The organism is Kitasatospora sp. NPDC004669 (assembly GCF_040609455.1).
Taxonomy (GTDB): Bacteria; Actinomycetota; Actinomycetes; order Streptomycetales; family Streptomycetaceae; genus Kitasatospora.
Map to the genome: position 1 here is coordinate 1 of NZ_JBEXKB010000027.1, position 114,196 is coordinate 114,196.

Below are 114,196 nucleotides of genomic sequence, written 5' to 3' on the forward strand. Positions count from 1 at the left end.
CACCAACCGCCATCGCTCCACCGTCGCACCCTCGCCCCCACCGAGGGTGCGACCAACCATGCACCACTTGACAAAACGCCCTACATATCAGGGCCTGTACCCCGGGCCCCGCCGGGGCCGCCAAAACCCGACCGGGGCCGCCGAGAGCCAAGAGGCAGGCCCCTAGCTCGTCGCCGAGTCCACCTGCTGGGGCTCCGGAGCGGGCTCGGGCGGGGGCTCGGGCGTGCCGGCGATCGGTGCCGGGCCGCCGCGGGCCCGGTCGGCGAGCACCAGCAGGTCCTCGGTGGCCGCGCCCTGGGTGACGCCGACCAGGTGCCCGTCCGGCCGGATCAGCAGCACCGTGTGCGGCCCGGCGCCCGGGTACTCCTCGGTGACCAGCACCTCGGCCGGCACGGGCAGCGCGGCGGAGACCTCGGCGAGCCGGGGCATCAGCCCGGCGCCGAGCCAGTGTTCGGACGACCAGACGGCGGTGCCGGGGGCGACCAGCAGCAGCAGGAAGGTGGCGCCGAGCCGGGCGTGCAGGTGGTCCGGGGTGCCGTCGGCGGCGAGCACCGGCAGGTCGGGGACGAGCACCCCGGGGGCGGTGGCGGGCAGCAGTTCGCTGAGCGAGGTGGTGCCGCGCGCGCCGCGCTGCACCGGCACCCGGCCGGGGACGCCGGAGGGCGCCGCCGGGTAGGCGGGAGCGCCGCCGAAGCGGCCGGTGCCCAGCTGGCCGTCGGCGAGCAGCGGGGCGTGCTTGCGGAAGCCGCCGACCAGCAGCGAGCGCCGGGTCTGCTGCCAGCCGCGCAGCGGGCGCAGCAGCGGCATGGACTGGTCGACGGCGCGCAGCCGGGCGCCGACCGCGCCGCGCCGCTCGGCCTCGTAGCCGTCCAGCAGGGAGCCGCCGGGCTGGGGGCCGCCGGAGTGGAGGTGCCAGGCGAGGGCGAGCCGCCAGGCGAGGTTGTCGGCGTCGCGCAGCCCGTCGGCCAGGTTCTGCATGCCGAGCGCGCCGTGCAGGTGGGCGGCGTCGCCGGCCAGGAAGCAACGGCCGCTGCGGAAGCGGGCGGCGAGGCGCTGCTGGGCGGTGTGGTCGGCGGCGGCGAGCAGTTCGAAGCGGGGCAGTTCGCCGCACCAGCCGGTGAGGGTGGAGGTGACCCGGGTGAGCAGGGTGTCGCCGGTGACGATGCCGGGCCAGGTGGCGTGCGGGTCGACCTGTTCGGTGGGGGCGGGTCGGCCTGGGGGCAGTCGCCAGTCGAGCCGCCAGACGCCGTCCGGCAGCGGACGGGCGGAGGCCTCGCGGTCGCCGCGCCACGGGGGTTCGCGGTGCAGCCGGGCCCCGTCGAAGGGCAGGTCGACCCGGACGGTGGCGATGGCGTTGCGGTCGACCGCCGGGCGGCCGGGGAAGCGGATCTTCAGCAGCTTGCGGACGGCGGAGCGGGCGCCGTCGCAGCCGACCAGGTGGCTGCCGCGCCACCAGGTGCTGGAGCCGTCCTGGGTGCCGTGGGTGCGGACGCTGACGCCGTCGCGGTCCTGTTCGAGCTCGACGACCCGGCTCAGCGGGACCAGCTTGACCAGCGGGGTGCCGGTGAGGGCGTCGCGCAGGCCGCGCTGGAGGCGGTGCTGGGGCAGGTGGAAGGTGGGGGAGTCGGTGAGGTCGATCCGCAGCACCTCCTGGCGGCGTCGCCAGACGGCGAAGGAGTCCCACAGGGCCGAGTCGGAGACGGCCCGCGAGTAGCCGATCCGGGTCAGGAAGGCGGTGGTGTCGGCCCCGAGGACGACGCTGCGAGGGCCCTCGGGGCAGAGCCCGGAGCCCTCGTCCAGGACGACCGTCGGCACCTCGTGCCGGGCCAGCGCGAGGGCCAGGGCCAGACCGACCGGTCCGGCCCCGACCACGATCACCGGGTCCATGAGGGGACCTCCGGGCACGAACCGGCCCATGGGCCGGCGTCAGTTACCGCTGCCGCATATGCCGCGTGGATGCTCCCGGGAGGTGTCACGAACAGCAATGCAACAGTTCACCTGCGTGTCCGTCAAGCAGCAGATGAAGTGCGCCGGTTCGCGCCGCTACGGCCGCGTGCTTCGATCCACTGCGCGAGCGCGGTCAGCAGCAGGCACAGGGCGATGTAGATCGGCCCGATCACCAGCACCACGGGGATGTAGGGGAAGCCCGCGGCGTTCAGCGGCTGGCTGGCGATCTTCTTGCCGACGAACAGCAGCTCCTGGTAGGTGATGATCAGACCGAGCGAGGTGTCCTTGAGGGTGACGACCAGCTGGCCGATCATCGACGGCAGCATCGACCGGACGGCCTGCGGCACCAGGATGGACGCCATCACCTGCGTCTTGCGCATCCCGAGGGCGTACGCCGCCTCGCCCTGGCCCCGCGGGACGGCGTTGACGCCGCTGCGGATGATCTCGGCCTGGACCGAGCCGTTGTAGAGGGTGAGGCCGAGCACCAGGGCCCACATCGGGTCCTTGGCGAAGAACGCGTAGTAGAGCGCGACGATCAGGATCAGCAGCGGCATCGCCCGGAAGAACTGGACGAAGGCGGTGCAGGCCCAGCGGACCGGCTTGTGGTCGGAGAGCCGGCCGGCGGCCAGCAGCGCGCCCAGGGTGAGCGAGAAGACCGCGGCCAGCCCGAAGGCCTTCAGGGTGGCCAGCAGGCCGTCCAGGATCTGCTGCTGGACGTAGTTGTACTGGAACGCGTCCCAGAGGTCCGGGTTGAACTGGCCCTTGTCGTCGAGCGCGGCGAAGACGAACCAGAGCAGTCCGGCGATGCCGAGCACCGACAGGACGCCGAACAGGCGGTAGCGGGCGCGGGCCTTGGGGCCGGGGGCGTCGTAGAGGACGCTGGCCGTCGCCGGGCGATTGAGGAGGTTCATCGGACCACCGCCAGTCGGGATTCCAGGAAGCGGAACAACGTGGCGACCGTCGCGCTGATCAGCAGGTAGGCGCACGCGATCCAGAAGAAGATCGAGAAGATCGAGTAGCCCTTCTCGGAGAAGGTCTGCTGGGCGCTGTACAGCTCGCTGACGCTGAATGCGCCGGCGATCGCCGAGTTCCTCGGCAGGGCGATGAACACGCTGCTGAGCGGGGCCAGCACGGTCCGGGCGGCCTGCGGCAGGATGACCAGGGTGAGGGTCTGGCCGAAGGTCATGCCCAGGCTGCGGGCCGCCTCGGCCTGGCCGAGCGGGACGGTGTTGACACCGGAGCGGATCACCTCGCAGACGAACGAGGCGGTGTAGCCGCCGAGCGCCAGCACCGCGAAGGCCAGGTGGCTGAAGTGCACGCCGAGCCGGGGCAGGCCGAAGGTGACGGCGAAGAACAGCAGGGTCAGCGGGGTGTTGCGGAACAGCGTCACCCACGCGGTGCCGAAGCCGCGCAGGACCGGCACCGGGGAGACCCGGAAGGCCGCCAGCAGGGTGCCCAGCAGCAGGGCGAGCAGGGCGCTGAGCGCGCTCAGCTCGATCGTCTGCAGGAAGCCGTCGCGGAACAACGCGAAGTTGTCGTCCTCGAACAGGAACCCCATCCGGCGGCCCTCCTCTCAGGAGTGGTCAGGAACGTTCGGGTGTGGATCAGTAGCGGTCGAGGGTCGGGACGGACGGCGCGGCGGAGCCGGACAGGCCCAGGGTCGCGTCGTAGGCCTTCTTCCAGTCGCCGTTGTCCTCGTGGGCCTTGAGGGCGTCGCTGATCGCGTCCCGCAGCGCCTTGTCGTCCTTGTTGAGGCCGACGCCGTAGTTCTCCTTGGTGAACGGCTTGCCGACCACCTTGAGCTGGCCCTTGAACTTGGAGGCGTAGCCCTTGAGGATCGCGTCGTCCGTGGTGACCGCGTCGACCTCGTTGGCCAGCAGCTTGTCCACGCAGGCCGAGTAGGTGTCGAACTGGGTGATCTTCGGGTTGTACTGCTTGATGTTCTGGATCGAGGTCGAGCCGGTGGCGGTGCAGACGTTCTTGCCGCTGACGCTCTCCGGGCCGGTGATCGAGGTGTTGTCGCTCTTCACCAGCAGGTCCTGGCCGGCGATGTAGTACGGACCGGCGAAGGAGACCGTCTTCTTGCGCTCGTCGTTGATGCTGTAGGTGCCGACGTAGAAGTCGATCTGGCCCTTGGCGATGGCCGGCTCGCGCTGCGAGGAGACCAGGGTCTGCCACTTGATCTGCTGCGGGGTGAAGCCGAGGTCGGCGGCGATCATCTTGGCGATCTCGATGTCGAAACCGCTGCGGTCGCCGCTGGCCACGTCCTCGAAGCCGAGGAACGGCTGGTCGGCCTTGGCGCCGATGATCAGCTGGCCGCGCTTCTTGGCCTCGGCCAGGATCGAGGAGTCGATCTTGACGTCGGTCTTGACCGTGTAGGTCGGCAGAGCCGGGGCGTTGCTGGCGCTCGCGGCGTCGGCGCCGGGGGTGCCGTCCTTGCCGCAGGCGGCGGTGGCGGTGAGCGCGACGGCACAGAGCGCCACGGCGAGGGTGCGAGAAGTCCTCATGAGGGTTGTTCTCCTGGGGCTGGGCCGCGGCGTCAACCGGGCTCTGGCGTCTGGAAGTTGTGCACGGGCAGGGCTGACCGGCAACGTTGCCGGGACGGCCTTGCGTGATCTCGAAGCGTCAGTGGTGCAGGATCTTCGAGAGGAAGTCCTTGGCGCGGTCGGAGCGCGGCGCGGTGAAGAAGGCGTCCGGGGTGTTCTGCTCGACGATCCTGCCGTCGGCCATGAACAGCACGCGGTTGGCGGCGGAGCGGGCGAAGCCCATCTCGTGGGTGACCACGACCATCGTCATGCCGTCGGCGGCCAACTGGCGCATGACCTCCAGCACCTCGTTGACCATCTCCGGGTCGAGCGCCGAGGTCGGCTCGTCGAAGAGCATCACCTTGGGCTTCATCGCCAGCGCCCGGGCGATCGCCACGCGCTGCTGCTGCCCGCCGGACAGTTGGGCCGGGTACTTGGCGGCATGCGCCGCGAGGCCGACCCGCTCCAGCAGTTCGCGGGCGGTCTTCTCGGCGTGCGACCGGATCACCTTGCGCACCTTGACCTGGCCGATGACCACGTTCTCCAGCACGGTCTTGTGCGCGAACAGGTTGAAGCTCTGGAACACCATGCCGACCTCGGCACGCAGCCGGGCCAGTTCCTTGCCCTCGGCGGGCAGCGGGCGGCCGTCGATGGTGATGGTGCCGGAGTCGATGGTCTCCAGCCGGTTGATCGTCCGGCAGAGCGTGGACTTGCCCGAACCGGACGGGCCGATCAGGACGACGACCTCACCCTGGTGGATCTCGAGGTCGATGCCCTGCAGCACGTGCAGCGCGCCGTAGTGCTTGTCGACCTTGTTCAGCACGACCAGCGGGGCGGCTGCGGGGGTGGAGTCCTCGACCGGGCTCTCGGTCATCGCGCCTGCTCCCTCTGTGTCGGTTCGTGCCTACCCGAGAAGTCTCAACTCCCTTGGGTGGCAATGGTGGTACGAATCCGGGAGCCGCGACCGGCGGAGCCGCAGCCCCCGGTGGGGCGACCTTAGGAGCGCTGACGGTGCCCCGTCAGCCGATCTGAGCGGAACTTGAGGATCACGAAAAGGACACACGGAGCGTACGTACTGTTCGCGAAGCCGTCTACGGGGCATGTCACAGCGGGAATCCGCGCCGGTGCTCCCCGTCCCCCACGAGCCCGGTGCGCGGTCGAACCTGGCGCCGGGCCGCCCGCTGGCCCATACTGCGCAGGAGCCGGGCCCCGACCGATCGGGTCCGGAGACCACGTGGGGAGAGGAGGAGAACAGGATGCGACTGCTGCTCGTCGAGGACGACGAACGCGTGGCCGCGGCGCTGGTCGCGGTGCTGGGCCGGCACGGCTTCCAGGTGCGGCACGCCCGCAGCGGGCACGAGGCACTGGACGCCCTGGTGCCGGACGGCAACGAGCCGTACCGGGTGGTGCTGCTCGACCTCGGGCTGCCCGATCGCGACGGCTTCGAGGTGTGCAGCCGGATCAGGGCCGGCAGCGGCGTGCCGGTGATCATGGTGACCGCCCGCGCCGACATCCGCTCCCGGATCCACGGTCTCAACCTGGGCGCCGACGACTACGTCACCAAGCCGTACGACATGGGCGAGCTGCTCGCCCGCATCCACGCCGTGGCCCGCCGCGGCGCGCTGCCCTCCGCGGTGTCGGTGCCCGCGCCCGATGCCGTACCGCAGCAGCGCGGCCCGCTGGAGTCCCGCGGCATCCGGATCGACCGGGAGCGCCGCCGGGTCAGCGTCGACGGCCGCGACGTGCCGCTCACCCGCAAGGAGTTCGACCTGCTGGCCCTGCTCGCCCAGAGCCCCGGCGTGGTCTACCGGCGCGAGCAGATCTTCAGCGAGGTCTGGCGCAGCGGCTGGGAGGGCAACGGGCGCACCCTGGAGGTGCACATCGGCTCGCTGCGCAACAAGCTCGCGCTGCCCGGCCTGGTCGAGGCCGTCCGTGGGGTCGGCTACCGGCTGATCCCCGACTCCCCGACGTCCACCGCGGCCGACCCGGCCCCGCCCGCCCCCGCGGAGCACTGACCGCACGTGCGCACCCGCCTGCTCGGCATCCTGATCGCCCTCATGCTCTGCGTCCTGGCCGCCCTGGGGCTGCCGCTCGCGGCGGCGTTCGCGGCGGCCGAGCAGAGCAAGGTGGTCGTCGACCGGCTGGACGACGCCGCCCGTTTCGCCCAGGACCTGCCCACCTCCGGCGCCGCCTCGCTGGACTCCGCCCTCAAGGGCGACCCGGAGCCCGCCCCCGGCGACCTCAGCCGCCGGCACGCGATCGACGCCGAGGTCCGGCGCTACTTCGACCTGTACGGCGTTCGGCTGGGCATCTTCCAGCGCGACGGCATGCCGATATCGGTCGCCCCCAAGGACTGGCGGGTGCCCGCCGTCGGCTGGGGCGCCCAGGCCTTCCAGGAGGCCTTGGACGGGCGGCGCAGCCACAACCCGCCGCAGGTGTGGCCGTGGACCGAGGACCGCACGATCACCGTGGCCACCCCGGTGGTGCGCGACGGCGACGTGGTCGCGGTGGTGCTGAGCGAGTCCCCGACCGCGGCGCTGCGCACCCGGGTGCTGCACAAGTGGCTGGTGGTGGCCGGCGGCGAGGCGGTCGCGATGATCGTCGCCGTGCTGCTGGCCGTCCGGCTGACCGAGTGGGTGCTGCGTCCGGTGCGCACCCTGGACCGGGCCACCCACGACATCGCCACCGGCCGGATGGCCGCCCGGGTCGCGCCCGGCGGAGGACCGCCCGAACTCCAGCGGCTGGCGCGCTCGTTCAACGAGATGGCGGACCACGTGGTGCACGCCATGGACCAGCAGAAGGCCTTCGTCGCGGACGCCTCGCACCAGCTGCGCAACCCGCTGTCGGCGCTGCTGCTGCGGGTCGAGGTGCTCGGCCTGGAACTGCCCGAGGGCCACGAGGAGGAGCTCAGCGGCGTCCGGGAGGAGGGCACCCGGCTGGCCCGGGTGCTGGACGACCTGTTGGGGCTGGCGACCGCCGAGCACGCCCGCCCCGAACCGGAGCAGACCGACCTCACCCAGCTGACCCTGGCCCGGGTGGACGGCTGGCAGCCGGTGGCCGAGCAGCGCGGGATCGAGCTGCGCTGGGACGGTCCGGCGCTGGCGATCGGCATGGCGGACCCGATCGGCTTCGGCTCCGCGCTGGACGCGGTGCTGGACAACGCGCTGAAGTTCAGTCCGTCCGGCAGCCAGGTGCGGTTGCGGGTCGCGGTGCGCCGGGACGAAGTCGCGGTGACCGTCACCGACGCCGGGCCGGGGCTCACCGAGGACGAGCTGTCCCGGGCCGGTGACCGGTTCTGGCGCAGCCCGCGGCACCAGAACGTGGACGGCTCCGGGCTGGGCCTGTCCATCGCCCGCACCCTGCTGGCGGCCGGCGGCGGCTCGCTCGGCTTCGCCCCGGTCAAGCCGACCGGGCTGGCGGTGACGCTGGCGGTGCCGCGTCCTCGGAAACCCTAGGGCCTCTCAGGGCTTCACCGAGCGGTAGTAGCGCGCCGCGCCCTCGTGCAGCGGGAGCGGGTCGGTGTAGACGGCGGTGCGCAGGTCGACCAGCTGGGCGGCGTGCACCTGGGCGCCGATCTGGTCGCGGCTGTCGATCACCGCCCGGGTCATGCCCTCCACCAGTTCCGGGTCGGCGTCGTCCCGGGTGATCAGCAGGTTGGGCACGGCCACGGTCGCGACGGCGTCCTTGGGCTCGGCGTTCGGGTAGGTGCCCTTGGGCATGGTGGCCGCCCGGTAGGCGTCGGTGCCGCCGCCCTCGGCCTTGTGCAGCGCCTCGGACAGGTCGCTCAGCGGGACGATCCGGATCCGGACGTGGTCGGAGAGGTCGGTGAGTGCGTTGGTCGGCAGGCCGCCGGACCAGAAGAAGGCGTCCAGCTTGCCCTCGCGCAGCTGGTCGGCGGCGTCGCCGACGCCGGCCATCACCGGGGTGATGTCGTGGTCCGGGTCCAGGCCGGCCGCGGCCAGCAACCGCTTGGTCACCGGGTTCACCCCGGACTGCGGCAGGCCCACGCCCACCCGCAGGCCCTTGAGGTCGGCGGTGCGGCGCACGGTGGAGGAAGCCGGGACGATCAGCTGCAGGTAGTCGTCGTACAGCCGGGCGATCGCCCGCAGCTTGTCCTTGCCGGGCCCCTGGTAGTCGGCCACGGCGTCGGCGGTGGCGATCGCGAAGGTGTCCTGGCCGTTGATCACCCGGGTGAGGTTGTCTATCGAGCCCTCGGTGTTGTCCAGAGCCAGCCGCACCCCCGGCATGGTCCGGGAGACGTGGGTCTGCAGCAGCTGCCCGTACCGGTCGTAGACGCCGCGCTGCACACCGGTCGCGAAGCGGGTCTCCCCGCGCGGGTACCCCGGCGAGCGGCCCGCCGACAGCCACCAGCCGCCCAGTCCGGCGACCAGCAGCACCAGCACCAGCACCGTCCGCCACAGCGGGCTGCGGGCCGCGCGGCGGACGGCTGCGCCGAGACGTGATGGATTGGTGGGGGCCATGCAGGGATACTGCCAGGCGCTCCGGCCGAACGGGAGGGGTAACGGCACCCGCGCCGTTTCGGCTCGGGGACGAGTGCGCGAAGACAGCCGGGAAAACCGGCTCGCGGCTGCCCGTACCCTGGTCTGGTGAGCGGTGAGAGCGGATTGAAGAGCTACAAGGTCGTCACGCACGGCTGTCAGATGAACGTCCACGACTCCGAGCGGCTGTCCGGCCTGCTGGAGGACGCGGGCTACGTCAAGGCCGGGCAGGAGGGCGACCCGGACCTGGTCGTGTTCAACACCTGCGCGGTGCGGGAGAACGCCGACAACAAGCTGTACGGCAACCTCGGCCAGCTCGCGCCGGTCAAGAGCCGCCACCAGGGCATGCAGATCGCCGTCGGCGGCTGCCTGGCCCAGAAGGACCGCGAGACCATCGTCAAGCGCGCCCCCTGGGTCGACGTGGTGTTCGGCACCCACAACATCGGGCACCTGCCGGCGCTGCTGGAGCGGGCCGCGGTCGAGCGCAAGGCCCAGGTCGAGATCCTGGAGTCGCTGGAGACCTTCCCCTCCACGCTGCCCACCCGCCGCGAGTCCGCGTACGCCGCCTGGGTCGCCATCTCGGTCGGCTGCAACAACACCTGCACCTTCTGCATCGTCCCCGCGCTGCGCGGCAAGGAGGAGGACCGTCGCCCCGGCGACGTCCTCGCCGAGATCGAGGCGCTGGTGGACGAGGGCGTCATCGAGGTGACCCTGCTCGGCCAGAACGTCAACGCCTACGGCTCCGACCTGGGCGACCGCGAGGCCTTCTCCAAGCTGCTGCGCGCCGCCGGTCAGATCGAGGGCCTGGAGCGGATCCGCTTCACCTCGCCGCACCCGCGCGACTTCACCGACGACGTGATCGCCGCGATGGCCGAGACCCCGAGCGTGATGCACCAGCTGCACATGCCGCTGCAGTCCGGCTCGGACCGCGTGCTCAAGGCGATGCGCCGCTCCTACCGGCAGGACCGTTTCCTCGGGATCATCCGCAAGGTCCGCGAGGCGATGCCGGACGCGGCGATCTCCACCGACATCATCGTGGGCTTCCCCGGCGAGACCGAGGAGGACTTCGAGGAGACGATGCACGTCGTCCGCGAAGCCCGCTTCACCAACGCCTTCACCTTCCAGTACTCCAAGCGCCCCGGCACCCCGGCGGCCGAGATGGAGGACCAGATCCCGAAGGAGGTCGTCCAGGCCCGCTACGACCGGCTGATCGCCCTCCAGGAGGAGATCTCCTGGGACGAGAACAAGAAGCAGGTCGGCCGCACCCTGGAGATCCTGGTCGCCGAGGGCGAGGGCAAGAAGGACGACCAGACCCAGCGCCTCTCCGGCCGGGCCCCCGACAACCGCCTCGTTCACTTCACCAAGCCGGACGAGCCGGTGCGCCCGGGCGACATCGTGACCGTCGAGATCACCTACGCCGCCCCGCACCACCTGCTGGCCGAGGGCCCGGCGCCGGCGGTGCGTCGCACCCGGGCCGGCGACGCCTGGGAGAAGCGCCAGGCCAAGCCCGCCGCCAAGCCGGCCGGCGTGCTGCTGGGCCTGCCGAAGATCGGTGCCCCGGCCGAGCTGCCGCTGGCCGCCCCGGCGGGCGGCGCCTGCTGCGGCGACTGACGCCCCGCTCCGTACGGCTTCGTCCGGCGGCCCGGTGGGAGCTTCGACTCCTGCCGGGCCGTTCGGCTTCCCGGCTAGAGTGATCCACATGCTGGTAGCCGCCGCCGTGTGCCCCTGTCCGCCGCTGCTCGTCCCCGAGGTCGCCGCCGGGGCCGCGCCCGAGCTGGACGAACTGCGTGCGGCCTGCGACGAGGCCCTGGCGGCGCTGGTCGCGGCCGAGCCGGAGCTGGTCGTGGTGGTCGGCGCCGGGCCGGAGGCCGAGGTGTGGACCGAGGGCGGGGCCGGGTCCTTCCACCGGTACGGGGTGCCGCTGGTCGCCAAGCTGCCCGGCGAGCGGGTCGAGGGGCCGGAGCTGGCGCCCTCGCTGACCGTCGGCGCCTGGCTGCTGGAGCGCGCCGGGGTCACCTTGCCGACGCACGCCTGCGCGGTGCCCGCCGACGCCCCCGCCGACCGGATGCTCGGGCTGGGCCAGGGCCTGGCGGGCCTCGCCGACCGGGTCGCCCTGCTGGTGCTGGGCGACGGCAGCGCCTGCCGCTCGGTGAAGGCGCCCGGCTACCTGGACGAGCGCGCCGAGGGCTTCGACGCCGCGCTGGCCGCCGCACTGGCCTCGGCCGACCTGGCCGCCCTCGCCGCTCTGGACTCCCGGCTCGCCGCCGAGCTCAAGGCCGAGGGCCGGGCGCCCTGGCAGGTGCTGGCCGGCGCCGCCGAGGGCGCCGGCCTCACCGCGCGGCTGGGCTACCAGGACGCGCCGTACGGGGTCGGGTACTTCGTGGCGTCCTGGAGCTGACCCGTCAGGACCGGGGGGCCCGGCCCTCCTCGCCCGGCTTCGGCTTGTGGGCGAACTCTTCCACCGCGTCCTTGGCCTTGCCGGCGCCGTGCTCGATCTTCTCGCTGTACTTGCCCTTGGTGGCCTTGTCGATCGCGCCGCCGGCCTTGTCCACCATGCTCTCGATCTGGTCGCTGTGCTTGCCCGCGAGCTCGCTGGCCTTCTCCTTGAGCTCCTCGGCCTTGCCCTTGAGGTTGTCCATCAGGCCCATGGCGATCTCCTTCTCTCCCTGTCACCTTGCACAACGCCTGCGGCCGGTAAAGCGTTCGCAAAACCAGGACCAGCTGCGGAAACGGCCGGAAACAGGCGCGGAAGCGGTCCTCGAAGCAGTCCTCGAAACACTCATATCCTCGCGCGGTCGGGGGTGGGCGGCAGCCCGGCCCCCGGTGTCCCGGCGCCCTTCCCGGGAGCGGGGCAGTGGGAGACTGGAGCGGTGAGCAGCTCCCGTACCCCGCGCGTCGCCCCTCCCCGTGTGATCTGCATCGTCGGCGCGACCGCCGCCGGCAAGTCCGACCTGGCCGTCGCCATCGCACGCACCCTCGGTGGCGAGGTGATCAACACCGACTCGATGCAGCTGTACCGGGGCATGGACATCGGCACCGCGAAGCTCACCATGGACGAGCGCGCGGGAGTGCCGCACCACCTCATGGACGTCTGGGAGGTCACCGAGGCCGCCAGCGTCGCCGAGTACCAGCGGCTGGCCCGGGCCGAGATCGACCGGCTGCTCGCGGCCGGGCGCACGCCCGTCCTGGTCGGCGGCTCCGGGCTGTACGTCCGGGCGGCGATCGACGAGATGGAGTTCCCCGGCACCGATCCGGCGGTGCGCGCCCGGCTGGAGGCCGAGCTGGAGCAGGCCGGTCCGTACGCGCTGCACCGGCGGCTGGCCGAGCTGGACCCGGCGGCCGCCGAGGCGATCCTGACCAGCAACGGGCGGCGGATCGTCCGGGCGCTGGAGGTCATCGAGATCACCGGGCAGCCGTTCACCGCCAACCTGCCCAGCAACACCGCCGTGTACGAGGCGGTGCAGATCGGCGTCGCCGTGCCGCGCCCCGAGCTGGACGAGCGGATCGCGCTGCGGGTCGACCGGATGTGGGAGGCCGGACTGCTGGACGAGGTGCGGGAACTGGAGAAGGTCGGACTGCGCGAGGGGAAGACCGCCTCCCGGGCGCTCGGCTACCAGCAGGTGCTCGATCACTTCGCCGGCGAGTGCACCGAGGACGAGGCGCGGGCCGAAACCGTACGGGCCACCAAGCGCTTCGCCCGCCGTCAGGAGTCCTGGTTCCGTCGCGACGACCGGATCCACTGGCTCTCCCGTCCGGCCGGCACCGACCCGGTCGAGCTGCTGGAACGGTCCTTCGAGCTGATCGGGCGTCAGGGCGTTCCGGCCGCATAGGTCCTGGGGGCGGGTTCCGGCCAATCCGGGGGTGCACTTGCGCGCGCAGGTGGCCGTGCAGGACGAACCGGGGGTCACGGCCCGATCACGTGATGGCCACGGATCACCCGAGGACCCCGGTCCGGTCCCGAACGGCCCCTCTGGACATGCCATCATCGATGCCATAGGGGTCGGCCCGCGCGGGCCGACCGTGCCCGGCCGCGAGTGCGCTCGTGTCGAACTGTCAGGGGAGGCCGTGTGTCGACGGGTACCGGCCCCGAATCCGGTCAGGGCGGGAGTGTCACCGCACCGGCCGAGGAGTTCGACGAGTCCACGATGGGGGACCTCCCGGTGCTGACCGGCCTGGAGGCGCCGACCTCGTACGCGGTCGCGGTGCCCGCGTTGGACACCCGCACCCCGCCCGACGCCGCGGTGCACGAACGCGAGATCCGACCGCTGCGCCGGCTGCGCTGGTGGCAGACCCTGCCGATCGCCCTGCTGGGCACCCTCGGCTCGCTGATGTTCGCCTTCCCGCTCGCCTTCGGTTCGGCCGGGGCGCGCGCCACCATGGTCGGGATGCTCGGACTGCTGTTCACCGCGGCGTCGGTCGGCTGGGGCGCGATGGCCGCCCGGCACGCCGGCTACAAGTGGCCGGGGCTGCCGCGCCGGGGCTCCGGACAGCGGGCCGGCTGGAAGGCCATCGTGGTCTACACCCTGATCGCGCTGGCCGCCTGCGCGCTCGCGGTCTGGCGGGTCGCGTACCTGCGCTGAGCCGACCGCGGGCCACAGGCGTGCGGGCGGGCATCAGTACCATCGGAGGGGTGAGCGCATCCTCTCCTCAGCAGGCCGGTCTCCCCTTCTTCAAGGGGCACGGCACCCAGAACGACTTCGTGATCGTGCCGGACCCGGACGGTGTGCTGGAGATCGGCCCGGCGGCCGTCGCCGCGCTGTGCGACCGGCGGGCCGGCATCGGCGGGGACGGGCTGCTGCGCGTGGTGCGCGCCGCCGCCGACCCGGCCGCCGCCCACCTTGCCGACCGCGCCGAGTGGTTCATGGACTACCGCAACTCCGACGGCAGCATCGCCGAGATGTGCGGAAACGGCCTGCGGGTCTTCGCCCGCTTCCTGGTCGAGGCCGGCCTCGCCAAGCCCGGCGAGCAGGCGATCGCCACCCGTTCCGGGGTGCTCACCGCGAAGGTCGCCGAGGACGCCGAGGACGGCACCCCCGGCGAGGTCACCATCGACATGGGCCGCGCCCGGCTGCCCGGACCGGACGGCATCGAGGTCGCGGTCGGCGAGCGGCGCTGGCCCGCCCTGAACGTCAACATGGGCAACCCGCACGCGGTGGCCTTCGTCGAGAGCCTGGACCACGCCGGTGAGCTGCGCACCGCGCCGCTGACCAGCCCCGAGGGCGTCTACCCGGAGGGCGTCAACGTCGAGTTCGTGGTGGACCGCGGCCCGCGACACGTCGCGATGCGGGTGCACGAGCGCGGCTCCGGCGAGACCCGCTCCTGCGGCACCGGCGCCTGCGCTGTCGCGGTGGCGGCCATCCGCCGGGACGGCCTGGACCCGGCGACCACCGGCGAGACGGCCTCGTACACCGTGGACGTGCTGGGCGGCCGGCTGGTCATCGCCGAGCACCCGGACGGCCGGGTGGAGATGACCGGGCCGGCGGTGATCGTGGCCGAGGGACGGCTCGACGCGCGCTGGTGGGAGTCGCTGCGCTAGGGCCCGTCGGCCCGGTTTGCCCATTTCGTGCGGCGACGAATCCCCCCGATCGGGTGATACCGGTCGCGCACGGGAATCGCGGCATCGCGGAACGTGCTCTGCTCGGTAGCATGGACCACCGGGTCGATCAACCCCCTGGGGAGGGGTTGCACCCGGCGACCGTTGCCGGAGGTGCCGATGACCATCGAAGCCGGGCAGCCCCTTGCGGGGCAGCCGACGACCGCACGGCAGGCCGGGGCCAGGAGGCCCCTCGGAGAGCTCGGCCGGGCCGCCCTCGGCCGGGCCGGGCGGGCCGCCTTACTGGCCACCGGCCGCCCGCCCGTGCCGGACGCCCTGGAACCGCTCGTCCGGGTCCACCGCCGACATCACCCGCAGGCCGACCTCGGGCTGCTCGCCCGGGCGTACCGGCTGGCCGAGGCCAGCCACCGCGGCCAGAAGCGCAAGAGCGGCGAGCCGTACATCACCCACCCGCTGGCCGTCACCATGATCCTGGCCCAACTCGGCGCCGGGACCACCACCTTGGTCGCCTCGCTGCTCCATGACACGGTCGAGGACACCGATTTGACGCTGGACCAGGTGAGCGCCGGGTTCGGGCCCGAAGTCGCCTACCTGGTCGACGGGGTGACGAAACTGGAGAAGGTCGACTTCGGCGCGGCCGCCGAGGCCGAGACCTTCCGCAAGATGCTGGTCGCCACCGGGGACGACGTCCGGGTGATGGTGATCAAGCTCGCCGACCGGCTGCACAACATGCGGACCATCCGGCACATGAAGCCGGCCAGCCAGGTGCGGATCGCCAAGGTCACCCGGGACGTGCTCATCCCGCTGGCCGAGCGGCTCGGCATCCAGGTGCTCAAGGCGGAGCTGGAGGACATCGTCTTCGCCACCCTGCACCCCGAGGAGCACGCCCGCAGCCGGGCCCTGATGGCCGGTCACGAGGCCGAGCCGGACACCCTGCTGGAGCCGTTCGCCCGGCGGCTGGCCCGCCAGCTGGCCGAGACCGGGGTCGCCGCCGAGGTGACCGTACGGCCCCGGCACTGCGTCTCGCTGCACCGGGTGCTGCTCAAACGGGACGCCGCGCCCGGGCCGGACGGGCGGCCGCAGGGGCCGCAGCCGGCCGACTTCGGGCGGCTGCTGGTGGTGGTCGAGGAGAACGCCGACTGCTACGCCGTGCTCGGCGAGCTGCACACCTGCTGGACGCCGCTGCCCGGAGAGTTCAAGGACTTCGTGGCCGCCCCCAAGTTCAACCTCTACCAGTCGCTGCACACCGCCGTGGCGCTGGAGGGCGGCGCGGTGGTCGAGGTGCTGGTCCGGACCCGGCGGATGCACGAGGTGGCCGAGACCGGGGTGGTCGCGCTCGGCGACCCGTCCCCGGCCGGCACCGCCCAGGACGCCGAGGAACTGGACCGCACCGACCCGGCCCGGCCCGGCTGGCTCAGCCGGCTGCTGGAGTGGCAGCAGGAGACGCCCGACCCGGACGCCTTCTGGTCCGCGCTCACCGCCGACCTGGCCGGCGACCGCGAGATCACCGTGGTGACCGAGAGCGGCGAAACGCTCCAGCTGAGGGCCGGGGCCAGCTGTGTGGACGTGGCCTACCTGCTCGGCGAGGAGACCGGGCACCGGTGTATCGGCGCCCGGGTCAACGGCCGGCTCACCGCGCTGTCCACCGTGCTGCAGGACGGCGACGTGCTCGCGGTGCTCACCGAGAACCTCCCGGTCGGCAGCGGCCAGCCCTCGGGCCCGTCGCCGGAGTGGCTGGCGCACGCCCGCACCCCCGCCGCCCGGCTGGCCATCCAGCGCTGGCTGGCCGACCACCCGGCCCGGCTGCCGGCGGTGCGCACCGGCCCGGCCGGCGGCCAGCCCGCCCCGCCCGCGCACCGGGCGGGCGAGCGCTGGGCGGCCCCGGTCGCGGTGGACGGGCGGCCCGGGGCGCCGGTGCGGCTGGCCCGCTGCTGCACGCCCGTCCCGCCGGACGAGGTGGCCGGCTACCCGATCCGCGGCGGCGCGGTGGCCGTGCACCGCACCAGCTGTCCGGCCGGGCAGCGGCTGCGCGCGGACGGGCGCGCCGAGCTGGAGGTCCGCTGGCGGCCCGAGGACGCCCCGGCCGCCGGGCACCGGGCCACCCTGCTGGCCGAGGCGCTGAACCGGCCCCGGCTGCTCGCCGACCTCACCGCGGCGATCTCCGCCGAGGGCGTCGGCATCGTCTCGGCCGAGGTCGAGCCGCCTCAGGAGCTCCGGGTGCGGCACACCTACACCGTCGAACTACCCGAGCCGGGCGCGCTGCCCGCGCTGATGCGGGCGATGCTCAAGGTGTCCGGGGTGTACGACGTGATCCGCCCGCACGCCCCGGAAGGGGCCGGGGCCCGGCACGCCGGGGGAAATGGGGGTGACCGGCCCGTGCCGGGCGTGCGACCATCGTGGGGAATTCACGGCCGGTCCACGGCGTTCACAGGGCACAGGAGCCCCGGTGACAGCCGAGGGTCCTCGCCGCAGCCGTACAGCGACCAAAGGACAGAATGACCTCCACGTTCGGCACCCGCGACCACGCCGACGCCTCGCGCCGCCTCGGCGGTCTGCGGGCGGAAGCCCTCATGGACGAGGACCTCGCGGCCATCGACGAGGACCTCGGCCACAGCTACGACGGCGACCAGTACGACCGCAGCGAGCGTGCGGCCCTGCGCCGGGTCGCTGGCCTCTCCACCGAGCTCGAAGACGTCACCGAGGTCGAGTACCGCCAGCTCCGCCTGGAGCGTGTGGTGCTCGTCGGCGTCTGGACCGACGGCACGCTGGAGGAGGCGGAGAACTCGATGGCCGAGCTCGCCGCGCTCGCCGAGACGGCCGGCTCCCAGGTGCTGGACGGCGTCATCCAGCGTCGCGACAAGCCCGATGCCGCCACCTACATCGGCTCCGGCAAGGCGAAGGAGCTGCGCGACATCGTCGCCTCCACCGGCGCCGACACCGTGGTCTGCGACGGTGAGCTCACCCCCGGCCAGCTGATCCACCTGGAGGACGTGGTCAAGGTCAAGGTCGTCGACCGGACGGCCCTGATCCTGGACATCTTCGCCCAGCACGCCAAGTCCCGGGAGGGCAAGGCGCAGGTCTCGCTCGCGCAGATGCAGTACATGCTGCCGCGTCTGCGCGGTTGGGGTCAGTCGCTGTCCCGGCAGATGGGTGGCGGTGGCTCCGGCTCCTCGGGCGGCGGTATGGCCACCCGTGGTCCCGGTGAGACCAAGATCGAGACCGACCGTCGTCGGATCCGCGAGAAGATGGCGAAGCTCCGCAAGGAGATCGCCGACATGAAGAAGGGCCGCGACACCAAGCGCCAGGAGCGCAAGCGCCACCAGGTGCCGTCCGTGGCCATCGCCGGGTACACCAACGCCGGCAAGTCCTCCCTGCTCAACCGGCTCACCGGCGCGGGCGTGCTGGTGGAGAACGCGTTGTTCGCCACCCTGGACCCGACCGTGCGCCGGGCCGAGACCCCGAGCGGGCGGCTCTACACCCTGGCCGACACCGTCGGCTTCGTCCGGCACCTGCCGCACCACCTGGTCGAGGCCTTCCGCTCGACCATGGAGGAGGTCGCCGACGCCGACCTCATCCTGCACGTGGTGGACGGCTCGCACCCCGAGCCCGAGACGCAGCTGGCCGCCGTCCGCGAGGTCATCGTCTCGGTCGAGGCACAGAACGTGCCGGAGATCGTGGTGATCAACAAGGCGGACGCCGCCGACCCCCACGTGCTGCAGCGCCTGCTGCGCCGCGAGCCGCACGCCATCGTGGTGTCGGCCCGCAGCGGCGCGGGCATCGAGGAGCTGCTGAAGCTCATCGACGACGAGCTGCCGCGCCCGGCCGTCGAGGTCCGGGCCCTGGTGCCCTACACCCAGGGCGCCCTGGTCTCCCGGGTGCACACGGAGGGCGAGCTGCTCGCCACCGAGCACACCGGCGAGGGCACGCTGCTGCACGCCAAGGTGCCGGCCGAGCTGGCCGCGGAGCTGGAGCACTTCGCGGTGGCCCTGCAGGGCTGACCGGTACTACGGAAGGGCCCCGGACGATCCCGTCCGGGGCCCTTCGCGCTATTTGACGTTCTTGGCGAAGTAGTCGAAGGCCTGCTTCGCCTGGTCCTGCAGCGACGGCCCGGCCAGGTGCCCGGCCGGGTTGCGGTCGCCGATCGCGCTGACGCTGACCAGGTTGGGCTTGCCGTCCTTGGTGATGAACCAGCCGCCGCCGCTCGCGCCGCCGGTCATGGTGCAGCCGATCACGTACATCGGCGGGCGGCTGCGGTCGAAGGAGAGCAGGCCCGGCGCGGCCGGGGAGTCGCAGCGGTGCAGCTCCATGCCGTCGAAGGGCCGCTCGACCGGGTAGCCGTACGCGACGGCCGAGCCGACCTGCTCGCGCGGGGCGTTGAACCAGACCGGGACGGAACCGCCGACCGTCTCCTCCAGGGACGGACCGGAGTCGGACTCCCCGCGCACCCGGACGACGGCGTAGTCGTACTGGCTGTGGGCGCCGACACCGCTCTCCTGCAGCCAGGTCGGCGACACCAGCGCGCGCACCGCCGTCCACCGGCCGTACGGGGCCGCCTGCTGGTCGCCGTACGGCTTGCCGCGGGCCGCCCGGCCGTCCCGGTTGAAGCCGGGCACGAAGACCAGGTTCTTCACCCAGCCGCCGCCCTTGCCGTCGTTCAGGCAGTGCGCGGCGGTGTACACCAGGTTGCTGCGGCCCGGGTTGACCGGGTCCGAGACCACCGTGCCGGAGCAGACCGCGTCGCCCTGCGGTGTGGTCATCAGCAGCTTGCCGACCACGGCGGAGTCCGAGCCGTACGGGTGCTGCTGGGGCCCGGCCGGGACGGCGGCGGGCGGGGCGTCCCGCTGGACCGTGCCCGGCGCGGTGGCGGTCAGCGAGTACTCCGGCGTGGGCCTGGCCTTGGCGGCCTCCATCCGGGAGACCGACCAGTAGCCCGGGGCCACCGGGTTGGTGAAGCCGCTGTCGGTGACGTACCGGGCCCAGTCCTCCAGCTTCCAGCCGCTGAGGTCGCCGAGGCTGCTCGGCGCGGGCTTGGGCAGGGCGGAGGGCGGGGTGGCCGGGGCGGCGGGGCCGTCCGGCCCGCAGGCGACCGCGGTGAGCGTCAGGGCGGCGAGCAGCGCGGCGCCGGCCGTGGCGGCCCGGCGCCCCCTGGTACGAGGGCCGGTCTTGCGGATCAGCCCGGATCCGACCTGCCCCACAAGACCGGTCCTGATGGCGCGCATGCTGATTCGTCCCCCGTGGTGTACCGGCTACTGCTTCCTGGAGATCCAGTCCAGGGCCTGCTTGGCGACCGCCTCCAAGTACGGGCCGCTCAGCGAGGTGTGCTCCTGGGTGCCGATCGAGGTGTTGCTGACCAGGGCGGTCTTCCCGTCCGGCATGGTGGCGAACCAGCCGCCTCCGCTGGCGCCCTGGGTCATGTTGCAGCCGATGGTCAGCATGGACGGGCGCTTGGCGTCGAAGGACAGCCGGGTGGGCTTGCCGCCGTCGCACTTGTAGAGCTCCTGGCCGTCGAACGGCTTGACCAGCGGGTAGCCGGCGGCCGAGACCCTGAGCTGGTCGCGGGGCGCGTCGAACCACACCGGGACGGCCGAACCGACCGTCTCCTCAAGGGACTTGCCGGTGTCGTTCTGGTTGTGCACGCGCATCACGGCGAAGTCGTACTGGTTGGCGGCGTCGCCGGTCGGGCCGCCCTCGACCATCCACTGCGGGGAGGTGGTGACCTGGTCGGCCCACCAGGTGCCGAGCGGGGCCAGCTCGGACAGCGGGGCCTTCTTACCGCCGCTGGAGGCGCCGGAGTTGTTGTAGGCGGGGACGAACACCAGGTCCTTGTAGAAGTCGCCGCCCTTGCCCTCGTGCACGCAGTGCGCGGCCGTCCAGACCAGGTTGCTCTTGCCCGGGTGCTGCGGGTCGGCGACCACGGTGGCCGAGCAGTTGCCCCGGCCGCCCTGGGCGGAGAAGAACACCTTGCCGGAGGGCTGCTTGAGGTACGGGCGGGGCACCAGCACGGCCTTGACCACCGGCGGCTCGGGGTCGGTCACCCCGTCGTCGGTGGAGGGCTTCGAGGTGGCCGGGGCCGGCTTGGCGGTGGGCGGGGCCGGGTCGGCGGGCTTGGCGTCGCCCATCTTGTCCGGATCCCAGAAGTCCTTCACCACCGGGTTGTTGAAGACGTGCTTGGACGCCCACTTGTCCCAGTCCTCGAACTTCCACTTCTTCAGGTCGTCCCAGGTCCTCGGCAGACCCTCCAGCAGGCTGGTCGGCAGGCCGGAGGGCAGGGTGATCCCACCGACGACGCCGCCACCGCCCGGGGTGGCGGCGGCGCTCGCCGCGGTGGCGTTCGGTGGCGGCGCGGCGGTCCTCCCGCCGTCGCCGGCCGGGTCGTCCGGTCCGCAGGCGCTCGCGGCGAGCAGCGTTCCGGTGACCAGGGCGGCGGCCAGGGCTGACCGGTGGATCGATGGCATCTGTGCGCTTCCCCCTGTGCTCGGATGGGCTTCGGTGTGGCGGCTCGCCGCCCTGGAGTCTTCCATCGCCGTACAGGACGGCCGTGGCCGCCCCCCGGGTTGCGGGGCTGACCCGAGGTCACCGGTCCGTGACGCGGGACCAGGCGACTCGTCGGCACAGCAGGGCCTTCCGCCGCCGGGGCGGACAATCCCCGATCTTCACCCGGACGAGTGAGCCGTCCTTGTGATCACCCATCAGGGATAGGTAACCCTTACCTGACGCGACGGTGCGAGCGCCCGCCGACCCTCTCCACCACCAGCGCGCGTCCGCACCCCCACGCGCACCAAGGAGCAGCCTTGAGCATCGCCCTCACCGGAGCCCCGCCCGAATCGCCGCAGCCCGCGGAGCCCTCTCGGGAGCCGAAGGGCGCGCCGGCGTCGAAAGCGACGAGCGACGAGCGAGTGCCGGAGGGCGGGCCCCTCCTGCCCGGGGGTGGGCGAGGAGGGCGAGCGTCGACGCCGGATCAAGAGCGCCGGGAGGCGAGCGAGGAGTACCGGCCCGGACCCGACCCGCTGCTGCACCCGGACCCGGCCGTCGCCGCCGAACAGGCCGCCCTGGAGGCCTTGTTGCGCTGCTGGACGCGGGAGACCGGCGCCCGGCCCGGGGCGGACGGACGGTTGAGGGTCGACGTCCTCGGCGGCGCCGCCCGGCTCACCGCGCCGGTCCGTTACTGGTCGCCCGGCGGCTGGCACCGGTTCGGGTCGGCCACGCTCTCGGCCGGGGAGGGGACCGCCGAGGCCCCGGTGGACGCCGTCACCGCCGCCGCGCTGCTCGCCGCCGCGGCCGCCGAACGGCCCGATCCCGGGCAGGTCGCCGACCTCGCCGCCCGGGTCGCCGACTCGGTGGTGCGCACCGCCGAGATCCTCGCCCACCGCCGCACCGCCGCCGAACCCGGTGGGCCGGAGCGCTCACACTTCCTCGCCGCCGAGCAGTCCCTGTTGCTCGGCCACCCGCTGCACCCCACCCCGAAGAGCCGCGACGGCCTCGGCCCGGCCCAGAGCGCCGCCTACTCGCCCGAACTGCACGGCTCCTTCCAACTGCACTGGTACGCGGTCGACCGCGGGTTGCTCGCGGCCGGCTCCGCCGTCGCCGAGAGCGCCGACCGGCTCACCGCCGCCCTGCTCGGCGGCCGCACCGCCCTGCCGCCCGGCACCGCCGCCCTGCCGCTGCACCCCTGGCAGGCCCGCGAACTCGCCCACCGTCCGGCCGTCGCCGCGCTGCTCGCCGACGGGCTGCTGCACGATCTCGGCCCGGCCGGCGAGCCCTGGCACCCCACCTCCTCGGTGCGCACCGTCTACCGGCCCGGCGTGCCGTGGATGCTCAAGCTCTCGCTCGGTCTGCGGATCACCAACTCCCGCCGGGAGAACCTGCGCAAGGAGCTGCACCGCGGCCTGGAGATGCACCGGCTGCTGGAGAGCGGGCTGGCCGCCGAGTGGCGCGCCGCCCACCCCGGTTTCGACATCGTCCGCGACCCGGCCTGGATCGGCGTCGACCACCCCGGGCTCGGCACCCCGGGCGGCCTGGACACCGTTCTGCGCGCCCAGCCCTTCGCGCCCACCGACCGGGCGCTGTGCGTGGCCGGACTGGTCGCCGAACAGCCGCTCGGCACCGGCACCACCGTGCCGTCCCGGCTCGGCGACACCCTGCGCTCGCTCGCCGCCCGCACCGGCCGCCCGCTGCGCACGGTGGCCGCCGAATGGTTCCTGCGCTATCTGGACGCGGTCGTGCTGCCCGTCCTCTGGCTGGACGGCCGGGGCGGCATCGCCCTGGAGGCGCACCAGCAGAACAGCATCGTGCTGCTGGACGCCGAGGGCTGGCCCATCGGCGGCCGCTACCGCGACAACCAGGGCTACTACTACCGGGAGAGCGCCGCCGAGCGGCTCACCGCCAGGCTGCCCGGGCTCGGCGCGGAGAGCGACACCTTCCTGCCCGACCCGGTGATCGACCACCACTTCGCCTACTACCTCGGCATCAACCACGTGCTCGGCCTGATCGGCGCCTTCGGCTCCCAGGGGCTGGCCGACGAAACGGTGCTGCTGGCCGGACTGCGCCGGTTCCTGGCCGGCCCGCAGGCCACCGCCACCGGCTCGGCACTGCCCGCGCTGCTGCTGGACGCGCCCGTCCTGCCCTGCAAGGCCAACCTGCTCACCCGGATCAACGGCCTGGACGAGCTGGTCGGCCCGGTCGCCACCCAGTCCGTGTACGTGGACATCCCCAACCCGGTGGCGGACGTCTGATGCTGGACGATGTGCCCGGGTGGGGGGCCGTCCCCACCCCGGCCGGTGAGTTCCGGCTCAGCCCGGTCCGGCTGCCCGCCGACCTGGAGCTGCTGGCCGGCTGGATGAACGACCCCGAGGTCGACGAGTTCTGGGAACTCGCCGGGCCGCCCGCCGTCACCGAACGGCACATCCGGGCCCAACTCGACGGCGACGGCCGCAGCGTGCCCTGCCTGGGCCTGCTCGACGGCACGCCGATGAGCTACTGGGAGGTGTACCGCGCCGACCTCGACCCGCTCGCCGGGCACTACCCGGCCCGGCCGCACGACATCGGCGTGCACCTGCTGCTCGGCCCGGCCGCCAGCCGCGGCCGGGGCCTGGGCGCCCTGCTGCTGTCCGCTCTCGCCGATCTGATCCTCAGCCGACGACCGTACTGCGAGCGGATGGTGGCCGAACCGGACGTCCGCAACCGGCGCTCGGTCCGGGCCTTCGAGCGGGCCGGATTCCGGGCCGCCGCCGAACTGGCGCTGCCCGGCAAACGCGCCGCCCTGATGGTCCGCGACCGAGACTTACTTTCTGCCTAGGACACCCCTGTGGACACCTCGACACCCCCGCCGTACGACCTGCTCGGCGTCGGCATCGGCCCGTTCAACCTCTCGCTCGCCGCACTCGCCGAGCCCGTACCCGGCCTGCGCACGCTCTTCTGCGACCAGCGTCCGGAGTTCCGCTGGCACCACGGGATGCTGGTGGACGGGGCCCGGATGCAGGTGCCTTTCCTCGCCGACCTGGTCTCCCTGGTCGACCCGACCAACCCGTGGTCCTTCCTCAACTACCTGCGCGCCCAGGACCGGCTGTTCCCGTTCTACTTCGCCGAGCGCTTCCAGCTGGCCCGCCGCGAGTACGACCACTACTGCCGCTGGGCCGCCGAACGGCTGGCCGGCTGCCGCTTCGGCACCGAGGTCACCGCGCTGCACTGGGAAGGCGGGTCGTACCGGGCCGAGTTGACCGACACCGCGACCGGCCGGCGCTCCACCGTACGGGCCCGCAACCTCGCGCTCGGCGTCGGCACCCGGCCGGTCCTGCCCGAGGCCTTCGCGGGACTCGCGGGCCACCCGCTGGCCTTCCACTCCGCCGAGTACCTCGACCGCCGCGCCGACCTGGCCGGCGCCCGGGACATCACCGTGGTCGGCAGCGGGCAGTCCGGTGCCGAGGTCTTCCTCGACCTGCTCCGCCGCCACGAGGGCGACGGCGTCCGGCTGCGCTGGCTCACCCGCACCCGGGCGCTCGCGCCCATGGAGTACTCCAAGCTCGGCCTGGAGCACTTCACCCCCGACTACACCCGCTACTTCCACAGCCTCCCCGAGCCCGTCCGGGACGCCCTGGTCACCGCCCAGTGGCAGCTGCACAAGGCCGCCAGCGCCGAGACCCTCGCCGAGATCCACGACCACCTCTACGAGCGCACCATCGGCCGCCCGATCGACACCGCCCCGGTCGAGATCACCCCCGGCACCGCCGTCACCGACGCCCGCCCCGGCCCCTGCGGCGGCCTCGAACTGCACTGCCGGCACACCGACACCGGCGCCGAGCACCTGCTGCGCACCGACGCCGTGGTGCTCGCCACCGGCTACCGCGCCGCCCGCCCGGCGGCGCTCGAACCGCTCGCCCACCTGATCGACTGGGACGAGTCCGGGCGGTACCGGGTCGACCTCGACCACCGGGTCGCCACCCGGCCCGAGCTCACCGGCGGCCTCTACGTCCAGAACGCCGAACTGCACACCCACGGCGTCGGCACCCCCGACCTCGGCCTCGGCGCCCACCGGGCCGCCGTCATCCTCAACGCCGTCACCGGTCGGACCGTCCACCGACTGCCCGACCGCACCGCCTGGACCGGCTTCGCGCCGCCGGCCCCCGCCGGTGACGCACAACCCACCCCCGTCGTCCCCCGTCCTCAGGAGCTGACCCGTGCCGCAACCGTCGGCCGCTGAACCGCCGCTCTACCTGCCCCCGCACCTCACCGCCGGGCACTGGCGGCGGGCCGGCCGCACCCTGCTGGCCAAGATGTTCGGCGAGTTCGCCTACGAGGAACTGCTCACGCCCGCCCCCGGGGCCCTCGACGGCGACTACCTGCTGAAACTGCCCGAGGTCGAGTACCGCTTCACCGCCCGCCGCGGCGCCTACGACAGCTGGCAGGTCGATCCGGAGTCCATCCGCTGCTCCCAACCGGACGGCCTGGACCCGCTGCGCTTCCTTCCGTACGCCCGGCAGACCCTCGGGATGCGCGGCGAGACCACCGCCCACCTGATCCGCGAGCTCTCCGTCACCCTGACCGCCGACGCCCGTCAGCTCGCCACCGCGCTCACCGCCGCCGAACTCGCCGAGCTCGACCACCCCGCGCTGGAGGGGCGGCAGGGCGGCCACCCGTGGATCGTCCCCAACAAGGGTCGGATCGGCTTCTCCGGCAGCGACGCCGCCCGCTGGACCCCGGAGGCCCGCAGCCCGCGCCCGCTGCCCTGGATCGCCGTCCACCGCCGGCTCGCCCAGTACCGCGGCGTGCCCGGCCTGGAGCGGCCCGAGCAGCTGTACGCCCGCGAGCTGGACGACCCGGACGCGCTGCGCGCCCCGCTCGGCCCGGACGCCGACGACTACCTGCTGCTGCCCGTCCACCCCTGGCAGTGGGACGAGACGGTCCTGCCGCTGTTCGCGCCCTGGATCGCCTCCGGGGAGATCGTCCCGCTGCCCTCGGACGGCGACCCACGGCTGCCCCAGCAGTCCATCCGCTCCTTCTTCAACACCGCCCACCCCGAGCGCTGCACCGTCAAGCTGCCGCTGTCCATCCTCAACACCCTGGTCTGGCGCGGCCTGCCGGTCGAGCGGACCCTCGCCGCGCCCGCCGTCACCGCCTGGCTTCACGGGCTGCGCGACGCCGACCCGTACCTGCGGGACGAGTGCCGGGTGATCCTGCTCGGCGAGATCGCCTCCGTCACCGTCGACCACCCGGTGTACCGGGAGATGCCCGAGTCGCCGTACCAGTACAAGGAACTCCTCGGCGCGATCTGGCGCGAACCGCTCGGACCCTTCCTCGCCGGGGACGAACGCGCCCGTACCCTGGCCGCGCTGCTGCAGACCGGCTCCGACGGTCGCGCGCTCGCCGTCGAGCTGATCACCCGCTCCGGCCTCACCCCCGCCGAGTGGACCGGCCGGCTGTTCGCCGCGATGATGCCGCCGCTGCTGCACTTCCTCTACCGCTACGGGCTGGTCTTCTCCCCGCACGGCGAGAACGCCATCGTGGTCTTCGACGACCGCGGCACCCCGACCCGGCTCGCGGTCAAGGACTTCGTCGATGACGTCAACCTCAGCGACCAGGACCTGCCCGAACTGCGCGGGCTGCCCGCCGAGGTCGCCGACGTGCTGCTGCGGGACAGCCCGCAGGGGCTCTGCCAGTTCATCCACTCCGGACTGTTCATCGGCGTCTTCCGCTACCTCGCCCCGCTGCTGGAGGCGCAGACCGGACTGACCGAGACCGAGTTCTGGGCCCTGCTGCGTGCCGAGATCCACCGCTACCAGGACCGCTTCCCCGAGCTGTGCGAGCGCTTCGAGCTGTTCGACCTGTTCCAGCCCCGGATCACCCGGCTCTGCCTCAACCGCAACCGGCTGTTGCTGGACGGCTACCAGGACCGCCCGCACCGTCCGCACGCGGCCCGGCACGGTACGGTGCCGAACGCGCTGGTCGCCGTGGACGTGCGCCTTCCGGTGCAACGGGACCGGATTGTCGCCCCCGCCCCGTAGGGTGGAAGGGCCATGACGAACGACTCCGAACCCCTGCCCGCGACGGACCTCGGCGACGAGGCCGAGGAAGCCGTCGCCGTCCCGCGCTCGCGGATCCCCGAACTGCTGCACGCCGCGGTGGCGGCCGTCGGCGGCGTCGAGCGCCCCGGCCAGATGCGGATGGCCGAGGCCGTCGCCGACGCCGTCGACCACAGCGAGCACCTGCTCGTCCAGGCCGGCACCGGCACCGGCAAGTCCCTGGCCTACCTGGTGCCGGCGCTCGCCCACGGGGACCGCGTGGTGGTCGCCACCGCCACCTTGGCGCTGCAACGCCAGCTGGTGGAGCGGGACTTGCCGCGCACGGTCGAGGCGCTGCACCCGGTGCTGCGCCGCCGCCCGCTGTTCGCGATGCTCAAGGGCCGCTCCAACTACCTGTGCCTGCACCGGGCCAACGAGGGCACTCCGAGCGACGAGGGCGAGGGCCTGTTCGACCCGGTCGACGCGCTCGGCGGGCCCACCGGCAAGCTCGGGCAGGAGGTGCTGCGGCTGCGCGACTGGGCGGATGAGACCGAGACCGGGGACCGCGACGACATGAGCCCCGGCGTGTCGGACAAGGCCTGGGCGCAGCTGTCGGTCAACTCCAAGGAGTGCCTGGGCGCGACCCGCTGCGCGTACGGGCAGGAGTGCTTCGCGGAGAAGGCGCGGGAGCGGGCCAAGCTGGCGGACGTCGTGGTCACCAACCACGCGATGCTGGCGATCGACGCGATCGAGGGCGCGCCGGTGCTGCCCGAGCACGGGCTGCTGATCGTGGACGAGGCCCACGAGCTGGTCAACCGGGTCACCGGCGCGGCCACCGCCGAGCTGACCGTCGGCGCGGTCAACCGGGCGGTGAAGCGGGCGGCCCGGCTGGCCAACGAGAAGGCCGTGGACGCGTTGCAGGCCGCCGCGGAGAACTACCACGGCCTGATGGAGACCGCCCAGCCCGGCCGGGTCGAGGAGCTGCCCGAGTACCTGGCGTACGCGGTCACCGCGATCCGGGACGCCGCCCGGCAGGTGATCACCTCGCTCGGCGAGACCCGGGACAAGGGGCTCAGCGACGAGGACGCGGTGCGCAAGCAGGCGATGGCCTCGGCCGAGACGCTGCACGAGACCGCCGAGCGGCTGCTGGAGGGCTCCGAGTACGACGTGGTCTGGATCGAGCGCAGCGATCGCTACGGGTTGGGCACCGCCTCGCTGCGGGTCGCGCCGCTGAGCGTGTCCGGGCTGCTGCGCGAGGGGCTGTACAAGGAGCGCTCGGTCGTCCTCACCTCGGCCACGCTCAAGCTCGGCGGGGACTTCAACGGCGTGGCCGGCTCGCTCGGTCTGCCCAAGGAGACCCGGCTGCCGGACGAGCGCACGCCCGGCGACGACCCGGAGCCCGGCTTCGGGGAGGACGCCGTCCCGTACTGGCGGGGGATCGACGTCGGCTCGCCGTTCAAGTACCCCAAGCAGGGCATCCTGTACGTCGCCAAGCACCTCGCCGACCCCGGGCGCGACCCCGAACGGCCGGACATGCTGGACGAGTTGGCCGAGCTGATCGGCGCGGCCGGCGGTCGGACGCTGGGCCTGTTCTCCTCGATGCGCGGCGCCCAGGCGGCCGCGGAGGCGATGCGGGAGCGGCTGGATCACCGGATCCTGCTCCAGGGGGAGGACACCCTGGGCGAGTTGATCCGCGAGTTCGCCTCGGACGCGACCACCTGCCTGTTCGGCACGCTCTCGCTCTGGCAGGGCGTGGACGTGCCCGGCTCGGCCTGCCAGCTGGTCGTGATGGACCGCATCCCCTTCCCGCGCCCGGACGACCCGCTGATGAGCGCCCGCCAGAAGGACGTCGAGCAGCACGGCGGCAACGGCTTCATGGCCGTCGCGGCGACGCACGCGGCGCTGCTGATGGCGCAGGGCGCCGGCCGGCTGGTGCGGGCGGCGGACGACCGGGGCGTGGTCGCGGTGCTCGACCCGCGGGTGGAGACCAAGCGGTACGGGGGCTTCTTCCGGTCCTCCATGCCGGAGTTCTGGTACACCACGGACCGCAACCAGGTGCGCCGCTCGCTGGCGGCGATCGACGCCTCGGCGGCGCCGGTGCGGCCGGTGGTGAAGCGGGGCTGAGCGCCGCTGCCGCCGCCGCTGCCGTACGACGACGGAGGGGCTCCCCGCTGACGCGGTGGAGCCCCTTCCCGGGTTGCTGCCGTCCGCGGTGCCGCCCGCGGTGTCGGCGGCGGCGCGCCCGTGGTGTCGGAGGCGCCGTGCCCGTGAGGTCAGAGGCGGCGCAGGACCGCGACGACCTTGCCCAGGATGGTCGCGTTGTCGCCGTTGATCGGCTCGTACGCGGGGTTGTGCGGCATCAGCCAGATCCGGCCGTCCTCGCGCTTGAGCCGCTTCACGGTGGCCTCGCCGTCGATCATCGCGGCCACGATGTCGCCGTTCTCGGCGACCGGCTGGCGGCGCACGGTGACCCAGTCGCCGTCGCAGATGGCCGCCTCGATCATCGAGTCGCCGCGCACGGTGAGTGCGAACAGCTCGCCCTCGCCGACCAGCTGGCGGGGCAGGGGGAAGACGTCCTCGACCGTCTGCTCGGCCAGGATCGGACCGCCGGCGGCGATCCGGCCGACCAGCGGCACGTAGGAGGTGGACGGCCGCCCGGCCGTCTCGGCGGTGTTGGGGCGGGCCACCTCGACGCCGCGGACCTCGTAGGCGCGCGGACGGTGCGGGTCCCGGCGGAGGAAGCCCTTGCGCTCCAGGGCCATCAGCTGGTGGGCGACCGAGGAGGTGCTGGACAGGCCGACGGCCTGGCCGATCTCGCGCATGGACGGCGGGTAGCCGCGGCGCTGGACGGAGTCGCGGATGACCTCGATCACCCGGCGCTGGCGCTCGGTGAGGCCGGCCTCGTCGGTTCGGATACCGGGGGGGCGTCCGGGCGTCGCGCGGGCGGGGGAGGGGTGGCTGTCGTCCATTGCGGGGGAGTGTTCGATCGGCTGGTCGGGAACGCGGCTCGCGGTGGAAAGGGCCGCGCCGGAGAGGCGGTGGTCTTCGCTACGGTCCATGCTGATGTCCACACTCTGCTGATTCGTGGTGCGCTGCCCCACCTTGAACTGGGAGTGTTCCTGCACCGGGATGGTGTTGGTTTCGACGGTGTTCACGGCGGCCCCTCTCGACGGCTGTCCTCTCCCTTTTCCAGCCCAACGCACCTCCTATCGAAAGGTTGCGCCAAACACACGTTCGAGTGAATTATTCGGGAGTTGGGTGACTCGATCAAGGCTTTGTTGTACATCGAGTAAATGTTCGACCGGATGTCGACTTCGGAAGTCTAATCGGCGCCGACACGCCAGGGGTGTCACTTCCCTCCGAGACCTAGATGTAGTGGCTAGAGTCCCCTCCGTGCCCAGTACTAGTGGTCGCGTCGCATGATCAGCTTGCCGAGGCCGGGGGCGCATCGCTTAGACTCGACTAGTCCGCACGTCCTGCCAGGGAGGGATCCCCAGGTGCACTGCCCCTTCTGCCGGCACTCCGACAGCCGCGTTGTCGACAGCCGGACCACCGAGGACGGCAGCTGCATCCGCCGTCGTCGACAGTGCCCGGACTGCGGCCGCCGTTTCACCACCGTGGAGACGGCCGCGCTCATGGTCGTCAAGCGCAGCGGCGTCACCGAGCCGTTCTCCCGGCAGAAGGTCATCACCGGCGTCCGCAAGGCCTGCCAGGGCCGCCCGGTCACCGAGGACGCCCTCGCGCAGCTCGGCCAGCTGGTCGAGGAGTGCGTGCGCGCCAGCGGCAACGCCGAGCTGACCACCCACGACGTGGGGCTGGCCATACTCGGCCCGCTCAAGGAACTCGACGTGGTCGCGTACCTGCGCTTCGCCAGCGTGTACCAGGCCTACGACGGACTCGAAGACTTCGAGGCCGCCATCGCGCAACTCCGCGCCGAGCGGCCCGTTTCCGAGGCGGACGGCCCCCCCGTGCCCGTTCCCGCCGCCGCGCCCTAGGAGGCGCCGGGCCCCGCGCGGGCCCGCCTGTCAGTACCACACGGCCCCACGGGGCCCACGCGTGCCCGGAAACGGGGCACGAAACACTACGAACCATGCGTAAGCAGGCAAGGTCTCCGCCTGCCCGCACACCGGAAGTACGAACCAGCGGTGCCCGGATTTTTCGGGGCACTTCGGGCGTTTGCCCAGGAGGAGGAGCGAGAAGTGACAGACACCACGAGCGGTTCCGCACGCGGGTCGAAGTCCGAGAAGGTCGCGGCCAAGGGCGCCAAGGCCCCGAAGGGCGGCCTCCGGATGGAGCGCATCTACACCACCCCTGGCGTGCACCCGTACGACGAGGTCCGCTGGGAGCGTCGTGACGTCGTCATGACCAACTGGCGCGACGGCTCGATCAACTTCGAGCAGCGCGGTGTCGAGTTCCCCGACTTCTGGTCGGTCAACGCCGTCAACATCGTCACGTCCAAGTACTTCCGCGGCGCCGTCGGCGCCCCGCAGCGCGAGTGGAGCCTCAAGCAGATCATCGACCGCGTGGTCCTCACCTACCGCGCGGCCGGCGAGAAGCACGGGTACTTCGCCACCAAGGACGACGCCGAGATCTTCGAGCACGAGCTGACCCACGCCCTCCTCCACCAGGTGTTCAGCTTCAACTCGCCGGTCTGGTTCAACGTCGGCACCAAGCAGCCCCAGCAGGTCAGCGCCTGCTTCATCCTGTCCGTCGACGACTCCATGGAGTCGATCCTCGACTGGTACAAGGAAGAGGGCATGATCTTCAAGGGCGGCTCCGGCGCCGGCCTCAACCTCTCCCGCATCCGCTCCTCCAAGGAGCTGCTCTCCTCCGGCGGCAACGCCTCCGGCCCGGTCTCCTTCATGCGCGGCGCCGACGCCTCGGCCGGCACCATCAAGTCCGGCGGCGCCACCCGCCGCGCGGCCAAGATGGTCGTGCTGGACGTCGACCACCCGGACGTCGAGGCCTTCATCGAGACCAAGGTGAAGGAGGAGGAGAAGATCCGGGCCCTGCGCGACGCGGGCTTCGACATGGACCTCGGCGGCGACGACATCACGTCCGTCCAGTACCAGAACGCCAACAACTCGGTCCGCGTCAACGACGAATTCATGACCGCCGTCGAGAACGGCACCGAATTCGGCCTGCGCGCCCGGATGACCGGCGAGGTCATCGAGACCGTCGACGCCAAGAAGCTGTTCCGCAAGATGGCCGAGGCCGCCTGGGCCTGCGCCGACCCCGGAATCCAGTACGACACCACCATCAACCACTGGCACACCTGCCCGGAGTCCGGCCGCATCAACGCGTCCAACCCGTGCTCCGAGTACATGCACCTGGACAACTCCAGCTGCAACCTCGCCTCGCTGAACCTGATGAAGTTCCTGCGCGACGACGACAGCTTCGACGCCGAGACCTTCGCCAAGGTCGTCGAGCTGGTCATCACCGCGATGGACATCTCCATCTGCTTCGCCGACTTCCCCACCGAGAAGATCGGCGAGACCACCCGCGCCTTCCGCCAGCTCGGCATCGGCTACGCCAACCTCGGGGCCCTGCTGATGGCCACCGGCCACGCCTACGACAGCGAGGGCGGCCGCGCCCTGGCCGGCGCCATCACCTCGCTGATGACCGGCACCGCCTACCGCCGCGGCGCCGAACTCGCCGGTGTGGTCGGCCCGTACGACGGCTACGCCCGCAACGCGGCCGCGCACCAGCAGGTCATGAAGCAGCACGCGGACGCCTCGCTGGACGCCGTCTCCTTCGACGACCTGGACGCCCCGGTCTGGCTCGCGGCCAACAAGTCCTGGCAGGACGTGCTGCGCATCGGTTCGCAGAACGGTTTCCGCAACGCCCAGGCCTCGGTGCTCGCCCCGACCGGCACCATCGGTCTGATGATGGACTGCGACACCACCGGCGTCGAGCCCGACCTCGCCCTGGTCAAGTTCAAGAAGCTGGTCGGCGGCGGCTCGATGCAGATCGTCAACGGCACCGTCCCGCGCGCCCTCAAGCGCCTCGGCTACCAGGACGAGCGGATCGAGGCGATCGTCGCCCACATCGCCGAGCACGGCAACGTGGTGGACGCGCCGGGCCTGAAGACCGAGCACTACGAGGTCTTCGACTGCGCCATGGGCGAGCGCTCCATCTCGCCGATGGGGCACGTGCGGATGATGTCGGCGATCCAGCCGTGGATCTCGGGCGCCATCTCCAAGACGGTCAACATGCCGGCCAGCGCGACCGTCGAGGACGTCGAGGAGATCTACTTCGAGGCGTGGAAGATGGGCGTCAAGGCGCTCGCCATCTACCGCGAGAACTCGAAGGTCGGCCAGCCGCTCTCGGCCAAGAAGAAGGACGAGAAGGAGGCGGTGGCCGAGGCGCCCGTCGCGGTCGAGAAGGTCGTCGAGTACCGCCCGGTCCGCAAGCGCCTGCCCAAGGGCCGTCCGGGCATCACCACCTCCTTCACGGTCGGTGGCGCCGAGGGCTACATGACCGCCAACTCCTACCCGGACGACGGCCTCGGCGAGGTCTTCCTGAAGATGTCCAAGCAGGGTTCGACCCTCGCGGGCATGATGGACGCCTTCTCCATCGCCGTCTCGGTCGGCCTGCAGTACGGCGTGCCGCTGGAGACCTACGTCTCGAAGTTCACCAACATGCGCTTCGAGCCGGCCGGTCTGACCGACGACCCGGACGTGCGGATGGCCCAGTCGATCGTCGACTACATCTTCCGCCGCCTGGCGCTGGACTTCCTGCCGTTCGAGACCCGCTCGGCGCTCGGCATCCACTCCGTCGAGGAGCGCCAGCGCCACCTGGAGACGGGTTCGTACGAGCCGCTGGAGGCGGAGGAGCTCGACACCGAGTCGCTGGCCCAGTCCGCCCCGGTGGTCGCCAAGCCGGCCCCCGCCGTCGAGGCGCCCAAGGCGTCCCCGAAGCAGGCCCACAACTCCACGGAGCTGATGGAGATCCAGCTCGGCCTCAACGCCGACGCGCCGCTCTGCTTCTCCTGTGGCACCAAGATGCGCCGCGCCGGCAGCTGCTACCTCTGCGAGGGCTGCGGCTCCACCAGCGGCTGCAGCTGAGGATCCCGGCGTTCACCTCGCGTGAGGTGAGCCGCTGAAGCGGGGCGAGGACTTCACGGTCCTCGCCCCGCTTTTTCGCGTTCCGGGGATGCCGATGTCACGGACGGGGGCGGTGTCCGGTCCGTAGCGGGTGACGGCTTTTTCCGAGAGGAGCGGTGTGGTGACGGGGACGGTGCTGGTGACCGGGGCGACGGGGACGTTGGGGCGGGAGGTGGTGCGGCTGCTGGTGGCGCGCGGGGTGGCGGTACGGGGGTTGAGCCGACGGGTGCGGGACGGCGGTGACGGGGTCGAGTGGGTGGTCGGGGACCTGGTGACCGGGGCGGGGATCGCGGAGGCGGTCGCCGGGGTGGAGACGGTGGTGGACTGCGCGACCACGCAGGGGAAGCAGGACGTGTCCGGGGTCGAGCGGCTGGTCGGGCAGGCCCGGCAGGCCGGGGTGAGGCACCTGGTGTACGTGTCGATCGTGGGGGTCGACCGGGTGCCGATCGCGTACTACAAGGCGAAGCTCGCCTGTGAACGGGTGGTGCGGGAGTCGGGGCTGGGGTGGACGGTGCTTCGGGCGACGCAGTTCCACGACCTGTTGTTCAAGGTCTTCGGGGTGAGCGCGAAGCTGCCGGTGTTCCCGGTGGTGGCCGGTGCCCGGATCCAGCCGGTGGACGTCCGGGAGGTGGCGGCGCAGGTCGCGGGGCTGGTGGGGGCGGAGCCGGCCGGGTTCGCGCCGGAGGTGGGCGGGCCGCGGGCGCGGCCGTACCGGGAGCTGGCCGAGGCGTACCTGCGGGCGGCGGGCCGGCGGCGGGTGCTGCTGCCACTGCGGGCACCGGGGGCGGTGGGACGGGCGCTGCGGGCGGGTGGGCTCACGACGCCGGAGCGGGCGGTGGGACGGGGCAGCTTCGAGGAGGCGCTGGCGCGGCGGTTCGGGTGAGCTCCGCAGCCGTCAACCAGGGTTGACATCCGCGAGGATGTCAACCAAAGTTGACGGCATGAGCGAGAGCGGAGAGCTCGCGGCCGCCGCGAGCAGTCGTGACCCCGCCGTGGGGCTCCGGGCGGTCCGCGCCCTGCGTGATCTGGCGGACCGCCTGGAGTCCCTGCAGGTGGGCAACGCCCGGTCGCAGGGTTGGTCCTGGCAGGACATCGCGGTCTGCCTCGGGGTGACCAGGCAGGCGGTGCACAAGAAGTACGCGAAGCGCGGTACCCGGGGCGACGAGGACGGAGGCTGAGTGATGTTCGAGCGTTTCACCGACGCGGCGCGGCAGGTGGTGGTCACCGCGCAGCAGGAGGCGAGGGGTCTGCGGCACGGCTACATCGGGACGGAGCACCTGCTGCTGGCGATCCTGGCGCGGCCGGAGGATCCGGCGGCCGCCGTGCTGACCGGGGTCGGACTGGACCACGGGACGGCCCTGCAGGCGGTGCGCCGGCTGCTGGGGGAGGGGGGCCAGGCGCAGGCGCTGGCCTCGATCGGGGTCGACCTGGACGCGGTGCGGGAGGCGGTCGAGTCGGTCTTCGGTGAGGGCGCGCTGGAAGCCCCGCCCGAGGGGGAGCCGAAGCGCCGGGGCTGGTTCCGCTCCGGCGGCGCAGCGGGCGGGCGCATCCCGTTCACGGCCCGGGCGAAGAAGGCCCTGGAACTGTCCCTGCGTGAGTCGCTGCGGATGAAGTCGGGGGAGATCGCGGTGGGCCACCTGCTGCTCGGGGTGCTGCGCGAGGGGGAGGGGCTCGGGGCGCGGGTGATCGCCGACCACGGGCTCGACCCGGCGGCCGTACGGCAGGCGGTGGAGGCCGAACTGGCCTGAGTCCGCCCCCGGCGGGGCCTGCGACGGGCGTTGATCCTGTCGCTGACCGGTGTACGAGGCGTGAATGAAGGAGATTGACCGTCAACTGGCGGCTTGAGGCCAATGTCTGAATCGATATGATCGGCCGAAAGCGTGAACGGATCAGCCGCCCGGAGACGTTTCACGACGTCGCCGGGCGGTCTCGTATGTGTTCGACCCGCTGTCGGCGGCCGCAACCGTCGCCGACCCGCCGCCCGCGCCGCCGCCCGCCGACGTTGCCGAGGACCGCACCGATGAGAGAAGCCACCAGCCCCGACGGTCAGCCGGGCCGCCGCCCCGCGCCGCGCACCGTCGCCCTCACGGCGGCCGCCGTCCTGCTGGCCCTGGTCGCCGCACCGGTCGGCATCGACCGGGCTCTGGGCGCGCACCAGCCGCTCACCGCCCTCGCGGTGGGCGCCGTCGCGGTGCTCTGGCTGATCGCGGTCGGCCTGGCCGCGACCGGTGCCGAGCGCTCCCGCCGGCTGGCCGAGGCCGTGGAGGAGCAGCACCGGGAGACGATGACGGCGCTGCTCGTGGCCGGCAGCGCCCGGCAGGCCGAGACGGCTGCCAAGGGGTGCGTCACCGCCGCGCAGGCCGAACGGGACGCCGCCCAGGCCGAGCAGGCCCGTGCCGAGGCGGACGTGACCGCCGCGCGCGCCGAGCTGGCCCGGCTGCGGGCCGAGCTGGACACCGTGCGGGCCGAGGCCGAGGCCGACCGGGAGCGGGCCGCCGCCGAGCGCGTCGAGCTGGACCGGATCCCCGAGGGCGTGCTGCCCGAGGTGGTGAAGAGGCTGCGCGCGGGCGCCGCCGTGGACAGTGCGCTGGCCGCCCACCGCAAGCACCCCCAGTACGCGCTGCTGCGCGCCGTCGGCGAGGAGATCGGTCGGGGCGAGCGGCTGCGGGCCGCCGCGCTGGCGGTCTGCGCGACCGCCGCCGGGCGGGTGCAGGCGCTGGCCACGAGCATGCACGCCGAGCTGCGCGAGATGCAGCACCGGCACGACGAGGAGGTCCTCGGCGACCTGCTGCGTCTGGACCACTCGACCGCCCAGGCGGGCCGGATGGCGGACAGCATCGCGGTGCTCACCGGCGCCCGGTCCGGCCGCCGCTGGGCCAAGCCGATCGCGGTGGAGTCGGTGCTGCGCGGCGCGCTCGGCCGGATCGGCGCCTACCAGCGGGTGCGGCTGCACAACGCCAGCACCGCCGCGGTCGCCGGGTACGCGGCCGAGGGCGTGATGCACGCGTTGGCCGAACTGCTGGACAACGCCACCAACTTCTCCGCCCCGCCGGCCGAGGTGCACGTCTACGTCGAGGAGGTGCCGGCCGGTCTGGCGGTCACCGTCGAGGACAGCGGGCTGGGCCTGAGCGACAGTTGGCTGCGCCGCGCCGAACGGGCGGTCGCCGCCGAGCCGCTGGACCTCACCACGCTCACCGCCGGTACCCGGCTGGGCCTCGCGGTGGTCGGCATGCTGGCGCGCAAGCACGGGCTGCAGATCTCCTTCCGGCCGTCGGCGCGCGGTGGCACCGGGGTGGTGATGCTGATCCCGCAGCAGCTGGTCACCCACCAGGCCCCGGCACCCGTCCAGGCCCCCGCGCCCGTCGTGGAGTCCGTGCGCCCCGCGCTCACCCCGGCCCGCCCGGCGCCCGCCTCATTGCCGCCCGCGCCCACCGCGCCGAGCGCCGCCCCGGCCGCCGTACCGACCGCCACGGCTGTCCCGGCGCCCACCGTCCCCACCCAGACCCCGTCCGCGCCCGCCCGGATGACCGACAGCGGCCTGCCGCAGCGCCGCCGCGGGCAGACGCTGTCCACCACCCCCGCGGTGGCCGCGGCCGCGAAGCCCGTACGGACCGACGCGGCGAGCGCCGCCGCCCGGTTCGGCGCCTTCCGTCGGTCCGCCCAGCCGGTGGTGCCCCTACCGGCCGCCCCGCCCGTACCGGCCGCCGAGCCCGTACCCGCGGGGACGCCGACCGCGGACACCGACACCACGCCCGACGCTTCCCCCGTGACCGAGAAGGACACCCCATGAGCAGCGCCCCCGACCGCGACCTCGACTGGCTGTTGGAAAACCTGCTGACGGCAACCCCCGGCGCCCGACACGCCCTGGTTCTCTCCGCCGACGGCCTCAAGCTCTGCCACACCGCCGGGCTGAGCGCGGACCAGGCCGACCAGCTGGCCGCGATCGCCTCCGGTCTGCAGAGCCTGGCGCACGGCGCCTCGATCGAGTTCGGCGACGGCAGCGGCGGGGTGCGGCAGTCGATGACCGAGTTCCACGGCGGCGTCCTGTGCATCGTGGCGGCCGGTGAGGGCGCGCACCTCGCGGTGGTCACGGACGACGACGCGGACGTGGGCGTGGTCGGCCACAACATGCACGGCCTGATCGAGCAGATCGGCGTCTACCTCAGCGCGCCCGCCCGCAGCGGGGAAGCCGACGACGCCGCTCAAGAGAGCGCCGGGATATGAACGCCGGGCCGGTGTCGCCGGTTCGGGACGACGACCCGGACCGCCTCTACACCATCACCGGGGGCCGCAGCCGCGCCCCGGAGAACGCCTTCGACCTGGTCACGCTGATCGTCGCGGAACGGGAGCCGACGGCCGGGATGCAGTCGGAGCACGCCCGGATCCTGCGGATGTGCGAGGCCCCGACCGCCGTCGTGGAGGTGGCGGCGGAGCTGTCGCTGCCCGTCTCGGTGGTGAAGATCCTGCTCGGCGACCTGCTGGAGTCCGGGGCGGTCACCGCCCGGCACCCCAGGTTCGCGCCGAACAAGGCCCGGCTGCCCGACCTCGACACGCTGAAGCAGGTGCTGCATGGCCTCCAACGACTCTGACGTCCGGTCCGCGGTGCGCACCCCGCTGCGGGCGACCGCCGACAACGCGCTGAAGGTCGTCGTGGTCGGCGGCTTCGGGGTGGGCAAGACCACCCTGGTCGGTTCGGTCAGCGAGATCCGTCCGCTGAACACCGAGGAGGTGATGACCCGGGCCGGGGAGGGCATCGACCCGGCCGGCTCCTGGGGCAAGCGCTCCACCACGGTCGCCTTCGACTTCGGCCGGATCACCCTGTCCGAGCGCCAGGTGCTCTACCTGTTCGGCGCGCCCGGTCAGGAGCGCTTCTGGTTCCTCTGGGACCGCCTGTTCAGCGGCGCCCTGGGCGCGGTCGTACTGGTGGACACCCGGCGGCTGGAGGAGTCCTGGTACGCGATCGACCGGCTGGAGCACCACGGCACCCCGTTCATCGTCGCCCGCAACAACTTCGGTGAGCCCACCCACACCCTGGAGCAGGTCCGCGAGGCGCTGGACCTGCCGGTCGAGGTGCCGCTGGTGGACTGCGACGCCCGCGACCGCGAGTCCGGCAAGCGGGTGCTGATCGAACTGGTCCACCACCTGGCGGCCCTCGCCGGAGCACCCGACGCGATCTACGAGGAGAGCACCCCGTGACCCAGCCCGCCGCCACCCCGCCCCCGGGCTGCCCGGCGCACGCCGGCGCCACGCCGCTGTACGGGCCGCGCTTCCAGACCGACCCGGCCCAGCTCTACCGCGAGCTGCGCGCCGCGCACGGCCCGGTCGCCCCGGTCGAGCTGGCCGGCGGCGTGCCCGCCTGGCTGGTGATCGGCTACCGCGAGCTGCAGCAGGTCACCGGCCAGCCGCAGCTGTTCGGCCGCGACTCCGGCCGCTGGCACGCCTGGGCGACGCTGCCCGTCGACTGGCCGCTGAAGCCGATGATGGCGCCGGTGCCGTCGATCCTGTACGCCGAGGGCGAGGAGCACGTGCGTCGCTCCCGTGCGGTCACCGACGCGCTGGCCGGCATCGACCCGTACGAGCTGCGCAAGCACGCCGAGGAGATCGCCGACCGGCTGATCGACGAGTTCGCCGGGCGTGGCGAGGCCGACCTGGTCGCCGAGTACGCGCACCGGATGCCGCTGCTGGTGCTGTGCCGGGTGCTCGGGCTGGACGAGGAGCAGGCGCCGCAGCTGATCGCCGCCCTGCTGGCGATGCTGGACGGCGGGGCGGACGCGCCGGCCGGCGCCCAGCGGCTGCTGGAGCTGATGCTCGCGCTGGTGGAGGAGAAGGCCGAACACCCCGGCGCGGACGTGGCCTCGCGGATGCTGGAGCACCCGGCGGGGCTGACCCACGACGAGGTGATGCGCGACCTGCGGGTGCTGTTGATCGCCGGCCATCAGCCGAGCTCGTACTGGATCTCCAACACGCTGCGGCTGATGCTCACCGACGAGCGCTTCGCCGCCTCGCTGGCGGGCGGCCGGCGCAGCATCAGCCAGGCGCTCAACGAGGCGCTCTGGGAGGACACCCCGACGCAGATCTTCGCCGGTCGCTGGGCGGTGCGGGACACCCAGCTCGGCGGTCAGCGGATCGCCGAGGGGGACATGCTGCTGCTCGGCTTCGCCGGGGCCAACGCGGACCCGTCGGTGCGGCAGGCCGACGGCCGCCCGGCCGAGGGGAACCGGGCGCACATGAGTTACTCGTACGGCGAGCACGGCTGCCCGTTCCCGGCGCAGGAGGCGGCCGAGGTGATCGCCACCACCGCGATCGAGGTGCTGCTGGACCGGCTGCCGGACCTGCGGCTGGCGGTGGCCGAGCACGCGCTGGTGTGGCGGCCCTCGGCCTGGGTGCGCGGGCTGGTCGCGCTGCCGGTCTCGTTCACCCCGGGCCACCCGGCCTGAGGGCGTGTCCGCAGCGGGCGTCTTGCGGATCTTCGTCGGGCCAGCCAAGATCCACGGGACGTGCACAATCGTTCGAAGTTCCTTGCCGTTGAAGGAGAATTGACGCCGATGACCGCTGCCCCGGCCCCGATCGCCCTCGACCCGCTGGCCCGCGACAACGCCGCCGAGGGCGCCCTGCTGCGGGCCGCCGGTCCGGTGGTGCCGGTGGTGCTGCCGGGCGGGGTCGCCGCCTGGGCGGTGACCCGGCACGCGGCCGCGCGCGATCTGCTCACCGACGCCCGGCTGGTGAAGGACGCCAGGCACTGGGCGGCCTACCAGCGCGGCGAGGTGTCGAAGACCTGGCCGCTGATCGGCCTGGCGGTGCCCGGCCCGAGCATGGTGACCACGGACGGCGCCGAGCACCGCCGGCTGCGGGCGCTGGTCGCGCAGGCCTTCACCCCGCGCCGGGTCGAGCTGATGCGCCCGCGCGTGGAGGAGGTCACCCACGCGCTGCTGGACGGCCTGGCGGCCGGGGCGCCGGTGGTCGACCTCAAGACCGCCTTCGCCTTCCCGCTGCCGATGACGGTGATCTGCTCGCTGCTGGGCGTGCCGGAGTCGGACCACGGCGTGCTGCGCGACCTGTACGAGCGGTTCTTCGGCATCAAGCCCGACCCGGCCGGCATCCAGGCGACCATCGCCGGGCTGAACGCCTTCGTCAACGACCTGGTGGCGCAGCGTCGTTCGGCCCCGGGCGAGGACCTGGCGAGCGTGCTGCTGGCGGCGGACACCGAGGGCGGGGCGCTCACTGACGCGGAGGCGGCGGCCACCCTGCGGGTGATCATCGCGGCCGGCCACGAGACCACGGTGAACCTGATCGGCAACGCGGTGCGGGCGCTGCTGACCCACCCGGACCAGCTGGAGCTGGTGCGCGCCGGGAAGGTGTCCTGGGACGCGGTGGTCGAGGAGTCGCTCCGCTGGACCCCGCCGACCAGCAACTTCCTGTTCCGCTTCGCGGCCGAGGACATCGAGGTCGGCGAGGTGGTGATCCCGGCGGGCGAGCCGGTGCTGGTCTCGTACAACGCGATCGGCCGGGACCCGCTGCAGCACGGGGTGACGGCGGAGCTGTTCGACATCACCCGGGACCCGACCCGCCACCTGTCCTTCGGCCACGGCCCGCACGTCTGCCCGGGCTCGCCGCTGGCCCGGCTGGAGGCGGGGGTCGCACTGCCCGCGCTGTTCGAGCGCTTCCCCGCGCTGGCGCTGGCGGTGCCGGACGGCGAGCTGCGGCCGAGCCCGTCGCTGGTGGTGAACAGCCTGCTGGAGCTGCCCGTCCGACTCTTCTGAGGGTGCGTCGGAGCCGCGTCGGGGCTGCATCGGAACCGCGTCGGAACCATGGCCCCGTCCGGCCTCCGGGCGGGGTCTTCGGCTCCTCGGGGTGTGATCTCCGGTTTCCGTCGGTCACGGTCGGGGCACCGGTCTGTGAAGGTCGACCATGGACCTTGGCGGCGGCCGACGGCTGCGTTAACGTCGTCGAATCGGTTCGGCCGCCCGCTCGCCCGCGACCTCTGTACGTCCATCTCCGGTACAGCGCAATGTCGTTCAGCCAACCTTCGGCAGCACGCCCTGGCGAGGAGGACCGCATTGACCCTCAACCCGACCGCGCCGTCCCGGAGTTCCCGCCGCCGTTTGGCCGCCGTGCCCGCCCTGCTGGCGGCGCTGACCCTGACCGCGGCCTGCTCGAACAGCTCCGGCGGTTCGGGTGGCGGCGGTGGAACGGCCCAGACTCTGACCGGTGACTGCGCCAAGTACCAGCCGTACGCGGGCCATTCGGGAACCACGGTGACGATGTTCGCCTCCATCCTCAGCCCGGAGTCGGACAACCTGGAGAAGTCCTGGTCCGAGTTCAGCAAGTGCACCGGGATCAAGATCAGCTACGAGGGGTCCAACGACTTCGAGTCCCAGCTGCCGGTCCGGGTGGCCGGAGGCAACGCCCCGGACTTCGCGATCATCCCGCAGCCGGGCCTGCTGGCGCAGATGGTCAAGAGCGGCAAGGTGGTCAAGCCGCCCGCCCAGACCGTCGCCAACCAGGACAAGTGGAGCCCGGTCTGGAAGACCTACGGATCGGTCGACGGCACCTTCTACGCGGCGCCGATGAGTGCCAACATGAAGTCGCTGGTCTGGTACTCGCCGAAGGCCTTCAACACGGCCGGCTACGAGGTGCCGAAGACCTGGGCGGACCTGATGGCGCTCAGCGACCGGATCGCCAAGTCGGGCGGCCCCAAGCCCTGGTGCGGCGGCATCGCCTCCGGCACGGCCACCGGCTGGCCGGCCACCGACTGGCTGGAGGAGGTGGTGCTGGGCACGTACGGCGGCGAGGTCTACGACCAGTGGGTCGGCCACCAGGTGAAGTTCTCCGACGAGAAGATCACCACCGCGATGAGGACCGTCGCCGACTGGATGCAGAACCCGGCCTGGGTCAACGGCGGTTACGGCGACGTCAAGTCGATCGCCACCACCACCTTCCAGGACGCGGGCGCGCCGATCCTCACCGGCAAGTGCGCGATGCTCCAACAGGCCTCCTTCTACGAGGCCCAGTGGCCCAAGGGCACCAAGGTCGGCCCGGACGGCGACGTGTTCGCCTTCCACCTGCCCGCGGTGAACCCGTCGATCGCCAACCCCGTCGAGGGCGGCGGCGAGTTCCTGGCCGCCTTCTCCAGCAAGCCCGAGGCGCAAGCGGTGCAGAACTACCTGTCCAGCTCGGACTGGGCGAGCAGCCGGGTGAAGACCGCGACCGGCTGGGTCTCGGCCAACCAGGGCGTGGACAGGAGCCTGTACACCGACCCGATCGACAAGCTCTCGGCGGAGGCGCTGACCGACCCGAGCGCGACCTTCCGCTTCGACGGCTCCGACATGATGCCCGCGGCCGTCGGCGCCGGGCAGGAGTGGAAGTCGCTGACCGCCTGGTTCGCCGAGGGGCAGTCGATCCAGAAGACCGCCGCCGACATCGACGCCGCCTGGCCGAAGTAGCCCGCCCGGTTCCCGCCGGACGCGGGCACGAGGACCACCTGTCGAGGGCGGTGCGGGGCCACCCACCCGCACCGCCCGCCCCCTTCCCACCGGACCCGAAGGGACGTACAGCTATGTCCGTATCCGGCTCCCCGCCTGACACCGGCCCCCTGCCTGATGTCGGCTCCCTGCCCGGCGTCGGCTCCCTGGCCGACGGCGCCTGGGGCGACGCGGCGGTCAAGTTCGGCAACAGCGTCGGCGCGATCGCGGGCTTCCTCGGGATCCTGCTGCTGGTCTTCCTGGTGGCCGGCCGGGCCCGAGGCCGACTTGCCCGCCCGCTGGCCGTCCTGGTGTTCCTCGGCCCGGCCGTGCTGCTGCTGGCGGTCGGCCTGGTGGTGCCGCTGGTCCGCACCGTCTACCTGAGCCTGCAGAACGCCGACGGCACCGGGTTCGTCGGCGGCGAGAACTTCGGCTGGGCCTTCACCACCGACTCGATCCGCGAGGTGCTGTTCAACACCCTGCTGTGGCTGGTGGTCGCGCCGCTGGTGGCGACCGGGCTGGGCCTGGCGCTGGCGCTGCTGGTGGACCGGATGCGCGGCCAGGCGGTGTACAAGTCGCTGATCTTCATGCCGATGGCGATCTCGCTGGTCGGCGCCTCGATCATCTTCAAATTCGTCTACGAGGCGCGCGGGAAGGACCAGCCGCAGATCGGACTGCTCAGCCAACTCGCCCACGCGGCGGGCTGGTCGGACCCGCCGAACTGGCTGCTCAGCCAGCCGCTGAACACCTTCCTGCTGATGGCGGTCATGGTCTGGGTGCAGACCGGCTTCGCGATGGTGCTGTCGGCGGCGATCAAGGCGATCCCGGACGAGGTGACGGAGGCGGCCCGGCTGGACGGCGCGACCGGGCTGCGGCTGTTCTGGTCCGTCACCGTGCCGATGATCCGCACCACGGTGATGGTCGTGCTGACCACCGTCATGATCATCACCCTGAAGGCCTTCGACATCGTCCGCACCATGACCGGCGGCAACTTCGGCACCCAGGTGCTGGCCAACGAGATGTACTCGCAGTCCTTCGCGCAGTTCAACGACGGGCGGGGCAGCGCCCTCGCGGTGCTGCTGTTCCTCGCGGTGCTGCCGCTGGTGGCCTACAACATCGTCCAGCTGCGGAGGGAGCGTGAGGTGCGGTGAGCGATCGTGAGGCGAAGGCCGTGAACCCTCGGCCCGTTGGCCGGCGTCCCTTCGGCCGTCGCCCCGGTGGCGGCCGACCCGTCCGGGAGAATCCGGTACGGAAGGCCTTCAGCAGCCCGCTGGCCTCGGTGTTCGTGATCGCGATGACGGTGCTCTGGACGATCCCGACCCTCGGCCTGCTGGTCACCTCGTTGCGCCCCAAGCAGGACGTGACGGCCGACGGCTGGTGGAACGCCTTGCTCCACCCGGACTTCGGGCTCGGCAACTACCATGCGGTGCTGTTCGAGGGCGGCTCCGGCGTCTCCACCGGTCTGATGCCCTTCATGGTCAACTCACTGGCGATCAGCATCCCGGCCACCCTCTTCCCGCTGGTGCTGGCGGCGATGGCGGCCTACGCGCTGGCCTGGGTGCGGTTCCGGGGCAGCGACGCGGTGTTCTTCACCGTGTTCGCGCTCCAGGTGGTGCCGCTCCAGATGGCGCTGATCCCGCTGCTGCGACTGTTCTCCGGCGGCGCGCACCTGGGCCCGCTGACGCTGATCCCGGCGGTGGACCTGAAGGGCAGCTACGCGCCGGTCTGGCTGGCGCACACCATGTTCGCGATGCCGCTGGCGGTGTTCCTGCTGCACAACTTCATCGCCCAACTGCCGCGCGACCTGATGGAGGCGGCGGTGGTGGACGGCGCCTCGCACTTCAAGATCTTCCGCTCGATCGTGCTGCCGCTGTGCGCCCCGGCGCTGGCCTCGTTCGCGATCTTCCAGTTCCTGTGGGTCTGGAACGACCTGCTGGTCGCGCTCACCTTCGCCGGCGGCACGCCGGAGGTGGCGCCGATGACGGTGCGGCTGGCCCAGCTGTCCGGCTCCTTCGGCGGGCGGTGGGAGCTGCTCACAGCCGGGGCGTTCCTGTCGATCATCGTGCCGCTGATCGTCTTCTTCAGCCTCCAGCGGTACTTCGTGCGCGGGCTGCTGGCCGGGTCGGTGAAGGGGTAGGCCGCGACTCCAGTGTTATGAACGCGTTCAGAACAAACTTTTGAACTCGTTCAGAATGGTCTACAGTCGGCAGCGCCGCGGCGCCCGGCGCGCCCGCCGACGGACCGCCCCGAGGGTGGCTTCCGCATGCCCGCCGACCACTGAGGGGGACTCATGTCAGGTCTGTCCGTGCCTGCTCCGGCCGATCCGCCGCCCGTCGACCTGCCGTACCGGCCCGCGTACGGGTCGTCCGGCCCGTACCGGTCGGCCGGCACGCCCGTGCCGTCGCACGGCGACCGGCTGCGCCGCACCGACCCCGAGCACCGGGCGGCGGCCACCCCCCGAGTCCTCCTGCTCGCCCTGCTCACCGGCCTGCTGACGGCCTGGTTGTTGTACGACGGCGTGGGCGCCAACCTGCTGATCTGCGGCGCCGCCACCGCCGTCGGGGCCGGCCTCGTCGCCCGCGCGGCGGGCCGTCGGGTCCGGCCCTGGACGGCGGTCTGGAGCCTGCTCGCCCTCGCCCTGCTCGCCGTTCCGGCCTTCTGGGACGCGGGCTGGCCGACCGTGCTGTCCGTCGGGGGCGCGCTCGGCCTGGCGTCGCTCGCCCTGCACGGCGGCCGCCGCTGGCCGGGCGTGCTGTTCGCCCTGCCCGCCGCCGTCTGGCAACTGGTGCCGGGTGTGGGCTGGGTCTGGGACGGCCTGGAGGGCCGACCGCTGCCCGGCCGCGGCCGGATCGTCCCGGTGCTCAAGGCGCTCGCGGTTGCCGCCGTCCTGCTCACCGTCTTCGGCCTGCTCTTCGCCAGTGCCGACGCCGCCATGGCGGACCTGCTGAGCGGCCTCAACCCGAGCCTCGACCTCCACCAACTGCCACTGCGCGCGATGCTGTTCGTACTCGGCACGCTCACCGCGCTGGGGTTCGCGCACATCGCGGCCGGGCCGCGCCGCTGGGACCGCATGACGGCCCGGCCGGGGCGGGAGCGGCGCCGGCTGGAGTGGGCGCTGCCGCTGGTCGCGCTCAACCTGATGTTCGGTGCCTTCGCGGTGATCCAGGCCGTGGTGGTGCTCGGCGGCGCGGACGCCGTACTGGGCAACACCGGCATGAGCCGCTCCGAGTACGCCCGGCAGGGCTTCTGGCAGCTGAGCGCGATCACCGTGCTGACCCTGGTCGTGGTGGCCGTCGCCAAGCGCTGGGCCCCGCGCACCACCCCGGCCGACCGCCGGGTGGCGCGGATCCTGCTGGGGCTGCTCTGCCTGCTCGCCCTGGTCGTGGTCACCTCGGCGCTCGGCCGGATGTGGTTCTACGTGGACGCCTCCGGGCTCACCCGGCTGCGACTGTGGGTGCTGGTGGTGGAGATCTGGCTGGGCGTGGTCTTCCTGCTGCTGATCACCGCCGGGCTCACCCGTGGCGCCGGCTGGCTGCCGCGTGCCGTCGTCCTCAGCGGCATGCTCACCGTCGCGGTGTACGGGCTGGCGGGGCCGGACGCGATCGTCGCGGAGCAGAATGTCGCCCGCTTCGGACATTCCCGGCAGATCGACCTGCGCAACGTCCGCGAGCTCTCGGCGGACGCGGTGCCCGCCCTGGACCGGCTCCCGGAACCGCAGCGGTCCTGCGCGCTGCAGCTGATCGACACCGACCTGGCGAACCACACCACGGCCTGGTCCGCCACCAGCCGCTCCGCCGACCGGGCCCGCGGGATCCTGGCCGGACGGCCGTTGGCCGACGGCGGGCGGAAGTCGAGCGCCTGCGAGCGGGCGGGGCTGCGCAACGACCCGTACTTCTGACGGACGAGGCACGCAACGGGCCCGCCGGGAGCGTGCTGCTCCCGGCGGGCCCGTCGGCTGTCGGCTGTCGGCTGTCGGCTGTCGGTGCCTCGGTGTCTCGGTGCCTCGGTGCCTCGGTGCGCCGTCGTGCCTCAGTGCATCGCGACGCCGGCGGAGTCACCGCTCGGCAGGTCGCTGGCCTTCGCCTTGATCACGAAGAGGGCGACCAGCAGGGCGACCCCGGCGAGCGCCGCGCCGACGATGAAGCCGTGCGAAATCCCCTGGGTGAGGACCGAGTTGGCGGCGTCGGTGCCCTGGGGGAAATCGTGGTGCTGCTGGAGGTAGCCCAGCTGTTCCGGAGAGGCCTTCTCCATGAAGATCGGCATCTGGACCTTGGTCTCGGCGATCGCGTAGTGCGCGAAGACCGTGGTCAGGATCGACAGGCCGAGCGAACCGCCGATCTGCTGCATCGAGTTGAGCAGGCCGGAGGCGGCGCCGGTCTCCTCGCCCGGCACGCCCGCGACCGAGAGCAGCATCACCGGCACGAAGATCAGGCCCATGCCGAAGCCGAAGACCACCGTGGGGCCGAGCACCCCGTCCACGTAGCCGCTGTCCTTGCCCATCTGGGTCAGCCAGGAGAGGCCGACGGTGACCAGCAGCGCGCCGCCCGCCATGAACGGCTTCGGGCCGTACTTGGCCTGCAGGTTGGACGCGATCTGCGCGGCGATGATGATCGCGACGCTGATCGGCAGGAACGACACACCCGCCTTGAGCGGGCTGTAGCCGAGCGGTCCCTGCACGAACAGGACGACGTAGAAGAAGATGCCGAACATGGCCGCGGCCAGGCAGAGCATCATCACCAGGCCGCCGGTGCGGTTGCGGTCGGCGAACAGGTGCATCGGGGTGATCGGCTGGTCGGTGCGGTTCTCGATCACGAAGAAGGCGGCCATCAGGATCGCGCCGGCCGCGAAGGAGCCGAGCGTGATGCTGTCCGTCCAGCCGTCCGAGGCGGCCCGGATGAACCCGTAGACCAGGCCGACCAGGCCGAGCGTCGAGGTGAGCGCGCCGGGCAGGTCGAAGCGGCCCGGGTGGCGCTCGGACTCGGCGATGTAGCGCGGCGCGGCGATCGCGATCATGATCGCGATCGGCACGTTGACGAAGAACACCCAGCGCCAGTTCAGGTATTCGGTGAGCAGACCGCCGGCCAGCAGGCCGATCGCGGCGCCGGAGCCGGCCACCGCCGAGAAGACGCCGAACGCCTTGTTGCGTTCCGGCCCTTCGTCGAAGTTGGTGGCGATCAGGGCGAATGCGGTCGGTGAACAGATCGCGCCGCCGATGCCCTGGAGTGCGCGGGCGGCCAGCAGCAGACCACTGTCCTGCGCGAAACCGCCCAGCAGTGAGGCCAGGCCGAACAGCAGGGTGCCGAAGATGAACACCCGGCGGCGGCCCAGGATGTCACCCGCGCGACCGCCGAGCAGCAGCAGCCCGCCGAAGGTCAGCGTGTAGGCGTTGATGACCCAGGACAGGTCGGTGGTCGAGAAGTTCAGCGCGTCCTTGATGTGCGGCAGCGCGATGTTCACGATGGTCGCGTCGAGCACCACCATGAGCTGCGTGGCCGCGATGACGGTCAGGGTGATGCCCTTCCCGTGACCCTGGCGGCCCTTCGGTGGTGAGTTCTTGCTGAGCGTGTCGGAGATGGCCACGAATGTTCCCCCTGCTGGCTACGTGCGAGGTGCTTGGTGCACGGTGCACGGTGCATGGTGCTGGTGCGCGGTGGTGGTACGTGCCTGGTGCTGGTGCTGGTGCTGGTGCTGGTGCTGGTGCTCGGCACTTGGCGTTCGGTGCTCGGTGCGTGGTGCGCGGTGCGTGGTGTCCGGCTGACCTGCGGGCCCGGAGTGCTGCTGTGCGCCGACGTCGACTGTGCGTCGGGGCAGGCTAGGAAGGAACGGTGCCGTTCACTAATCTGGAAGATATCCTGGGCTTGATAGTGAACGCAAGCGTTCCTTAAGGAGGGTGGCGATGGAGCGGTTGGTGCGGCGCCTCACGGCGGACCGGGCATCCGGTCGGGCGGCCGCCCGACCGGCGGAGGGCGGGGTGTCGTCGCCCCTGGTACCTGCGGTACTGGCGCCTGCGGTGCCCGTGGAACGCGTGGCGCCGGTGGTGTCCGTGGGGCCGGTGGTGTCCGTGGAGTCGTCGGATGGGGAGTCGGAGCCCCGCTGCCCGATGCGGGTGGCCCGGGAAGCGCTGGCGCGACCGGGGCGGCGCCGGGGGAAGGAGTTGGAGAATGCGATCTTCGAGGCCGCGCTCGACCAGCTCACCTCCGGCGGTTACGCGCGACTGACGATGGAGGGCGTCGCCGCTGCGGCGCGGACCGGGAAGGCCGCGCTCTACCGGCGCTGGGCGTCCAAGGTCGAACTCGTCATCGGCGCCCTGGACTCCACTCTCCCACGCCCTCACGGGGTTCCCGACCTCGGGTCCGCCCGTGCCGAATTGCTGCAGCTCATCGGGCTGTTCACGGATGCGATCGGCTCCAGCGCGGGCGCCGCCATGCATGCGCTGATGGCCGAGCTCTCCCAGCAACAGGCCGAGGTGTTCAAGGACTTCATCGTGCAGCGGGTGATCGAGCCGATCAAGGACACCATCCTGGACATCCTCCGCCGCGGCGTCGAACGCGGGGACGTCCGGCCCGGGGCGGTCTCCCCGCTGGTCGCCGACGTGGTCCCGTCGATGCTGATGTTCCAGGTGAAGATCCGCGACCGGGAGCTGGCGCCCGACTTCGCGGTCCGGCTGGTGGACGACGTACTGGTGCCGCTGATCCGACAGCCGTAGGTCGGGGCGGGCCGTGTGGGGCGGGCAGCCCGTGCGGGGCGGCCGGGGCCCGGGGCGGGCGCACCGGGCGGGCTCGGGGCGGTCGTCGGGCGGGCTTAGGCTGGAGGTTGCCCCACCGGAACGGGCTGCTTTGCCGAACGGAGTCTTCGCGATGCCCATCGTCCCGCCGACGCACTCCGTCGAACGTTCGCTCCGCCGGGCCGGCGCCAAGCTCGTGGTCGGTCTGGACGAGGTCGGGCGCGGCGCCTGGGCCGGACCGGTCACCGTCGGTGCCGCCGTCACCGGACTGCGCAAGGCGCCCGAGGGGCTGACCGACTCCAAGCTGCTCACCGAGCTGCGCCGCCAGGCGCTCGCGCCGGTGCTCGCCGACTGGGTCACCGCGTACGCGCTCGGGCACGCCTCGCCGCAGGAGTGCGACGAGCTCGGCATGACGGCGGCGCTGCGGCTGGCCGCCGTCCGCGCGCTGGAAGCGCTGCCGGTCGAACCCGACGCGGTGATCCTGGACGGCAAGCACGACTACCTCGGCGGCCCGTGGCGGGTGCGCACGGTCATCAAGGGTGACCAGTCCTGCATCTGCGTCGCTGCCGCCTCGGTGCTCGCCAAGGTCCACCGCGACGGAATGATGGCCGAACTGGGCGAGGCGTACCCGGAGTACGGCTTCGCGGACAACGCCGGCTATCCGTCCCCGGTGCACCGTGCCGCGCTGGAGGAGTACGGCCCCACCGGCCACCACCGGCTCTCCTGGGCGTACTTGGACGCACTGCCGAAGTGGCGTCATCTCAAGCGTGGACGGGGCGTCGCGGGTGCGGGTCAGGGTTCCGTCGACGAACAGTTGACGCTCGGTTTCTGACGGTCCGTCTGGAATTGCCCCCGGTGTGGGTGACGGGCGTCCGGCGCCCAATGGGTGGGGTGCCCGTGCGCGTCCGACCGGCATTTGATAGATATCCGGGTATGCCTGTCTTCCCCGAGGAGCCGGAGATTCACGAGAGCCTCCCGGGCCCCGGCGTTCCCTTCCCCCGCGAGTCGGACGCACAAGCCCTCCACACGCCTGCCACCGGCGGCGCACCCGCCACCGCACCCACCGCCGTCACGGCCGCGCCGGCCCCGGTGCCCGGCCCCCGTCCGGCGCCCCCGCGTCCGGCCCCGCCGCGCGCCGACCGTTCGGGCCCGCCGCGCCTGATCCCCAAGCCTGGGCCGGCGCCGCGCCGTCCGGCCGCCGCCGCGTCGCAGGTCGAGGTCCAGCGGATCGCCGCGGCCCCGGCCGAGGCGCTGGAGCGCGCCGATGACGCGGTCGACCTGCTGCTGGACTCCGGCCGCAACCCGGGCGACATCCTGGTGCTGACCGTCGGCGAGACGCACCCCTGGCAGCAGCACGAACTCTCCTTCGGTGAGGAGCGCTACTGGGCGCAGCTCACCGAGGGCGGAGACGTGTTCTACGCCGATGCCGCGCTGACCCGTCCGGTCCGCCGCGAGGTGGTCGTCCTGGTGGTCAACGGTGGTTCGCCCGCCCGGGCCGCCGAGGCGCACAGAAAGGCGCTCGGCCACGCGACCGCGCTACTGGTGGTCTGCGGAGAGGCCGGCCCGGCTGCGGCCGGTGCGGCCGGTGCCGCATCGGGGCGCCGGGTCAAGGCCTGACAGTCGTTCCCACCCCGGGGCCGGCGCCGCACGGTGCCGGACCCGGGGTCCGTCCGGAGTGCCGGGCCCAGCTGCCGGCGCCGGTGTGCGCGGTGCCTGCCGTTGCCTTGTCGGCGCGCTCGGGACCGTTGTCGTTGCCGTTGTCGGTGCCGCTCAGCGGGTGCCGGTGCGGCGGCCCGGTTCGACGGCCGTGACCCGCGCCGGGATCCACGGGGGCTCGGGTGAAGGGGAGCGCTGCGGACCGTCGCCGCGCTTGGCCTGCTCGGCCGCCTGCTGCTTGGCGCGCTGGCTGCGCGGGGCGTCGTCGAGTACCGACCGGGGCGGCAGCTCCGTCACGGTGTGCACCGGCCCGTCCGTCCACGAACCAGCGTGCGGATTGCGCCCGCCGCGCCCGTCGCCGAGGATCTGCCAGCCCGCCGGGGTGAGCCCGATGTACGAGCCGCAGCGCAGGCCGTGCAGCACGGACGCGTCCCGCAGCGCCCACATCCAGGCGCCGTCCTGCTCCGTCCAGCCGGGCGCGCCCTCGCGGCAGCGCAGTAGGACGGCCGTCCGGGTCGGCTCTGGCCGTCGCAGGTCGTGCGGGATGATCCGGCGCAGGTGCGCCAGCAGGTCGTTCCGGTGCTGCCAGCCGTCGGTGTCGTGCGGCCAGGGCGTGAACGAGGCCGAGGCGGCCAGGTGGTGGAGCGCGTCCAGGACCGCGACCACGACCGTGCCCGGCTGGGGCAGATGACGCTGGTGCAGCTCCAGGACGAAATCGCGCGGATCGCGCAGCAACGGGATCCCCGAGGCGGTCCAGGTCTCCAGGTCGAGCAGCCGTCTGGGCGTCGAGCTCCCGGAGAGGGGATGTTGACCTCGGCCGATACCGTTGATCACGATCCTCCTTCCTGGCCCGTGGGCAGGCGGGTGCCTGGGTACGCCGAAGGGCGGGTCCAGCGGACCGGATTTCGGGTACCTCCCAATTCTCGGGGCAACGGGGGCGGACCGGCAACGATGAAATGATGAGCGCCACCCGAAAGCCCATGTTCTGCCGGATATGTTCCACGGCTGTCCGCGTGTCGCCCAGGCATCGCCCGACCTTGATCCACGCTGCGCAAAGGGCAGGGTGAACCGTCTTCGGCATGGTGGGCACTCCTTTCCCGGGTTGGTCCGCGGTGTGATCGAAATCGCCCTTGTCGACTCCTTTCGGTTAGGCCATTCGAGTGACGGCAGTCGTGGGCGGAGACGGTTCGCTCGCGGCGGCCGGCCGCCGCCCGCTCAGCCCTGCACGGCCAGGACCAGCGGCAGCACCGCGCTCGCCCCCGCCCGGCGCAGCAGCCGGGCGGCCACGGTGACCGTCCACCCCGAGTCCACGAGGTCGTCCACCAGCAGCACCGGCCCGCCGGCCGCTGCCACCGCCTGCTCCAGCTCCGGTGGCAGCGCCAGCGCCCCGGCCAGCGAGTGCAGCCGTTGGGCGCTGTTGCTGCGGGCCCCGTGCGGCGGCAGCCCGCCGACGTACTCGATCCGGCCCAGCAGCGGCAGCCGCCCGATCTCGGCGATCCGCGCGCCGAGGCTGCCGACCAGCTGGGGTCGGGTCGAGGAAGCCATCGTCACCACGCCGACCGGCCGGTCCAGCCGGGCGCCCTCCGTCGTCGCCGGCCCGGCCCAGCCGCCCGGACCGCGCGCCCAGTCGGCCAGCACCGCCACCAACGCGTCCACCGCCTCATGGGGCACCGGCACGTCCGGCGCCTGCTCGGCGAGCAGGGCGCGCAGCCGGTTGCCCCAGCCGATGTCCGACAGTCGGCCGAGCGCCCGACCGGTCTCCGCCTGCTCGCCCGCCGGGATCCGACCCTTGAGCGGCACCCCGAGCGCGTCCATCCCGGTGGGCCAGAGCCGGCGCGGCTCGAAGCTCACGCCCGGGCGGCCGAGCGCCGCCCGGGCCGCGGCCAGCGTCTCGGCCGAGACCTCCGGGGTGTGCAGCGGGCCCGCGCAGTTGTCGCACCGGCCGCACGGTGCGGCCTGTTCGTCGTCCAGCTGGCGGCGCAGGAACTCCATCCGGCAGCCGGGGGCCGTCGCATAGTCGCGCATCGCCCGCTGCTCCGCCTCCCGGGAGGCGGCGACCTTGGCGTAGCGGGCGGTGTCGTACTCCCAGCTCTGCCCGGTGGCCGTCCAGCCGCCCTTGACCCGGCGGACGGCGCCGTCCACGTCCAGCACCTTGAGCATGGTCTCCAGCCGGGCGCGGCGCAGGTCCACCCGGGGCTCCAGGGCGGCGGTGGAGAGCGGCCGGCCGGCCTCGGCCAGCGCGTCGATGGTGCGGCGCACCTGCTCCTCCGGCGGGAAGGCCAGCGAGGCGAAGTAGCGCCAGATCGCCTCGTCCTCGCGCCCGGGCAGCAGCAGCACCTCGGCGCGGTCCACCCCGCGCCCGGCCCGGCCGACCTGCTGGTAGTAGGCGATCGGCGAGCTGGGCGAGCCCAGGTGGACGACGAAGCCGAGGTCGGGCTTGTCGAAGCCCATGCCGAGCGCGGAGGTGGCGACCAGCGCCTTGACCCGGTTGGCCAGCAGGTCGGCCTCGGCGGTTCGGCGCTCGGCGTCCTCGGTACGGCCGGAGTAGGAGGCCACCGGGAAGCCGCGCTCGCGCAGGAAGGCCGTCACCTCCTTGGCCGCGGCCACCGTCAGGGTGTAGACGATGCCCGAGCCGGGCAGCCGGTCGAGGTGGTCGGCCAGCCAGGCGAGCCGGTGCGCCGGGTCGGGCAGGGACAGCACTCCCAGGGTGAGGCTCTCCCGGTCGAGCGGGCCGCGCAGCACCAGGGCGTGCTCGTCGGTGGTGCCGGTGCCGAGCTGCTCGGCGACGTCCGCGGTGACCCGGGCGTTGGCGGTGGCGGTGGTGGCCAGCACCGGGACCCCGGGCGGGAGGTCCGCGAGCATGGTGCGCAGCCGCCGGTAGTCGGGGCGGAAGTCGTGGCCCCAGTCGGAGATGCAGTGGGCCTCGTCGACCACCAGCAGGCCGGTGGAGGCGGCGAGCTTCGGCAGCACCTGGTCGCGGAAGTCCGGGTTGTTCAGCCGCTCGGGGCTGACCAGCAGGATGTCGACCTTCCCGGCGGCGACCTCGGCCTGGATCTCGTCCCACTCCTCGGTGTTGGCCGAGTTGATGGTGCGGGCGTGGATGCCCGCCCGGGCCGCGGACTCGACCTGGTTGCGCATCAGGGCGAGCAGTGGGGAGACGATCACCGTCGGCCCGGCGCCCCGGGCGCGGAGCAGGGCGGTGGCGATGAAGTAGACCGCGGACTTCCCCCAGCCGGTGCGCTGGACGACCAGCGCGCGGCGGTGGTCGACCACGAGGGCCTCGATGGCCGTCCACTGGTCCTCGCGCAGGGCGGCGGCGGGGCCGGCCAGTTCTCGGAGAACGGCCTCGGCCCGCGCCCGGACCTCGGTGCGGTCGGCGGTTGCGGTGGTGTGGATGTCGGGCTGCTGCATGGCGTCGATGTAACCCCATGGCGCCGACAAGGGGCGAATGCGGGTGAGACGGGGGAGCGGAAGGCGGAGTGGATTTCATCCGCTGATCCGCTGAACGGTCGTCAAAATCCACTCGGCGGAGTGTGTGTCACGTGCTCCGAATGGGCGATGAGAAATTCGGGGCTCGAGTTATCCACAGGAAAAAAAGAACTTCGGCACCGTTGTCGGGTTGCGTCCACTGTTGCGGCCATGAACGCGACGAACAACGAACACGTCACCCTGTCCCTCGGCCCGGCTTTCGAGCAGCGGCCGGTCGTCATGCGCGGTCCGGCCGACATGGCCGAGCTGCTGCCCTACCTCCTGGGGTTCTACCCCGACGACAGCATTGTCGCGGTCGGCCTCCAGGGCCCCGACCTGCACCAGGGCGGGGTCATCCGGGCGGACCTCCCGGCCTCGCCCGCGGACTGGCCCGCGGCGGCGGAGGAGACGGCCGCCCTGCTGGTGGCCCTCTCCGAGCGGCACGGCAGTCGTCCGCTCCAGGTGCTCCTCTACCTCTGCCAGGATCCCGTCACCGCGCACGCCCCGCCGGTGGTGGAGGGACTACGGCCGCTGGCCGATCACCTCCGGGCAGCCTTCGGACGCAGGGGAGCGGCGGTCAAGGAGTCGCTCTGTGTCTCCGACGGCCGCTGGTGGTCCTTCCTCTGCCGCCGCGAGGGGTGCTGCGATCCGGCCGGCAATCCGGTGCGGCGCGGGCCCGATCCGGGCCCGGCGGCGGCCGCCGCGACGGTGGCCGGCCTGGTGCCGCGCGGCAGCCGGAAGGCGATCATCGGCGGGCTGGCCCCGGTCGGTCCGCCGGAGGCCGCCTCCCAGCGCGAGGCGCTCGTCCGGGCCGAGGCCGCCACCGGCACCGTCTCCCGGGAGCAGGGCATCGAACTGCTGGAGCAGGCCTTCGCCGAGTTCGCGGCCGGCGCCCGGGAGCTCGACGAGGAGCGGACGGCCCGGCTGCTGCTCGCCCTGCGGGACCGCCTCACCCGCGACCGCGGCGTCGAGTACGTCCGGCCCACCGAGCTCGCCCCAGCCGAGCGGCTCTGGCGCTACCTCGCCCGGCGCGCCGTGCCGCCGTACGAGGGCTGTGCGGTGGCCCCGCTCACCTTGTTGGCCTGGGCCTCCTGGGTCGCCGGGGACACGGCGACCGCCCGGGTGGTGCTCGGCCACGTGCTGCGGCTCGCCCCGGGCTACCTGCTGGCCGAGCTGCTGTACGAGTCGATGAACGACGGCATGACGCCGGAGACGCTGATGTCCGCCGTCGAGGCTCAGCGCCGACGGCGCGAGGAGCGGGTGGGCAAGCCCGTGACCGCGCCCGATCCTGGTGGCGAGGGCGAGCCGGGGCCCGCCCCGGCTGCGGGCGAGGCCCCCGAGGGGCGGCCCGGGCGGGCCGGCGGAGGGCGTCGGCGCCGACGCGGTGCCCGAGGGAAGAGCACGTCTGCGGCGTCGGCACCCGCCGATCGCTGCCCCGACAGTCCTGGAAGCCCCGGCGGCCCCCGCAGTCCGAAACCGGATGGGAGCGGGCCCGGGCCGGTGGCCCTGCTCCCGGCGCCCGAGTGCGGCCCGGCGCCCGGGCGGCGGCACGCTCGGGGTGCGCGGCTCGGCCGGGCGGCGGCCTGCGCGTCGGCTGCCGTCCGGTCCGGCACCGGGCTGCACCGGTGCCGGGGCACCCGACAGACGGCGAGAGCGGCCCGCCGTGCGCAGTGAGCCGCTGGCCGCCCGGCCGGGCCGCTAGCCGCTACACCTCGCCGCGGGCCATCTTGATCAGCCGGTCCAGCACCTCGCCGCCGCTCACCCGCAGGCCGTCGTGCTCCCACTCATTGGTGATCCAGGTCCGCAGACCGCGCACCGCGCGGGCGGTCGCCAGCGAGTCGGCGGTGTCCACGTACATGTCGTCGTGGTAGACCGCCGCCATGACCGGCACGGTGTTGGCGGCCAGCCGCGCCGGGTCGTACAGGTCGGGCCAGTCAGTGCGGGCGGCGAGCAGGTCAGCGGTTTCCTTCAGCGGGCGCAGCGCCGGGTCGGTGTCGAACATCCAGGGGTAGATCATCTCCCCGGTGAACAGCACCGGGGCGCCGGACTCCAGCGCGGCCAGGGCGTCGAACTGCGGGAACTCCTTGCGGACCCGCTCGGCCGACCAGCCGGTGCCGACCTGGTCCACCGAGCGCTGGCCGTAGATCGACTCGTGCAGTACGGCGTACAGCGGGCCCTCGGCGAAGGAGAGCCGGGCCTGGACGCCGGCCAGGAAGGTGTCGGAGAGCTCGGCCCCGGCCGGGCCCTCCACCCAGGCCTCCTCCAGCAGGTAGTGCAGGGCACCGGATCCGCTGCCGCCGCCGAGCATGAGGCCGAGCGCCTGGAAGGCCTCGACGGTGAGCAGCCCGCCGTCGGGCAGGGTGGCGGGGGAGCCGGCGAGGTGGGCGGCGATCCGGCGCACGGCCTCGACGTCCTGCGGGAAGCGCGCGTAGTGGTCCGTGTTCTTGCTGACGACGCGCGGGTAGGCGGCGCGGTAGACGTCGTCGGCCGAGCTGCCGAGGCCGGACAGGCCGCCGGTGATGAAGGCCTCGGTCAGTCCTTCGGGAGCGAAGGAGAGGTAGGTGAGGGTGCAGAAGCCGCCGAAGCTCTGGCCGAGCACGCTCCAGCGCTTGTCGGCGCCGAGCAGCCGGTGGCGGATCAGTTCGGCGTCCCGCACGATCGAGTCCGCGCGGAAGTGCGCCAGGTAGTCCGCCTGTTCCTGCGGGCCGCCGCGCCGGGCGAGGGTCTGCCGGGTCGCGGGCGTGGACCGCCCGGTGCCGCGCTGGTCCAGCAGCAGCACCCGGTAGTCGTCCAGGGCGCGGTCCAGCCAGGCGTCCCGGCCGAGCGGGCGGGCAGCCTTGCCGCCGGGTCCGCCCTGGAGGAAGACCAGCCAGGGCAGGTCGTCCTTCTCGCGGCCGCAGGCCACCACCTCGCGGGCGTACACCTCGATCTGCTCACCCCCGGGGGCAGAGTGGTCGAGGGGGAGCTGGAAGACGTGGTCGGTCGCGACAATCCCGGGCAGCCGGCTGATGGTGGACATGCAACTCCTCGGTCTCTGCTGGTCACAGCGATTGCGTCGCGGTTCACGGGGTCACCGGGTGCGGGCGCCGCGACCCCCGCACCGTATCCTGGCGGCGGTCGAGCGCCGGTTCGACCGCCCCCGTCCCCCGGTCGGCCCTCCGGCAAGCGGCGAGCCCCTGGCCTGAGCACCACCGGAGTCAGGCTCAGCCCATGGACGGTGACAGGCTCGGCGCGCGGCGGGGCCTCGGGTGACGGCTCGCCGGAGGCGACGCGACGGCTCGGCGGTCCGGGCGCGACCGGGGGAGACGACGGCCGGGCGTGACCTGGTGGCGGTGCGCGGCGTTCACCCCCCGGGGCCCTGTGCCCGGACGGTGTCCGACCGGCGCCCGGGGCCGGCCGAGCGTCACCGGCAGGCCGGAGCGCCGGACCTGACGGCATGCCGGGCACGATGGCGTGCCCGACCCGAAGGCGCGCCGTACCGGCCCGGTACCGCACGCCGCATGGCACGGCCCACCGCCGGGTACGGCCAGACACGGCACACCGCCGACGGGACAGACCCCGTCGGCCCGGCATCATCAGCACGCGATCGAGCATGCTCGCGGCCCACCGGCCCTGACCGGCCACCGGACCGCCGAGGGGAAGAGAGTCCGGTGACCGCCATGAGGCCACCACAGGCCATGCCGGCCGAGAGCGTGGTCGGCGCGCCCAGACCGGCCGGCCGGCCCGAGCAGATCCCGGCGCCCGGGCCGACGGGCGCACCCGCCGTCCAGGGCCGGCCGGCGGCTCCGCCGCGCCCCCAGCCCCCGGCCGTCCACCACGCGGTGCTCTGCGTCAACGCCCCCGCGATGGCTGCCTCCGGCCCCGACGGCCAGCTGCGCGGCCACGGTCTGCACGGCTTCTACCGCAACGGCGTCCGGGTGCTCGCCCGGATGGAACTGCGGCTGGGCGGCATGGAGCCGCTGCCGCTCCAGGGCGCCTCGACCAGCGTCGCCCAGGCCCGCTTCCTCGGCGCCGTCCGCCTCCCCGGCGACGTCGACCCGGACCCGGCACTCACCGTCGAGCGGCTGCGCCATGCGGACGGCGTGGAGACGGTCACCGTGCGCAACACCGGCGCCCGGCCCGCCCGACTGCCGCTGGAGATCGCCCTCGGCACCGATCTCGGCCCGGTCGCCGAGATCGCCGCCGGGCACCGCCCGCCCGACCTGCCGGGCCAGGTGCAGTCCGCCGGGCTGCGCTGGGCCGGCCCGGTGCACAGTGCCGTGGTCAGCGCCAAGCCCTCCCCGCACGCTGTCCTGGCCGGGGCCGGAGTGCTCCGCTGGGACCTGGAGGTCCAGCCCGGCGCCCGCTGGTCGGTCGAGCTGCGCGCCGAACTGGAGAGTGCCCCCGGCGGCCCGCGCCCGCCCGGTGGGCGCGGCACCGGCGTCCCGCTGCCCTGGGCCGAGCCGGAGGTGCGCAGCGACGACTCCCGCGCCGCCCTGCTGGTCGCCCGCTCCCTGGACGCCCTCGGCGGGCTGCTGTTCGCCGACCCGGACCGCCCGACCGACCTCTACCCGGCCTCCGGCGCGCCCTGGCGCTTCGGCCTCGCCCCGGCCGACGCGCTCTGGGCCGCCCGGCTGACCCTCCCGCTCGGCACCCGGCTCGCCGCCGGCACCCTGCGCGCGCTGGCCCGCCGTCAGCAGCTCGCCCCCGCCCCGGGCCGGGTCGAGGGCCTGCTGCCCGGCGCCCTGCGGCACGGCGGCCCCGAGCTGCCGCCCACCTGCACCGCCACCGAGGCCACCCTGCTGTTCGTCACCGTGCTGGCCGAGGCCTGGCGCTGGGGCCTGCCCCGGGCGGAGGTCGTCGAGCTGCTCCCGGCCGCCGAGCGGGCCCTGGCCGCCCTGCGCGAAGGCCTGGTGGACGGCTTCGTCACCGACCTGAGCCGCCCGGTGGAGGACCGCGCCGCCCACCCGGTGGCCGCCCGCGCAGAGGTCCAGGCGCAGGCCCACCGCGCGGCCCTGCACGGCGCCGAGCTCCTGGAGGCCTTCGGCCGCCCGGGTGCCGAGGACTGGCGGGGCTGGGCCTTCGAGCTGCGCGGCCGCTTCCGCGAGCGGTTCTGGATCGACGACTTCTCCGGCGGGCGCCCCGCCGCCGGGCTGGCCCCGGGCAGTCAGCCGCTGCCCGCCGTCGCCTCCTCCCTGGTGCACCTGCTCGACACCGGGCTCGCCGCCGACGGCGGCCGGCACGACAGCCTGCTGGACCGCGAGCAGACCCGGCTGCTCGCCCAGCGCCTGGTGGCGCCGGAGCTGGACAGCGGCTGGGGCCTGCGCACCCTCAGCGCCAAGTCCCCCCGCTTCAACCCGCTGGGCCACCGCGGCGGCGCGGTGCGGATCCACGAGACCGCACTGGCGATCGCCGGACTCGCCGAGGCCGGCCATGAGAACGAGGCCGGCACGCTGCTGGAGGGCCTGCTCGCCGCGTCCGCACACTTCGAGGGGCGGCTGCCGGAGATGTACGCGGGGGAGCAGCGCACCCCCGGCAGCCCGCCGGTCCCGCACCCCGCCGCCTGCCGCCCGGCGGCGGTCTCCGCGGCCGGAGCCGTGCACGCCGTGTTCGCGCTCGCCGGGGTCCGGCCCGACGTCCCGGGCGGCCGGGTCCTGGTCCGCCCGGCCAGCACTGCCCCGCTCGGCGAACTGGAGCTGACCGGCCTGCGGGTGGCGGGCGAGCCCTTCTCGGTCCGGGTGAGCCGGATCGGGGTGGCGATGGTCGAGGAGGCTTCCGCGGATCTCCAGCTGGTCGCCCGCTGACGCCGGGGCCCCGCCGGGCCTGCCCGCGCCCGCTCGCCGGCACCGCGCCCGCCCGTGCGCGAACCGAGCCGGGCGGGCGGGTCACCGGTGCTGGGCACTGCGGGCACGGGCCTGTGCTTATCGTCAGAGAGACGACTATGATCGTCGCCATGTCGCGTTACGATCCGTCGGCCTTCCCCCCGTTCGCTGTCACGGTTGACCTGGTGGTGCTGACGGTGCGCGACCACTCGCTCTGCGCCCTGTTGGTCAGACGAGGCGAGCCGCCCTACCAGGGGTACTGGGCGCTGCCCGGCGGCTTCGTCCGTCCGGACGAGGGCCTGGCCGAGGCCGCCTCCCGAGAGCTGGCCGAGGAGACCGGCCTGCGCGCCCACTCCGCCCCCGGCCACGACGCGGTCGGCCCCGGCGCGGCCGGTGCCCACCTGGAGCAGCTCGCCACCTACGGCCACCCGCAGCGCGACCCTCGGATGCGCGTGGTCAGCGTCGCCTACCTGGTGCTCGCCCCCGACCTCCCGACCCCCCGGGCCGGCGGCGACGCCAGCAGCGCCCGCTGGGCCCCGGTCAGCAAACTTCTCGGCGAGAGCCCGGCCGATGGCGTCCCGCTCGCCTTCGACCACGGCCTGATCCTGGCCGACGGCGTGGAACGCGCCCGCTCCAAGATCGAGTACTCCTCGCTCGCCACTGCCTTCTGCCCGACCGAGTTCACCGTCGGCGAGCTGCGCCGGGTCTACGAGGCTGTCTGGGGCGTCGTCCTCGACCCGCGCAACTTCCACCGCAAGGTCACCGGCACCCCCGGCTTCCTCCTCCCCTCGGGCGGTACGACGACCCGTCAGGGTGGCCGCCCGGCCCAGCTCTTCACCGCCGGCGGTGCCACGGTCCTCAACCCGCCCATGCTCCGCCCGGAGTCCTGAGCGCCCCGAAGCCCCGGACCCGCCTGCGCCCGGACCCGCCTGCGCCCGGGGCCGCCGAACGGCCCCGGTCCGGAAGCCGGCGCGGTGACACCGGCGCACAGTGTCGATGGACGCTTCGGTCGCCGGGCCGAAGGCCTTCGGACCCTGGGAGCCCCGTGATGACCGTCAACGACGACTGCGCCAGACAGCGAAACGGCATCGAGAGCTTGGTGGCGGAACACAAGAGCCTCACCGCGACCACCGCCAGAACCGAGCGGCAGCTGGCCTCCTTGAAGGCCGCGCACGCCGACCCGGCGACGATCGCCTCCGTGCGGGAGACGCTGAGTGCCGAGCAGGAGCAGCTGGCGGAGATCGCCGTCGCGGGCAAGGCCGCCGTCGAGGAGTTCCAGGGGGAGTGCGTCGGCGAGCCGCTCCCGCCGGGTGCGGCGGCCTTCCTGCAGGCCGCGACACCGGCCACTGGCCGGGGTGCCGACGGCCCCGGCGCGGGCACGCCCCGTGAATCGCAGGATCGGATTGTCCCCTGATCGGGTGAGGCGGGCGGGCGGTGTGCCCGTGGCGGTTCGGTAATGCCCGGAATCGGTGGTGCTGACCCCTAATGTGCTGGCGTCGAGCAGGTCGGCCGAGGGCATGGGAGCAGCCAGCGATGATCCAGATCACCGAACTGACCAGGGTGTATCGCAAGGGCGCCCCGCCCGCCGTACTCGATCTGACCTTCGACGCCCGGCCGGGCATGGTGACCGTGCTGCTCGGCGACGAGGGCGCGGGCAAGTCCACCGCGCTGCGGCTGATGGTCGAACTCGAACGCGGCCAGGGCATCACGCTTTTCGACGGCCGCCCCTACCAGCGGATCCGCCGCCCCGAGCGCGAGGTCGGCGTGCTGCTGCCCGGGCCGGGGGAGGGAGCCGGACACCCGGGGCGCAAGGCGCGCGGCCACCTGCGGATGCTGGCCGCGGCCGTCGGCGTCCCCGCGCGGCGGGCCGACGAGCTGTTGGAGCAGACCCGGCTGGCCACCGTCGCCGGGCAGCGGCTGCGCACCTTCTCGCCCGGCATGCACCGCCGGCTCGCCCTGGCCGCCGCGCTGCTCGGCGACCCCGGCACACTGGTGCTGGATGCGCCGACCGAGGGCCTCTCGCCACGCAACGTCGAGTGGTTCCACTCCTTCCTGCGCTCCTTCACTCTCGTGGGCGGGACGGTCCTGGTGACCACCCGCTCCCCGCAGGAGGCCGCGCAACTCGCGGACCGGGTGGTCACCCTGGACCGCGGCTGCATGGTGGCCGACCAGTCGGTCTCGGAGTTCCGCTGGGCCAGGCTCAGTCCCGAAGTGGCCGTCCGGGGGCCGCAGATGGCGCGGCTGGCCGACCTGCTGGTCAGTCAGGGCGCCGAGGTGCGCCGGGACGGCGGCGCGGGCCTCGCGGTGGCGGGCATCGACCGCACCGAGATCGGTGAACTCGCCTACCGCCACGGGATCCTGCTGCACGAGCTGGCCGACCGGGTGGTCGAGCAGCCGGCGCCCCGGGCCGTCCCGCCCGTTCCCTCCGGGCGCTCCGGCCGCCTCCGTCTCCAGCAGACGCCCGAACCGGCAGCCGGGCCGGCCCCCGAAGCCGAGCCGAGTCCGGAGCTGCGCGCGAACCCGAAGCCCGAGCCGGGCTCCGGTCCGAGCCACCAGCCCGTCGCCCCCGAGCCCGCCGCGGAGGGCCGCTCCCGGGACGATGTTTCCCTGCCTACCCGCGCGCTGCCTGTCGCCGCCGTGACGGCCGCGCTCCCTGTGTTCGGCGCGGCCGCCGCCCACCAGGGCGACCGCGCGCCCACGGTCGCCGTGGACCGGCTCTTCCGCGACGAACCCGCCCCGGCGGCGACCCCCGCCCCGAAGACCACCCCTGCCCGGGCGGCGACCCCCGTCCCGTCGGGCGGGCTCCTTGGCGCAAGCGAGTCCGTCCGCACCGAGCCCCAGCCTCCGCGTAGCCGTAAGAGTGCCGCCGACCTGCTCACCGACGACACCGTCCGCCTCGGCCGCGTCACCACGGGCCAGGCCCCCACCACCCCCGACGACCACCGGAGCGAGTGAACCGTGCGTGTTCTGGCCTACGAGTTGCGCCGCCTGTGCGGCCTGCGTTCCACCTGGCTGCTGCTCGCCGCCGTCCTGCTCTGCGACGCTGTCGTGGCCGCCGTGCTGGCGAGCCAGGCCCCGCCCGGCCCGCTGGCCGCCCAGGCCGGGGTGCGGCTGCTGACCGCCGCCGTCCCGCTGATCCCGCTGCCCTTCGCGGCACTCGGAGCCGGAGTGCTGGGCGCGCTCTCCTACGGCCACGAGGTGTGCTACCCGGGGCTGGCGGCCTCGCAGGTGGCGTACTCGCGCCGGGCGCGGCTGCTGCTGGCCAAGCTGCTGATGGTCGGCCCGGTCGCGGCCTTGCTGGCGGTGGCCACCCTGCTGCTCGACACGGTGGCCGTGCACCTCGCGCTGCCGGGCGGGGTGACGGTGGGGGCCTGGTCGAACCCGGCCGCGCTCTCCGACCAGGTGGGCGAGGCGCTGGGCGCCGCCGGACTGAACGCGCTCGGCGACCTGCCGGGAGTGTTCGCCCCGTTGGCGCTGGTGGCCGGTCACGGGGGGCCGGCCGTGCTGCTGGCCTTCGTCCTGCTGACCGTGGTGGCCGGCTGGACCGGCGTGCTGACCGCCTCGTTGACCCGCAGCGCCGCCGCCGGGGTGTTGCTGCTGTGCGCGCTGCCGGCGCTGCTGGAGTCCGGCGTGGCCCTGCTGCTGCGTCAGCCCGGCCGCCCCTGGCCGAGCCGGGCGGCCGGGCTGCTGCCCTTCCAGTCCGGCATCGAGTGGGCCGACGGCTGGGTGCACGGCGGGGTGCACGCGGCGGCTGCCGACGGCGCGGCGCTGACGGATCCGGCGCTGCTCGGGGCGGTCGCGGCCCCCGTGGCGGCCCTGCTGCTCGCCGCCCTGCTCGTCCAGGCCCGCCGCCGCGCGCTGTAGCGCCCGACGCCACCCGCCACGCACCCCCGGACCGCCCCGAACTACCAAGATCGACCAGCAGTGACCGCAATGAGCGGTTCTTCCTGATAAGAAGTCAATTATCCAGTCACGGGCGATCACCCTTTCGTGTGCTTTTCACGAGAATTCTCAAGCTGCGCCTGCCGATCGCCGACAAAGGAGGCGTGAGTACCCTTGCGCACCCCACCATGACCCCCGCCCGTTCCGCCGACGGGCCGATCCACGGCTCCGGCGATCTGGACCGCTTCTCGTACGCCGACCGGCCGACGCCACCGGCGCCCCGCTGGGAGGGCGCCGAGTCCGACATCGCCCGGGTCGGCCGCAAGACCACCAGCAGCCGAGGCCGCGGTCTGCACGGCCAGCTGGTCCAGCAGCTCGGCCAGATGATCGTCTCCGGCGACCTCGGTGCCGACCGTCCACTCGTGCCCGAGGAGATCGGTCAACGGTTCGAGGTGTCCCGGACCGTCGTCCGCGAGTCGCTGCGCGTGCTGGAGGCCAAGGGCCTGGTCAGCGCCCGCCCCAACGTCGGCACCCGGGTCCGCCCGGTCGGCGACTGGAACCTGCTGGACCCGGACATCATCGAGTGGCGCGCCTTCGGCCCGCAGCGGGACGAGCAGCGCCGGGAGCTGTTCGAGCTCCGCTGGGCGATCGAGCCGCTGGCTGCCCGGCTCGCGGCCGGCCACGGCCGGGAGGACGTCCAGCAGCGGCTGGTCGAGCTGGTCGAGATCATGGGCCACGCCGCCGCCCAGGCCGACCTGTCCACCTACGCCCGGGCCGATGCCGAGCTGCACGGCCTGGTCCTGCAGATGGCCGGCAACCGGATGCTGGAGCACCTGTCCGGGATCGTCTCCTGTGCCCTGCAGGTCTCGGGCGGACCGGCGATCTCCTGCGAGCGGCCCTCCGAGTCCTCGGTCGGCCTGCACGCCCGGCTGGTCGACGCGCTGGGCGCCGGCGACGGCGCCGCGGGCGAGGTCGCGATGCGGGCGCTGCTCACCGTCCACCCCGAGATGGAGCCCTCCGTCCCCGCGCCCCGGGAGCACTGAGCGGGCTGTTCTCGGCGAGCGGTCGCGGCCGGCCGTGGCGCGCTCCTCCAGGGCCCTCCGGCCGCACCGCGCGGCGCAGCCGGAGGGCCTCTGCGCACCGGCCGTCGTTACGAATGCGATGGCCGCCCCGTTCATGACAATCGACTTCGGCGCGAGTGCGCGATGATGGATCCAGGCCCCCGGGCCGCGGGCGCCGAGCGGTGTGACCCGCGACACCAAGGCCATGCGTAACACTTGACGAGTAGCAGCGATGTGTCCTGAGCGGAAGCAGCTCCGGAATACCCCAACATGTCAGAATGCTGTGTTGGTCTGCGGCGCTGCTGCCGTCCTGCAAACCCAGTCCTCAAGCCCGAGTCGGTCGGAATCGACACCGCGCGTCCGACGCGCGATTTCCTTCCCCGCCCGCTCGGGCGGCCGGTACGGGTTCGAGTCCACTCATCGTCCGAGAGGTTGTTCGTGTCGGCCAGCACATCCCGTTCGCTTCCCCCCGAGATCGCCGAGTCCGCGGCTCTGCTGGCGCTCATCGAGCGGGGCAAGGCCCAGGGGCAGATCGCCGGTGACGACGTGCGCCAGGCGTTCGAGGCGGACCAGATCCCGGTCACCAAGTGGAAGAACGTCATGCGCAGCCTCAACCAGGTGCTGATTGAGGAGGGGGTGGACCTCATGGTCAGCGCGGCCGAGCCGGCCGGCGCCAAGCGCAAGAGCGTTGCTGCCAAGAGCCCCACCAAGCGCACCGCCACCAAGGCTGTCACCACCCGGACCCCGTCGGCCCCGACCAAGCCGCCCGTGCGGATCGCCCCCGGCGCGCCCGTCGCGGCTCCGGCCGTCACGGCTGCCTCTGCGGCTCCGGCCCCCACGGTCTCCGCCGAGATCACCGTCGGCGAGACGACCGGCTCGGTCGCCGAGGTGAAGGCCACCCCGGCGAAGAAGGCGGTGCCGGCCAAGAAGGCCGCGGCCAAGAAGACCGCCGCGCCGGCCAAGAAGACCGCCGCGAAGAAGACCGCCACCGCCAAGGCCGCCAAGGGCGGCGACGAGGAGCTGCTCGGCGACGAGGAACTGCTCGAGGACGTCGCGCTGCCGGGCGACAAGGCCGAGGCCGAGGGCCCGGAGGAGGAGTCGGAGGGCTTCGTCCTCTCCGACGACGACGAGGACGACGCGCCCGCCCAGCAGGTCGCCGTCGCCGGTGCCACCGCCGACCCGGTCAAGGACTACCTGAAGCAGATCGGCAAGGTCCCGCTGCTCAACGCCGAGCAGGAGGTCGAGCTCGCCAAGCGCATCGAGGCCGGTCTGTTCGCCGAGGACAAGCTCTCGGCCGCCGACAAGCTCGCCCCGAAGCTCAAGCGCGAGCTGGAGATCATCGCCGAGGACGGCCGCCGGGCCAAGAACCACCTGCTGGAGGCCAACCTCCGTCTGGTGGTCTCGCTGGCCAAGCGTTACACCGGTCGCGGCATGCTCTTCCTGGACCTGATCCAGGAGGGCAACCTCGGTCTGATCCGTGCGGTCGAGAAGTTCGACTACACCAAGGGCTACAAGTTCTCGACCTACGCCACCTGGTGGATCCGTCAGGCGATCACCCGCGCCATGGCCGACCAGGCCCGCACCATCCGCATCCCGGTGCACATGGTCGAGGTCATCAACAAGCTGGCCCGCGTCCAGCGCCAGATGCTCCAGGACCTGGGCCGCGAGCCCACCCCGGAGGAGCTGGCCAAGGAACTCGACATGACCCCCGAGAAGGTCATCGAGGTCCAGAAGTACGGCCGCGAGCCGATCTCGCTGCACACTCCGCTGGGCGAGGACGGCGACAGCGAGTTCGGTGACCTGATCGAGGACTCCGAGGCGGTCGTCCCGGCCGACGCGGTCTCCTTCACCCTGCTCCAGGAGCAGCTGCACTCGGTGCTGGACACCCTCTCCGAGCGCGAGGCCGGCGTGGTCTCGATGCGCTTCGGCCTGACGGACGGTCAGCCGAAGACGCTCGACGAGATCGGCAAGGTGTACGGGGTCACCCGTGAGCGCATCCGCCAGATCGAGTCCAAGACCATGTCGAAGCTGCGCCACCCGTCGCGTTCCCAGGTGCTGCGCGACTACCTGGACTGATCGACCGCGAACGCGGCCGACCGCAGCAAGCGCGACAGGCGGGCGCCGAAGGCCCGGAACCGTTACGGTTTCGGGCCTTCGGGCTGTTCGGGGCCGGGTTCGTCAGCGTTCGAGTGGTGCTTGTCGCTCGTCCGGGTGGCGACGCGACGGGAAGCGGTCGCGCAGTGTAGCCGATCACCTACGCTGTGCCGGTTGCCTGCTGCCGAGCCTTCTGGAGTCACGGTGCTGACCGACCCGGACCGCGCTGATCTGCCGACCCCCGCCCCGCCCCGGGCCGACCCGGCCGCCGCCCGGACGGGCCGTCGCCGCCGACGGGCCGCCGCGCTGGCGCTGCTCGCCGCCGTGCCGGTCCCGCTGGTCGCCCTCGGCGCGGCGGGCCCGGCCGAGGCACAGCGCCGGGTGGTCGGCGGTAGCGCGGTGAGCACTGTGGACCACCCGTGGATCGTGGCGCTGGCCAGCCGCCAGCAGTTCGGCAGCGGGCGCTCCGGCCAGTTCTGCGGGGGAGCGCTGGTCACCCCGACCAAGGTGGTGACGGCGGCGCACTGCTTCTACGACGAGGCCAAGGGACGGGTGGACCGGCCGGGGCTCAAGGTGGTCGTGGGTCGGGACGATATGCGCGGCTCGGCCGGCCGTGAGGTGGCCGTCCGGTCGGTCTGGATCCACCCCGACTACGACTTCGCGGCGAACGTGAACGACGTCGCGGTGCTGACCCTCGCCGACTCCCAGGGCTCCCGGCCGGTGGTCGAGCTGGTCGGCCAGGGCGAGAGCGCGCCGTACGCGGCCGGAACCAGGGCGCGGGTGTACGGCTGGGGCGACACCAGCGGGCGGGGCGACTACTCACCGGTGCTGCGCGGGGCGGACGTGCCGATCGTCTCGGACCGGACCTGCGCGCACGCCTACCCGGGCGGGCAGGAGGGCAAGTTCGACGCCCGGGGCATGGTCTGCGCGGGCGAGGAGAAGGGCGGCAGGGACGCCTGCCAGGGCGACAGCGGAGGCCCGCTGATCGTCGGCGGGCGGCTGGTCGGCCTGGTCTCCTGGGGGACGGGCTGCGCCGAGGCGGCCCACCCCGGCGTCTACACCCGCCTGTCCTCGGTCACGGACGAGGTGCGCTCCGCGCTGTGAGCGTCGCCTCGCGTGATCTTGAGGTGACGTTCTGACGTCGCTTCGGGTCCAGGCGACCCTGAACCAGGTGTCCGGAACGGGCGAACGCGGGATGACTGTCCGGAGAACAGCTGAGCCGGGCGGCCGGCCCCTCGGGGACCGGCCGCCCGGCTCACCGGTCGCGTGCGATGTGCGACCGGACACAGCTCGACGCTGGCTGCTGGTTGCGGCGCCTGTGATCAGCGCTCGTCGTCGGCGGCCGTCGCGGTGGTGCTGGTGGTGAGACGGCCGCTCTCGTCCTGTATCTCCACGGCGATCTTCTTGAGCTCGGGCTCGAACTTCCGGCCGTGGTGGGCGCAGAAGAGCAGCTCTCCGCCGCTGGCGAGTACGACGCGCAGGTAGGCCTGGGCGCCGCAGCGGTCGCAGCGGTCAGCCGCGGTGAGCGGGCTCGCAGGTGTCAGAACAGTAGTCACGTCGCCTCTTCTCTAGCTCGACGAGCTGTCGTACCAGGGTCAACATCCAACCAGGCCGAAAACGTTCCCGCTCGTGGCTTTTCTTCTCTGAGGATTCTGCTGTGTTGATGAGGACGTGCCCCGGGCGTCGGTGGTTCATGCGTGCCGAATTCCGGGATCCGCCCATCGCTCGAACGCCCGATCGGGATCGGGTGCGAGGTCCGCGTAGCATAATCCTCTGCCGGGTTGGAGCATAAGCCCCGTCCCGGGCCCCGGTAGCCTGCATAACGGCAGTTCCGGGGCCTGCGCCGGGCCCCACGATCCGCCAGGACCGGTGGTACCGGGAGGAGATGGGCCCCTGGGGCCCACACCCGGGCGCGGTCCTTGTTCGCGCAGCGCGTACAAGCTGCGCGGGGCCGTCCCGTCGTGCTGTGCACCCGGAGCAGGGGTGCCGGCACACAGAGCGACGACTGTCGGTGCGGCGTGCTGCACTGGCGGTTGGTCCGGATGCGTCCGGATGTGACCGATGAGACAGAACTTCACCGAGGAGAGTGCCGCGTGAGTGCCGAAACGACCGTGCCGTCCGCGCTGCTGGCCGGCGACGACGGTTCCAACTACACCGCGCGGCACCTGCTCGTCCTGGAGGGCCTGGAGGCCGTCCGCAAGCGCCCCGGCATGTACATCGGCTCGACCGACAGCCGAGGCCTGATGCACTGCCTCTGGGAGATCATCGACAACTCCGTCGACGAGGCGCTGGGCGGTTACTGCGACCGCATCGAGGTCCTGCTGCACCCCGACTCCTCGGTCGAGGTCCGCGACAACGGCCGCGGCATCCCGGTCGACGTCGAGCCCAAGACCGGGCTGTCCGGCGTCGAGGTCGTGATGACCAAGCTGCACGCCGGCGGCAAGTTCGGCGGCGGCTCCTACGCAGCCTCCGGCGGTCTGCACGGCGTCGGCGCCTCGGTCGTCAACGCGCTCTCCGCCCGACTGGACGTCGAGGTCGACCGCAGCGGCCACACCCACGCGATCAGCTTCCGCCGCGGCACCCCCGGCATCTTCACCGAGGCGAGCCCGGACGCGCCCTTCGAGCCCGCCAACGGCCTCAGCCGGACCCGTAAGGTGCCGAAGACCCGCACCGGCACCCGGATCCGCTACTGGGCCGACCGGCAGATCTTCCTCAAGGACGCCAAGCTCTCCCTGGAGAACCTGCACAACCGCGCCCGGCAGACCGCCTTCCTGGTCCCCGGCCTGACCATCGTCGTGCGTGACGAGCGCCTCACCGAGAGCGAGCAGGTCGAGGAGTCGGTCTTCCACTACGACGGCGGCATCGCCGAGTTCTGTGAGTTCCTGGCCCCCGACAAGCCGGTCTCCGACGTGCTGCGGCTGCGCGGTGAGGGCACCTTCAAGGAGACCGTGCCCGTCCTGGACGAGCTCGGTCACATGACCCCCACCGAGGTCACCCGCCACCTCGGGGTGGACATCGCGCTGCGCTGGGGCACCGGTTACGACACCACCCTGCGCTCCTTCGTCAACATCATCGCCACCCCCAAGGGCGGCACCCACATCACCGGCTTCGAGCGCTCGCTGGCCAAGACCGTCAACGAGGTGCTGCGCGCCAGCAAGCTGCTGCGCGTCGCCGAGGACGACATCACCAAGGACGATGCCACCGAGGGCCTCACCGCGGTGGTCACCGTCCGGCTCGCCGAGCCGCAGTTCGAGGGCCAGACCAAGGAGGTGCTCGGCACCTCGGCGGCCAACCGGATCGTCGCCGCCGTCGTCGCGAAGGAGCTCAAGGCCTTCCTCACCTCGGCCAAGAAGGACGAGAAGCTGCAGGCCCGGGCCGTGCTGGAGAAGGTGGTCGCGGCCGCCCGCACCCGGGTCGCCGCCCGCCAGCACAAGGAGGCCCAGCGCCGGAAGACCGCGCTGGAGACCAGCTCGCTGCCCGCCAAGCTGGCCGACTGCCGCAGCGACGACGTCGAGCGCAGCGAGCTGTTCATCGTCGAGGGTGACTCCGCGCTCGGCACCGCCAAGCTCGCCCGCAACTCCGAGTTCCAGGCGCTGCTGCCGATCCGCGGCAAGATCCTCAACGTCCAGAAGGCCTCGGTGAGCGACATGCTCAAGAACGCCGAGTGCGCCGCGATCATCCAGGTCATAGGGGCCGGCTCGGGCCGTACCTTCGACATCGAGCAGGCCCGCTACGGCCGGGTCATCTTCATGGCCGACGCCGATGTCGACGGCTCGCACATCCGTACCCTGCTGCTGACCCTCTTCCACCGCTACATGCGGCCGATGGTCGAGCAGGGCCGGGTCTTCGCCGCCGTGCCGCCGCTGCACCGGATCGAGCTCACCAACCCCAAGCGCGGCCAGGAGAAGTACCACTACACCTACTCCGACGCCGAACTGCGCTCCACCCTGTTGGAGTTCCAGCGCAAGGGGATGCGCTGGAAGGAGCCGGTGCAGCGCTACAAGGGTCTGGGCGAGATGGACGCCGACCAGCTGGCAGAGACCACCATGGACCCGCGCCACCGCACGCTGCGCCGGATCAACCTGGGCGACCTGGAGCAGGCCGAGAAGATCTTCGACCTGCTGATGGGCAACGACGTCGCCCCGCGCAAGGAGTTCATCGTGGACTCGGCGGCCACCCTGGACCGCTCGCGCATCGACGCCTGATCCCGGCCGTTTCGCGAGGGCCCTCCACCCACGGGTGGAGGGCCCTCGCGCTGTCGGTTCCACCCGGGGTCCACCCCGGCTCCGATCAGCGGGAACCGCCGGATCCGTAGCGTCGGAGAGGTCAGCGACAAGCCTCTCCCCGGGACGGAGCAATCCCATGAGCGAGCGCAGCGAGCGAATCACCGAAAGGCGCGTGCGGGCGAATGCCCCGGCCGAGCGCAGCGAGGTGGCGGCATGAGTTCCGTAGCCAACCTCCTCATGATCGCCGCGGTGGTGGTCCTGGTGGTCCAGCGCCAGATGCGTGTCCAACGCCTGGACACCGAGCGCCGCTTCTGGCTGCTGCCGCTCATCCTGGGTGTGTTCGCGCTGCGCGATCCGCAGATCATCGACCACCAGCACACGGCGCTGTCGGTCGCCCTGCTGGCCGCCGGAATGGTCACCGTGCTCGCGATGGGCGCCGTCTGGGGCTGGACCGTTCGGATCTGGCGGGCCTCGGACGGCACCGTCCTGCTCAAGGGCAGCAAGGCCACCCTGGCCGCCTGGGGCGGCATGATCGCCATCCGGATCGGGCTCTACGCGATCGGCTCGGCCCTGCACGTCCACCAGGCGGGCAGTGCGCTGATGCTCGGCATGGCGGTCCTGCTGCTGGTCCGCTCGCTCGTGGTGAACTGGAGGGCCCGGACGCTGGAGCCCGCGCAGACCACCCCTGTCCTGCACTGACCCACCGCCGTGAGCACCGAGGAGGCACCCGTGGCCGGGTGGTACTGGACCCGCTGGCCGTCCCGCGAGGGGCTGGAGCGCGAGGCCGAGAGCCGGCCGCGGCGGGTCCTCACCGTGCTCGGCCGGCTCGTCCTGCTGGCCGTCGTCAGCTGGGGGACCTTCTCCGACGGGAGGTACTCCGGCTGGGCCGTGGTGGCCGCGGCGGCCGGATTGGCTGCGGCCGTCGCGTTGTGCACCCTCTACCTCCAGGCCAGCCGGGAACAGCGCCCGGCGGCCTCGTACCTGCTGGCCGCCGCCCTGGTCGGCGCCGCCTGGCTGGCCGACTGGGGGCGGGCCCACACGCTCGCCGACCTGCTCTGGATCGGGCTGGCCGTGATCGCCCTGGTCCGGCTGCCGCCCGCGCCGGCGCTGTTCACCGCGACGGCCGCGCTGGGCTCGTACACCGCGGTCTCCTGGGCGAGCTGGCTCAGCGTCGCCGCCACCGTCGGCGGGGTCACCCTGCTCGGCTTCCTGCTGCGGCTGGACACCGAGGCGCGCGGGACCGCCCGCCGGCTGCTCACCCAGGAGCGTGCCGCCCGGGCCGCCGAGGCGGAGAGCGCGGCGCTCGCCGAACGGGCCAGGATCGCCCGGGAGATCCACGACGTGCTCGCCCACAGCCTCTCCGCGCAGCTGGTCCACCTGGAGGCGGCCCGGTTGATGCTGGACGCCGGGACGGACCGCGAGCAGATCCGCGAACGGGTCGTCGCCGCTCGGCGGATGGCGCAGGACGGCCTGGCCGAGACCCGCCAGGCGCTGTCCGCGTTGCGCGGGGAGCTGACCCCGGTCGGGGAGTTCCTGGTGGAGCTGACCGAGCGCGAGCGGGCCGTGCTCACCGTCACCGGTACGCCCCGGCCGTTGGCCGCCGAGGCGGGCCTCGCGGTGCGGCGCACCGCGCAGGAGGCGGTGACCAACGTCCGCAAGCACGCGCCGGGTGCCCGGTGCACCGTCGAACTGCGCTACCTGGACGGGGCGGTGGAGCTGGAGGTGCGCAACACCCGGGCGCCGCGCGGCGAGTCCTCCGGGGAGCTGGCCGGCAGCGGCAGCGGGTACGGTCTGCTGGGGATGCGCGAACGCGCGGAACTGCTCGGCGGCACCCTGCTGGCGGGCCCGGAGGACGGAGGGTGGCGCGTGTTGCTGCGGGTGCCGGCATGACCGGGGTGGTTACCAGAGTGCTGGTGGCGGACGACCAGACGGTGGTGCGCGAGGGCATCGTGATGCTGTTGGGGTTGCTGCCCGGTATCGAGGTGGTCGGCGCGGCGGCGGACGGTGAGGAGGCCGTCGCCCTGGTGGAGCGTCATCACCCGGACGTAGTGCTGATGGACCTGCGGATGCCGCGGGTGGACGGTGTCGAGGCGACCCGGCGGATCCGGGCCGCCCACCCGGAGACCGAGGTCGTGGTGCTCACCACCTACGCCGACGACGACTCGCTGTTCCCGGCGCTGCAGGCCGGGGCGCGCGGCTACCTCACCAAGGACGCCGGCGGCGAGGAGATCGCGAAGGCCATCGCGGACGTCCGGGCGGGCGCGGCCGGTCTCTCGCCGCAGGTCCAACGCCGGCTGCTGGAACGGCTTTCGGAGAAGCCGGCCCAGCCCGCGCCGGCCGCCGAGCGGCCCGCCGCCCGGCCCGGGGGGCTGCCGGACGGGCTGACCGTGCGGGAGGCCGAGGTGCTCGCGCTGATCGCCGAGGGGCTCTCCAACGCCGAGATCGCCCAGCGGCTGTTCGTCAGCCAGGCCACCGTGAAGACCCACATCAACAACCTGTTCGCCAAGACCGCGGTACGGGACCGGGCGCAGGCCGTCGCGTACGCCTTTCGACACGGAATCACCGGTATGCAGCAGTAGTCCGATGAGCGTCCGTCAGATGATCGATCACCTTATCGAGTGAAGGCATCTGCGATGGTCAGAGGCGGTGTTCGGCGGCCCCCATGATGGTTCGGGTCAGATCGCCCGGCCCGGCCCAGGAGCAGCAGTGCCACAGCAGCAGACCAGCAGTCCCGGCCAGGGGCAGCGATTCGAATGGTGGGCCGTTCCGGCCGCCGCCACCGCGTCCGAGCCTGCTGTCGGGTTCCGCCGAACGGCCGTACCGGCCCAGCCGGCGCCGGTCGGCACCACCCCCGTTCAGCCCACAGCCGCCGCGGCCGAGCCGGTGGCCGCGCCAGCCGTCCCGCACCGGCAGGAGCCGGCGCCGGAGAGCACCACCGACAGCACCGAGGTCTACCGAACGGTCCAGGCCGGCGCCGCCTTCCAGGACATCCGCCGCAGCTACCGGGCATTCGTCTTCCCGGTCAGCGGCGCCTTCCTCGGTTGGTACCTGATGTACGTCGCCGCCGAGGCCGCCGCCCCCGGCGTGATGCGCACCGCGGTGGCCGGCCCGCTCAACGTGGCCTGGCTGCTCGGTCTGCTGCAGTTCGCCACCACCTTCCTCCTCACCTGGCTCTACGCCCGCAACGCCCGGACCAAGCGCGACCGCGCCGCCCTGGGCCTGCGCTGGGACACCCAGGACCAGCTGCGATGACGACCCTGATGACCGCGGTGACGACCACCGCCACCCCGCCGCCCGTCGCCCCCACCGGCGACCATCACAACCTGGCGATCGTGCTGTTCGCCGTCATCGTCCTGGTCACCCTCGGCATCACCCTCTGGGTAGGCCGCCAGGGCAATGCCGCCGAGGACTTCTACGCCGGCGGCCGCGACTTCACCCCGTTGCAGAACGGCTTCGCCCTCTCCGGCGACTACCTCTCCGCCGCCTCCTTCCTCGGCGTCGCCGGGCTGATCGCCCTGTACGGCTACGACGGCGTGCTCTACAGCATCGGCTTCCTGGTCGCCTGGCTGGTCGTGCTGATGCTGGTCGCCGAACTCGTCCGCAACGCCGGCCGGTACACCCTCGCCGACGTGCTCGCGCTGCGGCTGCGCCATCGCAAGGTGCGCGCGGCGGCCGGCGGCGCCAGCGTCGTGGTCACCCTGCTCTACCTGGTCGCCCAGATGGTCGGCGCCGGCTCGCTGGTCGCCATGCTGCTCGGCACCAACAGCTCCCAGGCCCGGACCTGGACCATCATCGCGGTCGGCGCCCTGATGATCGTCTACGTCACGGTCGGCGGGATGCGGGCCACCACCTGGATCCAGATCGTCAAGGCCTTCCTGCTGATCGCCGGCTCGGTGCTGCTCACCGTGCTGCTGGTGATCCGCTTCCGCGGCGACCTGTTCGAGCTGATGCGCCAGGCGGCCCAGCACAGCGGCGTCGGGCAGCGCTACCTCGAACCCGGCCTGAAGTACGGCGCCACCCTCACCAGCCGACTGGACTTCTTCAGCCTGGGCCTGGCCCTGGTGCTGGGCACCGCCGGCCTGCCGCACATCCTGTCCCGCTTCTACACCGTGCCCACCGCGCGGGCCGCCCGCCGTTCCACGATGTGGGCGATCGGGCTGGTCGGCGGCTTCTACCTGATGGCCATCGCGCTCGGTCTCGGCGCCACCGCGCTGGTCGGCTCGGACGAGGTGCGGCACGCCAACTCGGCCGGGAACACCGCCGTTCCGCTGCTCGCCCTGGTGCTCGGCGGCGGCAACGGCAGCACCGGCGGGGTGGTGCTGTTCGCGCTGATCTCGGCGATCGCCTTCGCCACCATCCTCGCCGTGGTCGCCGGGCTGACCCTGGCCTCCTCGGCGGCCTTCGCCCACGACATCTGGGCCGGGGCCTGGCGCGACCGCCCCCGGCGCGGCCGTCCGGACGAGGTCACGGAGAAGCCCAGCGAGCAGCAGGAGGTGGTGGTCGCCCGGTTCGCCGCCGCAGGGATCGGTGCGGCCGCGATCGTGATCAGCCTGTTCGCCCAGCACCTGAACGTCGCCTTCCTGGTCGGCCTGGCCTTCGCGGTGGCCGCCTCCGCCAACCTGCCGGTGCTGCTGTACAGCCTGTTCTGGTCGCGGTTCACCGTCCGGGGCGCGGTCTGGTCGGTGTACGGCGGGCTGGTTCCGGCGATCGTGCTGGTGTTCTTCTCCCCGGTGGTCTCCGGCACCAAGGCGGCGCTGTTCCCCGGCGTCGACTTCCACTGGTTCCCGCTGGAGAACCCCGGCATGATCTCCATCCCGCTCGGCTTCCTGGCCGGCTGGATCGGGACGCTCACCTCGCCCGAGCCCGCCGACGCGGACCGCTTCGCCGAGCTGGAGGTGCGTGCCCTCACCGGTGCGGGCGCGGCCTAGGGTCTGCCCTGAGCGCCGTGCCCCGGGGAACCCCGGCGGGCCTGGGGCCGCCGGGGTTCCCCCATGTCCGCGTTCCCGGCAGGGATCCGGGAGACAGGCCCTACGCCCTGGCGGCCAGCCCGTAGCGGTGTTCCGGGCGGCCGGTCTCGCCGTAACGCAGGGTCAGCCGCAGCCGGCTGTCCCGTTCCAACTGCTTGAGGTAGCGCTGCGCCGTCGAGCGGCTGAGCCCGGTGGCGTCGGCGACCTCCTGGGCGGACAGCGGCCGGCCCGCCCGGCGCAGCACGCCCAGCACCAGGTCGGTGGTCGGTGCCGAGTGCCCCTTGGGCAGGGCACCGGCCGGGGCGGAGGCGCTGCGCAGGGTCGCGAACAGCCGGTCCACCTCGTCCTGGCCGGCCTCCCGGGCCGGTGCGGCCAGTGCGTGCCGCAGCTGCGCGTAGGAGACCAGCTTCTCCCGCAGTCCGGCGAAGGTGAACGGCTTGACCAGGTACTGCAGGGCGCCGTGCTGCATCGCGGCGTGCACGGTGGAGACGTCCCTGGCGGCGGTCACCATCATCACGTCGCAGGCCACCTGGCGTTCCCGCAGCCGGCGGACCAGGGCCAGGCCGGTCTCGTCCGGCAGGTGGTGGTCGAGCAGCAGCAGGTCCACCGGGCGGCGCTCCAGCGCGGCCAGAGCCTCCCCGGCCGAGTGGGCGGTGCCCGTCACTCGGAAGCCAGGCACCTTGGCCACGTAGGCGGCGTGCACGTCGGCGACCCGGAAGTCGTCGTCCACCACGAGTACGTCGATCATCACGCCTCCACGAGCTGAGTGGTGAGCAGGGCCTCGGGCAGCTCGACGGTGAACCGGGCGCCGCCGAGCGGGCCGGAGTCGAGCACGATCCGGCCGCCGGTCCGTTCGACCAGCCGTCGCACCATGGCCAGGCCCAGCCCGCGTGGACGGTGCGCGGGTGCGTCCTTGCTGGTCCACCCCTCCTCGAAGACCTGCTCGCGCAGCTCCTCCGGTACGCCCGGGCCGCTGTCCGCGACCTGCAGCAGCAGGGTGGAGCCGGCCGCGGCCAGCGTCACCTCCACCCGACCGCCCGGGTCTGCCCGCGGCGCCACCGCGTCCACCGCGTTGTCGATCAGATTGCCGAGCACCGTCACCAGCGCCCGGGCGTCCATCACCGCATCCGGCAGGTGGGCCGCCGGGGCCAGCACCAGCCGTACCCCGCGCTCGTCGGCCACCGCCGTCTTGCCCGCCAGCAGGGCCGCCACGTGCGGGTCCTGCACCTGTTCGGCGATCCGGGCGGCGACCGCGGCGTGCGAGCCGGACTGCTCGGAGATGAAGGCCACCGCCTGCTCGTGGCGGCCGAGCTCCAGCAGGCCGAGCAGGGTGTGCATCCGGTTGGCGTGCTCGTGGTCCTGGGCGCGCAGCGCCTCGGTCAGGCTGCGGGTGGTGTCCAGCTCGCGGACCAGCGACTCCAGCTCGGTGCGGTCGCGCAGCGTCACCACCGCGCCGCCCTCGGCGGTGACCATCCGGTTCACCACGAGGACCCGGTCGTCCCGGACGGCCGGCAGGTCGGCGCCGGTGATCCGGCCGGTCAGCACGTCGGTCAGCCGGCCAGGCGGCAGTACCTCGGCGATCGGGCGGCCGGTGCAGTCCTCGGGCAGGCCGAGCAGCCTGATCGCCTCGTCGTTGGCCAGCCGGATCCGGCCGCGCTCGTCCAGCGCCACCATGCCCTCGCGGATGCCGTGCAGCATCGCCTCGCGTTCGACCAGCAGCGCGGAGATGTCGGCGAGCGCGATGTTGTGGGTGCGGCGCTTGAGCCGGCGGGCCAGGGCGAGGGTGGCGATCGTACCGGCGGCCAGGCCCGCTCCGGCGCACAGCAGGATGCCGGTGAGCATCTTCAGCAGCCGGCGGCGGATCGAGTCGTCACTGATGCCGACCGACACCTCGCCGACGATCCGGCCGTCCGCCATCCGCAGCGGCACCTTGCCGCGGGCGGTGCGGCCCAGGGTGCCCTGCTGGATGGCGGTGACGCTGCGGCCGTTGAGGGCGGGCTCGGGGTCGGTGCTGACCCGGTGGCCGATCCGGCCCGGGTCGGTGTGCGAGAGGCGGATCCCGTCCAGGTCGGTGACCACCACGAAGCTGGCGCCGGTGGCCAGCCGGATCTGCTCGGCGTTGCGCTGCGCGGCCACCACGTCGCGGGTGTCGGCGGCCCGGGCGATGGTCTCGTCGGCGGCGGTGGCCTGGGCGATGGACAGCGCGCGCTGCATCGCGTCGTGGTCCAGCTCGCTGCTGACCGGGGCCAGGAACAGCCCGGCGGTCACCGTGGTGACACCGACGGTGACGACGGTCTGGCTCAGCAGCAGTTGCGCGAAGACCCGGCGGGGCCAGTGGGGGAGCTTCATCCGGGCCTCCTCTCGGCGGCTGCGGGGCGGCTGCGGGGCGGTGCGGGGCGGTGCGGGCGGGGGGTTGGGACACCCTATGTTTCCGCCGTGTTTCTGTCAGCCGCGTCCCCGCAGTTGTAGCGGAAGCAAAACGAGCAGAACACCCCTCAATGCGGAGAAGTCGCACTACGCGAAGAAGGCTCCCGCTGGGGCCGGGCCCGCTCCTACCTTTCCGGGGCAAGCACTGACCCGGGAGGAACGCATGACCAATACCCCGGCGATCGAGCTGACCGGCGCGACGAAACGCTTCCGCACCCCCTCCGGGGCCCTGCACACCGCCGTCCGCGATCTCGATCTGACCGTCGCCCAGGGCGAGTTCGTCGCCGTCGTCGGCCCCACCGGCTGCGGCAAGTCCACCACGCTGACCCTGGTCAGCGGCCTGGAGGAGCCCACCGAGGGCGAGGTCCGGGTGTACGGCGAGCCCGTGCGCGGGATCGACCCGCAGGTCGGGTTCGTCTTCCAGCAGGACGCCGTCTTCCCCTGGCGCACCGTGCTGTCCAACGTGATGGCCGGGCCACGCTTCCGCGGCGTGCCGGCCGTCGAGGCCAAGGAACGGGCCCGGGACTGGCTGGGCCGGGTCGGCCTGGCCGCCTTCGAGGACCGCTACCCGCACCAGCTGTCCGGTGGCATGCGCAAGCGGGTCGCGCTCGCCCAGACCTTCGTCAACGACCCGGCGATCCTGCTGATGGACGAGCCGTTCTCGGCGCTGGACGTGCAGACCCGCGCCCTGATGTCCGACCAGCTGCTGGAGCTGTGGGCCGGGACCGGTTCCTCTGAGAACGCGGCGTCGGTCGTCTTCGTCACCCACGACCTGGACGAGGCCATCGCGCTCGCCGACCGGGTCGTGGTGATGACCGCCGGGCCGGCCACCGTCAAGGAGGTCTTCACGGTCGACCTGCCACGACCGCGCACCGTGGAGGCCGTCCGGCTGGAACCGAGGTTCGTCGAGCTGTACCGAGAGATCTGGGCCTCGCTCGGCGAAGAGGTGCGCATCACCCGGGAGAGAGGAGTGGGTCGTGCCGCTTGAGACCGCGTCTGGGACCGCGTCGGCCGTGGCGGGAAGGCCCGCGGCCGCCACGACGAGAACCGAGGCCCGTGAACGGGCCGCCCGCAACCGGAGGTTGGGCGTCTACGGAGCCCGGATCGGGGTGCTGCTGGCCTTCCTCGGGTTGTGGGAACTGTGCGCCCGGACGAACGTCATCGACCCGTTCAACTTCTCGCAGCCGTCGAGGATCTGGGACCAGATCTGGCAGTGGGTCAGCCACGGCACCGCGCAGGGCTCACTCGGCGAGCAGATCGGCTACACCCTGTACGAGGCGCTCACCGGCTGGGTGCTCGGCGTCATCGGCGGTGTGCTGCTGGGCATCGCACTCGGCCGGATCCGCTTCCTGGCCGATGTGTTCGGGCCGTACATCAAGGTGCTCAACGCCATCCCGCGCATCGTGCTCGCCCCGATCTTCCTGATCTGGTTCGGCCTCGGCCCGGCCTCCAAGGTCGCCTCCGCGGTGGTGCTGGTGTTCTTCCCGGTGTTCTTCAACGCCTTCCAGGGCGCCCGCGAGGTGGACCGCAACCTCGTCGCCAACGCCCGCGTCCTCGGCGCCGACAACCGCAAGGTCACCCTGCAGGTGGTCATCCCCGCCGCCACCACCTGGATCTTCACCAGCCTGCACGTCAGCTTCGGCTTCGCGCTGATCGGCGCGATCGTCGGCGAGTACATCGGCGCCACCAAGGGCCTCGGCCTGATGGTCGCCGCCGCCCAGGGCACCTTCAACGCGGCCGGGGTGTACGCGGCCATGACCATCCTCGCGGTCGTCGCGCTGGTGACCGAGGGGCTGCTGACCTACGCCGAGAAGAAGCTGTTCCGCTGGAAGCCCGCGGACGCGGGCGACGGCCGCTGACCCCCTTTCCACGTCCGCCAGAGAGGCACCCCCACCATGAGTAGACCAGTCGCCGCCGCCCTCGCCGCCGTCCTGCTCCTCCCGCTCTCCGCCTGCGCCAACGACGCCGCCACCTCCGCCCACGGCGCCGCCGCCCCGGCCGGCCGGCAGGTCGACGGGCCCAAGGTCAAGATCATGGTCGGCGGCCTGGACAAGGTCATCTACCTGCCCGCGATGCTCACCCAGCGGCTCGGCTACTTCGCCGACGCCGGCGTCAACGTCGAGCTGATGAGCGAGCCGGCCGGCGTCAACGCCACCACCGCGCTGCTGGCCGGCGACGTCCAGGGCGCCGTCGGCTTCTACGACCACACCATCGACCTGCAGGCCAAGGGCAAGCACGTCGAGTCCGTGGTGCAGTTCGCCCAGGCCCCCGGCGAGGTCGAGCTCGTCTCCGCCAAGCAGGCCGACGCGATCAAGTCCGGCGCCGACTTCAAGGGCAAGAAGCTCGGCGTCACCAGCATCGGCTCCTCCACCGACTTCCTCACCAAGTACCTCGCGGTCAAGAACGGCACCGCCGTCAGCGAGTTCAGCCCGATCGCCGTCGGCGCCGGCCAGACCTTCATCGCCGCGCTCCAGCAGGGCAGCATCGACGCCGGGATGACCACCGACCCGACCGTCGCCAACGTCCTCGACAAGGGCCTCGGCAAGATCCTCTACGACATGCGCACCCCCGAGGGCTCGCGCCAGGCGCTCGGCGGGCTCTACCCGTCGTCCTCGCTGTACATGAACACCGAGTGGGTGGAGAAGAACGAGGACACCACCCAGAAGCTCACCAACGCCTTCGTGAAGACCCTCAAGTGGATGTCCACCCACACCCCGGAGGAGATCGCCGCGAAGATGCCCGCCGACTACGCGCAGGGCGGCGCCGAGCAGTACGCGGCGGCGATCACGTCGACCCTGCCGATGTTCACCACCGACGGGGTGATGCCGGCGGACGGTCCCAAGACCGTGCTCGCGGTGCTCGCCGCCTTCCACCCGGACGTCAAAGGTAAGGAAGGGACGATCGACCTGTCCAAGACGTACACCACGGAGTTCGTCGGCAAGGCCGCCGGCTGAGGCCCCGCCGTCGCCGCGGTCCCGCGCTCACCCCCACGGGCGCGGGGCCGCCGTGGCGTCCGGACCCGTCTTCCCGTTCGGACCGTCGTCAGACCCCGCGGACGCTCAGCACGTCCATCCGCGAGGGCGTCCCCGCCGCCTTGCCACAGCTCTCCGGACGCGGCGGCTCGCTCACCGCCTCGATCACGTCCACCTCCCAGGCCCGCCCGTCCCGGTGGATCACCCGGACCAGCCAGCGGCCCTCACCGTCCGGCCGCTGGGTCAGCGTCAGCGCGTCCACCCCGGTCTCGCCGGTCGCCAGCCGCACCGCGTGCTCCGCCGCCTGGCCCGGGCGCTCCCAGCCCGAGCAGCCCCGCGCCCACTCGGGCACCATGTGCCCGGCCGCCGTCGCGGCCAGCACCTCCTTGGCGGTCTCCGGCGTCAGCCGTCCGTACGCGTAGCCGTACGGCAGCACCAGCATCGTGGGGGAGAAGCGGTGCCCGCCCAGGTGCGTCACCTCCCACACCTCGCTGTGTCCGGCCGCCGCCAGCTCCGCCGCGAGCGGACGGCCGAGCAGCGCGCAGCAGCGGTCCCGCCGCCCGTTGGTGCACACCATCGCCAGCGGACCGCCGACGTGCTCCACCCCGAAACCCGTGTGGTCCCCGGCGCCCAGCGCCGCGAAGTCCAGCTCCAGCAGCTCCGCCGGATCCGCCACCTGCGCCCGGCGCACCCAGCCGCGGCCCGGCAGCGTGTGCGCCACGATCACCTCGTGCCGCGACGTCGGCAGGCAGTCCGCGTGCCGGCCGGGCCGCCGGATCAGCGCGATCCGCACCCCCGTCCCCGCCGCGGCCGCGTTCAGCGCCCGCCCCACGGCCGCGTCCAGGTGGCTCTCGCCCAGCGCCTTCGCGCCCCAGGGCCCGTTCTGCTCCAGCAGCAGCCAGGTGGCCGCGACCGCGGCCGTGGCGGTCAGCGGCTCCGAAAGTTCACGCGACACGGTCGCACAGGTGCTCACCCGCGTAAGGCTACCCTCAGCGGTTCGGCCCAGCCCGGGTGCGCCGGAGGGCGGGAGCCCGCAGGCCCCTGCCCTCCGTGCGCCCTGTCCCCGTTACGCCGGGCCGGCGACCACGGCGATCTGGGTGGTCACCGGGGTGCCCGAGCCGTCGCGGCGCGGGTCGCGCTCCGGCAGGTCGACCGGGGCGCCCTTGGCGGTGGCGGCCCGGGCGGGCGCGGCACCGGCCCAGGCGAAGGCCAGGCGGTCCTCACCGCGCAGGAAGCGCTGGCAGCGCACGCCACCGGTGGCGCGGCCCTTGCGCGGGTACTGCTCGAACGGGGTGACCTTCCAGCTGGTCTGCTCGTCACCGGACAGCGTGCCCGAGGCGGCCGCCACCGAGACCACCACCGCGTCCGCGGCCGGGTCCACCGCCGTGAAGGACAGCACCCGGGCGCCGTCCGACAGCTTGACGCCCGCCATACCACCCGCCGGGCGGCCCTGCGGACGGACCTGGCCCGCCGGGTAGCGCAGCAGCTGGGCGTCCGAGGTGACGAAGACCAGGTCCTCCTCGCCGGTGCGCAGTTCGACCGCGCCCACCACCTCGTCACCGTCCTTGAGGGCGATCACCTCGAACTCGTCCTTGTTCGCCGGCCACTCCGGCACCACCCGCTTCACCACACCCTGCACCGTGCCCAGCGCCAGGCCCGGCGAGGACTCGTCCAGCGTGGTCAGCCCGAGCACCCGCTCGTCGGCCTCCAACCGCAGGAACTCGCCCACCGCCGCACCGCCGGCCAGCGTCGGCGACGGCGTCGGCGGCAGCGCCGGCAGGTCGATCACCGGCAGCCGCAGCACCCGGCCCGCCGAGGTCACCACACCCACGTCGGCACGCGCCGTCGCGTGCACCGCCGACACGATCACATCGTGCTTGGAGCGCTTCTCCGACACCTCGAACGGCTCGCCGTCCGCCGTCCGCGCCAGTAGCCCCGTCGAGGACAGCAGTACCCGGCACGGGTCGTCGGCGACCTCCAGCGGCACCGCCAGCGTCGCCGACGGAACCGCCCCCGCCTCCAGCAGGACCGTGCGCCGCTCCGTCCCGAACTGCTTGGCCACCGCGCCCAGTTCGGAGGAGACCACGCTGCGCAGCTTGGTGTCCGACTCCAGGATCTCGGTCAGGTCCGCGATCTCCGCGGTCAGCTTCTCCTTCTCCTGCTCCAGCTCCACCCGGTCGAAGCGGGTCAGCCGCCGCAGCGGGGTGTCCAGGATGTAGGCCGTCTGCGTCTCCGACAGCGAGAAGCGCTCCATCAGGCGCTCCTTCGCCTGCTGGGCGTTGTCGCTCGACCGGATGATCGCGATGACCTCGTCGATGTCGACGAGCGCCACCAGCAGACCCTCGACCAGGTGCAGCCGCTCCTCGCGCTTGCGCCGACGGAAGTCGCTGCGCCGGCGCACCACGGTGAAGCGGTGGTCGACGTAGACCTCCAGCAGCTCCTTCAGCCCGAGCGTCAGCGGCTGGCCGTCCACCAGCGCCACGTTGTTGATGCCGAAGGTCTCCTCCATCGGCGTCAGCTTGTAGAGCTGCTCCAGCAGCGCTTCCGGCACGAAGCCGTTCTTCACCTCGATCACCAGCCGCAGCCCGTGCTCGCGGTCGGTCAGGTCCTTGACGTCCGCGATGCCCTGCAGCTTCTTCGCGTTGACCAGGTCCTTGATCTTCGAGATGACCTTCTCCGGGCCGACGTTGTACGGCAGCTCGGTCACCACGATGCCCTTGCGGCGGGCCGTCACCGACTCCACCGTCGCCGTCGCCCGGATCTTGAAGGTGCCGCGGCCCGACTCGTACGCGTCCCGGATCCCCGACAGGCCCACGATCCGCCCGCCCGTCGGCAGGTCCGGACCGGGCACGAACCGCATCAGCGTGTCCAGGTCCGCGCTCGGATGCTTGATCAGGTGCCGGGCCGCCGCCACCACCTCGGACAGGTTGTGCGGCGGCATGTTCGTCGCCATGCCGACCGCGATGCCCGTCGCGCCGTTCACCAGCAGGTTCGGGAACGCGGCCGGCAGCGCCAGCGGCTCCTGCTCGCTGCCGTCGTAGTTCGGCCCGAAGTCGACGGTGTCCTCGTGGATCGACTCCACCATGGCCATCGAGGCGGCCGTCAGCCGCGACTCGGTGTAGCGCATCGCGGCCGGCGGGTCGTCGTTGCCCAGCGAACCGAAGTTGCCGTGCCCGTCGATCAGCGGCAGCCGCATCGAGAACGGCTGCGCCATGCGCACCACCGAGTCGTAGATCGACGCGTCACCGTGCGGGTGCAGCCGACCCATCACCTCGCCCACCACACGGGCGCACTTCACGTGCGCGCGGTCCGGACGCAGGCCCATCTCGTTGGCCTGGTACAGGATCCGGCGGTGCACCGGCTTCAGACCGTCCCGCGCGTCCGGCAGCGCACGCGAGTAGATCACCGAGTAGGCGTACTCCAGGAAGGAGCCCTGCATCTCGTCCACGACGTCGACGTCGAGGATCCGCTCCTCGAAGTCTCCGGGCGGCGGGGTCTGCGAACTGCGGCGGGCCATCGCGGCGGGGCTCCCTTACGTGTCGCTGGCTGTGTCGTCGGTCGGTCGTCGGCCGTCGTCGGTCGGTCGGACAGGCCTTGCCGTCCTGCTTGGCCGCCCTGCCGCCGGACCCGTCAACCGGGCGCCGTCAACAGGGCGCGGCGCCCCCATTGTGGACCCTCCCGCCGACACTCCCGGTCAGCGGCCCTCTTCCGCCCCTGGCGAACGCCCCGTCCGCGCGGACACAAACACGCCCTCCACGCGTTGCACCACAATGGGGGACGCCACACGAACCCCGACATCGACGACGGGAAGGACCCGAGCGCATGGCCAACCCGGCCCCCGCCTCCAGCCGAGGCATCGCCATCACCGAGCACCGCCTGGCCAACGGCCTGCGTGTCGTCCTCTCCGAGGACCACCTCACCCCGGTCGCCGCGGTCTGCCTCTGGTACGACGTGGGCTCCCGCCACGAGGTCAAGGGCCGCACCGGCCTCGCCCACCTCTTCGAGCACCTGATGTTCCAGGGCTCCGCCAACGTCTCCAACAACGGCCACTTCGAACTCGTCCAGGGCGCCGGCGGCTCGCTCAACGGCACCACCAGCTTCGAGCGGACCAACTACTTCGAGACCATGCCCGCCCACCAGCTGGAGCTCGCCCTCTGGCTGGAGGCCGACCGGATGGGCTCGCTGCTCGCCGCCCTCGACGAGACGTCCATGGAGAACCAGCGCGACGTCGTCAAGAACGAGCGCCGCCAGCGCTACGACAACGTCCCGTACGGCACCGCCTTCGAGAAGCTCACCGCGCTCTCCTTCCCCGACGGCCACCCGTACCACCACACCCCGATCGGCTCCATGGCCGACCTGGACGCGGCCACGCTGGAGGACGCCCGCGCGTTCTTCCGCACCTACTACGCGCCCAACAACGCCGTGCTGTCGGTCGTCGGCGACATCGACCCCGAGCAGACCATCGCCTGGGTCGAGAAGTACTTCGGCTCCATCCCCGCCCACGACGGCAAGCAGCCCCCGCGCTCCGGCGAACTCCCCGACACCATCGGCCGCGAGCTGCGCGAGGAGATCCGCGAGGACGTCCCCTCCCGCGCCCTGATGGCCGCCTACCGCCTGCCGCACGACGGCACCCGGGAGGCCGACGCCGCCGACCTCGCCCTCACCATCCTCGGCAGCGGCGAGTCCAGCAGGCTCTACAACCGGCTCGTCCGCCGCGACCGCACCGCCGTCGCGGCCGGCTTCGGCCTGCTCCGCCTCGCCGGCGCCCCCAGCCTCGGCTGGCTCGACGTCAAGACCTCCGGCGACGCCACGCTCCAGCAGATCGACGCCGCCGTGGACGAGGAACTCGCGCGCTTCGCCGCCGAGGGCCCCACCGCCGAGGAGCTGGAGCGCGCCCAGGCGCAGATCGAGCGCGAGTGGCTCGACCGGCTCACCACCGTCGCCGGCCGCGCCGACGAACTCTGCCGCTACGCCGTCCTGTTCGGCGACCCCAAGCTGCTGAACGACGCCCTCCCCAAGGTCCTCGACGTCACCGCCGAAGAGGTCCAGGCCGTCGCCAAGGCCCGGCTCCACCCCGACAACCGGGCCGTCCTCGTCTACGAGCCGACCGACGCTTCCGACGCCGCTTCCGAAGAGGAGGGTGCCGCCGTATGAGCACCGACTACGTCCCCGCGATGACCTTCCACCCCCAGCCCCAGCCCGGCACCCCCAGCCCCTGGGCCTTCCCCGCCCCCGAGCGCTCCGCCCTCGGCAACGGCATCACCGTCCTGCACTGCCACCGGCCCGGCCAGCAGCTGGTCGCCGTCGAGGTCCTCCTCGACGCCCCGCTCGCCGCTGAGCCCGAGGGCCTCGACGGCATCGCCGCGATCCTCGCCCGAGCGCTCAACGAGGGCACCGACACCCTCACCGCCGAGGAGTTCGCCGGCGAGCTCGAGCGCGCCGGCGCCACCCTGGACGCGCACGCCGACCACCCGTGCATCCGGGTCTCCCTGGAGGTCCCGGCCTCCCGGCTGCAGCGCGGTCTCACCCTGCTCGCCGACGCCCTGCGCGCCCCCGCCCTCCCCGCGGAGGAGATCGAGCGCCTGGTCGCCAACCGTCTGGACGAGATCGTCCACGAGCAGGCCAACCCCGCCCGGCGCGCCGCCAAGGCCCTCTACGCCGAGCTCTTCGACGCCGCCGACCGCCTCTCCCGGCCCCGCAGCGGCATCGCCGACACCGTCAAGTCGATCGACCGCGCCGCCGTCAAGGCCTTCTACGAGACCCACGTGCGCCCGGCCACCAGCACCGTCGTCGTGGTCGGCGACCTCACCGGCGTCGAGCTGCCCGCCCTGCTGGAGAGCACCCTCGGCACCTGGACCGGCTCCGCCGCCGAGCCCTCCGCGCACGCCGCCGTCACCGCCGACGACCGCGGCCGCGTCGTCATCGTCGACCGCCCCGGCTCCGTCCAGACCCAGCTGCTCATCGGCCGGATCGGGCCCGACCGCCACGACCCGGTCTGGGCCGCCCAGATCCTCGGCACCTACTGCCTCGGCGGCACCCTCACCTCCCGCCTGGACCGCGTCCTGCGCGAGGAGAAGGGCTACACCTACGGCGTCCGCGCCTTCGCCCAGCCGCTGCGCTCCGCCGCGGACGGCAGCGGGCGCTCGCTGCTCGCCATCAGCGGCTCGGTGGACACCGCCTCCACCGCCCCCGCGCTCGCCGACACCTGGACGATCCTGCGCACCCTCGCCGCCGAGGGCCTCACCGACGCCGAGCGCGACGAGGCCGTGCAGTTCCTGGTCGGCGTCGCGCCGCTGAAGTACGAGACCGCGGGCTCGGTCGCCGGCACCCTGGCCGACCAGGTCGAGCAGCACCTCGCCGACGACTACCAGGCCGAGGTCTACCGCCAGCTCGCAGAACTGCCCACCGCCGCGGCCACCGAGGCCGTGGTCGCGGCCTTCCCGCCGGACCGCCTGGTCACCGTCCTGGTCGGCGACGCCGCCGCGATCGAGGCGGACGTGCGGGCGCTCGGGATCGGCGAGGTCACCGTCGTCAGCTGACTTTGCTGCCGCCGTCGTCCGGCCCGGTGGAGCCTCCCGCTCCGCCGGGCCGGACGCGTTTTTAAATCCGTTGCGGGGCCGTCCCGTTCCGTGGATAGATGTTCCCCGACGCACAACACGTGCAAACTGCGAGCAGCGAAGGGAGGCGGTCACCATGCGGGTCGAGCGAACCATACGACGACGCTCCCCGAGGCCGTATCTCCCATGCCTCGCCACGGCTGCCTGAGCGCACCCGTCCCCGAACTTCCCCGAGCCGCGCCGGGATTCGCTTTCGCGCGGCAGCTCTCCTTCTGAACTCCCGACCGCTGGAGGTCGTTCAACCATGACGTACACCGAAGTCCCGGGCATCCGGGTGCCGATCCGGATGTGGACCGACCCGGCGACGGTCGAGGGTGCGGCCCTGCAGCAGCTGCGCAACATCAGCTCCCTGCCCTGGCTGCACGGCCTCGCCGTGATGCCCGACGTCCACCTGGGCAAGGGCGCGACCGTCGGCTCCGTCATCGCCATGAAGGGCGCGGTCTGCCCGGCCGCAGTCGGCGTCGACATCGGCTGCGGGATGAGCGCGGTGAAGACCTCCCTCACTGCCAAGGACCTCCCGGACGACCTGTCTCGCCTGCGTTCCAAGATCGAGCAGGCCATCCCGGTCGGCCGCGGCCTCCACGCCGACCCGGTCGACCCGACCAAGCTGCACGGCTTCCGCGCGGCGGGCTGGGACGACTTCTGGCAGCGCTTCGACGGGGTGGCGGAGGACGTCAAGTGGCGCCGTGAGCGGGCGATGCAGCAGATGGCGACGCTCGGCGGGGGGAATCACTTCATCGAGCTGTGCGTCGACACCACCGGCGCGGTCTGGCTGATGCTGCACTCCGGTTCCCGGAACATCGGCAAGGAGCTGGCGGAGCACCACATGGGCGTCGCCCGCTCGCTGCCGCACAACCAGGGCCTGATCGACCAGGACCTCGCGGTGTTCATCGCGGACACCCCGCAGATGGCCGCCTACCGCCAGGACCTCTTCTGGGCGCAGGAGTACGCCAAGCACAACCGTGCCCTGATGATGGCGCTCTTCCAGGACGTCGTCCGCCGCGAGTTCGCCAAGGCGAAGGTCGCGTTCGACGAGGTCATCAGCTGCCACCACAACTACGTGGCGGAGGAGCGGTACGACGGTGTCGACCTGCTGGTGACCCGAAAGGGCGCGATCAGGGCGGGCAGCGGCGACTACGGGATCATCCCCGGCTCCATGGGGACGGGCTCCTACATCGTCCGCGGCCTGGGCAACAAGGCGGCGTTCAACTCCGCATCGCACGGCGCCGGCCGCAAGATGAGCCGCAACGCGGCGAAGAAGAAGTTCACCACGCGCGACCTGGTCGAGCAGACCAAGGGTGTGGAGTGCCGCAAGGACAGCGGCGTGGTGGACGAGATCCCGGGCGCCTACAAGTCCATCGAGAAGGTCATCGAGCAGCAGAAGGACCTGGTCGAGGTGGTCGCGCACCTCAAGCAGGTGGTCTGCGTGAAGGGCTGACCGAAACGGATCGGGGTGCCGCCACAGTGTGGCGACACCCCGATCGGGCGGCTGCGAGGGCTCAGGCCGCGGCCGGAAGCTCGTCGAGGCCCTCCTGGACGAGCTTGGCGAGGCGGTCGAGGGCCTCGTCGGCGCCCAGCGCGTCGGAGGCGAGGATGACCTCGTCGCCGCCCTGGGCGCCCAGGGCGAGGAGGCCGAGCATGGAGGCGGCGTTGACCGGGTTGCCGCCCGGCTTGGCGATGGTGATCGGCACGCCGGTGGCGGTGACGGCCCGGACGAAGATGGAGGCGGGACGGGCGTGCAGGCCCTCGGCCCAACCGATGGTGACGCGGCGCTCGGCCATGAGACGTGCCTTTCCGGTGAAGCTGGTCACGGCCGTGCTCGGGGAGCGGGGGAAACGACCGCGTTGTCTAGACCAGTGTTGCATGCAGGCAACCCCTTCGAGCCGCCGCGTTCGGGACTTGTGATTGTTTCTTTTCGGGGCATAAAGCCCGGCCGATGGCCCTGTCCACCCTGCCGCGAGCACACGACCGGCGCCATTCGCCTCACTGCCGGATAACCTGACGAATGTGGAAGACCCCGCGGTGGCGAACCCCGAGCAACCCGATTATCCGCAGCACTGGGAAGCCGACATCCTGCTGCGTGACGGCGGCACAGCCCGGATCCGGCCGATCACCCCCGCCGACGCCGGGCGGCTGGTGGAGTTCTACGAAGAGGTCTCGGACCAGTCCAAGTACTTCCGCTTCTTCGCCCCCTACCCGCGGCTGTCCGACAAGGACGTCCGCCGCTTCACCCACCACGACTTCGTGAACCGGGTCGGCCTCGCCGTGGTGATCCGGGACCGCTTCATCGCCACCGTCCGCTACGACCGGATCGACGCCGAGGGCCGCCCCTGCGACAACGGCACGGACGCCGAGGTCGCCTTCCTCGTCCAGGATGCCCACCAGGGCCGCGGCGTGGCCTCCGCCCTGCTGGAGCACATCGCCGCCGTCGCCCAGGAGCGCGGCATCCGCCGCTTCCAGGCCGAGGTGCTGCCGGAGAACCGCAAGATGGTGAAGGTCTTCACCGACGCCGGCTACACCCAGCGCCGCAGTTTCGCCGACGGCGTGGTGCGCCTGGAGTTCGACCTCGAACAGACCGACCGCTCGCTCGCCGTGATGCGCGCCCGCGAGCACCGCGCCGAGGCCCGTTCGGTGCAGCGGCTGCTCACCCCGCGCTCGGTGGCCGTGGTCGGGGTCTCCCGCAACCCGCAGACCGTCGGCCGGGCCATCCTGCGGGACCTGCTGGGCGGCTTCGACACCGAGTTCGAGAGCCGGTACGAGCCCAAGGACGAGCCGCGCGCCGTCCACGCGGTGAACCGCAACGCCCCGCCCGGCACCGAGCTGGACGGCGTCCCGGTCCACCGTTCGATTCTGGACATTCCCGAGCCGGTCGACCTCGCGGTGATCGCCGTCCCCGAGGGCGCCGTCCCGGCGGCCGTGGCCGAGTGCGGCGCGCGCGGGGTGCAGGGCCTGGTGGTGGTCACCGCAGGCTACGCGGAGACCGGCCCGGAGGGCCGGGGCCGGCAGCGCGCCCTGGTCCGCCAGGCCCGCGCGGCGGGCATGCGGGTGGTCGGCCCGAACGCCTTCGGCCTGATCAACACCGACCCCGCGCGTCCGCTGAACGCCTCACTCGCCCCGCACCTGCCCGACCGCGGCGGCTTCGGGATCTTCTGCCAGTCCGGCGCGATCGGCGTGGCCCTGCTGGAGGCCGCACACAAGCGCGGCCTCGGCGTCTCCTCCTTCGCCTCGGTCGGCAACCGCGCGGACGTCTCCGGCAACGACTTCCTGCAGTACTGGGCCGAGGACGAGGCCACCGAGGTGGTGCTGCTCTACCTGGAGTCCTTCGGCAACCCCCGCAAGTTCACCCGCATCGCGCGCCGCCTGGCCGCCGTCAAGCCGGTCGTCGTGGTCAAGGGCGCCCGGCACACCGGCAGCCTGCCGCCCGGCCACGCCGTCCCCGCCACCGCCACCGGCCTGCGCGACGCCACCGTGGACGCACTGTTCGAACAGGCCGGTGTGACCAGGGTGACGACCATCACCGAGCTCTTCGACACCGGCGAACTGCTCGCCCAGCAGCCGCTGCCGCCGGGCGACCGGGTCGCCGTGGTCGGCAACTCCGACTCGCTCGGCCTGCTCACCTACGACGCCTGCCTGAGCGCCGGCCTGCGTCCGCACACGCCCGTCGACCTCACCACGGCCGCGACCGGCGAGAACTTCCGGATCGCGCTGGACGTCGCGCTCAGCGATCCCGCCGTGGACGCCGTGATCGCCGTGGCCATCCCGCCGATCGGCACCTCCGCGCACGCCTTCATGGGCGGCCGGCTGACCGGCCCGGGCGATCCCGAGATGGGCTCCGACGACCCGGAGATCGCCACCGCCCTGCTCGAAGCGGGCGTGCGCGCGCGGGAGTTGGGCAAGCCCCTGGTGCTGGCCCACCTGGCCCTGACCGACCTGCCGGTCCGGCTGCGCCCCGGCGGCATCCCGGCCTACGCGGCGCCCGAGCGTGCCGTGCACGCCCTCGCGCACGCCGTGCACTACGCCCAGTGGCGCCGCCGCACCGCCGAGGCGGAGGAGACGGCGCGGGTCCCCGAGCTGGACCGGATCGACGAGCCCGGCGCCCGCGTCCTGGTGGCGAGGGCGCTGAGCACCCGTGCCGCGGTCGCGGCGCGCACCCAGCCCGGCGGCGCCCGGATCACCCTGGCCGAGGCCGAGGCCCAGGAGCTGCTGGCCCGCTACGGCATCGACGTCTCGCCGACGCTGCCCGCCCCGGACGAGGAGAGCGCCGTCCGGGCCGCCGAACGGCTCGGCTACCCGGTGGCCCTGAAGGCGACCGCCCCGCACCTGCGCCACCGCCCCGACCTGGGCAGCGTCCGGCTCGACCTGACCGGCGAGCCGGGCCTGCGCCGCGCCCACCGCGAGCTGGACGCCCTGCTCGGCGGCGCGGCCGGGGCCCAGCTGGTGGTGCAGCGGCTGGCCCCGCGCGGGGTGGACACCGTGATCGGCGCCACGGTGGACCCGGCCGTCGGCGCGATCCTCTCCTTCGGACTGGCCGGCGCCCCGGCCGAACTGCTGGGCGACGTGGCCCACCGCCTGGTTCCGGCCACCGACCAGGACGTCGCAGGCCTGATCCGGGAGGTCCGGGCGGCGCCGCTGCTGTTCGGCTGGCGCGGGGCCGAGGCGGTGGACACCGGCGCCCTGGAGGAGCTGCTGCTGCGGGTGTCGCAGCTGGTGGACGACGTGCCGGAGATCGCCTCGGTCGATCTCGAACCGGTGGTCGTGGCCCCGCACGGACTGGCGATCCTGGGGGCGCGGGTGCGGGTCGCGCCACTGCCCGTCCGCAGCGATCTGGGCCCGCGCGCGATGAGCACGCTGTAACCTTCCTTGGTTGCGCCTGCCCGTGGGCGCTGATGTCCGAAGCTCGGCGCCGTGCCGCCCGCTTCGTCGGCGGACCATGCCAGGATGGAGTTATGGCGAAGACCGGTACCACCACTCAGGACCTGCGCTCGGCGATCGAGCGCAGCGGCTACTACCCGGCCCTGGTGTCCGAGGCGGTGGAGTCCGCGGTGGGTCCGGAGCCGATCGGCTCCTACCTGGTGCACCAGGAGACGACCTTCGACTCCAACGAGGTGCGCCGCCACGTGACGGTGCTGGTGCTGACCCCGACCCGGTTCGTGGTGAGCCACACCGACGAGCAGTCGGGCGACGCGGGCAGCCCCGCGGTGCCGTTCGCGACGACCTCGACGGAGAGCGTCCGGCTGGACCGGATCGGCTCGGTCGTGGTGAGCCGGATGGTGGCCAACCCGGAGACGTACACCCCGGGGACGCTGCCCCGCGAGGTGGTGCTGACCATCGGCTGGGGCGCCGTGCAGCGCCTGGACCTGGAGCCGGCCGGCTGCTCGGACCCGAACTGTGAGGCCGACCACGGCTACACCGGCTCGGCGACGGCTGACGACCTCTCACTGCGGGTGAGCGAGGCCGGCGACGGCCCGGAGACGGTGGCCCAGGCGCTGGTGTTCGCCCGGGCGCTGTCCGACGCGACGATCAGCAACGGCCCGCGGGTCTGAGCCCCGGCTGAGCTCCGCAGCTTCCGACCGCTACGAATCCGGTTCCATGTCCTTCGCACCCTTCGACGGCTACGACGCCTTCGAGATCCTTGACCCGGCCTCGGCCCCCGCGCCCCCGTACGGCAGCGGCTCGCTCTGTGACCTGCTGCCCTCGGTGGCGGCGGGCCTGGGCGTCCCGGGGTTCACCGCGACGCTGCCGATCGCCCCGGCCGACCGGGCCGTGGTGTTCCTGGTGGACGGCCTGGGCTGGGAGCTGCTGCTGCGCCACCCCGAGTACGCGCCGTTCCTGTCCTCGCTGGCCGGGAGCTCGCTGGGCGGCACCGGCCGTCCGCTGACCGCGGGCTTCCCGTCCACCACCGCGACCTCGCTGGCCTCGGTGGGCACCGGCACCCCGCCGGGCCTGCACGGCCTGGCCGGGTACACGGTGGCGGTGCCGGGCGCCGACTACCTGATGAACCAGTTGCGCTGGCAGCCGCACACCGACCCGCAGGCCTGGCAGCCGTACCCGACGGTATTCGAGCTCACCCATCAGGCGGGGGTGGCGACCGCCCAGGTGTCCTCCCCGCTGTTCGCCCAGACCCCGCTGACCAAGGTGGCGCTGTCCGGCGGCACCTTCCTCGGCCGCACCACGGGCGAGGAGCGGATGGACCTGGCCGCCTCCTGGCTCGCCGAGCACGACCGGGCGCTGGTGTACACCTACGTCAGTGAGCTGGACGGCGCGGGCCACCGCTTCGGCGTGGACTCCGACGAGTGGCGGATGACCCTGGACGCGGTGGACCGGCTGGCCCGCCGGCTGGCCGAGCAGCTGCCGCCGCGCTCGGCGATGTACGTGACCGCGGACCACGGCATGATCGACATCGCGCCGGAGGACCGGATCGACTTCGACGAGGACTGGGAGCTCGGCGCGGGCGTCGCCCTGCTCGGCGGCGAGGGCCGGGCCCGGCACGTGTACGCCGTACCGGGCGCCGCGGCCGATGTGCACGCGGTCTGGAGCGAGGTGCTCGGCGACCGGATGTGGGTGGCCACTCGGGACCAGGCGATCGCGGCGGGCTGGTTCGGCCCGACCGTGGACGAGCGGGTGTACCGGCGGATCGGCGATGTGGTCGCCGCGGCCCGCGACGACATCGCGATCACCGCCTCCCGCAACGAGCCCGGTGAGTCCGCGATGATCGGCCTGCACGGCTCGATGACCCCGGTCGAGCAGTTCGTGCCGCTGCTCGAAGTCCGCGGCTGAGCCGGCCCCTTGATTTCCCTGTGCCCGAACCCCCTTGATGTGAAAGGCCCTTGCTCCACCCATGGCTGAACTGGTGTTCTTCTCGGGCACGATGGACTGCGGCAAGTCGACGCTGGCGCTGCAGATGGACCACAACCACACCGCGCGGGGCCGGCAGGGGGTCATCCTGACCCGCAACGACCGCGCGGGCGCGGCGACCATCTCCAGCCGGCTCGGCCTGCGCGCCGAGGCGGTCGAGGTGACGGACGACTTCGACTTCCACGCGCACGTGGTGCAGCGGCTCTCGGCGGGCGGCCGGGTGGACTACTTGATCTGCGACGAAGCGCAGTTCTTCGCCGCCGAGCAGGTCGACCAACTGGCCCGGGTGGTGGACGAGCTGGACATCGACGTCTACACCTTCGGCATCACCACCGACTTCCGCGCCCGGCTGTTCCCCGGTTCGCAGCGGCTGATCGAGCTGGCCGACCGGGTGGAGGTGCTCCAGGTCGAGGCCCTGTGCTGGTGCGGCGCGCGGGCGACCCACAACGCCCGGACGGTCGGCGGGGTGATGGTGGTCGAGGGCGCCCAGGTGGTGATCGGTGACATCTCGGTGAACGAGGACGAGGTCGGCTACGAGGTGCTGTGCCGCCGGCACCACCGCCGCCGGCTGACCGCCGCGACCGCCCGCGCCTCGGTGCTCTCCCCGGACGTGCTGCCCTTCGAGGAGCAGCAGGCCTGACCCACCCCGAGCCGAAGGGGCGCGCCGGTGCCGAAAGCGAGGAGCGACAAGCGAGGGACGAGCGCCGGAGCGACGACCGTCGGCATCGGGTCAGAGCGCCCCGGAGGCGAGTGGGCGAGTCACAGCGGGGCGGGTTACAGCGCCTCGAGCACTGAGAAGTGCCCGCCCTGCGGGTCGGCCAGCTGGGCGGCCCGGCCGCGGGCGGTGTCGTGCGGCTCGACCAGGACGCGGCCGCCGAGCTCGACGGCGTGACGGGCGGTCAGGACGACGTCCCGGGCGGCGAAGTGGGTGCGCCAGCGCGGCGGGTGGCCGCGCAGGTCGGCGCGGTGGCGGATGCCCGCGACCGGGCGCCCGTGCACGAGGAGCGCGGACTCGCCGCCGGTGGGCCGGACCGGGCGGTCGAGCACGGCGGCGTAGAAGACGGCGGCGCCGTCCGAGTCCGGGGTGAGCAGTTCGGCCCAGGCGGGTGCGCCGGGTTCCGCCCCGGCCTCCCGGCCGAGGTGCTCCTCGCCCTGCCAGAGGCCGAAGACGGCGCCGGAGACATCGGCGGCGATCGCCATCCGCCCGGCGCGTTCGGCCTGCAGCGGCCCGACGGCGACGGTTCCGCCGCACTCGCGCACCAGCTGGGTGGTGCGGTCGGCGTCGTCCACGGCGAAGTAGGTGGTCCACTGCACCGGGAAGCCGGTGGCGGTGGAGACGCCGAGGCCGGCGACGGGTTCCCCGTCGAGCTCGGCCCGGACGTAGGCGCCGAGTTGGCCCGGCCCGGGGGAGTACGTCCAGCCGAGCAGCTCGCCGTAGAAGGCGCGGGCGCCGGGCAGGTCGTCGGTCAGCAGGCTGACCCAGCAGGGCGTGCCCTGGGCCAGTCGGAGTTCCACCGCGGGCAATGCGGGCCTCCTCGTGGGTGGTTGGCGCACGGAAATCCTCGCGCGCGAGGGTGATGCTTCCACCCTGGCGCGCGCCCAACCCTCGGGCCGCGCGGAAAATCCGGCAAAGAGCGCACAAAGAGGGGTGGCTCGGGCGTGTTGCGCGACAATGGCCGGCATGACCACCTATAACGACGGTTCCCCGCTGATCTCCGCGGCCGAGCTGGCGCAGGCGCTCGACTCCGCGTGCCCGCCGGTGCTGCTGGACGTGCGCTACCAGCTGGTCGGCGCAGCACCGGGCGGCCCGACCGCGGCCGAGGAGTACCGGGCGGGGCACCTGCCCGGTGCCCACTTCGTCGAGCTGGACCGGGACCTCGCCGCCGTGCCCGGTGCCCCCGGCCGGGGCGGGCGCCACCCGCTGCCGGACCCGGAGGAGTTCGGCGCTGCGATGCGCCGCTTCGGGGTGAGCACCGAGCGCCCGGTCGTGGTGTACGACGGCGCGGCCTCGATGGCGGCGGCCCGGGCCTGGTGGCTGCTGCGCTGGGCCGGGCACCGGGACGTCCAGGTGCTGGACGGCGGCTTCGCGGCCTGGCAGTCGGCCGGGCTGCCGGTGACGGCGGAGCTCCCGGAGCCGGCTGAGGGCGACTTCAAGCCGGCTCCGGGGCAGCTGCCCACGGTGGACGGTGACGGTGCGGCGGCCTGGGCGCGCAGCGGTCTGCTGTTGGACGCCCGGTCGGGCGAGCGCTACCGGGGCGAGACCGAGCCGGTGGACCCGCGGGCCGGGCACATCCCGGGTGCGGTGTCGGCGCCGACGGCCGAGAACGTGGGCCCGGACGGCCGGTTCCGGCCGGCCGCCGAACTGGCGGCCCGGTTCCGGGCGCTGGGCGCGGGCGAGCGGGAGACCGCGGTGTACTGCGGCTCGGGTGTGACGGCGGCGCACCAGATTCTGGCGCTGACGGTGGCGGGCCTGAACGCCACGCTGTACCCGGGTTCGTGGAGCGAGTGGTCGAGCGACGAGAGCCGCCCGGTCGCGGTGACCGACCAGCCGGGCTGAGCCCGGGCCTGTCTCCCGGGTTCTTGCCTGGTCCGGCATAACTCAAGAGACAGGTCCTCGGACATGCCGAAGGGGCGGGAGGCCGAGCCTCCCGCCCCTTCGGCGTCGGTCCTACTCCTGCTTCTTGCGCCGGCTGCCGAACACGATCTCGTCCCAGCTGGGCACGGTGGCCCGGCGTCCGGGCCGGACGCCGTCCGCCTCGGCCTGCCGGTCGGTGGTGCCGACCAGGCGCTCGCGGTGCGGGGCGACCGCGCGCGGCATCAGGATGTCGGCGTAGGCCGAGCCCGCGCCGACCGCCGGGGCGGCGGCCGCGGCCGGCTCCTCGCTCTCCTCGGCGACCTCGGCGGGCACCGGTTCGATCGGGGTGGGGCCGCCGACGGCGAGGTCGCCGCGGAAGGCGGGGACCACGTCGAGCAGGCTGGTCAGCGAGTCCCGGGAATCGGCGGTGGCCTCCCGCGACTCGCGGACCTCGCGGGCCGACATGATGCGGTCGGCGGAGGGCCGGTCGATCATCGGGCGGGGCGGCCGGTCCTGGGGGAGCCGGGCGATCCGCGGGATGAACGGGAAGACCGAGTCCTCCTCGCGCTCGACGGTCTCACCGATCAGCGCGCGGGCCTCGTCGTCGTTGGGCTGGACCAGGCGCCGGGGCGGGTCGTACGTCCAGGACGCGCTGCGGCCCTCGCCGTCGGCCCGGTAGGCGAGGATGACCTCCCAGGTGCCGTCGTCGCGCCGCCAGGAGTCCCAGCGCTCGGTGTCCTTCTCGGCGCCGCGCAGCGCGAGCCGCTCGGCCACGGCCTCGCCGAGCTGCGGCCCGGGGGACTCGCCGTTGCGGCGGATGGCGGTCTTGCGGGCGCGCTCGGCCATGAAGGCGCGCTCGGCGAGGACCGGTCCCTCGAAGCGGCGGACCCGGTCGACGGAGATGCCGGCGGCCTGGGCGACCTCCTCGGCGGAGGCACCGGCTCGTATCCGGGCCTGGATGTCCCGGGGGCGCAGATGGCTCTCGACCTCGATCTCGATCTGGCCGAGGCGCGGCCGGTCGCCGCGGATGGCGGCGCGCAGCCGCTCGTCGATGGGGAGGGTGTACTCCGTGCTGTCGGCAGCCTTGAGCACCAGCCGTGTGCCGTCGTTGCTGACGGCCACAACCCGCAGTTCGGGCACGGTTACCTCCCGGGTGGTGCCTGCCGACGTCACCTGCGTCGCTGCTCCCGTACTGAGTGTGGCCTGCCCACTCGCGACTGGCCACAACCTTGCTGAGTTCCCCGGCGTGTCGGGCTCACGCCCGGGCTCGCCGCTGTGGCACGGTTGCCTTTTTGCCACGTCATCCGTCGACGTCGCGCCTGGGTGTCCCGGCCGTCCTCGCACGAGCAGAGATCGCGACGATCCGGGACCGGCGTCGCCGTGCGTGCCCGTTCCGTGGCTCTTCGTCAAGCTGCCGGTGTAGGCACAGTCGACAAGTCGACCCAAGGCTCGGGCTTTACGAACAGTACTCCATTCGTGGCATCCGAAGGGGCGGCTCGCCGCTCAAGTCTCCCGCGATTCACGGGAATCTCAAGAGCGCGCACCCCTAATGGCGGACCACCGCCGGATGAACGGTGATCATCTTCACACAATCCGGGAGCGGAGAACCGCATTTTCGTCCCTTGTGTCCTTCTTTGGGCAAGATGGAGTGGCTTGTTCGAAGATCAGTCGTACGGACCGAGGGATGTCGATGTCGGAGCGGAGCCCCGTCGAGGAGGGCGGCAAGAAGGAGCGCAAGCGGATCGATCTGAGTGTGGCTCAGGTCGTGGCGAGTGCGCTGGCCGCGGTGGTGGGCGCGCTGCTCGCCTCCGAACTCGGGGTCTACGGCACGATCATGGGCGCGGCGGTGGTGAGTGTCGGGGCCACCACCGGCGGCGCGGTGTTCCAGCACGTGTTCAAGCGGACCGGCGAGCAGCTGCGCGAGGCGGTGGACCGGGGGCCGAACCAGGCCGCGAACTCGCTGCGCCAGGTCCAGGTGGAGGCGGAGCGGGCGGCGGAGCCGTCGGCCGGACCGCCGGTGATCACCTCGGAGTGGAACGAGCCGCAGGTGGTGCGGGCGCGCCGGCGGTGGAGCTGGAAGACCTGCGCGGCGGTGTCCGGGCTGGTGTTCGTGCTGGCGATGACGCCGATCGTGGCCTTCGAGCTGGCCACCGGGCAGCCGGTGTCGGCGACGGTGAAGGGCGAGTCCGGCAACGGGACGTCCTTCGGCGGCGCAGTGGCGCCGAAGGACTCGACGCCACAGGACGCCCCGTCGCAGCGGCCGTCCTCCGGTGGCGGCGGGTACGGCTCGCAGGACTCGCCGTCCGGCGGTGCCTCGGCCCCGGCGACGACCCGGCCGAGCCGGGAGCCGAGCGCCACCCCGAGCGGCGGCAGCGGCGAGCACGGTGGGAGCGCCTCGCCCTCGGCGGGTCCGAGCGCGAGCCCGTCGGCCGGGTCCTCCCCGTCGGCGGGCGGTGGCGGGAAGCCCACCGGTGAGGCCACGCCGCAGCCGCCGGTGCCGAGCGGCGCGCCGGCGAACGCGACGGTGGCCCCGCCGCCTGCCGAGACCCCCGCGCCCTAGGCGCCCAGCACCCGGCGCAGGTAGTCGTTGCCGAAGACGCGCTGTGGGTCGACCTCGTCGCGCAGCGCGGTGAAGTCGCCGAAGCGGGGGTAGACGCCGGCCAGGTACTCGGCGTCGCGGGTGTGCAGCTTGCCCCAGTGCGGGCGGCCCTGATGGGCGGTCATCAGCTCTTCGACGCCGGTGAAGTAGCCCTGGTCGGCGGTGCCCCGGTAGAGGTGGACGGCGATGTAGGCGCTGTCCCGGCCGGAGGCGGTGGAGAGCCAGAGGTCGTCGGCGGGGGCGAAGCGGACCTCGACCGGGAAGCTGACCTTCCAGTCGGAGCGTTCGACCAGGGCCTTCAGCTCGCGCAGCACTTCGGCGACGGCCGCGCGCGGGACGGCGTACTCCATCTCCAGGAACCGGACCTTGCGCGGGCTGGTGAACACCCTGTACGCGGTGTCGGTGTAGCTGCGGTCGGACCAGGCGCGGCTGGCGAGCGCGGCGATCGAGGGGATGGAGCGGGGGAAGCGGCGGCCGACCCGACAGGCGCCCTCCCAGACGGTGTTGGAGAGGAAGTCGTCCTCCAGCCACTCCTTGAACCGGGGCAGCGGGGCGGCCGGGCCCTGGCTGCGGTTGTTGCGCTTGGTGGAGCAGCGGTCGGTGTGCGGGAACCAGTAGAACTCGAAGTGCTCGTTGACGGCGGTGAGGTCGTCGAGGCGTTCCAGCACCTCGTCGAAGTCCATCGGCTGCTCGTGCGCGCTCAGCAGGAAGGCCGGTTCGACGCCGAAGGTGAGCGCGGTGATCACACCGAGGGCGCCGAGGCCGAGCCGGGCGCTCTGGAAGAGCCGGGGGTTCTCGGTGGGGGAGCAGCGCTTGACGGTGCCGTCGGCGAGGACGATCTCCAGGGCGCGGATCTGGGCGGCGAGCGAGCCGGAGTCGCGGCCGGTGCCGTGGGTGCCGGTACTGGTGGCGCCGGCGACGGTCTGGACCTCGATGTCGCCCATGTTGGTGAGGGAGAGGCCCTCGGCGGCGAGGATCCGGTTGAGGCGGTTCAGCGGGAGGCCGGACTCGACGGTGACGGTGCCGGCCGTACGGTCGATCTCGCGGACGGCGGTGAGCGCGTGCGGGCGGATCAACAGGCCGTCGCCGGCCGAGGCGATGGCGGTGAAGGAGTGGCCGGAGCCGACGGCCTTGACGGTGCGGCCCTGGTCGGCGGCGCGCAGGATCTCCCTGGCCAGTTCCTCCGCGGTGCCGGGGGTGGCGGTCCGGGCGGGGAGGGCGCTCTGGTTCCCGGCCCAGTTGGTCCACCGGGTGCGGGTCGCGGTACTGGCCTGGGGCATGCTGTTGCCTCCTGCTCCGTGGCCGAACGGGTCGGCGCGGTCCGGGGCGGCCTGGTCCGGCGGCTCCCAGGAGACAGGCCCTACCCGTGGGCGGGGCCACGGGTAGGGCGAGATTAGTCAGTTCACCGTTCGACGTCTACCGGTCGTCCGGCCTCTTCGGCGGCCACCTCGGACGGTTGTTCGGCGGCGAGTCCGGCGCGCAGGCGGCCGAGTCCGGCGAGGGCGGCGAGCACTCCGAGCAGGCCGGCGGCGAGCGGCACCCAGTATCCCGAGGCGGCGCCGGAGGCGTCGACCACCCAGCCGCCGACCGAGGATCCGAAGGCGACGCCGAGGGCGAGCCCGGTGGTGGTCCAGGCCATGCCCTCGGTGAGCTGGGCGGCCGGGACGAGCCGTTCGACCAGGGCCATCGCGGAGATCAGGGTGGGGGAGATGGCCAGGCCGGCGATCAACAGGGCGGCGCCGGCCGCGACCAGCCCGCCGATGCCGTGCATGGTGGAGGCGACGAGCAGGATCGGGACCATGCTGAGCGCCATCATCACCACGCCGACGAAGAAGCGGGTGGACAGCGGGCTCTTGAGCCTGAGCGCCCCGTAGACGATGCCGGCCAGGCCCGAGCCGACCGCCCACACGGCGAGGACGACGCTGGAGAGCCCCTTGTGGCCCTGGGCGTCGGCGAAGGCGACGGTGACGATCTCGACCGAGCCGAAGATCGCGCCGGTGGCGATGAAGGTGAGCACCAGGACGACCAGGCCGCCGTTGAGGATGGCGCTCCTGCCGCTGCGGGCGGTGGCCGGGTGGACGGGCGGCTCGGTGCCGCGCTGGGCGGCGAACAGGGCGATGCCGACGGCGAGCGCGATGACGGCGACCAGCAGGCCGGACTCGGGGAAGAGGTTGGTGGCCAGGCCGATGGCGACGATCGGGCCGACGATGAAGCAGACCTCGTCGACGACGGCCTCGAAGGAGTACGCCGTGTGCAGCTTGGCGGCGTCGTCGCGGTAGAGGTGGGCCCAGCGGGCGCGGACCATGGCACCGGCGCTGGGCATCACGCCCAGGCCGACGGCGAAGAGGAAGAGCGTCCAGGACGGTGCGTGGAAGTGGGCGCTGAGCAGCAGTCCGGCCGCCGCGGCGACGGTCAGCGCGGTGGCCGGGAGCGCGACACGGCGCTGTCCGCGCCGGTCGACCAGCCAGGAGACCGCCGGGCCGAGGGCCCCGGCGGCGATCGCCATCGTCGCCTGGACCGCGCCCGCCAGTCCGTACGACCCGGTCAGCTGGGAGAGCATGGTCACGATGCCGATGCCGGCCATGGAGATCGGCAGGCGGGCTATGAATCCGGACGAGGAGAAGGCCACGGTGCCGGGGGAGGCGAATATTCGGCGGTAGCTGGACAGCACGGGAGCTCCGGACAGGGGGGTAAGGAACAAGGCTGGCCAACACAGCTTACGTGCGTTGGCAAACGGTATTTTCCGGACACCCGCGCGGCCCCGGCGCCGGGCCCCGGCCCCTCAGTGGCAGGATCGGTGCCATGTCCGACGCGCGCAAACCCTCCCCCTTCGGCGCCGCCCCGTACGACGCCCTGCTGCTGCTCTCCTTCGGCGGGCCCGAGGCCCCCGAGGAGGTCGTCCCGTTCCTGGAGAACGTCACCCGCGGCCGCGGCATCCCCAGGGAACGCCTGAAGGAGGTGGGCAGGCACTACTTCATGTTCGGCGGGATCAGCCCGATCAACGAGCAGAACCGCGAACTGCTCGCCGCCCTGCGCAAGGACTTCGCCGAGCACGGGCTGGACCTGCCGGTGTACTGGGGCAACCGGAACTGGGCGCCCTACCTGGTGGACACCCTGCGGGAGCTGGCCGCCGACGGCCACCGCCGGATCGCCGTCCTCGCCACCAGCGCCTACGCCGGCTACTCGGGCTGTCGCCAGTACCGGGAGAACCTGGCCGACGCGCTCGCCACCCTCGCCGAGGAGGGAGCGCCGGCGCTGACCGTCGACAAGCTGCGGCACTTCTACAACCACCCCGGCTTCGTCGAGCCGATGATCGACGCCACCCTGGCCGCCCTGGAACAGCTGCCCGAGGCCGCCCGCCCCGGCGCCCGGCTGGCGTTCACCACCCACTCCATCCCGGACGCGATGGCCGAGACCTCAGGCGCCCCGGACGACCCGGCCCGCGGCACCCCCGGCGGCGCGTACGTCGCCCAGCACCTGGACGTGGCCCGGCTGATCACCACGGCCGTCGCGGAGCGCACCGGCGTGGCCGACCGGCCGTGGCAACTGGTGTTCCAGAGCCGCAGCGGCGCCCCGCACATCCCGTGGCTGGAACCCGACATCTGCGACCACTTGGAGGCCCAGCACGCCGACGGCGCGCCGGCCGTGGTGATGGTCCCGATCGGCTTCGTCTCCGACCACATGGAGGTCACGTACGACCTCGACACCGAGGCCGTCGCCAAGGCCGCCGAACTCGGCCTGCCGGTGGCCCGCGCCGCCACCGTCGGCGCCGACCCGCGGTTCACCGCCGCCGTGCGCGAACTGGTCCTGGAGCGGGCCGCCGTCGAGCGCGGCGGGAGCGTGACCCGCTGCGCCCTGGGCACGCTCGGCCCCAGCCACGACGTGTGCGCCGTGGCCTGCTGCCCCAACCCCCGCGCCCCCCGCCCGGCCGCCGCCGAGCGCTGACCCCTTCCGGAGGAGAATCCCGTGTCCACCCCCGCCCTGCCCGACGACCGGCTCCTCGACGACCTGCTGGACGTCGCCCTGGACGCGGCCCGGCAGGCCGGCGCCCTGCTGCGCGACGGCCGCCCCGCCGACCTCGGCGTGGCCGGCACCAAGAGCAGCCCGGTCGATGTGGTGACCGAGATGGACCTCGCCTCCGAGAAGCTCCTCCTGGAGCTGATCGCCGACCGCCGCCCCGAGGACGGCTACCTCGGCGAGGAGGGCGCCGAGCGCCCCGGCACCAGCGGGGTGCGCTGGGTCGTCGACCCGCTCGACGGCACGGTCAATTACCTCTACGGACTGCCCTCCTGGGCGGTCAGCGTGGCCGCCGAGGTGGACGGCCGCGCCGTCGTCGGGGTGGTCCACGCCCCGGCGCGCGGCGAGCTGTTCCACGCCGTCCTCGGCCGCGGCGCCCGCCTCGACGGCCGGCCGGTCTCCGCCCGCCCGGCCCCGCCCTGGGGCCAGGCGCTGATCGGCACCGGCTTCAACTACGTCCAGTCGGTGCGGGTGCGCCAGGCCGAGGTGCTGCTCGCCCTGATGCCCGAGGTGCGGGACATCCGCCGGGGTGGGGCGGCCGCGGTGGACCTGTGCGACGTGGCCGCCGGGCGGCTGGACGGCTACTACGAGCGCGGCCTCGCCCCCTGGGACCGCGCGGCCGGCTGCCTGATCGCCACCGAGGCCGGTGCCCTGGTCGGCGGCCGCCCCGGGCACGGCCCGGACGGCGAGCTGACCGTGGCCGCCGCCCCCGGCGTGTACGAGCCGCTGCAGGAGCGCCTGGCCGCGCTGCGCGCCTGGGCGGACTGACCGGGCGACCCCGGACATGCGAAGAGCCCTGGCATACGGGGGATGCCAGGGCCGTGGGGTTTCGCACGACCCCCGCAGGGCCGCAGGTGCCGGAAGACCGGCGTCGGGTCAGGCGGCGGTGCGGTGGCGCCCCAGCACGGTGTCCACACCGTGCTCGGCGGCCAGACGACGCAGGTCGTCCAGCTCGGACTGCTCCACCTCGGCGAGGAACTCGTCCCCGGCCTCGATCGCACGGTGCAGGTCCTGCTCGGCGTTGGCTATGCGCTGCAGGATTCCGGCCTTGAAGGCGTCCATACGGGCCCCCTTACTGTGTCGGACGTGCACGGTCGTACGTTCTCCGCCCCGAGGAGGTCAAGCCAGCGAAAGCGTCCGGGCCGGCAGGTGGTGGATCTCCGGTCGGGCGCGGAGACGGCCTTCGGCCGCTCCCGGTGACGTCCCAGCCCCAGGGCCGGCGCGGATGAACGCACGGCGGGTGGGTGCGATCGGCCAACGGCCAGATCGCGGGTGTGCAGCTGTACTCCCCGCCCGGAGGCCGGGGAAACCTCCAACCGGAAGAAAGTTGCCCGTGTCACAGTCCAAGCGGAGCGGTCCCGGTACGAACGGTCACCGGCGCGGGGCTCCGCCCCGTGCCTGAGCGGCAGCTTATCGCTGCTTTACCGCAGGACCAGGCAGGATGGAGGCACCGTCGGAGCCGTGCGTCCGCTTCCGGGGCCGGCCTGGAGAAGGGACAACGACCGTGCGGGTTCTCGTCGTCGAGGACGAGCAGCTGCTTGCCGAGGCCGTCGCGACCGGCCTGCGCCGCGAGGCGATGGCCGTGGACGTGGTGTACGACGGGGAGGCCGCGCTCCAGCGCATCGCGGTCAACGACTACGACGTGGTCGTCCTGGACCGCGACCTCCCGCTGGTGCACGGCGACGACGTGTGCCGCAAGGTGGTCGAGCAGGGCCTGGCCACCCGGGTGATCATGCTGACCGCCTCCGGCGACATCAGCGACCGGGTCGAGGGCCTGGAGATCGGCGCGGACGACTACCTTCCGAAGCCGTTCGCCTTCAGCGAACTCGTCGCCCGGGTCCGGGCGCTGGGCCGCCGCGCGACCATCCCGCTGCCCCCGGTGCTGGAGCGGGCCGGCATCTCGCTCGACCCCGGCCGGCGCGAGGTGATCCGCGACGGACGCACCGTCCAGCTGGCCCCCAAGGAATTCGCCGTCCTGGAGGTGCTGATGCGGGCCGGCGGCGCCGTCGTCTCCGCCGAGCAGCTGCTGGAGAAGGCCTGGGACGAGCACACCGACCCGTTCACCAACGTCGTGCGCGTCACCGTGATGACGCTGCGCCGCAAGCTCGGCGACCCGCCGGTGATCGTCACCGTGCCCGGTTCCGGCTACCGGATCTGACCGCCGGAATCCACCGGAATCCGCCTCGGCGGATTCCGCATCGAAGCGGGACCCGCCCCGGCGGAACCCCCGAAGGGGTCCGCCCCCGAGGGCTCCCCGCCGTACCCCGCGCCCGCCCCGGCGGACGCCCCGAGAGGACCCATCATGACCACCCCGCCCCCGGCCGGCGGGCCCTTCGGCGCGCCCGCCGGCGGCCCGCGCGCCGTGCCGCCCAAGCCCGTCCACCCGCCGCGCCCGGCCCGGCCGCACCAGAACGAGACCTACGTCCCCGGCGACGGCCTGCTCGCCTGGCTCCCCTTCCGCCCGACCATCCGGATGCGGCTCACCCTGCTCTACGGCGGGATGTTCCTGATGGCCGGCGTGGTCCTGCTGCTGGTGATGTACTTCTTCGTCCAGCAGGCGCTCCAGGAGGTCGGCCAGCCGCACCTGGTGCTCAACGGGCAGGGTGGCATCGCCGTACGGACGCCGGACGGCCTGACCATCACCAGCCAGTCCGCGCTGGACCAGTGGCTGAACGACAACAAGTCCATCCAGGCCGCCGCCGCGCTCAACACCCTGTTGCGCAAGCTGCTCACCGTCCTGATCTGCCTCGCCGTGATCGCCTTCGCGGCCGGCTACGCGATGGCCGGCCGGGTGCTGCGTCCGCTCGGCCGGATCACCCGCACCGCCCGCGACGTCGCCTCCTCCGACCTGCACCGCCGGATCGAGCTGGACGGGCCGGACGACGAGCTCAAGGAGCTCGCCGACACCTTCGACGGCATGCTGGACCGGCTGGACCGCTCCTTCGACTCCCAGCGCCGCTTCGTCGCCAACGCCTCGCACGAGCTGCGCACCCCGTTGGCGATCAACCGCACCCTGCTGGAGGTCCAGCTCTCCGACCCGGCCGCCTCGCCCGACCTCCAGCAGCTCGGCAAGACCCTGCTGGCCACCAACGAGCGCAGCGAGCAGCTGGTCGAGGGCCTGCTGCTGCTCGCCCGCAGCGAGAACGAGCTGACCGACCGCCGCCCGGTGGAGCTGTCCGAGGTGGCCACCCGGGCGCTGGAGCAGACCCGGGGCGAGGCCGACAAGCGCGAGGTCGAGCTGCGCTCGAAGCTCGATCCGGCCGTGGTCGCGGGCAACGGCGTGCTGCTGGAGCGGCTCGCGCTCAACCTGTTGCAGAACGCCGTCCGTTACAACACCCCCGGTGGCTGGGTCGAGCTGGCCACCGCAGAGGTGCCGGGCGGCGGCGAGCTGGTGGTCTCCAACACCGGCCCGATGGTGCCCGGGTACGAGCTGGAGCACATCTTCGAGCCGTTCCGCCGGATCAAGGGCGCCGACCGCACCCGCAGCGACAAGGGGGTCGGGCTCGGCCTGTCCATCGTCCGCTCGGTGGTGCGTGCCCACGGCGGCACCATCGAGGCCACCCCGCGCGCCGGCGGCGGCCTCACCATGCGGGTGCGCATTCCCACGCCGTAACGGATCCCCGGGGTCGTCACGTTCCGTGGGCGACCGTTTTCAGCCGCCCCCGTCAGGCCTGTCAAGACGGCATAAGGCCTGACGGGGGCGGCTTGTCATTTCCGGCCCGGGCAACTTACGGTGTCGTAACCTACGCAACCGTAAGTGCGTCCGCCGGTGTGCCCCGCCGACGGCCCGTACCGCGTGTGCCCGCCCTACGCGCCCGTCCCGCGCGTGCCCGTCCCCCAGGAGCAAGACCGTGACCATCGCCCCTGTGCAGAGCAGCACCTCGCTCGGATCGAGCGGCTGGACCGACACGCGGCTGATCCTGGCCCTCGAAGAGGTCGTGGAGACCGAGCTCAACCGCCACCTGGGCGTGGCCAAGGAGTGGATGCCGCACGAGTTCGTCCCGTGGAGCCAGGGCCGCGACTTCGACGGCGTGCTGGGCGGCGAGGCCTGGAACATCGAGCAGTCCAAGGTGACCCCGCTCGGCCGGGTGTCGCTGGTGGTGAACCTGCTGACCGAGGACAACCTCCCCAGCTACCACCACGAGATCGCGACCATGTTCGGCCGTGAGGGCGCCTGGGGCACCTGGGTGCACCGCTGGACCGCCGAGGAGGGCCGGCACGGGATAGCCATCCGCGACTTCCTGCTCGCCACCCGGGCGGTCGACCCGGTGGAGCTGGAGCGGGCCCGGATGAACCACATGTCGGAGGGCTTCGAGTCCGACAACGCGCACAGCATGCTGCACTCGGTCGCGTACGTGGCCTTCCAGGAGCTGGCCACCCGCATCGCGCACCGCAACACCGGCAAGTTCGCCGGCGACCCGCTGTGCGAGCAGCTGCTGGCGAAGATCGCCAACGACGAGAACCTGCACATGGTCTTCTACCGGAACCTGCTGAAGGCCGCCCTGGAGATCGCCCCGGACCAGGCCATGCGCGCCATCGCCGACGTGGTCACCAACTTCCGGATGCCCGGCCACGGCATCCCCGGCTTCGAGCGCGCCGCCGCGCAGATCGCCCTCGGCGGGGTGTACAACCTCCGTATCCACCACGACGACGTGCTGCAGCCGGTGCTGCGCAACCTGCGCGTGATGGAGATCGGCGGCCTCGGCCCCGAGGGCATGGTGGCCCAGAACGAGCTGGGTGTGTTCCTGGACGGGCTGGACGCGCAGGCGCGCAAGTTCGAGGAGCGCCAGGCCGCGATGCAGGCGCGCCGGGCGGCCCGCCGCGCCGCCGAGTAGGAGGCCCCGGCGACCCTTCGCCGAGAGGTCGGAGTGGGAGGATTTTCCGTGATTTGCCCCGGAAAATTCTGAACGTGACCAAGCTCACATCGTGTCGCTCCGTGATGTCGGGTAACCCCGGAGAGTGATCACCCTGTTGGGGGTGCCGATCGCCGTCCGTGACCGGATTCCGGCCTCCGGGCGGTCCGGAGGATTGGTCGGCATCCCTGGTGGGCAAGGGATTCGGCGGACACCAGTACGGTCTTCGCTCACTGAGCGTCGCTGCTTCGGCGGGCGCGCGGGGCGTCGGTGATGGCCCAGCGTGAGGCCTCCCGCGCCCCGAGGGATCACCCCAACGGAGCCCTGGCTGAGTGTCGATTGAGTAACAGGGCTTGAAGTAAGGCAAAATCTCCGCCTCGGGTCGGGCACAAGACCGACCTCCCATGCGTTACGTGCGCTGGAGATACCGCACACACCGCACAACCCGGAGGGGGAGAGCGAAAAATGGCAACGGACTACGACACCCCACGCAAGACCGACGACGAGCTCAACGAGGACAGCATCGAGGAACTCAAGGCTCGGCGGAACGACAAGGGCGGTAGCTCTGTCGACGTCGACGAGTTCGAGGCTGCCGAGGGCATGGAGCTCCCTGGTGCCGACCTCTCGAACGAGGAGCTCGCCGTCCGGGTGCTGCCGAAGCAGGCCGACGAGTTCACCTGCATGAGCTGCTTCCTGGTGCACCACCGCAGCCAGCTCTACAGCGAGAAGAACGGCAACCCGATCTGCCGGGACTGCGGCGCCTGAGCGCCGTAGCGGACAGCGCCCGGTGCCCGCGGCTCCCGCGGGACCGGCACAACGCCCCTTCCGGCCCCGGGCAGCGGGGCCGGACGGCAGGTCCGCGGACCGTCCACAGCGACGGGCCCGGGAGGACGGAGTCGTTCGGCGGCGCACAGGCACTCAAGGCCTCGACCGGTACAGCACCGGCCAGTAAGGCGTCGGCCAGGACAAAGTCGTAGGGACGGTCCCGCAGCAGCGGAACCGTCCCTCTCGGTTTTCTCGGCCTTCTCGCCCCGGGGCGCGCCCGTTACGTCCGGGCGCCGCGCCGGGCCTCCTCCAGCGCGTCGGCCAGCTTCATCGGCGAGCGGGTCGACAGGTAGAGGTAGGGCGTCGGGTCGGCCGGGTCGTCCACCTCGACCCGCAGCGCCGTCGGGACGTAGCTGCGCAGCAGCATGAAGGCGCGGGGGTCGGCCTTCGGACCGCGCCAGGCCGTGGCCTCGGCGGGGCTCAGCGCGTGCGCGGCGCCCAGCGCGTCCACCGGGATCCGGGCCGGTCCGGCCACCAGCGAGCCCTGCACCACGCGGATGCGGGCCGAGCCGTAGCTGCTGATCGCCACCGCGCCGACGGCGATGCCGGCCACCAGACCGATCAACGCGGCCGGGCCGCTGACCCGGATCAGGATCAGCGCGAGGGTGAGACCGACTGCGACCGGGAGCAGCCACCAGGAGCGCGGCACCGTGAGGCGTTCGTCGTACATGTCCTCCATTGTGGGTGCCCTGACGCCAGGGGCGGGACGCCACCCCCACCGGAGGCCTTGCTACCCCTGGGTAGGGTGGGTCGGCGTGACCGGTACGAGACCCCCCACCATCCCCACCGACCGGCCGGCGCCCGCGCTGCCGCCGACTCCGACCACCCCGCCGCCGGACGCCGTCCTGCCGGCACGCGCCCCCGAGGCGCCCGCCCCCGGTACCCGGCTCGGCTCCCACTACGAGCACTGCTTCGGCTGCGGCCCGCAGCACCCCGGCGGCCTGCGGATCGACGCGGTCGCCGGCGAGGGGCTCGACGTCACCGCCGAGTTCACCGTCCGGGACGTCCACCAGGGCGGCCCCGGGTTGGCCCACGGCGGTGTGCTGACAACAGCGATGGACGAGACCCTCGGCACGCTCAACTGGCTGCTGCACGCCCCTGCGGTGACCGGTCGGCTGGAGACCGACTTCCTCTGCCCGGTGCCCGTCGGCTCGGTGCTGCACCTGCGCGCCTGGATCACCGGCGTGCACGGCCGCAAGATCTACAGCGCCGCCGAGGCGCGGATCGGCGGGCCCGACGGACCGGTCGCCGTGCGTGCTCAGGCGCTCTTCGTTCAGGTGAAGCTGGAACACTTCACCACGCACGGTCGTCCCGAGGACATCGAGAAGGTCCTCGACGACCCGGATCTGATGAAGCGCGCACGAGCCTTTGAGGTGAACCCTTGAGCGAGACCCCCCGCCCGCCGCTGGACGTCCTGATCAGGCGCGTCGACCCCGAGCTGCCGTTGCCCGAGTACGCGCAGCCCGGGGACGCCGGTGCCGACCTGCGCACCACCGTCGACGCCGAGCTGGCCCCCGGTGAGCGGGTCGTGCTCCCCACCGGCGTCGCCATCGCGCTCCCGGACGGCTACGCGGCCTTCGTCCACCCCCGCTCCGGGCTCGCAGCTCGTTGCGGAGTTGCGCTCGTGAACGCCCCGGGGACGGTCGATGCCGGGTACCGTGGAGAGATCAAGGTGATCGTCGTCAATCTGGACCCGCGCGAGGGGGTCAGCTTCCGCCGAGGGGACCGGATCGCCCAGCTGGTCATCCAGCAGGTCGAGAAGGCCCGCTTCCACGAGGTGGCCGAGCTGCCTGGGTCGGCACGCGCCGAGGGCGGGTTCGGGTCGACCGGTGGCCACGCCGCGGTCTAGCATTCCCGCGGCCTCGCAGGAAGCCGAGCAGGTATTCGCATCGGTCTTGGACCGGGAAGGACAGTGACCGTGTTCCGTCGTCGCCAGAAGAGCGAGGACGCTGTCGAGCAGCTCGCCGACGACGCCATCAGCGCCGACGAGACGGCCGATGACGTCGAAGGTTCCGCCGAGAGCGAGAACGTGACCGAGCTGGACCCGGCCGACAAGGTCGGCCTGCCGGCGGCCCCGCGGCCGGACGGCCCGTGGGACCACTCCGAGCTGGAGAACCCCGAGGAGGGCCGCGTCGACCTCGGGGGTCTGCTGGTCCCCGGTGTCGAGGGCATGGAGCTGCGCGTCGAGGTCGCCGGTGACGCGATCGTCGCCGCCACCCTCGTGCTCGGCAACAGCGCCATCCAGCTCCAGGCCTTCGCGGCCCCGAAGTCGGAGGGCATCTGGGGGGAGGTCCGCGAGGAGATCGCCAACGGCATCACCTCGCAGGGCGGCATCGTGGACGAGGAGGAGGGCCCGCTCGGCTGGCACCTCCGCGCCCAGGTTCCGGTGCAGCTCCCGGACGGCACCCAGGGTGTGCAGCTGGTGCGCTTCGTCGGCTGCGACGGCCCGCGCTGGTTCCTGCGTGGCGTGATCTCGGGCCAGGCCGCCGTGCAGCCCGAGATGGCCGGGATCCTGGAGCAGGTCTTCCGACAGACCGTCGTCGTGCGCGGTGAGAGCCCGATGGCGCCCCGCGACCCGATCGTGCTGAAGCTTCCCGAGGACGCCCAGATGGTTGCCGACGGTGGCGGGGCTGCTGCCACCGCCGGCGAGGGCGAGAGCCGCTTCGGCGGCACCGCGCTCGACCCGTTCGCGCGCGGCCCGGAGATCACCGAGGTCCGTTGATCCGGGGCCGTTGATCCGGTCCGCCGGATCTGATCGCCGTCACATCGCCCCCGCCCGGAACCCCCGGGCGGGGGCGATTTGCATGTGGCGGGTCGGCCCCCGTACAGTTCCGGAGTCGCCGAGGGAGACCGGGGCGGCAAAGCGGAAAGCGAATCCGATGAATGAAACTCCGGTAAACGGAGCGGAAAACATCTGATAAGCTGGAAACACGAAAGAACGAAGCGCCCGGAGGGCCCGCTGGAAGGCGGTCCGAAGGAAGTGTCCGTTCC

Annotated in this window: 95 protein-coding genes; 69 read left to right on the top strand and 26 right to left on the bottom strand. The window is 72.9% G+C overall.

Annotated features, from left to right (window positions below):
- Nucleotides 1-162 precede the first annotated feature (162 nt).
- The 5 genes from ABZW30_RS22430 to ABZW30_RS22450 all read right to left on the bottom strand — a co-directional run bounded on the left by ABZW30_RS22430 (nt 163) and on the right by ABZW30_RS22450 (nt 5,346).
- Nucleotides 163-1,887 (bottom strand): FAD-dependent monooxygenase, encoded by a 1,725-nt coding sequence (locus ABZW30_RS22430; RefSeq protein ID WP_355672921.1) that lies wholly within the window; start codon nt 1,885-1,887, stop codon nt 163-165.
- Between the two features lie 122 nt (nt 1,888-2,009).
- Nucleotides 2,010-2,858, bottom strand: coding sequence for an amino acid ABC transporter permease (locus tag ABZW30_RS22435; protein ID WP_355672922.1), 849 nt, complete (start codon nt 2,856-2,858; stop codon nt 2,010-2,012).
- On the bottom strand, nt 2,855-3,505 hold the full coding sequence (locus tag ABZW30_RS22440; protein WP_355672923.1) for an amino acid ABC transporter permease: 651 nt from the start codon (nt 3,503-3,505) through the stop codon (nt 2,855-2,857). Before ABZW30_RS22440 ends, ABZW30_RS22435 begins: the two co-directional genes overlap by 4 nt.
- Before the next feature lie 46 nt (nt 3,506-3,551).
- Nucleotides 3,552-4,454, bottom strand: a complete 903-nt coding sequence (locus ABZW30_RS22445) for a glutamate ABC transporter substrate-binding protein (protein WP_355672924.1) — start codon at nt 4,452-4,454, stop codon at nt 3,552-3,554.
- A gap of 118 nt (nt 4,455-4,572) precedes the next feature.
- The gene (locus ABZW30_RS22450) at nt 4,573-5,346 is read right to left on the bottom strand and encodes an amino acid ABC transporter ATP-binding protein (RefSeq protein ID WP_355672925.1); all 774 of its coding nucleotides are present in this window, start codon (nt 5,344-5,346) and stop codon (nt 4,573-4,575) included.
- Nucleotides 5,347-5,728: 382 nt separating this feature from the next.
- Here ABZW30_RS22450 and ABZW30_RS22455 point away from each other — a divergent pair, with 382 nt between their 5' ends.
- Nucleotides 5,729-6,487, top strand: coding sequence for a response regulator transcription factor (locus ABZW30_RS22455; protein ID WP_355672926.1), 759 nt, complete (start codon nt 5,729-5,731; stop codon nt 6,485-6,487).
- A 6-nt stretch (nt 6,488-6,493) separates the two neighbouring features.
- Nucleotides 6,494-7,927 (top strand): HAMP domain-containing sensor histidine kinase, encoded by a 1,434-nt coding sequence (locus ABZW30_RS22460; protein ID WP_355672927.1) that lies wholly within the window; start codon nt 6,494-6,496, stop codon nt 7,925-7,927.
- Nucleotides 7,928-7,933: 6 nt separating this feature from the next.
- Here the strand turns inward: ABZW30_RS22460 and ABZW30_RS22465 are convergent, their stop codons facing one another.
- On the bottom strand, nt 7,934-8,953 hold the full coding sequence (locus tag ABZW30_RS22465) for a TAXI family TRAP transporter solute-binding subunit (protein ID WP_355672928.1): 1,020 nt from the start codon (nt 8,951-8,953) through the stop codon (nt 7,934-7,936).
- A 126-nt stretch (nt 8,954-9,079) separates the two neighbouring features.
- On the opposite strand from ABZW30_RS22465, the gene miaB reads away from it, so the two are divergent.
- Entirely contained in the window at nt 9,080-10,582 is a 1,503-nt protein-coding gene (gene miaB, locus ABZW30_RS22470; protein WP_355672929.1) for a tRNA (N6-isopentenyl adenosine(37)-C2)-methylthiotransferase MiaB, read from the top strand.
- Nucleotides 10,583-10,670: 88 nt separating this feature from the next.
- Nucleotides 10,671-11,369, top strand: coding sequence for a hypothetical protein (locus ABZW30_RS22475; protein WP_355672930.1), 699 nt, complete (start codon nt 10,671-10,673; stop codon nt 11,367-11,369).
- A gap of 4 nt (nt 11,370-11,373) precedes the next feature.
- Here ABZW30_RS22475 and ABZW30_RS22480 read toward each other — a convergent pair whose 3' ends face one another.
- The gene (locus tag ABZW30_RS22480; RefSeq protein WP_355672931.1) at nt 11,374-11,619 is read right to left on the bottom strand and encodes an antitoxin; all 246 of its coding nucleotides are present in this window, start codon (nt 11,617-11,619) and stop codon (nt 11,374-11,376) included.
- A gap of 222 nt (nt 11,620-11,841) precedes the next feature.
- Between ABZW30_RS22480 and miaA the strand changes: the two genes are divergently transcribed.
- From miaA to hflX, 5 genes are all read left to right on the top strand, one after another.
- On the top strand, nt 11,842-12,801 hold the full coding sequence (miaA, locus tag ABZW30_RS22485; protein ID WP_355672932.1) for a tRNA (adenosine(37)-N6)-dimethylallyltransferase MiaA: 960 nt from the start codon (nt 11,842-11,844) through the stop codon (nt 12,799-12,801).
- A gap of 237 nt (nt 12,802-13,038) precedes the next feature.
- Nucleotides 13,039-13,551, top strand: coding sequence for a hypothetical protein (locus tag ABZW30_RS22490; RefSeq protein ID WP_355672933.1), 513 nt, complete (start codon nt 13,039-13,041; stop codon nt 13,549-13,551).
- 50 nt (nt 13,552-13,601) lie between these two features.
- Nucleotides 13,602-14,507 carry a diaminopimelate epimerase gene (dapF, locus tag ABZW30_RS22495; protein ID WP_355672934.1) on the top strand — a complete coding sequence of 302 codons (906 nt, stop codon included), beginning with the start codon at nt 13,602-13,604 and terminating at the stop codon, nt 14,505-14,507.
- Between the two features lie 177 nt (nt 14,508-14,684).
- Nucleotides 14,685-17,024 carry an HD domain-containing protein gene (locus ABZW30_RS22500; protein ID WP_355672935.1) on the top strand — a complete coding sequence of 780 codons (2,340 nt, stop codon included), beginning with the start codon at nt 14,685-14,687 and terminating at the stop codon, nt 17,022-17,024.
- Nucleotides 17,021-18,523: a GTPase HflX gene (gene hflX / locus ABZW30_RS22505; RefSeq protein WP_355672936.1), complete on the top strand. Its 1,503-nt coding sequence runs from the start codon at nt 17,021-17,023 to the stop codon at nt 18,521-18,523. The genes ABZW30_RS22500 and hflX overlap by 4 nt, the downstream gene beginning before the upstream one ends.
- Nucleotides 18,524-18,571: 48 nt before the next feature.
- Here hflX and ABZW30_RS22510 read toward each other — a convergent pair whose 3' ends face one another.
- On the bottom strand, nt 18,572-19,744 hold the full coding sequence (locus ABZW30_RS22510) for a hypothetical protein (RefSeq protein ID WP_355672937.1): 1,173 nt from the start codon (nt 19,742-19,744) through the stop codon (nt 18,572-18,574).
- Nucleotides 19,745-19,771: 27 nt separating this feature from the next.
- A complete protein-coding gene (locus ABZW30_RS22515) occupies nt 19,772-20,980 on the bottom strand; it encodes a hypothetical protein (protein ID WP_355672938.1) in 1,209 nt (402 codons plus the stop codon).
- Nucleotides 20,981-21,316: 336 nt separating this feature from the next.
- Between ABZW30_RS22515 and ABZW30_RS22520 the strand changes: the two genes are divergently transcribed.
- From ABZW30_RS22520 to ABZW30_RS22540, 5 genes are read left to right on the top strand one after another with little or no spacing between them, the layout of a single operon-like run.
- Nucleotides 21,317-23,257 (top strand): IucA/IucC family protein, encoded by a 1,941-nt coding sequence (locus ABZW30_RS22520; RefSeq protein WP_355672939.1) that lies wholly within the window; start codon nt 21,317-21,319, stop codon nt 23,255-23,257.
- A complete protein-coding gene (locus ABZW30_RS22525) occupies nt 23,149-23,820 on the top strand; it encodes a GNAT family N-acetyltransferase (protein ID WP_355673007.1) in 672 nt (223 codons plus the stop codon). The genes ABZW30_RS22520 and ABZW30_RS22525 overlap by 109 nt, the downstream gene beginning before the upstream one ends.
- Nucleotides 23,821-23,829: 9 nt before the next feature.
- The gene (locus ABZW30_RS22530; RefSeq protein WP_355672940.1) at nt 23,830-25,221 is read left to right on the top strand and encodes a SidA/IucD/PvdA family monooxygenase; all 1,392 of its coding nucleotides are present in this window, start codon (nt 23,830-23,832) and stop codon (nt 25,219-25,221) included.
- On the top strand, nt 25,199-27,022 hold the full coding sequence (locus ABZW30_RS22535; protein WP_355672941.1) for an IucA/IucC family siderophore biosynthesis protein: 1,824 nt from the start codon (nt 25,199-25,201) through the stop codon (nt 27,020-27,022). The genes ABZW30_RS22530 and ABZW30_RS22535 overlap by 23 nt, the downstream gene beginning before the upstream one ends.
- Nucleotides 27,023-27,034: 12 nt before the next feature.
- Complete coding sequence (locus ABZW30_RS22540) at nt 27,035-29,143, top strand: ATP-dependent DNA helicase (protein WP_355672942.1); 2,109 nt, start codon at nt 27,035-27,037, stop codon at nt 29,141-29,143.
- A gap of 149 nt (nt 29,144-29,292) precedes the next feature.
- Here the strand turns inward: ABZW30_RS22540 and lexA are convergent, their stop codons facing one another.
- Nucleotides 29,293-30,174, bottom strand: a complete 882-nt coding sequence (lexA, locus tag ABZW30_RS22545; protein WP_355672943.1) for a transcriptional repressor LexA — start codon at nt 30,172-30,174, stop codon at nt 29,293-29,295.
- A 342-nt stretch (nt 30,175-30,516) separates the two neighbouring features.
- On the opposite strand from lexA, the gene nrdR reads away from it, so the two are divergent.
- The 15 genes from nrdR (at nt 30,517) to ABZW30_RS22620 (ending at nt 47,484) form a co-directional block, all read left to right on the top strand.
- Nucleotides 30,517-31,014 (top strand): transcriptional regulator NrdR, encoded by a 498-nt coding sequence (gene nrdR / locus ABZW30_RS22550; protein WP_355672944.1) that lies wholly within the window; start codon nt 30,517-30,519, stop codon nt 31,012-31,014.
- 204 nt (nt 31,015-31,218) lie between these two features.
- Nucleotides 31,219-34,086, top strand: coding sequence for a vitamin B12-dependent ribonucleotide reductase (locus ABZW30_RS22555; protein WP_355672945.1), 2,868 nt, complete (start codon nt 31,219-31,221; stop codon nt 34,084-34,086).
- Between the two features lie 160 nt (nt 34,087-34,246).
- Nucleotides 34,247-35,008: an NAD(P)H-binding protein gene (locus ABZW30_RS22560; protein WP_355672946.1), complete on the top strand. Its 762-nt coding sequence runs from the start codon at nt 34,247-34,249 to the stop codon at nt 35,006-35,008.
- Nucleotides 35,009-35,066: 58 nt separating this feature from the next.
- Entirely contained in the window at nt 35,067-35,303 is a 237-nt protein-coding gene (locus ABZW30_RS22565; protein WP_355672947.1) for an RNA polymerase subunit sigma-70, read from the top strand.
- A 3-nt stretch (nt 35,304-35,306) separates the two neighbouring features.
- On the top strand, nt 35,307-35,873 hold the full coding sequence (locus ABZW30_RS22570) for a Clp protease N-terminal domain-containing protein (protein WP_355672948.1): 567 nt from the start codon (nt 35,307-35,309) through the stop codon (nt 35,871-35,873).
- Between the two features lie 272 nt (nt 35,874-36,145).
- Nucleotides 36,146-37,915 (top strand): ATP-binding protein, encoded by a 1,770-nt coding sequence (locus tag ABZW30_RS22575; RefSeq protein ID WP_355672949.1) that lies wholly within the window; start codon nt 36,146-36,148, stop codon nt 37,913-37,915.
- Nucleotides 37,912-38,349, top strand: a complete 438-nt coding sequence (locus ABZW30_RS22580) for a roadblock/LC7 domain-containing protein (RefSeq protein ID WP_355672950.1) — start codon at nt 37,912-37,914, stop codon at nt 38,347-38,349. The genes ABZW30_RS22575 and ABZW30_RS22580 overlap by 4 nt, the downstream gene beginning before the upstream one ends.
- Nucleotides 38,346-38,714 carry a DUF742 domain-containing protein gene (locus ABZW30_RS22585; RefSeq protein WP_355672951.1) on the top strand — a complete coding sequence of 123 codons (369 nt, stop codon included), beginning with the start codon at nt 38,346-38,348 and terminating at the stop codon, nt 38,712-38,714. Before ABZW30_RS22580 ends, ABZW30_RS22585 begins: the two co-directional genes overlap by 4 nt.
- A complete protein-coding gene (locus tag ABZW30_RS22590; RefSeq protein ID WP_355672952.1) occupies nt 38,695-39,321 on the top strand; it encodes an ATP/GTP-binding protein in 627 nt (208 codons plus the stop codon). The genes ABZW30_RS22585 and ABZW30_RS22590 overlap by 20 nt, the downstream gene beginning before the upstream one ends.
- A complete protein-coding gene (locus ABZW30_RS22595; protein WP_355672953.1) occupies nt 39,318-40,562 on the top strand; it encodes a cytochrome P450 in 1,245 nt (414 codons plus the stop codon). Before ABZW30_RS22590 ends, ABZW30_RS22595 begins: the two co-directional genes overlap by 4 nt.
- Before the next feature lie 108 nt (nt 40,563-40,670).
- The gene (locus ABZW30_RS22600; RefSeq protein ID WP_355672954.1) at nt 40,671-41,885 is read left to right on the top strand and encodes a cytochrome P450; all 1,215 of its coding nucleotides are present in this window, start codon (nt 40,671-40,673) and stop codon (nt 41,883-41,885) included.
- Nucleotides 41,886-42,182: 297 nt separating this feature from the next.
- On the top strand, nt 42,183-43,568 hold the full coding sequence (locus tag ABZW30_RS22605; protein WP_355672955.1) for an ABC transporter substrate-binding protein: 1,386 nt from the start codon (nt 42,183-42,185) through the stop codon (nt 43,566-43,568).
- A gap of 113 nt (nt 43,569-43,681) precedes the next feature.
- Complete coding sequence (locus tag ABZW30_RS22610; protein ID WP_355672956.1) at nt 43,682-44,737, top strand: sugar ABC transporter permease; 1,056 nt, start codon at nt 43,682-43,684, stop codon at nt 44,735-44,737.
- Nucleotides 44,734-45,723: a carbohydrate ABC transporter permease gene (locus tag ABZW30_RS22615; protein ID WP_355672957.1), complete on the top strand. Its 990-nt coding sequence runs from the start codon at nt 44,734-44,736 to the stop codon at nt 45,721-45,723. Before ABZW30_RS22610 ends, ABZW30_RS22615 begins: the two co-directional genes overlap by 4 nt.
- Before the next feature lie 153 nt (nt 45,724-45,876).
- The gene (locus ABZW30_RS22620; RefSeq protein WP_355672958.1) at nt 45,877-47,484 is read left to right on the top strand and encodes a DUF4173 domain-containing protein; all 1,608 of its coding nucleotides are present in this window, start codon (nt 45,877-45,879) and stop codon (nt 47,482-47,484) included.
- Between the two features lie 131 nt (nt 47,485-47,615).
- Here the strand turns inward: ABZW30_RS22620 and ABZW30_RS22625 are convergent, their stop codons facing one another.
- On the bottom strand, nt 47,616-49,160 hold the full coding sequence (locus ABZW30_RS22625) for an MFS transporter (RefSeq protein ID WP_355673008.1): 1,545 nt from the start codon (nt 49,158-49,160) through the stop codon (nt 47,616-47,618).
- Between the two features lie 60 nt (nt 49,161-49,220).
- Between ABZW30_RS22625 and ABZW30_RS22630 the strand changes: the two genes are divergently transcribed.
- The 4 genes from ABZW30_RS22630 to ABZW30_RS22645 all read left to right on the top strand — a co-directional run bounded on the left by ABZW30_RS22630 (nt 49,221) and on the right by ABZW30_RS22645 (nt 51,927).
- Nucleotides 49,221-49,448, top strand: a complete 228-nt coding sequence (locus ABZW30_RS22630) for a hypothetical protein (protein WP_355672959.1) — start codon at nt 49,221-49,223, stop codon at nt 49,446-49,448.
- 292 nt (nt 49,449-49,740) lie between these two features.
- Entirely contained in the window at nt 49,741-50,292 is a 552-nt protein-coding gene (locus tag ABZW30_RS22635) for a TetR-like C-terminal domain-containing protein (RefSeq protein ID WP_355672960.1), read from the top strand.
- A gap of 151 nt (nt 50,293-50,443) precedes the next feature.
- A complete protein-coding gene (locus tag ABZW30_RS22640; protein WP_355672961.1) occupies nt 50,444-51,142 on the top strand; it encodes a ribonuclease HII in 699 nt (232 codons plus the stop codon).
- 101 nt (nt 51,143-51,243) lie between these two features.
- Nucleotides 51,244-51,927, top strand: a complete 684-nt coding sequence (locus tag ABZW30_RS22645; protein WP_355672962.1) for a hypothetical protein — start codon at nt 51,244-51,246, stop codon at nt 51,925-51,927.
- Between the two features lie 153 nt (nt 51,928-52,080).
- Here the strand turns inward: ABZW30_RS22645 and ABZW30_RS22650 are convergent, their stop codons facing one another.
- The gene (locus ABZW30_RS22650) at nt 52,081-52,800 is read right to left on the bottom strand and encodes a hypothetical protein (RefSeq protein ID WP_355672963.1); all 720 of its coding nucleotides are present in this window, start codon (nt 52,798-52,800) and stop codon (nt 52,081-52,083) included.
- Between the two features lie 381 nt (nt 52,801-53,181).
- Nucleotides 53,182-55,377: a RecQ family ATP-dependent DNA helicase gene (locus tag ABZW30_RS22655; protein WP_355672964.1), complete on the bottom strand. Its 2,196-nt coding sequence runs from the start codon at nt 55,375-55,377 to the stop codon at nt 53,182-53,184.
- A gap of 228 nt (nt 55,378-55,605) precedes the next feature.
- Between ABZW30_RS22655 and ABZW30_RS22660 the strand changes: the two genes are divergently transcribed.
- Entirely contained in the window at nt 55,606-57,108 is a 1,503-nt protein-coding gene (locus ABZW30_RS22660; protein WP_355672965.1) for a DUF4192 domain-containing protein, read from the top strand.
- Between the two features lie 31 nt (nt 57,109-57,139).
- Here the strand turns inward: ABZW30_RS22660 and ABZW30_RS22665 are convergent, their stop codons facing one another.
- Nucleotides 57,140-58,453 (bottom strand): alpha/beta fold hydrolase, encoded by a 1,314-nt coding sequence (locus ABZW30_RS22665; protein WP_355672966.1) that lies wholly within the window; start codon nt 58,451-58,453, stop codon nt 57,140-57,142.
- A 640-nt stretch (nt 58,454-59,093) separates the two neighbouring features.
- Between ABZW30_RS22665 and ABZW30_RS22670 the strand changes: the two genes are divergently transcribed.
- The 8 genes from ABZW30_RS22670 (at nt 59,094) to ABZW30_RS22705 (ending at nt 69,376) form a co-directional block, all read left to right on the top strand.
- Nucleotides 59,094-61,217, top strand: a complete 2,124-nt coding sequence (locus tag ABZW30_RS22670; protein WP_355673009.1) for a glycogen debranching N-terminal domain-containing protein — start codon at nt 59,094-59,096, stop codon at nt 61,215-61,217.
- 149 nt (nt 61,218-61,366) lie between these two features.
- Nucleotides 61,367-62,125, top strand: coding sequence for an NUDIX domain-containing protein (locus ABZW30_RS22675; protein WP_355672967.1), 759 nt, complete (start codon nt 61,367-61,369; stop codon nt 62,123-62,125).
- Nucleotides 62,126-62,283: 158 nt separating this feature from the next.
- A complete protein-coding gene (locus ABZW30_RS22680; protein ID WP_355672968.1) occupies nt 62,284-62,649 on the top strand; it encodes a hypothetical protein in 366 nt (121 codons plus the stop codon).
- A 119-nt stretch (nt 62,650-62,768) separates the two neighbouring features.
- On the top strand, nt 62,769-64,190 hold the full coding sequence (locus ABZW30_RS22685; RefSeq protein ID WP_355672969.1) for an ATP-binding cassette domain-containing protein: 1,422 nt from the start codon (nt 62,769-62,771) through the stop codon (nt 64,188-64,190).
- A gap of 3 nt (nt 64,191-64,193) precedes the next feature.
- Complete coding sequence (locus ABZW30_RS22690) at nt 64,194-65,099, top strand: hypothetical protein (protein WP_355672970.1); 906 nt, start codon at nt 64,194-64,196, stop codon at nt 65,097-65,099.
- Nucleotides 65,100-65,227: 128 nt separating this feature from the next.
- A complete protein-coding gene (locus ABZW30_RS22695) occupies nt 65,228-66,160 on the top strand; it encodes an FCD domain-containing protein (RefSeq protein ID WP_355672971.1) in 933 nt (310 codons plus the stop codon).
- Nucleotides 66,161-66,616: 456 nt separating this feature from the next.
- Complete coding sequence (locus tag ABZW30_RS22700; protein WP_355672972.1) at nt 66,617-68,254, top strand: RNA polymerase sigma factor; 1,638 nt, start codon at nt 66,617-66,619, stop codon at nt 68,252-68,254.
- A 192-nt stretch (nt 68,255-68,446) separates the two neighbouring features.
- Nucleotides 68,447-69,376: a serine protease gene (locus ABZW30_RS22705; RefSeq protein ID WP_355672973.1), complete on the top strand. Its 930-nt coding sequence runs from the start codon at nt 68,447-68,449 to the stop codon at nt 69,374-69,376.
- A 218-nt stretch (nt 69,377-69,594) separates the two neighbouring features.
- Here ABZW30_RS22705 and ABZW30_RS22710 read toward each other — a convergent pair whose 3' ends face one another.
- Nucleotides 69,595-69,828, bottom strand: a complete 234-nt coding sequence (locus tag ABZW30_RS22710) for a hypothetical protein (RefSeq protein WP_270143583.1) — start codon at nt 69,826-69,828, stop codon at nt 69,595-69,597.
- 537 nt (nt 69,829-70,365) lie between these two features.
- On the opposite strand from ABZW30_RS22710, the gene ABZW30_RS22715 reads away from it, so the two are divergent.
- The 6 genes from ABZW30_RS22715 (at nt 70,366) to ABZW30_RS22740 (ending at nt 77,426) form a co-directional block, all read left to right on the top strand.
- Entirely contained in the window at nt 70,366-72,477 is a 2,112-nt protein-coding gene (locus tag ABZW30_RS22715) for a DNA topoisomerase IV subunit B (protein WP_355672974.1), read from the top strand.
- Between the two features lie 234 nt (nt 72,478-72,711).
- Nucleotides 72,712-73,197, top strand: coding sequence for a DUF1453 domain-containing protein (locus ABZW30_RS22720; protein WP_355672975.1), 486 nt, complete (start codon nt 72,712-72,714; stop codon nt 73,195-73,197).
- Between the two features lie 30 nt (nt 73,198-73,227).
- On the top strand, nt 73,228-74,388 hold the full coding sequence (locus ABZW30_RS22725; RefSeq protein WP_355672976.1) for a histidine kinase: 1,161 nt from the start codon (nt 73,228-73,230) through the stop codon (nt 74,386-74,388).
- A complete protein-coding gene (locus tag ABZW30_RS22730) occupies nt 74,385-75,077 on the top strand; it encodes a response regulator transcription factor (protein ID WP_355672977.1) in 693 nt (230 codons plus the stop codon). The genes ABZW30_RS22725 and ABZW30_RS22730 overlap by 4 nt, the downstream gene beginning before the upstream one ends.
- Before the next feature lie 127 nt (nt 75,078-75,204).
- Complete coding sequence (locus ABZW30_RS22735; RefSeq protein ID WP_355672978.1) at nt 75,205-75,750, top strand: DUF485 domain-containing protein; 546 nt, start codon at nt 75,205-75,207, stop codon at nt 75,748-75,750.
- Complete coding sequence (locus tag ABZW30_RS22740; protein WP_355672979.1) at nt 75,747-77,426, top strand: cation acetate symporter; 1,680 nt, start codon at nt 75,747-75,749, stop codon at nt 77,424-77,426. Before ABZW30_RS22735 ends, ABZW30_RS22740 begins: the two co-directional genes overlap by 4 nt.
- 100 nt (nt 77,427-77,526) lie before the next feature.
- Here the strand turns inward: ABZW30_RS22740 and ABZW30_RS22745 are convergent, their stop codons facing one another.
- Together ABZW30_RS22745 and ABZW30_RS22750 are read right to left on the bottom strand one after the other, a co-directional pair.
- On the bottom strand, nt 77,527-78,213 hold the full coding sequence (locus ABZW30_RS22745) for a response regulator (RefSeq protein WP_355672980.1): 687 nt from the start codon (nt 78,211-78,213) through the stop codon (nt 77,527-77,529).
- Nucleotides 78,213-79,814 carry a sensor histidine kinase gene (locus ABZW30_RS22750; protein ID WP_355672981.1) on the bottom strand — a complete coding sequence of 534 codons (1,602 nt, stop codon included), beginning with the start codon at nt 79,812-79,814 and terminating at the stop codon, nt 78,213-78,215. Before ABZW30_RS22750 ends, ABZW30_RS22745 begins: the two co-directional genes overlap by 1 nt.
- Before the next feature lie 241 nt (nt 79,815-80,055).
- Between ABZW30_RS22750 and ABZW30_RS22755 the strand changes: the two genes are divergently transcribed.
- The 3 genes from ABZW30_RS22755 to ABZW30_RS22765 are packed head-to-tail and all read left to right on the top strand — an operon-like array spanning nt 80,056 to nt 82,846.
- A complete protein-coding gene (locus ABZW30_RS22755; RefSeq protein WP_355672982.1) occupies nt 80,056-80,880 on the top strand; it encodes an ABC transporter ATP-binding protein in 825 nt (274 codons plus the stop codon).
- Between the two features lie 25 nt (nt 80,881-80,905).
- Nucleotides 80,906-81,751: an ABC transporter permease gene (locus tag ABZW30_RS22760; RefSeq protein ID WP_355673010.1), complete on the top strand. Its 846-nt coding sequence runs from the start codon at nt 80,906-80,908 to the stop codon at nt 81,749-81,751.
- A gap of 36 nt (nt 81,752-81,787) precedes the next feature.
- Complete coding sequence (locus ABZW30_RS22765) at nt 81,788-82,846, top strand: ABC transporter substrate-binding protein (protein WP_355672983.1); 1,059 nt, start codon at nt 81,788-81,790, stop codon at nt 82,844-82,846.
- An 88-nt stretch (nt 82,847-82,934) separates the two neighbouring features.
- Here the strand turns inward: ABZW30_RS22765 and ABZW30_RS22770 are convergent, their stop codons facing one another.
- Together ABZW30_RS22770 and ABZW30_RS22775 are read right to left on the bottom strand one after the other, a co-directional pair.
- A complete protein-coding gene (locus tag ABZW30_RS22770; RefSeq protein ID WP_355672984.1) occupies nt 82,935-83,837 on the bottom strand; it encodes a sucrase ferredoxin in 903 nt (300 codons plus the stop codon).
- Between the two features lie 93 nt (nt 83,838-83,930).
- Nucleotides 83,931-86,381, bottom strand: a complete 2,451-nt coding sequence (locus ABZW30_RS22775; RefSeq protein WP_355672985.1) for a DNA topoisomerase IV subunit A — start codon at nt 86,379-86,381, stop codon at nt 83,931-83,933.
- Between the two features lie 305 nt (nt 86,382-86,686).
- Between ABZW30_RS22775 and ABZW30_RS22780 the strand changes: the two genes are divergently transcribed.
- The 3 genes from ABZW30_RS22780 (at nt 86,687) to ABZW30_RS22790 (ending at nt 90,919) form a co-directional block, all read left to right on the top strand.
- Nucleotides 86,687-88,018: a pitrilysin family protein gene (locus ABZW30_RS22780; protein ID WP_355672986.1), complete on the top strand. Its 1,332-nt coding sequence runs from the start codon at nt 86,687-86,689 to the stop codon at nt 88,016-88,018.
- Nucleotides 88,015-89,403, top strand: a complete 1,389-nt coding sequence (locus tag ABZW30_RS22785) for a pitrilysin family protein (protein WP_355672987.1) — start codon at nt 88,015-88,017, stop codon at nt 89,401-89,403. The genes ABZW30_RS22780 and ABZW30_RS22785 overlap by 4 nt, the downstream gene beginning before the upstream one ends.
- A 322-nt stretch (nt 89,404-89,725) precedes the next feature.
- Nucleotides 89,726-90,919, top strand: coding sequence for an RtcB family protein (locus tag ABZW30_RS22790; RefSeq protein ID WP_355672988.1), 1,194 nt, complete (start codon nt 89,726-89,728; stop codon nt 90,917-90,919).
- A gap of 61 nt (nt 90,920-90,980) precedes the next feature.
- Here the strand turns inward: ABZW30_RS22790 and ABZW30_RS22795 are convergent, their stop codons facing one another.
- Nucleotides 90,981-91,262, bottom strand: a complete 282-nt coding sequence (locus ABZW30_RS22795) for an HPr family phosphocarrier protein (RefSeq protein ID WP_355672989.1) — start codon at nt 91,260-91,262, stop codon at nt 90,981-90,983.
- Nucleotides 91,263-91,488: 226 nt separating this feature from the next.
- Between ABZW30_RS22795 and ABZW30_RS22800 the strand changes: the two genes are divergently transcribed.
- The 4 genes from ABZW30_RS22800 to ABZW30_RS22815 all read left to right on the top strand — a co-directional run bounded on the left by ABZW30_RS22800 (nt 91,489) and on the right by ABZW30_RS22815 (nt 96,976).
- Nucleotides 91,489-94,335: a GNAT family N-acetyltransferase gene (locus ABZW30_RS22800; RefSeq protein ID WP_355672990.1), complete on the top strand. Its 2,847-nt coding sequence runs from the start codon at nt 91,489-91,491 to the stop codon at nt 94,333-94,335.
- Nucleotides 94,336-94,427: 92 nt separating this feature from the next.
- Nucleotides 94,428-95,024, top strand: coding sequence for a DUF5998 family protein (locus tag ABZW30_RS22805; RefSeq protein WP_355672991.1), 597 nt, complete (start codon nt 94,428-94,430; stop codon nt 95,022-95,024).
- Nucleotides 95,025-95,070: 46 nt separating this feature from the next.
- On the top strand, nt 95,071-96,258 hold the full coding sequence (locus ABZW30_RS22810; protein ID WP_355672992.1) for a nucleotide pyrophosphatase/phosphodiesterase family protein: 1,188 nt from the start codon (nt 95,071-95,073) through the stop codon (nt 96,256-96,258).
- Nucleotides 96,259-96,319: 61 nt separating this feature from the next.
- Nucleotides 96,320-96,976: a thymidine kinase gene (locus tag ABZW30_RS22815; RefSeq protein WP_355672993.1), complete on the top strand. Its 657-nt coding sequence runs from the start codon at nt 96,320-96,322 to the stop codon at nt 96,974-96,976.
- Nucleotides 96,977-97,110: 134 nt separating this feature from the next.
- Here ABZW30_RS22815 and ABZW30_RS22820 read toward each other — a convergent pair whose 3' ends face one another.
- Nucleotides 97,111-97,851 carry a VOC family protein gene (locus ABZW30_RS22820; RefSeq protein WP_355673011.1) on the bottom strand — a complete coding sequence of 247 codons (741 nt, stop codon included), beginning with the start codon at nt 97,849-97,851 and terminating at the stop codon, nt 97,111-97,113.
- A gap of 166 nt (nt 97,852-98,017) precedes the next feature.
- Between ABZW30_RS22820 and ABZW30_RS22825 the strand changes: the two genes are divergently transcribed.
- Nucleotides 98,018-98,893, top strand: a complete 876-nt coding sequence (locus tag ABZW30_RS22825; protein ID WP_355672994.1) for a sulfurtransferase — start codon at nt 98,018-98,020, stop codon at nt 98,891-98,893.
- 111 nt (nt 98,894-99,004) lie between these two features.
- Here the strand turns inward: ABZW30_RS22825 and sepH are convergent, their stop codons facing one another.
- On the bottom strand, nt 99,005-100,084 hold the full coding sequence (sepH, locus tag ABZW30_RS22830; RefSeq protein ID WP_355672995.1) for a septation protein SepH: 1,080 nt from the start codon (nt 100,082-100,084) through the stop codon (nt 99,005-99,007).
- Between the two features lie 517 nt (nt 100,085-100,601).
- Between sepH and ABZW30_RS22835 the strand changes: the two genes are divergently transcribed.
- Entirely contained in the window at nt 100,602-101,471 is an 870-nt protein-coding gene (locus ABZW30_RS22835; protein WP_355672996.1) for a hypothetical protein, read from the top strand.
- Here ABZW30_RS22835 and ABZW30_RS22840 read toward each other — a convergent pair.
- Both ABZW30_RS22840 and ABZW30_RS22845 read right to left on the bottom strand, forming a co-directional pair.
- On the bottom strand, nt 101,468-102,790 hold the full coding sequence (locus ABZW30_RS22840) for a D-arabinono-1,4-lactone oxidase (RefSeq protein WP_355672997.1): 1,323 nt from the start codon (nt 102,788-102,790) through the stop codon (nt 101,468-101,470). The genes ABZW30_RS22835 and ABZW30_RS22840 overlap by 4 nt on opposite strands.
- A 122-nt stretch (nt 102,791-102,912) precedes the next feature.
- Nucleotides 102,913-104,181, bottom strand: a complete 1,269-nt coding sequence (locus ABZW30_RS22845) for an MFS transporter (RefSeq protein ID WP_355672998.1) — start codon at nt 104,179-104,181, stop codon at nt 102,913-102,915.
- A 131-nt stretch (nt 104,182-104,312) separates the two neighbouring features.
- Here ABZW30_RS22845 and ABZW30_RS22850 point away from each other — a divergent pair, with 131 nt between their 5' ends.
- Nucleotides 104,313-105,455, top strand: coding sequence for a ferrochelatase (locus ABZW30_RS22850; protein ID WP_355672999.1), 1,143 nt, complete (start codon nt 104,313-104,315; stop codon nt 105,453-105,455).
- 21 nt (nt 105,456-105,476) lie between these two features.
- Entirely contained in the window at nt 105,477-106,295 is an 819-nt protein-coding gene (locus ABZW30_RS22855; protein WP_355673000.1) for an inositol monophosphatase family protein, read from the top strand.
- A 108-nt stretch (nt 106,296-106,403) separates the two neighbouring features.
- Here the strand turns inward: ABZW30_RS22855 and ABZW30_RS22860 are convergent, their stop codons facing one another.
- Nucleotides 106,404-106,589, bottom strand: a complete 186-nt coding sequence (locus tag ABZW30_RS22860; protein ID WP_355673001.1) for a hypothetical protein — start codon at nt 106,587-106,589, stop codon at nt 106,404-106,406.
- Between the two features lie 442 nt (nt 106,590-107,031).
- Here ABZW30_RS22860 and ABZW30_RS22865 point away from each other — a divergent pair, with 442 nt between their 5' ends.
- From ABZW30_RS22865 to ABZW30_RS22880, 4 genes are all read left to right on the top strand, one after another.
- A complete protein-coding gene (locus ABZW30_RS22865; protein WP_030057689.1) occupies nt 107,032-107,685 on the top strand; it encodes a response regulator transcription factor in 654 nt (217 codons plus the stop codon).
- A 144-nt stretch (nt 107,686-107,829) separates the two neighbouring features.
- Nucleotides 107,830-109,140 (top strand): HAMP domain-containing sensor histidine kinase, encoded by a 1,311-nt coding sequence (locus ABZW30_RS22870; RefSeq protein ID WP_355673002.1) that lies wholly within the window; start codon nt 107,830-107,832, stop codon nt 109,138-109,140.
- 238 nt (nt 109,141-109,378) lie between these two features.
- Nucleotides 109,379-110,362, top strand: coding sequence for an acyl-ACP desaturase (locus ABZW30_RS22875; protein ID WP_355673003.1), 984 nt, complete (start codon nt 109,379-109,381; stop codon nt 110,360-110,362).
- Nucleotides 110,363-110,845: 483 nt separating this feature from the next.
- Complete coding sequence (locus ABZW30_RS22880) at nt 110,846-111,145, top strand: DUF4193 domain-containing protein (protein ID WP_189922429.1); 300 nt, start codon at nt 110,846-110,848, stop codon at nt 111,143-111,145.
- A 280-nt stretch (nt 111,146-111,425) separates the two neighbouring features.
- Here the strand turns inward: ABZW30_RS22880 and ABZW30_RS22885 are convergent, their stop codons facing one another.
- Nucleotides 111,426-111,884 carry a DUF3093 domain-containing protein gene (locus ABZW30_RS22885; RefSeq protein ID WP_355673004.1) on the bottom strand — a complete coding sequence of 153 codons (459 nt, stop codon included), beginning with the start codon at nt 111,882-111,884 and terminating at the stop codon, nt 111,426-111,428.
- Nucleotides 111,885-112,011: 127 nt separating this feature from the next.
- Here ABZW30_RS22885 and ABZW30_RS22890 point away from each other — a divergent pair, with 127 nt between their 5' ends.
- From ABZW30_RS22890 to ABZW30_RS22900, 3 genes are all read left to right on the top strand, one after another.
- Nucleotides 112,012-112,590: a PaaI family thioesterase gene (locus ABZW30_RS22890; RefSeq protein ID WP_355673012.1), complete on the top strand. Its 579-nt coding sequence runs from the start codon at nt 112,012-112,014 to the stop codon at nt 112,588-112,590.
- Nucleotides 112,587-113,054, top strand: a complete 468-nt coding sequence (dut, locus tag ABZW30_RS22895) for a dUTP diphosphatase (protein WP_355673005.1) — start codon at nt 112,587-112,589, stop codon at nt 113,052-113,054. Before ABZW30_RS22890 ends, dut begins: the two co-directional genes overlap by 4 nt.
- 69 nt (nt 113,055-113,123) lie before the next feature.
- Complete coding sequence (locus tag ABZW30_RS22900; RefSeq protein ID WP_355673006.1) at nt 113,124-113,927, top strand: DUF3710 domain-containing protein; 804 nt, start codon at nt 113,124-113,126, stop codon at nt 113,925-113,927.
- The last annotated feature ends 269 nt before the right edge of the window (nt 113,928-114,196 follow it).

What these genes read in the sequence shown, in the direction of transcription:
- ABZW30_RS22430 (WP_355672921.1), bottom strand. Translation starts at nt 1,887, where the DNA reads ATGGACCCGGTGATCGTGGTCGGGGCCGGACCGGTCGGTCTGGCCCTG.
- ABZW30_RS22435 (WP_355672922.1), bottom strand. Translation starts at nt 2,858, where the DNA reads ATGAACCTCCTCAATCGCCCGGCGACGGCCAGCGTCCTCTACGACGCC.
- ABZW30_RS22440 (WP_355672923.1), bottom strand. Translation starts at nt 3,505, where the DNA reads ATGGGGTTCCTGTTCGAGGACGACAACTTCGCGTTGTTCCGCGACGGC.
- ABZW30_RS22445 (WP_355672924.1), bottom strand. Translation starts at nt 4,454, where the DNA reads ATGAGGACTTCTCGCACCCTCGCCGTGGCGCTCTGTGCCGTCGCGCTC.
- ABZW30_RS22450 (WP_355672925.1), bottom strand. Translation starts at nt 5,346, where the DNA reads ATGACCGAGAGCCCGGTCGAGGACTCCACCCCCGCAGCCGCCCCGCTG.
- ABZW30_RS22455 (WP_355672926.1), top strand. Translation starts at nt 5,729, where the DNA reads ATGCGACTGCTGCTCGTCGAGGACGACGAACGCGTGGCCGCGGCGCTG.
- ABZW30_RS22465 (WP_355672928.1), bottom strand. Translation starts at nt 8,953, where the DNA reads ATGGCCCCCACCAATCCATCACGTCTCGGCGCAGCCGTCCGCCGCGCG.
- ABZW30_RS22475 (WP_355672930.1), top strand. Translation starts at nt 10,671, where the DNA reads ATGCTGGTAGCCGCCGCCGTGTGCCCCTGTCCGCCGCTGCTCGTCCCC.
- ABZW30_RS22480 (WP_355672931.1), bottom strand. Translation starts at nt 11,619, where the DNA reads ATGGGCCTGATGGACAACCTCAAGGGCAAGGCCGAGGAGCTCAAGGAG.
- ABZW30_RS22500 (WP_355672935.1), top strand. Translation starts at nt 14,685, where the DNA reads ATGACCATCGAAGCCGGGCAGCCCCTTGCGGGGCAGCCGACGACCGCA.
- hflX (WP_355672936.1), top strand. Translation starts at nt 17,021, where the DNA reads ATGACCTCCACGTTCGGCACCCGCGACCACGCCGACGCCTCGCGCCGC.
- ABZW30_RS22510 (WP_355672937.1), bottom strand. Translation starts at nt 19,744, where the DNA reads ATGCGCGCCATCAGGACCGGTCTTGTGGGGCAGGTCGGATCCGGGCTG.
- ABZW30_RS22515 (WP_355672938.1), bottom strand. Translation starts at nt 20,980, where the DNA reads ATGCCATCGATCCACCGGTCAGCCCTGGCCGCCGCCCTGGTCACCGGA.
- ABZW30_RS22540 (WP_355672942.1), top strand. Translation starts at nt 27,035, where the DNA reads ATGACGAACGACTCCGAACCCCTGCCCGCGACGGACCTCGGCGACGAG.
- ABZW30_RS22565 (WP_355672947.1), top strand. Translation starts at nt 35,067, where the DNA reads ATGAGCGAGAGCGGAGAGCTCGCGGCCGCCGCGAGCAGTCGTGACCCC.
- ABZW30_RS22570 (WP_355672948.1), top strand. Translation starts at nt 35,307, where the DNA reads ATGTTCGAGCGTTTCACCGACGCGGCGCGGCAGGTGGTGGTCACCGCG.
- ABZW30_RS22575 (WP_355672949.1), top strand. Translation starts at nt 36,146, where the DNA reads ATGAGAGAAGCCACCAGCCCCGACGGTCAGCCGGGCCGCCGCCCCGCG.
- ABZW30_RS22580 (WP_355672950.1), top strand. Translation starts at nt 37,912, where the DNA reads ATGAGCAGCGCCCCCGACCGCGACCTCGACTGGCTGTTGGAAAACCTG.
- ABZW30_RS22585 (WP_355672951.1), top strand. Translation starts at nt 38,346, where the DNA reads ATGAACGCCGGGCCGGTGTCGCCGGTTCGGGACGACGACCCGGACCGC.
- ABZW30_RS22590 (WP_355672952.1), top strand. Translation starts at nt 38,695, where the DNA reads ATGGCCTCCAACGACTCTGACGTCCGGTCCGCGGTGCGCACCCCGCTG.
- ABZW30_RS22600 (WP_355672954.1), top strand. Translation starts at nt 40,671, where the DNA reads ATGACCGCTGCCCCGGCCCCGATCGCCCTCGACCCGCTGGCCCGCGAC.
- ABZW30_RS22610 (WP_355672956.1), top strand. Translation starts at nt 43,682, where the DNA reads ATGTCCGTATCCGGCTCCCCGCCTGACACCGGCCCCCTGCCTGATGTC.
- ABZW30_RS22620 (WP_355672958.1), top strand. Translation starts at nt 45,877, where the DNA reads ATGTCAGGTCTGTCCGTGCCTGCTCCGGCCGATCCGCCGCCCGTCGAC.
- ABZW30_RS22630 (WP_355672959.1), top strand. Translation starts at nt 49,221, where the DNA reads ATGGTGCTGGTGCGCGGTGGTGGTACGTGCCTGGTGCTGGTGCTGGTG.
- ABZW30_RS22640 (WP_355672961.1), top strand. Translation starts at nt 50,444, where the DNA reads ATGCCCATCGTCCCGCCGACGCACTCCGTCGAACGTTCGCTCCGCCGG.
- ABZW30_RS22645 (WP_355672962.1), top strand. Translation starts at nt 51,244, where the DNA reads ATGCCTGTCTTCCCCGAGGAGCCGGAGATTCACGAGAGCCTCCCGGGC.
- ABZW30_RS22655 (WP_355672964.1), bottom strand. Translation starts at nt 55,377, where the DNA reads ATGCAGCAGCCCGACATCCACACCACCGCAACCGCCGACCGCACCGAG.
- ABZW30_RS22660 (WP_355672965.1), top strand. Translation starts at nt 55,606, where the DNA reads ATGAACGCGACGAACAACGAACACGTCACCCTGTCCCTCGGCCCGGCT.
- ABZW30_RS22665 (WP_355672966.1), bottom strand. Translation starts at nt 58,453, where the DNA reads ATGTCCACCATCAGCCGGCTGCCCGGGATTGTCGCGACCGACCACGTC.
- ABZW30_RS22670 (WP_355673009.1), top strand. Translation starts at nt 59,094, where the DNA reads ATGAGGCCACCACAGGCCATGCCGGCCGAGAGCGTGGTCGGCGCGCCC.
- ABZW30_RS22675 (WP_355672967.1), top strand. Translation starts at nt 61,367, where the DNA reads ATGTCGCGTTACGATCCGTCGGCCTTCCCCCCGTTCGCTGTCACGGTT.
- ABZW30_RS22680 (WP_355672968.1), top strand. Translation starts at nt 62,284, where the DNA reads ATGACCGTCAACGACGACTGCGCCAGACAGCGAAACGGCATCGAGAGC.
- ABZW30_RS22685 (WP_355672969.1), top strand. Translation starts at nt 62,769, where the DNA reads ATGATCCAGATCACCGAACTGACCAGGGTGTATCGCAAGGGCGCCCCG.
- ABZW30_RS22720 (WP_355672975.1), top strand. Translation starts at nt 72,712, where the DNA reads ATGAGTTCCGTAGCCAACCTCCTCATGATCGCCGCGGTGGTGGTCCTG.
- ABZW30_RS22730 (WP_355672977.1), top strand. Translation starts at nt 74,385, where the DNA reads ATGACCGGGGTGGTTACCAGAGTGCTGGTGGCGGACGACCAGACGGTG.
- ABZW30_RS22740 (WP_355672979.1), top strand. Translation starts at nt 75,747, where the DNA reads ATGACGACCCTGATGACCGCGGTGACGACCACCGCCACCCCGCCGCCC.
- ABZW30_RS22745 (WP_355672980.1), bottom strand. Translation starts at nt 78,213, where the DNA reads ATGATCGACGTACTCGTGGTGGACGACGACTTCCGGGTCGCCGACGTG.
- ABZW30_RS22750 (WP_355672981.1), bottom strand. Translation starts at nt 79,814, where the DNA reads ATGAAGCTCCCCCACTGGCCCCGCCGGGTCTTCGCGCAACTGCTGCTG.
- ABZW30_RS22755 (WP_355672982.1), top strand. Translation starts at nt 80,056, where the DNA reads ATGACCAATACCCCGGCGATCGAGCTGACCGGCGCGACGAAACGCTTC.
- ABZW30_RS22765 (WP_355672983.1), top strand. Translation starts at nt 81,788, where the DNA reads ATGAGTAGACCAGTCGCCGCCGCCCTCGCCGCCGTCCTGCTCCTCCCG.
- ABZW30_RS22775 (WP_355672985.1), bottom strand. Translation starts at nt 86,381, where the DNA reads ATGGCCCGCCGCAGTTCGCAGACCCCGCCGCCCGGAGACTTCGAGGAG.
- ABZW30_RS22780 (WP_355672986.1), top strand. Translation starts at nt 86,687, where the DNA reads ATGGCCAACCCGGCCCCCGCCTCCAGCCGAGGCATCGCCATCACCGAG.
- ABZW30_RS22785 (WP_355672987.1), top strand. Translation starts at nt 88,015, where the DNA reads ATGAGCACCGACTACGTCCCCGCGATGACCTTCCACCCCCAGCCCCAG.
- ABZW30_RS22790 (WP_355672988.1), top strand. Translation starts at nt 89,726, where the DNA reads ATGACGTACACCGAAGTCCCGGGCATCCGGGTGCCGATCCGGATGTGG.
- ABZW30_RS22795 (WP_355672989.1), bottom strand. Translation starts at nt 91,262, where the DNA reads ATGGCCGAGCGCCGCGTCACCATCGGTTGGGCCGAGGGCCTGCACGCC.
- ABZW30_RS22805 (WP_355672991.1), top strand. Translation starts at nt 94,428, where the DNA reads ATGGCGAAGACCGGTACCACCACTCAGGACCTGCGCTCGGCGATCGAG.
- ABZW30_RS22810 (WP_355672992.1), top strand. Translation starts at nt 95,071, where the DNA reads ATGTCCTTCGCACCCTTCGACGGCTACGACGCCTTCGAGATCCTTGAC.
- ABZW30_RS22815 (WP_355672993.1), top strand. Translation starts at nt 96,320, where the DNA reads ATGGCTGAACTGGTGTTCTTCTCGGGCACGATGGACTGCGGCAAGTCG.
- ABZW30_RS22825 (WP_355672994.1), top strand. Translation starts at nt 98,018, where the DNA reads ATGACCACCTATAACGACGGTTCCCCGCTGATCTCCGCGGCCGAGCTG.
- ABZW30_RS22835 (WP_355672996.1), top strand. Translation starts at nt 100,602, where the DNA reads ATGTCGGAGCGGAGCCCCGTCGAGGAGGGCGGCAAGAAGGAGCGCAAG.
- ABZW30_RS22840 (WP_355672997.1), bottom strand. Translation starts at nt 102,790, where the DNA reads ATGCCCCAGGCCAGTACCGCGACCCGCACCCGGTGGACCAACTGGGCC.
- ABZW30_RS22850 (WP_355672999.1), top strand. Translation starts at nt 104,313, where the DNA reads ATGTCCGACGCGCGCAAACCCTCCCCCTTCGGCGCCGCCCCGTACGAC.
- ABZW30_RS22860 (WP_355673001.1), bottom strand. Translation starts at nt 106,589, where the DNA reads ATGGACGCCTTCAAGGCCGGAATCCTGCAGCGCATAGCCAACGCCGAG.
- ABZW30_RS22870 (WP_355673002.1), top strand. Translation starts at nt 107,830, where the DNA reads ATGACCACCCCGCCCCCGGCCGGCGGGCCCTTCGGCGCGCCCGCCGGC.
- ABZW30_RS22880 (WP_189922429.1), top strand. Translation starts at nt 110,846, where the DNA reads ATGGCAACGGACTACGACACCCCACGCAAGACCGACGACGAGCTCAAC.
- ABZW30_RS22885 (WP_355673004.1), bottom strand. Translation starts at nt 111,884, where the DNA reads ATGGAGGACATGTACGACGAACGCCTCACGGTGCCGCGCTCCTGGTGG.